The organism is Micromonospora sp. A200 (assembly GCF_029893845.1).
Lineage (GTDB): Bacteria > Actinomycetota > Actinomycetes > Mycobacteriales > Micromonosporaceae > Micromonospora > Micromonospora purpureochromogenes.
Genome location: NZ_JARXXY010000014.1, coordinates 1 through 111,992, shown reverse-complemented (window position 1 = coordinate 111,992; position 111,992 = coordinate 1). Strand labels below are relative to the sequence as shown.

107 protein-coding genes and 7 pseudogenes (1 of these 114 running past the window's edge) are annotated in these 111,992 nt (G+C 71.7%); 41 read left to right on the top strand and 73 right to left on the bottom strand.

The features are described from left to right. A protein-coding gene (locus M2302_RS15775) for an EamA family transporter (RefSeq protein ID WP_280838656.1) crosses the window boundary here: on the top strand, window positions 1-550 show its 3' portion. The gene continues 431 nt to the left of window position 1, outside the view; 550 of the gene's 981 nt are visible here — the last part of the coding sequence; the start codon falls outside the window, past its left edge; the stop codon is at window positions 548-550. Here the strand turns inward: M2302_RS15775 and M2302_RS15770 are convergent. Both M2302_RS15770 and M2302_RS15765 read right to left on the bottom strand, forming a co-directional pair. After that, complete coding sequence (locus tag M2302_RS15770; RefSeq protein WP_280838655.1) at window positions 513-1,439, bottom strand: diacylglycerol kinase family protein; 927 nt, start codon at window positions 1,437-1,439, stop codon at window positions 513-515. The two genes, M2302_RS15775 and M2302_RS15770, sit on opposite strands and share 38 nt — an antisense overlap. A gap of 59 nt (window positions 1,440-1,498) precedes the next feature. After that, window positions 1,499-2,542, bottom strand: a complete 1,044-nt coding sequence (locus M2302_RS15765) for a zinc-dependent alcohol dehydrogenase family protein (protein ID WP_280838654.1) — start codon at window positions 2,540-2,542, stop codon at window positions 1,499-1,501. A gap of 267 nt (window positions 2,543-2,809) precedes the next feature. Here M2302_RS15765 and M2302_RS15760 point away from each other — a divergent pair, with 267 nt between their 5' ends. The 3 genes from M2302_RS15760 to M2302_RS15750 all read left to right on the top strand — a co-directional run bounded on the left by M2302_RS15760 (window position 2,810) and on the right by M2302_RS15750 (window position 6,954). Further along, the gene (locus M2302_RS15760) at window positions 2,810-3,595 is read left to right on the top strand and encodes an RNA ligase family protein (RefSeq protein ID WP_280838653.1); all 786 of its coding nucleotides are present in this window, start codon (window positions 2,810-2,812) and stop codon (window positions 3,593-3,595) included. Window positions 3,596-3,846: 251 nt separating this feature from the next. Continuing rightward, a complete protein-coding gene (locus tag M2302_RS15755; protein ID WP_280838652.1) occupies window positions 3,847-5,199 on the top strand; it encodes a glycosyl hydrolase family 18 protein in 1,353 nt (450 codons plus the stop codon). A 300-nt stretch (window positions 5,200-5,499) separates the two neighbouring features. Further along, window positions 5,500-6,954, top strand: a complete 1,455-nt coding sequence (locus tag M2302_RS15750; protein ID WP_280838651.1) for a cellulase family glycosylhydrolase — start codon at window positions 5,500-5,502, stop codon at window positions 6,952-6,954. Between the two features lie 115 nt (window positions 6,955-7,069). Here M2302_RS15750 and M2302_RS15745 read toward each other — a convergent pair. Next, window positions 7,070-8,727, bottom strand: a pseudogene (locus M2302_RS15745) (FAD-binding dehydrogenase). Between the two features lie 100 nt (window positions 8,728-8,827). On the opposite strand from M2302_RS15745, the gene M2302_RS15740 reads away from it, so the two are divergent. Both M2302_RS15740 and M2302_RS15735 read left to right on the top strand, forming a co-directional pair. Further along, window positions 8,828-10,030, top strand: coding sequence for a helix-turn-helix domain-containing protein (locus M2302_RS15740; RefSeq protein WP_280838650.1), 1,203 nt, complete (start codon window positions 8,828-8,830; stop codon window positions 10,028-10,030). Between the two features lie 53 nt (window positions 10,031-10,083). Continuing rightward, the gene (locus tag M2302_RS15735; protein WP_280838649.1) at window positions 10,084-11,715 is read left to right on the top strand and encodes a copper resistance protein CopC; all 1,632 of its coding nucleotides are present in this window, start codon (window positions 10,084-10,086) and stop codon (window positions 11,713-11,715) included. Between the two features lie 225 nt (window positions 11,716-11,940). On the opposite strand, the gene M2302_RS15730 is transcribed toward M2302_RS15735, so the two are convergent. The 4 genes from M2302_RS15730 to M2302_RS15715 are packed head-to-tail and all read right to left on the bottom strand — an operon-like array spanning window position 11,941 to window position 16,737. Continuing rightward, window positions 11,941-13,575, bottom strand: coding sequence for a glycoside hydrolase family 43 protein (locus M2302_RS15730; RefSeq protein WP_280838648.1), 1,635 nt, complete (start codon window positions 13,573-13,575; stop codon window positions 11,941-11,943). 26 nt (window positions 13,576-13,601) lie between these two features. Continuing rightward, window positions 13,602-14,531 (bottom strand): carbohydrate ABC transporter permease, encoded by a 930-nt coding sequence (locus M2302_RS15725; RefSeq protein ID WP_280838647.1) that lies wholly within the window; start codon window positions 14,529-14,531, stop codon window positions 13,602-13,604. Continuing rightward, window positions 14,528-15,451 (bottom strand): sugar ABC transporter permease, encoded by a 924-nt coding sequence (locus M2302_RS15720; RefSeq protein ID WP_280838646.1) that lies wholly within the window; start codon window positions 15,449-15,451, stop codon window positions 14,528-14,530. The genes M2302_RS15725 and M2302_RS15720 overlap by 4 nt, the downstream gene beginning before the upstream one ends. Further along, window positions 15,448-16,737, bottom strand: coding sequence for an extracellular solute-binding protein (locus M2302_RS15715; RefSeq protein WP_280838645.1), 1,290 nt, complete (start codon window positions 16,735-16,737; stop codon window positions 15,448-15,450). The genes M2302_RS15720 and M2302_RS15715 overlap by 4 nt, the downstream gene beginning before the upstream one ends. Window positions 16,738-16,967: 230 nt before the next feature. Between M2302_RS15715 and M2302_RS15710 the strand changes: the two genes are divergently transcribed. The 5 genes from M2302_RS15710 to M2302_RS15690 all read left to right on the top strand — a co-directional run bounded on the left by M2302_RS15710 (window position 16,968) and on the right by M2302_RS15690 (window position 21,069). Next, window positions 16,968-17,981, top strand: coding sequence for a LacI family DNA-binding transcriptional regulator (locus M2302_RS15710; RefSeq protein WP_280838644.1), 1,014 nt, complete (start codon window positions 16,968-16,970; stop codon window positions 17,979-17,981). 144 nt (window positions 17,982-18,125) lie between these two features. Then, complete coding sequence (locus M2302_RS15705) at window positions 18,126-18,860, top strand: hypothetical protein (RefSeq protein WP_280838643.1); 735 nt, start codon at window positions 18,126-18,128, stop codon at window positions 18,858-18,860. Beyond that, a complete protein-coding gene (locus M2302_RS15700; RefSeq protein ID WP_348529421.1) occupies window positions 18,857-19,498 on the top strand; it encodes a DUF6529 family protein in 642 nt (213 codons plus the stop codon). The genes M2302_RS15705 and M2302_RS15700 overlap by 4 nt, the downstream gene beginning before the upstream one ends. Before the next feature lie 22 nt (window positions 19,499-19,520). Beyond that, window positions 19,521-19,961, top strand: coding sequence for a Rieske (2Fe-2S) protein (locus tag M2302_RS15695; RefSeq protein ID WP_280838642.1), 441 nt, complete (start codon window positions 19,521-19,523; stop codon window positions 19,959-19,961). 370 nt (window positions 19,962-20,331) lie between these two features. Next, window positions 20,332-21,069, top strand: coding sequence for a GAF and ANTAR domain-containing protein (locus M2302_RS15690; protein ID WP_280838641.1), 738 nt, complete (start codon window positions 20,332-20,334; stop codon window positions 21,067-21,069). Window positions 21,070-21,077: 8 nt separating this feature from the next. On the opposite strand, the gene M2302_RS15685 is transcribed toward M2302_RS15690, so the two are convergent. After that, complete coding sequence (locus tag M2302_RS15685; protein ID WP_280838640.1) at window positions 21,078-21,788, bottom strand: GAF and ANTAR domain-containing protein; 711 nt, start codon at window positions 21,786-21,788, stop codon at window positions 21,078-21,080. A gap of 333 nt (window positions 21,789-22,121) precedes the next feature. On the opposite strand from M2302_RS15685, the gene M2302_RS15680 reads away from it, so the two are divergent. The 3 genes from M2302_RS15680 to M2302_RS15670 all read left to right on the top strand — a co-directional run bounded on the left by M2302_RS15680 (window position 22,122) and on the right by M2302_RS15670 (window position 24,934). Beyond that, complete coding sequence (locus M2302_RS15680) at window positions 22,122-22,649, top strand: STAS domain-containing protein (protein ID WP_280838639.1); 528 nt, start codon at window positions 22,122-22,124, stop codon at window positions 22,647-22,649. A 135-nt stretch (window positions 22,650-22,784) separates the two neighbouring features. Further along, window positions 22,785-23,978, top strand: coding sequence for a hypothetical protein (locus tag M2302_RS15675; protein ID WP_280838638.1), 1,194 nt, complete (start codon window positions 22,785-22,787; stop codon window positions 23,976-23,978). Between the two features lie 275 nt (window positions 23,979-24,253). Beyond that, complete coding sequence (locus M2302_RS15670; RefSeq protein ID WP_280838637.1) at window positions 24,254-24,934, top strand: hypothetical protein; 681 nt, start codon at window positions 24,254-24,256, stop codon at window positions 24,932-24,934. Between the two features lie 174 nt (window positions 24,935-25,108). Here the strand turns inward: M2302_RS15670 and M2302_RS15665 are convergent, their stop codons facing one another. The 9 genes from M2302_RS15665 to M2302_RS15625 form a co-directional block, all read right to left on the bottom strand. Beyond that, on the bottom strand, window positions 25,109-26,755 hold the full coding sequence (locus M2302_RS15665) for an ROK family protein (protein ID WP_280838636.1): 1,647 nt from the start codon (window positions 26,753-26,755) through the stop codon (window positions 25,109-25,111). 135 nt (window positions 26,756-26,890) lie between these two features. After that, window positions 26,891-27,517, bottom strand: coding sequence for a TetR/AcrR family transcriptional regulator (locus tag M2302_RS15660; protein ID WP_280838635.1), 627 nt, complete (start codon window positions 27,515-27,517; stop codon window positions 26,891-26,893). A 229-nt stretch (window positions 27,518-27,746) separates the two neighbouring features. Further along, window positions 27,747-29,018 (bottom strand): ABC transporter substrate-binding protein, encoded by a 1,272-nt coding sequence (locus M2302_RS15655; protein ID WP_280838634.1) that lies wholly within the window; start codon window positions 29,016-29,018, stop codon window positions 27,747-27,749. A 53-nt stretch (window positions 29,019-29,071) separates the two neighbouring features. After that, entirely contained in the window at window positions 29,072-30,211 is a 1,140-nt protein-coding gene (locus M2302_RS15650; protein ID WP_280838633.1) for a branched-chain amino acid ABC transporter permease, read from the bottom strand. Further along, window positions 30,208-31,086 carry a branched-chain amino acid ABC transporter permease gene (locus tag M2302_RS15645; RefSeq protein WP_210776938.1) on the bottom strand — a complete coding sequence of 293 codons (879 nt, stop codon included), beginning with the start codon at window positions 31,084-31,086 and terminating at the stop codon, window positions 30,208-30,210. The genes M2302_RS15650 and M2302_RS15645 overlap by 4 nt, the downstream gene beginning before the upstream one ends. Window positions 31,087-31,114: 28 nt before the next feature. Continuing rightward, window positions 31,115-31,831 carry an ABC transporter ATP-binding protein gene (locus M2302_RS15640; RefSeq protein WP_280838632.1) on the bottom strand — a complete coding sequence of 239 codons (717 nt, stop codon included), beginning with the start codon at window positions 31,829-31,831 and terminating at the stop codon, window positions 31,115-31,117. After that, complete coding sequence (locus M2302_RS15635) at window positions 31,828-32,673, bottom strand: ABC transporter ATP-binding protein (protein ID WP_280838631.1); 846 nt, start codon at window positions 32,671-32,673, stop codon at window positions 31,828-31,830. Before M2302_RS15635 ends, M2302_RS15640 begins: the two co-directional genes overlap by 4 nt. Before the next feature lie 196 nt (window positions 32,674-32,869). Then, window positions 32,870-34,423, bottom strand: coding sequence for a long-chain fatty acid--CoA ligase (locus M2302_RS15630; RefSeq protein ID WP_280838630.1), 1,554 nt, complete (start codon window positions 34,421-34,423; stop codon window positions 32,870-32,872). A 77-nt stretch (window positions 34,424-34,500) separates the two neighbouring features. Continuing rightward, the gene (locus tag M2302_RS15625; protein WP_247658272.1) at window positions 34,501-35,253 is read right to left on the bottom strand and encodes a glucose 1-dehydrogenase; all 753 of its coding nucleotides are present in this window, start codon (window positions 35,251-35,253) and stop codon (window positions 34,501-34,503) included. A 120-nt stretch (window positions 35,254-35,373) separates the two neighbouring features. On the opposite strand from M2302_RS15625, the gene M2302_RS15620 reads away from it, so the two are divergent. Together M2302_RS15620 and M2302_RS15615 are read left to right on the top strand one after the other, a co-directional pair. Beyond that, window positions 35,374-36,588: an acyl-CoA dehydrogenase family protein gene (locus tag M2302_RS15620; protein WP_280838629.1), complete on the top strand. Its 1,215-nt coding sequence runs from the start codon at window positions 35,374-35,376 to the stop codon at window positions 36,586-36,588. Continuing rightward, the gene (locus tag M2302_RS15615) at window positions 36,585-37,232 is read left to right on the top strand and encodes a TetR/AcrR family transcriptional regulator (RefSeq protein ID WP_280838628.1); all 648 of its coding nucleotides are present in this window, start codon (window positions 36,585-36,587) and stop codon (window positions 37,230-37,232) included. Before M2302_RS15620 ends, M2302_RS15615 begins: the two co-directional genes overlap by 4 nt. Before the next feature lie 12 nt (window positions 37,233-37,244). Here the strand turns inward: M2302_RS15615 and ygiD are convergent, their stop codons facing one another. From ygiD to M2302_RS15595, 4 genes are all read right to left on the bottom strand, one after another. Then, window positions 37,245-38,114, bottom strand: coding sequence for a 4,5-DOPA dioxygenase extradiol (gene ygiD / locus M2302_RS15610; RefSeq protein ID WP_280838627.1), 870 nt, complete (start codon window positions 38,112-38,114; stop codon window positions 37,245-37,247). A gap of 77 nt (window positions 38,115-38,191) precedes the next feature. Next, window positions 38,192-38,731, bottom strand: coding sequence for an RNA 2'-phosphotransferase (locus M2302_RS15605; RefSeq protein ID WP_280838626.1), 540 nt, complete (start codon window positions 38,729-38,731; stop codon window positions 38,192-38,194). Window positions 38,732-38,821: 90 nt separating this feature from the next. Beyond that, window positions 38,822-39,040, bottom strand: coding sequence for a hypothetical protein (locus tag M2302_RS15600; RefSeq protein WP_280838625.1), 219 nt, complete (start codon window positions 39,038-39,040; stop codon window positions 38,822-38,824). After that, window positions 39,031-39,453, bottom strand: coding sequence for a maleylpyruvate isomerase family mycothiol-dependent enzyme (locus tag M2302_RS15595; RefSeq protein ID WP_280838624.1), 423 nt, complete (start codon window positions 39,451-39,453; stop codon window positions 39,031-39,033). The genes M2302_RS15600 and M2302_RS15595 overlap by 10 nt, the downstream gene beginning before the upstream one ends. Before the next feature lie 104 nt (window positions 39,454-39,557). Here M2302_RS15595 and M2302_RS15590 point away from each other — a divergent pair, with 104 nt between their 5' ends. After that, window positions 39,558-40,547, top strand: coding sequence for a sigma-70 family RNA polymerase sigma factor (locus tag M2302_RS15590; RefSeq protein WP_280838623.1), 990 nt, complete (start codon window positions 39,558-39,560; stop codon window positions 40,545-40,547). A gap of 179 nt (window positions 40,548-40,726) precedes the next feature. On the opposite strand, the gene M2302_RS15585 is transcribed toward M2302_RS15590, so the two are convergent. The 3 genes from M2302_RS15585 to M2302_RS15575 form a co-directional block, all read right to left on the bottom strand. Then, entirely contained in the window at window positions 40,727-40,882 is a 156-nt protein-coding gene (locus M2302_RS15585; RefSeq protein WP_280838622.1) for a hypothetical protein, read from the bottom strand. Window positions 40,883-41,152: 270 nt separating this feature from the next. Then, on the bottom strand, window positions 41,153-43,117 hold the full coding sequence (locus M2302_RS15580) for a CBM35 domain-containing protein (RefSeq protein WP_280838621.1): 1,965 nt from the start codon (window positions 43,115-43,117) through the stop codon (window positions 41,153-41,155). 82 nt (window positions 43,118-43,199) lie between these two features. Then, window positions 43,200-44,366, bottom strand: a complete 1,167-nt coding sequence (locus tag M2302_RS15575; RefSeq protein ID WP_280838620.1) for an ROK family transcriptional regulator — start codon at window positions 44,364-44,366, stop codon at window positions 43,200-43,202. A gap of 204 nt (window positions 44,367-44,570) precedes the next feature. On the opposite strand from M2302_RS15575, the gene M2302_RS15570 reads away from it, so the two are divergent. Further along, window positions 44,571-45,530, top strand: a complete 960-nt coding sequence (locus tag M2302_RS15570) for an acetylxylan esterase (protein WP_280838619.1) — start codon at window positions 44,571-44,573, stop codon at window positions 45,528-45,530. 25 nt (window positions 45,531-45,555) lie between these two features. Here M2302_RS15570 and M2302_RS15565 read toward each other — a convergent pair whose 3' ends face one another. Genes M2302_RS15565 through M2302_RS15540 form a run of 6 tightly spaced genes read right to left on the bottom strand, consistent with a single transcriptional unit; the run spans window position 45,556 to window position 50,421 of the window. Then, entirely contained in the window at window positions 45,556-46,314 is a 759-nt protein-coding gene (locus M2302_RS15565; protein WP_280838618.1) for an SDR family oxidoreductase, read from the bottom strand. A gap of 13 nt (window positions 46,315-46,327) precedes the next feature. Further along, window positions 46,328-46,474: a hypothetical protein gene (locus M2302_RS15560; protein ID WP_280838617.1), complete on the bottom strand. Its 147-nt coding sequence runs from the start codon at window positions 46,472-46,474 to the stop codon at window positions 46,328-46,330. Next, a complete protein-coding gene (locus tag M2302_RS15555) occupies window positions 46,465-47,769 on the bottom strand; it encodes an enolase C-terminal domain-like protein (protein WP_280838616.1) in 1,305 nt (434 codons plus the stop codon). The genes M2302_RS15560 and M2302_RS15555 overlap by 10 nt, the downstream gene beginning before the upstream one ends. Beyond that, window positions 47,769-48,608 carry a fumarylacetoacetate hydrolase family protein gene (locus M2302_RS15550; protein WP_280838615.1) on the bottom strand — a complete coding sequence of 280 codons (840 nt, stop codon included), beginning with the start codon at window positions 48,606-48,608 and terminating at the stop codon, window positions 47,769-47,771. Before M2302_RS15550 ends, M2302_RS15555 begins: the two co-directional genes overlap by 1 nt. After that, window positions 48,605-49,447 carry an amidohydrolase family protein gene (locus M2302_RS15545; RefSeq protein WP_280838614.1) on the bottom strand — a complete coding sequence of 281 codons (843 nt, stop codon included), beginning with the start codon at window positions 49,445-49,447 and terminating at the stop codon, window positions 48,605-48,607. The genes M2302_RS15550 and M2302_RS15545 overlap by 4 nt, the downstream gene beginning before the upstream one ends. Further along, window positions 49,444-50,421 carry an aldo/keto reductase gene (locus tag M2302_RS15540; RefSeq protein WP_280838613.1) on the bottom strand — a complete coding sequence of 326 codons (978 nt, stop codon included), beginning with the start codon at window positions 50,419-50,421 and terminating at the stop codon, window positions 49,444-49,446. Before M2302_RS15540 ends, M2302_RS15545 begins: the two co-directional genes overlap by 4 nt. A gap of 97 nt (window positions 50,422-50,518) precedes the next feature. Between M2302_RS15540 and M2302_RS15535 the strand changes: the two genes are divergently transcribed. Genes M2302_RS15535 through M2302_RS15520 form a run of 4 tightly spaced genes read left to right on the top strand, consistent with a single transcriptional unit; the run spans window position 50,519 to window position 54,039 of the window. Continuing rightward, window positions 50,519-51,229 (top strand): GntR family transcriptional regulator, encoded by a 711-nt coding sequence (locus tag M2302_RS15535; RefSeq protein WP_280838612.1) that lies wholly within the window; start codon window positions 50,519-50,521, stop codon window positions 51,227-51,229. A 28-nt stretch (window positions 51,230-51,257) separates the two neighbouring features. Then, window positions 51,258-51,968, top strand: coding sequence for a (Fe-S)-binding protein (locus M2302_RS15530; RefSeq protein WP_280838611.1), 711 nt, complete (start codon window positions 51,258-51,260; stop codon window positions 51,966-51,968). Then, window positions 51,965-53,422 (top strand): LutB/LldF family L-lactate oxidation iron-sulfur protein, encoded by a 1,458-nt coding sequence (locus tag M2302_RS15525; RefSeq protein WP_280838610.1) that lies wholly within the window; start codon window positions 51,965-51,967, stop codon window positions 53,420-53,422. Before M2302_RS15530 ends, M2302_RS15525 begins: the two co-directional genes overlap by 4 nt. Beyond that, window positions 53,419-54,039 (top strand): LUD domain-containing protein, encoded by a 621-nt coding sequence (locus M2302_RS15520; RefSeq protein ID WP_280838609.1) that lies wholly within the window; start codon window positions 53,419-53,421, stop codon window positions 54,037-54,039. Before M2302_RS15525 ends, M2302_RS15520 begins: the two co-directional genes overlap by 4 nt. Window positions 54,040-54,084: 45 nt before the next feature. Here M2302_RS15520 and M2302_RS15515 read toward each other — a convergent pair whose 3' ends face one another. From M2302_RS15515 to M2302_RS15495, 5 genes are all read right to left on the bottom strand, one after another. Continuing rightward, window positions 54,085-55,257: an ROK family transcriptional regulator gene (locus M2302_RS15515; RefSeq protein WP_280838608.1), complete on the bottom strand. Its 1,173-nt coding sequence runs from the start codon at window positions 55,255-55,257 to the stop codon at window positions 54,085-54,087. A 117-nt stretch (window positions 55,258-55,374) separates the two neighbouring features. Beyond that, a complete protein-coding gene (locus M2302_RS15510) occupies window positions 55,375-56,715 on the bottom strand; it encodes a sugar ABC transporter substrate-binding protein (RefSeq protein WP_280838607.1) in 1,341 nt (446 codons plus the stop codon). 94 nt (window positions 56,716-56,809) lie between these two features. Continuing rightward, entirely contained in the window at window positions 56,810-59,227 is a 2,418-nt protein-coding gene (locus M2302_RS15505) for a glycoside hydrolase N-terminal domain-containing protein (protein WP_280838606.1), read from the bottom strand. Then, window positions 59,224-60,123 (bottom strand): carbohydrate ABC transporter permease, encoded by a 900-nt coding sequence (locus M2302_RS15500; protein ID WP_280838605.1) that lies wholly within the window; start codon window positions 60,121-60,123, stop codon window positions 59,224-59,226. Before M2302_RS15500 ends, M2302_RS15505 begins: the two co-directional genes overlap by 4 nt. Continuing rightward, window positions 60,120-60,962: a sugar ABC transporter permease gene (locus tag M2302_RS15495; RefSeq protein WP_280838604.1), complete on the bottom strand. Its 843-nt coding sequence runs from the start codon at window positions 60,960-60,962 to the stop codon at window positions 60,120-60,122. Before M2302_RS15495 ends, M2302_RS15500 begins: the two co-directional genes overlap by 4 nt. A gap of 278 nt (window positions 60,963-61,240) precedes the next feature. Between M2302_RS15495 and M2302_RS15490 the strand changes: the two genes are divergently transcribed. From M2302_RS15490 to M2302_RS15480, 3 genes are all read left to right on the top strand, one after another. Further along, entirely contained in the window at window positions 61,241-63,445 is a 2,205-nt protein-coding gene (locus tag M2302_RS15490) for an alpha-galactosidase (protein WP_280838603.1), read from the top strand. Continuing rightward, window positions 63,442-64,101, top strand: coding sequence for an SGNH/GDSL hydrolase family protein (locus M2302_RS15485; RefSeq protein ID WP_280838602.1), 660 nt, complete (start codon window positions 63,442-63,444; stop codon window positions 64,099-64,101). The genes M2302_RS15490 and M2302_RS15485 overlap by 4 nt, the downstream gene beginning before the upstream one ends. Before the next feature lie 140 nt (window positions 64,102-64,241). Next, complete coding sequence (locus M2302_RS15480; protein WP_280838601.1) at window positions 64,242-64,535, top strand: DUF1330 domain-containing protein; 294 nt, start codon at window positions 64,242-64,244, stop codon at window positions 64,533-64,535. 37 nt (window positions 64,536-64,572) lie between these two features. Here M2302_RS15480 and M2302_RS15475 read toward each other — a convergent pair whose 3' ends face one another. From M2302_RS15475 to M2302_RS15465, 3 genes are all read right to left on the bottom strand, one after another. After that, window positions 64,573-64,941 (bottom strand): nuclear transport factor 2 family protein, encoded by a 369-nt coding sequence (locus M2302_RS15475; RefSeq protein ID WP_280838600.1) that lies wholly within the window; start codon window positions 64,939-64,941, stop codon window positions 64,573-64,575. A 401-nt stretch (window positions 64,942-65,342) separates the two neighbouring features. After that, complete coding sequence (locus tag M2302_RS15470) at window positions 65,343-66,218, bottom strand: bile acid:sodium symporter family protein (protein ID WP_280838599.1); 876 nt, start codon at window positions 66,216-66,218, stop codon at window positions 65,343-65,345. A gap of 332 nt (window positions 66,219-66,550) precedes the next feature. Then, window positions 66,551-66,799 (bottom strand): hypothetical protein, encoded by a 249-nt coding sequence (locus M2302_RS15465; RefSeq protein ID WP_280838598.1) that lies wholly within the window; start codon window positions 66,797-66,799, stop codon window positions 66,551-66,553. A 1,225-nt stretch (window positions 66,800-68,024) separates the two neighbouring features. On the opposite strand from M2302_RS15465, the pseudogene M2302_RS15455 reads away from it, so the two are divergent. Beyond that, a pseudogene (locus tag M2302_RS15455) lies at window positions 68,025-68,672 on the top strand (nucleotidyl transferase AbiEii/AbiGii toxin family protein). 108 nt (window positions 68,673-68,780) lie between these two features. Here the strand turns inward: M2302_RS15455 and M2302_RS15450 are convergent. The 10 genes from M2302_RS15450 to M2302_RS15405 form a co-directional block, all read right to left on the bottom strand. Then, window positions 68,781-69,584, bottom strand: coding sequence for a sugar phosphate isomerase/epimerase family protein (locus M2302_RS15450; RefSeq protein ID WP_280838595.1), 804 nt, complete (start codon window positions 69,582-69,584; stop codon window positions 68,781-68,783). Then, window positions 69,581-70,732, bottom strand: a complete 1,152-nt coding sequence (locus M2302_RS15445) for a dihydrodipicolinate synthase family protein (protein ID WP_280838594.1) — start codon at window positions 70,730-70,732, stop codon at window positions 69,581-69,583. Before M2302_RS15445 ends, M2302_RS15450 begins: the two co-directional genes overlap by 4 nt. Beyond that, a complete protein-coding gene (locus M2302_RS15440) occupies window positions 70,729-71,883 on the bottom strand; it encodes a Gfo/Idh/MocA family oxidoreductase (RefSeq protein WP_280838593.1) in 1,155 nt (384 codons plus the stop codon). Before M2302_RS15440 ends, M2302_RS15445 begins: the two co-directional genes overlap by 4 nt. Before the next feature lie 128 nt (window positions 71,884-72,011). After that, window positions 72,012-74,102 (bottom strand): PQQ-dependent sugar dehydrogenase, encoded by a 2,091-nt coding sequence (locus tag M2302_RS15435; protein WP_280838592.1) that lies wholly within the window; start codon window positions 74,100-74,102, stop codon window positions 72,012-72,014. A gap of 38 nt (window positions 74,103-74,140) precedes the next feature. After that, the gene (locus M2302_RS15430; protein WP_280838591.1) at window positions 74,141-75,097 is read right to left on the bottom strand and encodes a LamG-like jellyroll fold domain-containing protein; all 957 of its coding nucleotides are present in this window, start codon (window positions 75,095-75,097) and stop codon (window positions 74,141-74,143) included. Between the two features lie 105 nt (window positions 75,098-75,202). After that, window positions 75,203-75,952: an ABC transporter ATP-binding protein gene (locus M2302_RS15425; protein ID WP_280838590.1), complete on the bottom strand. Its 750-nt coding sequence runs from the start codon at window positions 75,950-75,952 to the stop codon at window positions 75,203-75,205. After that, the gene (locus M2302_RS15420; protein WP_280838589.1) at window positions 75,942-76,682 is read right to left on the bottom strand and encodes an ABC transporter ATP-binding protein; all 741 of its coding nucleotides are present in this window, start codon (window positions 76,680-76,682) and stop codon (window positions 75,942-75,944) included. The genes M2302_RS15425 and M2302_RS15420 overlap by 11 nt, the downstream gene beginning before the upstream one ends. A 76-nt stretch (window positions 76,683-76,758) precedes the next feature. Continuing rightward, complete coding sequence (locus tag M2302_RS15415) at window positions 76,759-77,958, bottom strand: branched-chain amino acid ABC transporter permease (RefSeq protein WP_280838588.1); 1,200 nt, start codon at window positions 77,956-77,958, stop codon at window positions 76,759-76,761. Next, the gene (locus M2302_RS15410) at window positions 77,942-78,829 is read right to left on the bottom strand and encodes a branched-chain amino acid ABC transporter permease (protein WP_280838587.1); all 888 of its coding nucleotides are present in this window, start codon (window positions 78,827-78,829) and stop codon (window positions 77,942-77,944) included. Before M2302_RS15410 ends, M2302_RS15415 begins: the two co-directional genes overlap by 17 nt. A 6-nt stretch (window positions 78,830-78,835) precedes the next feature. After that, window positions 78,836-79,942 carry an amino acid ABC transporter substrate-binding protein gene (locus M2302_RS15405; RefSeq protein WP_280838586.1) on the bottom strand — a complete coding sequence of 369 codons (1,107 nt, stop codon included), beginning with the start codon at window positions 79,940-79,942 and terminating at the stop codon, window positions 78,836-78,838. A 236-nt stretch (window positions 79,943-80,178) separates the two neighbouring features. On the opposite strand from M2302_RS15405, the gene M2302_RS15400 reads away from it, so the two are divergent. Both M2302_RS15400 and M2302_RS15395 read left to right on the top strand, forming a co-directional pair. Continuing rightward, window positions 80,179-81,213, top strand: a complete 1,035-nt coding sequence (locus tag M2302_RS15400) for a LacI family DNA-binding transcriptional regulator (protein ID WP_280838585.1) — start codon at window positions 80,179-80,181, stop codon at window positions 81,211-81,213. Beyond that, the gene (locus M2302_RS15395; protein ID WP_280838584.1) at window positions 81,214-81,417 is read left to right on the top strand and encodes a TetR/AcrR family transcriptional regulator; all 204 of its coding nucleotides are present in this window, start codon (window positions 81,214-81,216) and stop codon (window positions 81,415-81,417) included. Between the two features lie 376 nt (window positions 81,418-81,793). Here the strand turns inward: M2302_RS15395 and M2302_RS15390 are convergent, their stop codons facing one another. From M2302_RS15390 to M2302_RS15345, 10 genes are all read right to left on the bottom strand, one after another. Beyond that, window positions 81,794-82,639, bottom strand: coding sequence for an NAD(P)-dependent oxidoreductase (locus tag M2302_RS15390; RefSeq protein WP_280838583.1), 846 nt, complete (start codon window positions 82,637-82,639; stop codon window positions 81,794-81,796). A 30-nt stretch (window positions 82,640-82,669) separates the two neighbouring features. Next, window positions 82,670-83,368 (bottom strand): SDR family NAD(P)-dependent oxidoreductase, encoded by a 699-nt coding sequence (locus M2302_RS15385; protein WP_280838582.1) that lies wholly within the window; start codon window positions 83,366-83,368, stop codon window positions 82,670-82,672. A 158-nt stretch (window positions 83,369-83,526) separates the two neighbouring features. Continuing rightward, complete coding sequence (ptsP, locus tag M2302_RS15380) at window positions 83,527-85,194, bottom strand: phosphoenolpyruvate--protein phosphotransferase (RefSeq protein WP_280838581.1); 1,668 nt, start codon at window positions 85,192-85,194, stop codon at window positions 83,527-83,529. Further along, window positions 85,187-85,468: an HPr family phosphocarrier protein gene (locus tag M2302_RS15375; protein ID WP_280838580.1), complete on the bottom strand. Its 282-nt coding sequence runs from the start codon at window positions 85,466-85,468 to the stop codon at window positions 85,187-85,189. Before M2302_RS15375 ends, ptsP begins: the two co-directional genes overlap by 8 nt. A gap of 42 nt (window positions 85,469-85,510) precedes the next feature. Continuing rightward, window positions 85,511-86,551 carry a zinc-dependent dehydrogenase gene (locus M2302_RS15370; RefSeq protein ID WP_280838579.1) on the bottom strand — a complete coding sequence of 347 codons (1,041 nt, stop codon included), beginning with the start codon at window positions 86,549-86,551 and terminating at the stop codon, window positions 85,511-85,513. Continuing rightward, window positions 86,551-87,018 carry a PTS sugar transporter subunit IIA gene (locus M2302_RS15365; RefSeq protein WP_210778998.1) on the bottom strand — a complete coding sequence of 156 codons (468 nt, stop codon included), beginning with the start codon at window positions 87,016-87,018 and terminating at the stop codon, window positions 86,551-86,553. Before M2302_RS15365 ends, M2302_RS15370 begins: the two co-directional genes overlap by 1 nt. Further along, window positions 87,011-87,319: a PTS lactose transporter subunit IIB gene (locus M2302_RS15360; protein ID WP_109943748.1), complete on the bottom strand. Its 309-nt coding sequence runs from the start codon at window positions 87,317-87,319 to the stop codon at window positions 87,011-87,013. Before M2302_RS15360 ends, M2302_RS15365 begins: the two co-directional genes overlap by 8 nt. A 5-nt stretch (window positions 87,320-87,324) precedes the next feature. Further along, on the bottom strand, window positions 87,325-88,500 hold the full coding sequence (locus tag M2302_RS15355; protein ID WP_280838578.1) for a PTS mannitol transporter subunit IICB: 1,176 nt from the start codon (window positions 88,498-88,500) through the stop codon (window positions 87,325-87,327). Window positions 88,501-88,564: 64 nt separating this feature from the next. Next, window positions 88,565-89,509 (bottom strand): 1-phosphofructokinase family hexose kinase, encoded by a 945-nt coding sequence (locus M2302_RS15350; protein WP_280838577.1) that lies wholly within the window; start codon window positions 89,507-89,509, stop codon window positions 88,565-88,567. Then, window positions 89,506-90,267 (bottom strand): DeoR/GlpR family DNA-binding transcription regulator, encoded by a 762-nt coding sequence (locus tag M2302_RS15345; RefSeq protein WP_280838576.1) that lies wholly within the window; start codon window positions 90,265-90,267, stop codon window positions 89,506-89,508. Before M2302_RS15345 ends, M2302_RS15350 begins: the two co-directional genes overlap by 4 nt. A gap of 156 nt (window positions 90,268-90,423) precedes the next feature. Here M2302_RS15345 and M2302_RS15340 point away from each other — a divergent pair, with 156 nt between their 5' ends. The 5 genes and pseudogenes from M2302_RS15340 to M2302_RS15320 all read left to right on the top strand — a co-directional run bounded on the left by M2302_RS15340 (window position 90,424) and on the right by M2302_RS15320 (window position 94,418). Then, a complete protein-coding gene (locus M2302_RS15340) occupies window positions 90,424-90,678 on the top strand; it encodes a hypothetical protein (RefSeq protein WP_280838575.1) in 255 nt (84 codons plus the stop codon). A 339-nt stretch (window positions 90,679-91,017) separates the two neighbouring features. Continuing rightward, window positions 91,018-91,611, top strand: a complete 594-nt coding sequence (locus M2302_RS15335) for a flavoprotein (RefSeq protein WP_280838574.1) — start codon at window positions 91,018-91,020, stop codon at window positions 91,609-91,611. Between the two features lie 377 nt (window positions 91,612-91,988). Beyond that, window positions 91,989-93,485 carry a PQQ-binding-like beta-propeller repeat protein gene (locus M2302_RS15330; protein ID WP_348529420.1) on the top strand — a complete coding sequence of 499 codons (1,497 nt, stop codon included), beginning with the start codon at window positions 91,989-91,991 and terminating at the stop codon, window positions 93,483-93,485. Window positions 93,486-93,587: 102 nt separating this feature from the next. Further along, window positions 93,588-93,889 (top strand): annotated as a pseudogene (locus M2302_RS15325) (transposase family protein); the annotation flags it as partial. A gap of 160 nt (window positions 93,890-94,049) precedes the next feature. Next, entirely contained in the window at window positions 94,050-94,418 is a 369-nt protein-coding gene (locus M2302_RS15320) for an IS110 family transposase (protein WP_280838573.1), read from the top strand. Window positions 94,419-94,874: 456 nt separating this feature from the next. On the opposite strand, the gene M2302_RS15315 is transcribed toward M2302_RS15320, so the two are convergent. Next, window positions 94,875-95,666 carry a class I SAM-dependent methyltransferase gene (locus M2302_RS15315; protein WP_280838572.1) on the bottom strand — a complete coding sequence of 264 codons (792 nt, stop codon included), beginning with the start codon at window positions 95,664-95,666 and terminating at the stop codon, window positions 94,875-94,877. 47 nt (window positions 95,667-95,713) lie between these two features. On the opposite strand from M2302_RS15315, the gene M2302_RS15310 reads away from it, so the two are divergent. Next, on the top strand, window positions 95,714-96,280 hold the full coding sequence (locus tag M2302_RS15310) for a helix-turn-helix transcriptional regulator (protein WP_280838571.1): 567 nt from the start codon (window positions 95,714-95,716) through the stop codon (window positions 96,278-96,280). 48 nt (window positions 96,281-96,328) lie between these two features. Next, window positions 96,329-96,439, top strand: a complete 111-nt coding sequence (locus tag M2302_RS15305) for a TRIC cation channel family protein (protein ID WP_280838570.1) — start codon at window positions 96,329-96,331, stop codon at window positions 96,437-96,439. Window positions 96,440-96,535: 96 nt separating this feature from the next. Here M2302_RS15305 and M2302_RS15300 read toward each other — a convergent pair. Further along, window positions 96,536-97,143 (bottom strand): annotated as a pseudogene (locus M2302_RS15300) (IS30 family transposase). A 280-nt stretch (window positions 97,144-97,423) separates the two neighbouring features. Beyond that, on the bottom strand, window positions 97,424-97,819 hold the full coding sequence (locus tag M2302_RS15295; protein ID WP_280838569.1) for a hypothetical protein: 396 nt from the start codon (window positions 97,817-97,819) through the stop codon (window positions 97,424-97,426). Between the two features lie 282 nt (window positions 97,820-98,101). On the opposite strand from M2302_RS15295, the gene M2302_RS15290 reads away from it, so the two are divergent. Both M2302_RS15290 and M2302_RS15285 read left to right on the top strand, forming a co-directional pair. Next, window positions 98,102-98,479, top strand: coding sequence for a hypothetical protein (locus M2302_RS15290; RefSeq protein WP_280838568.1), 378 nt, complete (start codon window positions 98,102-98,104; stop codon window positions 98,477-98,479). Between the two features lie 184 nt (window positions 98,480-98,663). After that, on the top strand, window positions 98,664-98,975 hold the full coding sequence (locus M2302_RS15285) for a hypothetical protein (RefSeq protein ID WP_280838567.1): 312 nt from the start codon (window positions 98,664-98,666) through the stop codon (window positions 98,973-98,975). A 718-nt stretch (window positions 98,976-99,693) separates the two neighbouring features. Here the strand turns inward: M2302_RS15285 and M2302_RS15280 are convergent. Continuing rightward, window positions 99,694-99,918, bottom strand: a complete 225-nt coding sequence (locus M2302_RS15280; RefSeq protein WP_280838566.1) for a hypothetical protein — start codon at window positions 99,916-99,918, stop codon at window positions 99,694-99,696. Window positions 99,919-100,682: 764 nt separating this feature from the next. Between M2302_RS15280 and M2302_RS15275 the strand changes: the two genes are divergently transcribed. Further along, a complete protein-coding gene (locus M2302_RS15275) occupies window positions 100,683-100,997 on the top strand; it encodes a hypothetical protein (protein WP_280838565.1) in 315 nt (104 codons plus the stop codon). Window positions 100,998-101,199: 202 nt separating this feature from the next. Here the strand turns inward: M2302_RS15275 and M2302_RS15270 are convergent, their stop codons facing one another. Next, window positions 101,200-101,592, bottom strand: coding sequence for a hypothetical protein (locus M2302_RS15270; RefSeq protein ID WP_280838564.1), 393 nt, complete (start codon window positions 101,590-101,592; stop codon window positions 101,200-101,202). A 274-nt stretch (window positions 101,593-101,866) separates the two neighbouring features. Here M2302_RS15270 and M2302_RS15265 point away from each other — a divergent pair. Next, window positions 101,867-102,481, top strand: a pseudogene (locus M2302_RS15265) (IS701 family transposase); the annotation flags it as partial. Window positions 102,482-102,505: 24 nt separating this feature from the next. On the opposite strand, the pseudogene M2302_RS15260 reads toward M2302_RS15265, so the two are convergent. The 6 genes and pseudogenes from M2302_RS15260 to M2302_RS15235 form a co-directional block, all read right to left on the bottom strand. Beyond that, window positions 102,506-102,838: pseudogene (locus tag M2302_RS15260) on the bottom strand (methyltransferase); the annotation flags it as partial. Window positions 102,839-102,912: 74 nt separating this feature from the next. Next, entirely contained in the window at window positions 102,913-103,116 is a 204-nt protein-coding gene (locus tag M2302_RS15255) for a cold-shock protein (protein ID WP_210778296.1), read from the bottom strand. A gap of 195 nt (window positions 103,117-103,311) precedes the next feature. Then, complete coding sequence (locus tag M2302_RS15250; protein WP_280838563.1) at window positions 103,312-104,739, bottom strand: DEAD/DEAH box helicase; 1,428 nt, start codon at window positions 104,737-104,739, stop codon at window positions 103,312-103,314. Between the two features lie 1,336 nt (window positions 104,740-106,075). Then, window positions 106,076-106,378: a DUF4193 domain-containing protein gene (locus M2302_RS15245; protein ID WP_348529423.1), complete on the bottom strand. Its 303-nt coding sequence runs from the start codon at window positions 106,376-106,378 to the stop codon at window positions 106,076-106,078. 169 nt (window positions 106,379-106,547) lie between these two features. After that, entirely contained in the window at window positions 106,548-106,814 is a 267-nt protein-coding gene (locus M2302_RS15240; RefSeq protein ID WP_280838561.1) for a hypothetical protein, read from the bottom strand. After that, a pseudogene (locus tag M2302_RS15235) lies at window positions 106,811-107,512 on the bottom strand (IS5 family transposase); the annotation flags it as partial. The pseudogene M2302_RS15235 and the gene M2302_RS15240, both read right to left, overlap by 4 nt. A 132-nt stretch (window positions 107,513-107,644) precedes the next feature. Between M2302_RS15235 and M2302_RS15230 the strand changes: the two are divergent. Then, entirely contained in the window at window positions 107,645-107,812 is a 168-nt protein-coding gene (locus M2302_RS15230) for a hypothetical protein (protein WP_280838560.1), read from the top strand. A 36-nt stretch (window positions 107,813-107,848) separates the two neighbouring features. Here M2302_RS15230 and M2302_RS15225 read toward each other — a convergent pair whose 3' ends face one another. From M2302_RS15225 to M2302_RS15210, 4 genes are all read right to left on the bottom strand, one after another. Next, window positions 107,849-108,001 carry a hypothetical protein gene (locus M2302_RS15225; RefSeq protein WP_280838559.1) on the bottom strand — a complete coding sequence of 51 codons (153 nt, stop codon included), beginning with the start codon at window positions 107,999-108,001 and terminating at the stop codon, window positions 107,849-107,851. Window positions 108,002-108,066: 65 nt separating this feature from the next. Continuing rightward, entirely contained in the window at window positions 108,067-108,534 is a 468-nt protein-coding gene (locus M2302_RS15220; RefSeq protein WP_280838558.1) for a hypothetical protein, read from the bottom strand. Window positions 108,535-108,678: 144 nt separating this feature from the next. After that, complete coding sequence (locus tag M2302_RS15215; protein ID WP_280838557.1) at window positions 108,679-109,518, bottom strand: phospholipase D-like domain-containing protein; 840 nt, start codon at window positions 109,516-109,518, stop codon at window positions 108,679-108,681. A gap of 118 nt (window positions 109,519-109,636) precedes the next feature. Then, a complete protein-coding gene (locus tag M2302_RS15210; RefSeq protein ID WP_280838556.1) occupies window positions 109,637-110,344 on the bottom strand; it encodes an IS630 family transposase in 708 nt (235 codons plus the stop codon). A 526-nt stretch (window positions 110,345-110,870) separates the two neighbouring features. Here M2302_RS15210 and M2302_RS15205 point away from each other — a divergent pair. Further along, window positions 110,871-111,908 (top strand): IS110 family transposase, encoded by a 1,038-nt coding sequence (locus M2302_RS15205; protein ID WP_280838555.1) that lies wholly within the window; start codon window positions 110,871-110,873, stop codon window positions 111,906-111,908. Window positions 111,909-111,992: the final 84 nt, after the last annotated feature.

The following is a 111,992-nucleotide window of genomic DNA, read 5'->3' as shown; positions in this document are numbered from 1 at the left end:
GCTGCTCGGCCAGGGCGGGTTCGACCGGCTGAACCCGGTCGGCGCCGGCCTGGCGCTGGGCGCGGGGTCGCTCTGGGCGGCGTACATCGTCTGCTCGGCCCGGGTCGGCGGCCGGTTCCCCCGGGCCGACGGGCTGGCCCTGGCCATGACGGTCGCGGCCCTGCTCACCCTGCCGTTCGGGCTGGCCGACGCCGGGACGCGGCTGTGGCACCCGGACGTGCTGGCGCTCGGCGCCGGGCTGGCGCTGCTCGCCTCGGTACTGCCCTACACCCTCGAACTGCTGGCACTGCGCCGGCTGGCCACCTCGACCTTCGCGGTGCTGATGAGCCTCGGCCCGGCGCTCGCCGCGCTCGCCGGCTGGCTGGTCCTCGGGCAGGACCTGCACCTGACGGAGGTGCTCGCCATCGCCCTGGTGGTCGCGGCCAGCATCGGCGCGGTCCGCGCCGGCACGCCCCGCGACGACCCCGGCGGCGGGCCGACGGCGCCGCTCGCCGAGGGACCGGACGGACAGCTCAGCGCAGCAGCCGCACCGCCCCCGGCACGGCGGTGATCCGCACCGGCAGGTCGAGGGAGCGTTCCCCGTCGGCGTACGTGGTGATGCCCTCGGCGGCCAGCTCCACCGTGCGGGCCCGGTAGCTGCGCACCAGCGGGTGCGTCACATGGGTGCCCTGGTAGATGCGCGGCTTGACCCGCATCAGGGTGCGCCGGTCGAACCGCCCGCCGACCACCACGTCCAGCAGCCCGTCGGTGGGATCGGCGTCCGGGCAGATCCGCATCCCGCCGCCGTAGCTGGCGCCGTTGCCGACCGCCACCAGCACCGCGTCCAGCTCGTGCACCTCGCCGTCCAGGCGCAGCGTGTAGCGGCGCGGGCGCAGCCGGGCCAGCTCGATCAGGATCGCCAGGTCGTAGCGGCGGGGGCCGCGCGGCCAGCGCATCCGGTTGGCCCGCTCGTTGACGATCGCGTCGAAGCCCGCCGCGAGCACCGCCCCGTACCAGCGGTCGCCGCCGTCCGCCCCGGTCATCCGGGCCAGGTCGACCGGCCGGGTACGCCCCTCGCGCAGCGCGGCGGCGATCACCTCGACGGCGCCCAGCGGGTCGGCCGGGAAGCCGCTGTCGGCCGCGAAGTCGTTGCCGGTGCCGGCCGGGACCGGGCCGAACGGCACCGTCGTACCGGCGACCGCCTGCAACGCCCGGTGGACCGTGCCGTCGCCACCGACAGCGATCAGCGCGCCCGCGCCGTCGGCGACCGCGGCGTGGCACGCCGCCTCCGCCTCGGCCGGGGTACCCGCCGTCAGCAGTTCGACCGGGCGGCCGGTGGCGGCCAGCCGCTCCAGCAGTGCGGGCAGCAGGCCGCGGTGCCGGCCGCGGCCGGCGGTGGGGTTGGCGAGCACGGCCACGGGGCCGGTCGGAAAGTGATCGTCTGCGGTCACGGCGAGCACCGTACGGTACGGCGGACGCCGCCCACCAGGGGCGGCGTCGTCACCGGAGGTAGTGGCGGTCAGAAGGTGATGCGGACCTTCAGCGCGGTGCGCTCGTCCATCGCCCGGTAGCCGTCGGGCACCCCGTCGAGGGTGACGGTCCGGTCGAAGACCGGCGACGGGTCGATGGTGCCGTCGAGCACGTCGGCGAGCAGCTCCGGGAGGTAGGCGCGGGCCGGGGCGACCCCACCGCCGAGGGCGACGTTGCGGCCGAACATCTGGCGGATGTCCACGCCGGCGCTGCCCCCGTGCGGCACCCCGACGTAGCCCACGGCGCCACCGTCGCGGGCGATCGAGATCGCCGTACGCATGGACTCCTCGGTGCCGACGGCCTCCAGCACGGCGTGCGCGCCCTGCCCCTTGGTCAGCTCCCGGACGGCGGCGACCGCCGCGTCGCCGCGCTCGGCGACCACGTCGGTGGCGCCGAACGCCCGGGCGATGTCGGTGCGGGCGGTGTGCCGGCCCAGCGCGATGATCTGCTCGGCACCGAGCCGCCGGGCGGCCAGCACCCCACAGAGCCCCACCGCGCCGTCGCCGACGACCGCGACGGTGACGCCGGGACGGACCCGGGCGGCGAGCGCCGCGTGGTGACCGGTGGACATCACGTCCGACAGCGCCAGCAGCGCGGTGAGCAGCCGCTCGTCGCCGGCGGCCTCGGCGGGGAGCCGCACCAGCGTGCCGTCGGCGTACGGGACGCGGACGGCCTCGCCCTGCCCGCCGTCGGAGCCGGGCTCGCCCCAGAACCCGCCGTGCGGGCAGGAGGTGGGCAGGCCCTCGCGGCAGAAGTCGCAGACCCCGTCGGACCAGACGAACGGGGCCACCACCAGGTCACCCACGCGCACCGAGGTCACCTCGGCGCCGGCGGCCTCCACCACGCCCAGGAACTCGTGGCCGATGCGCTGCCCCGGCTGGCGGCTGGCCACCCCCCGGTACGCCCACAGGTCGCTGCCGCAGATGCAGGCGGTGACCACCCGGACGACCGCGTCGGTCCGGTGGCGCACGGCGGCGTCGGGGACCTCCTCGACGCGGATGTCGTTCGGGCCGTGGATCACGGTGGCGCGCATGTGACCGTCCTTGGGGGGATCGACAGTGATTGGCGGCACCGCCGCCGCCGGAGCGGACGGGCGACGGGCCCGGACGACCGTACCGGCACCGGGAGCGCGCCCCACGCGGTGCCGTGCCGGGGTGGCCGGCCTCACCCCGCACCCCCCGCGGCGCCGGCGCGGTCGGAAGGCGCTTTGGCGGGCGGAAAAGGGTGGGCGCCGGCGGAACCGGTCCCGATACGCTGCGGCCGCCGCCGGGCGTCGGCGGCGCCACGGGGAGGAACGCCAGTGCCGAGTTTCGACATCCGCACCGCCGACCTGCGTGCGGTCAACTCGATGACCAAGTACCCGTCGATCCCGACATACCACGCGCTCGACCCGCGGGACGGGGGCCTGCGCGAGGAGGTCGTGGAGTTCACCGGGCCGGTGACCCTGACCGAGAAGGTGGACGGCACGAACAGCCGGATCATCCTCACCCCGAACGGGCGGTACCTGATCGGCAGCCGCGAGGAACTGCTGCACGCCCGCGGCGACCTGATCGCCAACCCGGCGCTGGGCATCGTCGACGCGCTGCGCGGGCTGGCCGAGCAGCTGTGCGCGGACGCCCCCGCCGACCGGTTCACCGTCTACTACCTGGAGGTGTACGGCGGCAAGGTGACCGGCGCGTCGAAGCACTACACCGACAGCCGGCGGGTCGGGCACCGGCTCTTCGACATCGCCGAGTTCGACGGGTACGCCGACCTGCTGGCCCGGTCGCCGGAGCAGCTCGCCGCCTGGCGCGACGGCGGCGGCCAGCGCTGGCTCGACGAGCGGGAACTGCTCGCGCGGGCCGAGGCGTACGGGCTGGCGACGGTTCCCCGACTGGCCACCGTGGACGCCGCCGAGCTGCCCCGCGACCTGGACAAGACCTACGCGTTCCTGACCGACCAGCTGCCGCACACGCTGGTGGCGCTCGACGGCGTACCCGGCCGGTCGGAGGGTCTGGTGCTGCGCGACGCCCACCGGTCGGTGATCGCCAAGGCCCGCTTCCAGGACTACGAGCGGTCCCGCCGCCGCCGCTCCGGCGGCCGCTGACCCCGCCCCCGGCGCCGGCCCGCTCCCCCGGGCCACTGCCGGCCACCCGGCCCGCCGAGCGTGCTCGCCCGCCTCGGTGATCAAGAAGTTTGCGTCAGGTCCGGGGCTGATTCCGACGCAAACTTCTTGATCACCGGCGGGGACGGCGGTTGTGCCGGGGGGCAGCCCCGTCTGACCGGCCGGCGCATCGAGGCATTTACATTTAACAAAGTTAACTGATAGCCTCCGGCGCATCGATGAGGAGGTATGTCATGCGACTCCGACCCGCACTCACCGCCCTGGCCACCGGACTGGCGCTGGCCACGGCCGCCGCCGCCCTGCCGACCACGCAGGGGCTCGCCGCGGCCATCACCGACGTCGCGGCTGTCGCCTGCACCGCGCCCGCCTGGGCCGAGGGCACCACCTACCCGGCCGGCAGCCAGGTCAGCTACGCGGGCCGGCGCTACGAGGCCCTGGTGACCCACACGCCACCGCCGGGCGCCGGCTGGAACCCGGCCGCCACGCCGGCGCTGTGGCGGGACCTCGGGGCCTGTGACGGCGGCGGCACCCCCACACCGACGCCGACGCCCACCCGCACCTCGTCGCCCACACCGACACCGACACCGACGCCGACCGCGACGCCGACCGCCACCCCGCCGCCCGGCACGCCGACCTGCGCGGTCAAGCCCCGGCCGGCGGGCAAGGTGCTGCAGGGCTACTGGGAGAACTGGGACGGCGCCGCCAACGGCGTCCACCCGCCGCTGGGCTGGATCCCGATCACCGACCCGCGGATCATCGGACACGGCTACAACGTGGTCAACGCCGCCTTCCCGGTGATCCGCGCCGACGGCACGGTGCTCTGGGAGGACGGCATGGACACCACCGTCAAGGTGCCCACCCCCGCCGAGATGTGCCAGGCGAAGGCGGCCGGCCTGACCATCCTGCTGTCGATCGGCGGCGCCACCGCCGGCATCGACCTCAGCTCGGCGGCGGTCGCCGACCGGTTCGTCGCCACGGTGGTGCCGATCCTGAAGAAGTACAACTTCGACGGCATCGACATCGACATCGAGACCGGGCTGACCGGCAGCGGCGACATCAACCGGCTCTCCCCCTCCCAGGCGAACCTGATCCGGATCATCGACGGGGTGCTGGCCCAGATGCCGGCCGGCTTCGGCCTCACCATGGCACCGGAGACCGCGTACGTCACCGGCGGCAGCGTCACCTACGGCTCCATCTGGGGCGCGTACCTGCCGATCATCAAGCGGTACGCCGACAACGGCCGGCTCTGGTGGCTGAACATGCAGTACTACAACGGCAGCATGTACGGCTGCTCCGGCGACTCCTACCCGGCGGGCACCGTGCAGGGCTTCACCGCGCAGACCGACTGCCTCCACACCGGACTGGTCGTCCAGGGCACCACCATCCGCGTCCCGTACGACAAGCAGGTCCCCGGCCTGCCGGCGCAGCCCGGTGCCGGCGGCGGGCACCTGCCGCCGGCGTCGGTGGCGCAGGCGTGGAACACCTACCGCGGCGGCCTGAAGGGGCTGATGACCTGGTCGCTGAACTGGGACGGCGCGAAGGGCTGGACCTTCGGCGACAACGTCCGCTCCCTGCAGGGCCGCTGAGATCGGCTCCCCCGGCCCCGCTCCCCGCTCACCGGGGCGCGGGGCCGGCCCGCGCCCGCACCCGGCGTTCGGGCAGCCGGACCGGCGCGGGACACTTCGACGCATCGACATGTTGCGGGGATGTTGCGGACGCCTCTAGGCTGCCATGGGAGCGCTCCCGAGCCTCGTCCGGGCATCGCGGCGACACCGGGCACCGCCTGCGACCGGTGGGTGATGTGTGGGCACCACATCCATCCGGTCCACGGCCCGCCCGGGCACCACCACCTCGCACCCGACCCCCGCACAGATTGAGACGGTCCCATGCAGAAGATCCCCCGCCCGACGCGGCACCTGCTCGCCGCCGGTGCCGCGGCCGCCCTGACCATCGGCGCGTCGGCGTTCCTGCCGGTCGCCAACGCGATGGCGGCACCCGGCTGCGCCGTCACCTGGACCACCAGCTCCTGGACCGGCGGGTTCACCGCCAACATCACGATCAAGAACCTCGGGGACGCGGTCAACGGCTGGACCCTCGGCTTCAGCTTCCCGGACGCCGGGCAGCGGGTGGGGCAGGGCTGGTCGGCGACGTACCAGCAGAGCGGCCCGTCCGTCACCGCGCAGAGCCTGAGCTGGAACGGCTCCCTGGCCAGCGGCGCGTCCACCACCATCGGCTTCAACGGCAGCTGGGCCGGCAGCAACCCGGCGCCCACGTCGTTCACCCTCAACGGCACGGTCTGCACCGGCGCGACGACCCCCACCACCCCGCCGCCGCCGACCACACCGCCCCCGACCACGCCGCCGCCCACCACGCCGCCGCCGACGACGCCGCCGCCCGCGGGCCAGACGCCGGTGGCGATCAACGGCCAGCTCCGGGTCTGCGGGGTGAACCTGTGCAACCAGTACGGCCGGCCGATCCAGCTACGCGGCATGAGCACCCACGGCCTGCAGTGGTTCGCCCGGTGCTACAACGACGCGTCCCTCGACGCGCTCGCCACCGACTGGCGCGCCGACCTGCTGCGGATCTCGATGTACGTGCAGGAGGGCGGCTACGAGACCAACCCCAGCGGCTTCACCGACCGGGTCAACACGCTGGTCGACGAGGCCGGTGAGCGGGGCCTGTACGCGCTGATCGACTTCCACACGCTGACCCCCGGCGACCCGATGTACAACCTGGACCGGGCCAAGACCTTCTTCGCCGCCGTCTCGGCCCGCAACGCCAACCGCACCAACGTCGTCTACGAGATCGCCAACGAGCCCAACGGGGTCAGCTGGCAGACCATCAAGAACTACGCCGAACAGGTCATCCCGGTGATCCGGGCCAACGACCCGGACGCGATTGTCGTCGTCGGCACCCGGGCCTGGTCCTCGCTGGGCGTGTCGGAGGGCGGCAACTCCACCGAGGTGATCAACAACCCGGTGAACGCCAGCAACGTCATGTACGCGTTCCACTTCTACGCCGCGTCACACAAGGACAACTACCGGGCCGAGGTCGAGCGGGCCGCCGCCCGGCTGCCGCTGTTCGTCACCGAGTTCGGCACGGTCACCTACACCGGCGGCGGGGCCGTCGACGCGGGCAGCAGCACCGCCTGGCTGGACCTGCTGGACCGGTTGAAGATCGGCTACGCCAACTGGACGTACTCGGACGCCGACGAGGGCAGTGCCGCCTTCAAGCCCGGCACCTGCTACGGCGGCACGTACGCCGGCACCGGCGTGCTCACCGAGTCCGGCGTCTTCCTGCGCAACCGGATCCGTACCCCGGACAACTTCCCCACCAGCTGACCGAGCGACACCGTCCGGCGCCCGTCCCGGTCGGGGCGGGCGCCGCCCGTTCCCGCCCGGCGGCGGGCCGGCCGGCCGGTCGCGGGGGCGGGCCGCCCCGCGACCGGCGTGGCCCTCAGGCGACGGCCGCCGCGGCGGCCCGCCCGGCCGTGCGCCCGGAGAAGAGGCAGCCACCGAGGAAGGTGCCCTCCAGGGCGTTGTAGCCGTGCATGCCGCCGCCACCGAACCCGGCGACCTCGCCGGCGGCGTACACCCCGCCGAGCGGCTCGCCGTCGGGGCGCAGCACCCGGCCGGAGAGGTCGGTGTGCAACCCGCCGAGGGTCTTGCGGGTCAGCACGTGCAGCTGGACGGCGATCAGCGGGCCCGCTGCCGGGTCGAGCAGGCGGTGCGGCGTGGCGACCCGGATCAGCCGGTCGCCCCGGTACCGGCGGGCGCCCCGGACGGCGTGCAGCTGGGCGTCCTTGCCGAACGGGTGCGCGATGTCGCGGTCGCGCGCCTCGACCAGCCGGCGCAGCGGCGTGACGTCCAGCTGCGGGCCGCCGGTCTCGGCCGCCAACGCGTTCATCCCGTCGACCAGCTCCTCCAGGGTGTCGGCGACCACGAAGTCCGCGCCGTGGCGCTTGAACGCCTCGACCGGGCCGGGTGCGCCGGGACGGACCCGTTGCAGGACCTGCCGGACGCTGCGGTTGGTCAGGTCCGGGTTCTGCTCGGAGCCCGACAGCGCGAACTCCTTCTCGATGATCTTCTGGGTGAGCAGGAACCAGCTGTAGTCGTGGCGCGTGGCGCGCAGGTGCCGCAGGGTGGCGAGGGTGTCGAAGCCGGGGAACAGCGGCGCGGGCAGGCGCCGGCCGGTCGCGTCGAGCCACAGCGACGACGGGCCGGGCAGGATCCGGATGCCGTGGTCCGGCCAGACCGGGTCCCAGTTGCGCAGGCCCTCGGTGTAGTGCCACATCCGGTCCGGGTTGATCACCTGCCCGCCGGCGGCCTCGGTGATCGCGAGCATCCGGCCGTCGACGTGGGCGGGCACCCCGGCGACCATCCGGGTCGGCGGCGTGCCGAGCCGCGCCGGCCAGGCCCGCCGGACGAGGTCGTGGTTGCCGCCGATGCCGCCCGAGGTGATGATCACGGCCTGCGCGCCGTACGCGAAGTCGCCGACGGCCACCCGGGAGGTGCTGCGGCCGCGCGGGGCGTCGTCGGGTTCGAGGACCGTCCCGCGTACCCCGGTGACCACGCCGCCGGCGGTGACCAGTTCGTCGACCCGGTGCCGGAACAGCATCCGCACCCGGCCTTCGTCGACGGCCTTCTGTACCCGTCGGGCGAACGGCTCGACCAGCCCTGGGCCGGTGCCCCAGGTGACGTGGAACCGGGGTACGGAGTTGCCGTGGCCGTCGGCCGCTCCCCCGCCCCGCTCGGCCCAGCTGGCCACCGGGAAGAGCCGGTGGCCCATCTCCCGCAGCCAGGCCCGCTTCTCCCCGGCCGCGAAGTGCACGTACGCCTCGGCCCAGCGGCGCGGCCAGTGGTCCTCGGGCCGGTCGAAGGCCGCGCTGCCCGTCCAGTCCTGCCAGGCCAGCTCGACCGAGTCGCGGATGCCCATCCGCCGCTGCTCCGGCGAGTCCACTAGGAAGAGCCGCCGAACGACCAGAACGCCTGCCCGCCGAGGTTCTGCGCGGGCTCCTGGTCGAGCAGCAGCACCCGCCGACCCGCGTCGGCGGCCTCGGCGGCGGCGACCAGGCCGGTCAGCCCGGCGCCGATCACGATGACATCCGTATCCATGCCACCGACGTTACGTACGGGGTTGCCAAGATGGTGGCGGTCCACGCGCAAGATCCAGGGTAGGTTTTGTAACCCGGATGACAAAGTGAGGGGCGGAAGCGTGTCCGACGCGCTCATCGACATCGAGCCGGGGCTCGCCGCCCTCCCGCCGACGGTCGGCGAGCACCTCCGCGGGCTGCGGGCACCGATGCACGGGCGGATCCTCGCGACCGTGCGCGCCGCCATGCGGGCGCAGGGCCGGTCGCTGACCGGCGGGCAGGGGCAGGGACTCACCCTCGGCGTCGAGACCGCCGTCGACGCGTTCGTCGAGGCGGTCGCCGATCCGGGCCGCGACCTCGACGCCACCCGGGCGGTGTTCCATGCCCTCGGCCGCACCGAGTACCGGGAGGGCCACCGGGTGGACGCGCTGCGCACCGTCCTCACCCTCGGCGCCCGGGACATCTGGGCCTTCCTCGTGGAGAACGCCGGCTCGGCCGGCCCGGCACCGGGCGACCTGTACGTCATCGCCGGTGCGCTCTTCGGCTTCGCCGACGCCCTCGCCGGCGCGGCGGCGGAGGGGTTCCTCGACGAGCAGCGCGACGCCGCGCAGGACTGGGCGACCACCCGACGCCGGCTGATCACCCTGCTGGTGCAGCCCGAGGCCCCGACCGAGAGCGCGCTGCACGCGGCGGCCGACGCGGCCCGCTGGCCGCTGCCCCGCAGCGTCGCCGTGGTCAGCGTCGACGGCACCGACGCCGAGCACCTGGCGCGGTCCATCGGCGGGGGCGCGATCGCCACCGTCATCGACGACGCGGTACGGCTCGTCCTGCCCGACCCGGGCACGCCCGGACGGCTGGCCCGCGCCCGGCAGGCGCTGGCCGGCCGGCGGGCGGCGCTCGGGCCGACCGTCGAGCTGGGCCGGGCCCGGCTGTCGTACCGGCTCTCCCGACGCGCGCTGGCGCTGCAACACGACGGCGTGCTCGCGCCCGGGCCGCTCGGCTGCGACGAGCACCTGCTGACCCTGCTGATGGCGTGGGAGCCGGGCCTCGCCGACCGGCTGGCCGCCGTCGGGCTGGCCGCGCTGGACGGCGTCCGGCCCGCCGCCCGGCAGGCGCTGGCCGAGACGCTGCACAGCTGGCTGCGCCGGCAGGGGCAGGTGGTCGCCGTGGCCGAGGAGCTGCACACCCACCCGCAGACCGTGCGGTACCGGATGCGCCGGCTGCGTGAGCTGTTCGGCCCGGCGCTGGACGATCCCGACGCCCGGCTCGCCCTGCAACTCGCCCTGCGCCATCGGCTGAGCCGGCCGGCCGGTGGCCACGGGTGATCCGGGACCCAGCCGCGTTGAACCGTACGGCGGTCCGATCCGAACCACTGGTCGTGCGTACCCGAACCGCCGCGCTGCTGGGGCTGCTGCTCGCCCTGCTGTCTGTCCCGCTGGCGCCGCCCGTTCCCGCCGCCGCCCACGCCGTGCTGGTCGCCACCAGCCCGGTACGCGACGCGGTGATCGGTTCCCCGCCGCGGGAGGTGGTGGTGACCTTCAGCGAGCCGGTGTCCCCCGTCGCGGGGCGGGTGCAGGTCCTCGGCCCGGACGGGCGGAAGGTCCACACGGGTGAGCCGGTGGTGCGCGGCGGCACCCTGCGCATCCCGGTCCGGGTGCCCGACCGGCCGCTCGGCACCTACCTGGTCAGCTACCGGGTGATCTCGGCCGACAGCCATCCGGTGGCCGGCAGCTTCACCTACTCCGCCGGCGCCCCGTCGGCGACTCCCCCGCCGCCCGACGGTCGGACCCGGACCAGCGGGGCGCTGGCGCCGGCCGCCCGGTACGTCGGCTACCTGGGGCTGGTGCTGGCCGTCGGTCCGGTGCTGCTGGCCGTCGGGATGTGGCCGCGCCGGCGCTCCCGCCGCCCGGCCCTGGTGGCCGCCTGCGCCGGGCTCGGCCTGGTCGTGGTGGGCACCGCCGGGCAGTGGGTGGCGCAGGCCGCGGACATGGTGGGAGCGCCGGTCGGTGAGCTGTCCCCGGCCGACCTGCGGGCGGTGGGCGCCAGCGACGTCGGCCCGGTGCTGGGCGCCCGGCTGGCCCTGGTCGGCGTGGCCGCGGCGCTGCTGCCCGCCGTCGTGGCCGGCCGGTCGGGTCGGGGGCGGCGGGCCGCGCTGGCGGTGGTCGGCGTCGCCGCGCTGACCACCTGGCCGTTGGCCGGGCACCCGGTGGCCGCGCCGCTGCCGCCGGTCAGTGTCGCCGTCGGCGTGGTGCACCTGGCCGCGATGGCGGTCTGGGCGGGCGGGCTGCTCGCCCTGGTGGCGTTCCTGCTGCCCGGCCTGCACGAGCGGGTGCGCGCTCGCGTCCTGCCCGCCTGGTCCCGGCTGGCCACCCTCGCGGTGTGCTGGCTGGTCGCCAGCGGCGTCGCCCAGGCCGCGGTCGAACTCGGCCGGCCCGTCGCGCTGCTCGACACGACGTACGGGCGGCTGCTGTGCGGCAAGGCCGCCCTGCTCGCCGTGGTGCTGGCGGTCGCCGCCGGGCAGCGACGCCTGGTGCGCCGCGGGCTGGCGGCGGGCCGGCCGGGCCGGGTCAGCCGGGCGGCGGGGGTGGAGCTGGTCGCCACCGCGCTGGTGCTGGCCCTCAGCGCCGTGCTGGTGCAGACGCCGCCGGGCCGCACGGCCGGTACCGAGGCCGCCCGGGCCAGCCGGGAGGGGGTCGCCCAGACGCTGACCAGCGGCCTGTACACCTTGCAGTTCGACGTCTACCCGGTGCGGGTCGGGACGCCGAACTCGCTGCACGCCTACGTCTACACCCCGCAGGGCCAGGCGCTGCCGGTCGTCGAGTGGACGGTCAGTCTGGCGCTGCCGGCGGCCGGCGTGGAGCCGGTCCGGGTGCCGGTCGACACGCCGGAACCGCACCACGCCAGCGCGGAGGTCACCTTCCCGGTCCGGGGTGAGTGGACGCTGCGGTTCACCGCCCGGACCAGCGACGTCGACCAGGCCACCGTCACCGCCACCGTGCCGGTCGGCTGAGGCACCGATCCGGCGAGCCCGCCGCCGGGTCCGCGGGCGAGCCCGCCGCCGGCCAGGCCGGCAGAGCCTCCCGGGTACGCCGGCTGCGCCCTGGGGCATGCCGGCTGGGCCGCCGGGACACCCGGCGCGGGTGCTCGGCGTCGCCGGACAAGGCCCCGCCCCGGTCGGCGCGCCGGCCCGCACCCGGCGCGCCGACCGGGTGTCCCGGTGGCGGGCGTCCGCCGGTCAGTCGACGGCCGCGCCGGTGTGCCAGGTCGCCGAGTCGAAGTCGGCGTACCCGCCGTCGGCGCCGATGTCCTGCACCCAGAGGCCGGCGAACGCCCCGGTGAAGCCCCAGCCCGTCGGCTCGCCGTCCACCGCGCGGGCGGCGTGCTCGTCGGAGAGGATGGTGGCGTCGAGCACGGGTGACAGGGGCCGCCACCCGTCGCCGAGGTCGTAGGAGAACCGCAGGGCCGGCCCGTCGAAGACCACCCGCAGCCCGATCCGCGCGCGCCGCCCCAGCCGCACGGTCGCCTCCGGGTACGCCGTGCGCCGACCGGAGTCGCAGCTGAGCACCCCCAGCAGCGGCTCCCCCGCGTCGTCCAGGCTCACGTAGGCGTAGTGCCAGTTGCGGCTGTTGTAGTAGCCGGTGATCCCGGCCAGCTGGCGGAAGGTCTCCGGCCGGAACTCCAGCACGGTGGACAGCGCGCAGCGCGGGTCGGTGACCCGGCGGGCGACCAGGCTGGGCCGGTGCCGCCCGACCGGTGACTGGCCGCCGACGATCCGCAGGTGGGAGGGGCGGGCGGCGAGGTCGACCCAGTCCGGGGTGGCCGGGCGGCGCAGGGTGGACCAGGCCGGCCCGAGGGTGGGGGCGTCGAAGTGGTCGGTCGCCGGCTCCGCCGGCCACGGCGCGGGCGGCAGGTCGGGGGCGGCCACCACGTCGGCCGGTACGCCCCCGCGTACCCGGGGCCACCCGTCGGCGGTCCACTCGACCGGTTGCAGGGCGGTCTCCCGGCCCAGCACGCAGTTGCCCAGCGGGGTGTAGGGGCGGCCGGTCAGGTGGGCCAGGTACCACCGACCGTCGCCGGTCTCCACCAGACTGCCGTGGCCGGCCTTCTGCAACCGCAGCTCCGGCCGGCCGTACGAGCTGATCAGCGGGCCCGCCGGGTCCGGCCGGTACGGGCCGAACAGCGACCGGGAACGGGCCACCGTCGCCTGGTGCTCCCAGCTGGTGCCGCCCTCGGCGGTGAGCAGGTAGTACCAGCCGTCGCGGCGGTAGAGGTGCGGCCCCTCGGTGACCCCGGCGGTGGTGCCCTCGAAGATCAGCCGGGGCGGGCCGACGAGCCGCCCGGCCACCGGGTCGTACCGCTGGATCTCGATGCCGCCGAACGAGTCGCGCCCGGGGCGCCAGTCCGCACGCATGGCCAGCAGCCAGGTGCGGCCGTCGTCGTCGTGGAAGAGCGACGGGTCGAAGCCGTGCGCGTGCACGGGTACCGGGTCCGACCAGGGCCCGGTGACCTCGGGCGCGGTGACCATGTAGTTCTGCGGGTCCCAGTAGCCGCCGGCGAAGCTGGCCACGTCGGTGTAGACGAGGTGGAACCGCCCGTGCGCGTACGACAGGCAGGGCGCCCAGACGCCGCAAGAGTCGCCGACGCCGGTGAGGTCGAGCAGGCGGCGCTCGGTGAGGATGCCGCCGAGCGGTCGCCAGTGGACCAGGTCCCGGGAGTGGTGCAGCCGCACCCCCGGGTACCACTCGAACGTCGAGGTGGCCAGGTAGTAGTCCTCCCCCACCCGCAGGATCGACGGGTCGGGGTGGAAGCCCGGCAGCACCGGGTTGTGGATCACACGGGTGGTGGTGGGCGTGGTTACCCCGCTGGTCATGGGGAGGTCTCCTCGTGGGGGGCGGGTCACTTGCCGAAGCCGGCGGTGAGGCCGCCGAGCAGGTGACGCCGGCCGAACAGGTAGAGGGTGAGCACCGGCAGGGCGGAGAACACCACCAGCGCCATCAGGCCGGGCACGTCGGTGCCGAACTGGTTCTGAAAGTTCCACAGCCCGAGCGGCAGCACCCGCTGCTCGGGGCTCTGGGTGAGCACGAGGGGGAAGAGGAAGCCGTTCCAGGCGCCCAGCCCGCTGAAGATGCCGATGCTGACCAGCCCGGGCCGGGCCAGCGGCACGACGAGCCGGGTGAAGGTGCGCGCCGGGCCCGCCCCGTCGACCGTCATCGCCTCGTACAGCTCGTCGGGGATGTCGCGCAGCGTGCTGGTGAGCACGACGACCGACATGGGCAGGGAGAACGCCACGGTGGGCAGGATGATCGCCAGCAGCGAGTCGTAGAGCTGGAGCCGGGTGATGATCAGGTAGATCGGGACGACCACGGCCTGGGCGGGGATGGCCAGGCCGAGCAGGAAGAGCGAGAACCCGACCCGCACGGCCCGACTCGTGCCGCGCACGATCGCGTACGCCGCGGGCAGCGCGAGCGCGAGCACCAGCACGATCGTCGCGGCGGTCACCACCGCGCTGTTGAGCAGCAGCCGGGCGAAGCCCTGCCCCAGCACCCGGTTGTAGTTGTCGAGGGTCAGCGTCCCGGGCAGGGCCAGCGCGCCGTCGTTGAGGTAGCCGTCGGGGGTGCGCAGGCTGGTGACCAGGATGTAGTAGAGCGGCAGCACCACCACGAGCAGCCAGAGTGTCGCCCCGACCCCGGCCGGCAGGTTCACCGGCCCGCGGGCCCGCGCCCGGCGCGCGGGGGGCGGCACGTCGGCGCGTACCCCCGTGGTGGCCGGCGCGGGCGTGCCGCGCGTCGGCGGCGGCGCCGGCCGCACGGACTGCGGGTGTCTCACAGGCCCTCCCGGTCGCTGGCCATCCGGTGGTAGCCGGTGGCGCGGACGATCAGCACCGACAGCACGGTGCCGACGGCCACCAGCAGCACCGACAGCGTGCTGGCGTAGCCCATATCGAAGCCGACGAAGCCCTTGATGTACATGTGCAGCGGCAGCACCCGGGTCTCGGTGCCCGGCCCGCCACCGGTGAGCAGCAGGATCGTCTCGAAGTAGGTGAGCGACCCGACGATCATCAGCACCGAGGAGGCGACGATCGTGTGGCGCAGCAGCGGCAGGGTGATCGACCGGAACTGGCGTACCCGGTCGGCGCCGTCGATGGCCGCGGCCTCGTAGAGGCTCGCGGGGATCTGCCGGACGGCGGCCTGGTAGATCAGCGTGTGGAACGGGACGAACTGCCAGGCGATGACGAGGGCGACCACGTACAGCGCGCGGTCCGGGTCGCCGATCAGGTTGCCGTCGGACGCGCCCAGCCAGGGCCCCAGCGTCGCCGCGGCGCCGAAGTTGGGGTCCAGCAGGGACAGCCAAGCCAGCGCGATCGCGGCGGTGGAGAGCAGCAGGGGCAGGAAGAAGGCCGCCGAGAGGATCGCCCGGTTGCGCCGCGGCGCCGCGGCCCAGACGCCCAGCAGCAGCGCCAGCGGGGTCTGCACCACCCAGCACAGCGCCGTCAGCAGCAGCGTGGTCCAGACGCCGTGGGTCAGGTCGGCGTCGTCGCGCAGCGCCCGCCAGTTGTCCAGGCCGGTCCACACCGGATCGCCGAGCCCGTTCCAGCGGGTCAGGCTGAGGTAGGCCACGACGAGGATCGGTGCCAGCCCGAAGGCGGTGAAGAACAGCCCGGCGGGGACCGCCCAGAGCGCCCCCGGCCGGCCGTGCCGGCGCCGGTCCGCCGGGGCCCGGCCGAGGACCGGCACGGCCGCGGTCACCGCGCCTTGCCCATCGCGGCGACGAACTCACCGGGGGTGAGCTGGGAGAGGAAGAGCTTCTGCAGGTTGGTCAGCAGCTCGCTGCCGACCGAGGGCGGCAGCGCCTGGTCCCAGGACTGGGTGAACGACGACGCGCCGGACACCAGCTGGTAGGTGAAGGTGGTGAACTCGGCGCCCGGGGTGCCGGCCAGCTTGCTCTCCACGCCCTTGACCGCCGGCACCTGCCCGGCGGCGATCAGCCCCTGGACGTACGACTCGGAGGTCAGGGTCCGCTTCAGGAAGTCGACCGCCGTGTCGGGGTGCTTGGAGCTGGCCGACACCGAGTAGTAGTTGCTCGGGTTGCCGACGACAGCCGTCGGGTCGCCGGCGCCGTCGGCGACCGTCGGGAAGGGCAGCCAGCCCAGCTTGCCGTCCTTGACGAAGGCCGGGTTGTTGGTCAGCTGGGTGGAGTACTCCCAGCTGCCCATGAGGAACATGGCCGCCTTGCCGGTGGCGAAGAGCTTGGAGGCGCCGGAGTTGTCGTAGTTGATCGAGGCGAAGTTCGCGCCGAACGCGCCCCGCTTCGCCAGCTCCTGGCACATCGTGGCGGCCCGCACCACCGCCGGGTCCGACCAGGCGCCGGCCCCGCCGGCGGCGATCGCGGCGAACTTGTCGGGCCCGCCCACCCGGTCCAGCAGGTACTCCAGGTACATCAGTTCGGTCCAGCCCTGCGAGCCGGGCAGCGCGATCGGGGTGACCCCCTTGGCCTTCAGCGCGTCGACCACCGCGAGCAGCTGCTCGTACGTCTTCGGCGGATGGAGCCCGGCGGCGGCGAAGACGCCCTTGTGGTAGTAGAGGATCACCGGCTGGATCCCGTTCATCGGCAGGGCGTACTGCCGGCCGTCGACCTGCCCCACCGACAGCACGCTCGGCAGGAACGCGGCGGACAGGTCGGCCGTCCGGTCGGTCAGGTCGACCACCTGGCCGGCCTTGACGAACTGGGCGAGGTTGCCGCCGCCCCAGTTGAAGAAGACGTCCGGCGCCTGCGGCGACCCCATCGCCACCTGGAGCTTCTGCTTGTAGGCGTCGTTGACGTACGTGGTGAACTGGATCTTGTTCTCGGCGCCGGAGTTGTAGGCGTCGATGGCGGGCTTGAGGACCTTCTGGTATTCGGCGTCCTGCAGAGCCCAGAGCTGAAGCTGCTCACTCCCGCCCGGTCCGGAGTTGCCGCATGCGGCGAGCGAGCCCAGCACGCCGGTGCTGAGCAGGGCTGCGGCCGTACCACCCAGGAAATCGCGCCGACGCATGGCCGATCACCGTCCTCTCCACGACCCGGCCGCGCCGACCGGATGCCTCGATAAGTTTCGGGAAAGTTTCGATTTCGAGGCAGACTAGGCAGCGTCGCGAGATCGGATCAAGGGGTCGCTGTCGATGGAACGGCGGCGGAATCTAACGGATCGGACACGCCGGTGCGCAGTTTTCGAAACTTTCGGGATACGATCGAGGGCAGGGCACATCGATCGCCGAGGAGAGTGGCATGCCGGAGACGCGGGCGACCCTGTCGGAGATCGCGGCCGCCGCCGGCGTGTCCGTGCCCACCGTGTCGAAGGTGCTCAACGGCCGGCCGGACGTCGCGCCCACCACCCGACAGAAGGTGCAGGACCTGCTCGACCGGCGCGGTTACACGGCCCGGCGGGCCACCTCCTCCGGCGGCGCCGGCCTCATCGACCTGGTCTTCCGCGACCTCGGCAGCCCCTGGGCGATGCAGATCCTCGACGGCGTCGAGGAGCTGGCCTACCGGGCCGGCATGGGCGTCGTGGTCTCCGCCGTGCACGGCCGGCACCGCACCCGCCCCGACCGGCGCTGGATCGAGCAGCTCTCCGCCCGCCGCTGCGACGGGGTGCTGCTGGTGCTCTCCGACCTCTCCCCCAGCCAGCAGAGCCAACTCGACGAGCTGGGCATCCCGGTGGTCATCATCGACCCGGCCGGGCAGCCCGGCGCGGGCATCCCGTCCGTCGGCGCGACGAACTGGGCCGGTGGCGTCGCCGCCACCGAGCACCTGCTCGCCCTCGGCCACGACCGGATCGCCGTGATCGGCGGCCAGCCCACCGTGCCGTGCAGCCGGGCCCGCGTCGACGGCTACCGGGCCGCGATGAACGCGGCGGGCCGCAAGATCCCCGCCGGGTACGTCCGGCACGGCGACTTCAACGCGCCGTCCGGATACCGGGAGATGAACGCCCTGCTCGACCTCTCCCGCCCGCCCACCGCCGTCTTCGCCTGCGCCGACCAGATGGCCCTCGGCGCCTACGAGGCGCTCTACGAGCGCGGCGCGCGGGTCCCCGACGACGTGAGCATCGTCGGCTTCGACGACCTGGACGCCGCCCGCTGGTCGGCCCCGCCGCTGACCACCGTCCGCCAGCCGCTGACCGAGATGGCCGGGATGGCGACCCGGATGCTGCTCGCGCTGGTCGCCGGCGAGGAGCTGGACAGCCACCGCATCGAGCTGGCCACCCCGCTGATCGTCCGGCAGAGCACCCGCCGGCCGGCCTGAGCGGAGCCCCACCCTCCCGGGTCCGCGGGCCCGGCGCCGCCGCGGCTGCTCCCGGCCGTGACCGCGAAATTGTCGGGACCGATCGGCGCGCGAATTGAACGACCGGCGCTCCGGCACCGTACGACCGGGTGAAGGGAGCTGCTCATGAAGCGCATCACCCCGTTGCTGACCCTGCTGACCGGGGCCGGGACGGCCGCCGTGCTGTTCGCGATGAGCGCCCAGGCGGCGCCGCGTACGGTCCAGCCGACGGCCGCCGTCACCCCGTCGGCCAGCGCCACGGCGCCACCCGACGCGCCCTCGACACCACCGGCCGACCCGACCGGGCAACCGCCCGCGCAGCCGTCCGAGCAGCGCGGCCGCCCCGGCGCTCCCACCACCGCCCCGGCCGCCCCGACCGCGCCGGTCACCGGGAACTGGACCGGCCGGCTCGACAGCGGCGCCACCATCGCCGTCACCGCCACCAAGGGCACGGCCGTGGCCTACGTCTGCGACGGCCGCCGGCTGGAGATCTGGCTGCGGGGCACCGCCGCGGACGGCCGGCTGAAGCTGACCGGCAAGAAGGGCGCCACGCTGACCGCCACGATCGGCGACGGCGACGTCACCGGCGAACTGGTCGTCGGCGACAAGCGGTGGAGGTTCACCGCCAAGGCCGCCGCCACGCCCGCACCCGTGCTCTACCGGGCCACCGCGCAGACGCGCCGGGCCGGCGTCGACGGCGGCTGGATCATGCTGCCGGACGGCTCCCAGATCGGCGTGCTCACCCGCGACGGCTCCCCGGCGCCGGCCCCGCCGCTCGACCCGGCGTTCGGCACGACGATCGTCGACGGCCGCACCGTCGCCGCCGAGCCGGTGGCCGCCGACCCGGGTACGGCGGAGTGAGGCTCGGTCCCCGGCACGGCGTCGACGCGGACTCCGCCGACACCACCATGCCGGTCGTGCACGTACGGTTCGACCCGGCTCCCGCGCCGGACCCACCCGCCACGCTCGGCGCGCCCCGGGCGTCGCTGCTCGTTCCGTTGCTGGTCGGCGCGGCCGTCGCGGTGGCCACGGGCGTCTACGGTCGGCTCCACACCCCGACCGGCATCGCCGTCAACCTGGCCGGCTTCTCCGGTCCGCAGGCGGTGAAGGTGTGGCTGGGCAGCGGCGCGGCGTTCTTCGCCGTCCTCCAGTTGCTCTCCGCGCTGGCCATGTGGGGCCGGCTGGGCGGCTTCTCCCCGTCCTGGGCCGGCACCGCGCACCGCTGGTCGGGCCGGATCGCGTTCCTGCTGACCGTGCCGGTGGCGGTGCACTGCCTCTACGCGCTCGGCTTCGCCGACCACGACCCGCGCACCCTGCTGCACTCGCTGCTCGGCTGCCTGTTCTTCGGCGCCTTCACCACCAAGATGCTCGCCCTGCCCCGGCCGGGCCTGGCCGGCTGGGTGCTGCCGGTGATCGGCGGGGTGGTCTTCACCGTCCTGATGGGCATCTGGCTAACCTCGTCGCTGTGGTACTTCACCACGGTCGGCGTCGGCACCTGAGGTACGAGAGGAAGGCGAGGACATGGTCGACGACCGCGATCCCGGCTGCCCGTCCCGGCGGACGATGCTGGCCGGTGCCGGCGCGGCGGGCCTCACCGCCCTGCTGACCGGCTGCCAGACGTACGGCGAGGCCGCAGCCCCGGCCCCCGAGGCGACCGGCGCGGCGGGCGGAGCGGCGAAGCCGCTGGCCACGGTGGCGGACATCCCCGTCGGCGGCGGGAGGATCTTCGCCGCCCAAGGGGTGGTGGTCACCCAGCCCACCGAGGGCACCATCAAGGCGTTCTCGGCGAAGTGCACCCACCAGGGCTGCACCGTCACCGCCGTCCGCGACCGCACCATCGTCTGCGGGTGCCACAACAGCATCTTCGACATCGCCGACGGCTCGGTGCGCGGCGGACCAGCCGGTCAGCCGCTGCCGGAGGCGGCCGTCTCGGTCGAGGGGAACAGCATCCGGCTGGCCTGACCGGGGCCGCGCGCTCGGGCGCCGGGGGTGACCGCCCGCGGCCGGTGCTCGGTCACCACCGCGGGGCCGAGCGGGATCAGGTCGTCCCGCCGCCCGCGCGGTAGCGCCCGGCGGGCCCGTCCGGGCGGCCGGCCCGGCGGGCGACGCACGGACGGTCCGGGGGTCGCCGCGACCGTAGGGGACGGTAGAGTGGACCACCGCAGCCGACGCCCCGCCAGGCGTCGCGAGCGAGCGTCAAGCAGCGGCGCTGGTCCCCGGTCCGCCCCCGCGGAGCCGCACTCTGCGGCCGACGGGAGTGGGCCGTTCCCCGTCATGCGCTGCCCCGGCTCCGCCGGAACGATTGCGCCGGTTCGCAAGGACGTCAGACGCCATGCCGCAGTTCCCCCTCGACCTGACCGAGGCCTTCATCCAGCTGGGCACGATCCGCTACGACGAGACGGGCCTGGACGCCGTCCTGACCCGGATCGCCCAGGTCGCCCGGGACGGCATCCCGGGGGCCGCCGAGGTGTCGGTGACGCTGGTGCACGGCACCGAGGCCACCACCGCCGCCTACACCGGCGACCTGGCGCTGCGCCTCGACGAGTGGCAGTACGAGCAGGGTCGGGGCCCGTGCCTGGACGCGGCGACGACCGGCACGGTGATGATCGTGGCGGACATGGCGACGGAGGGCCGGTGGCCGGAGTGGGCGCGGCGGGCGCGCGAGGCCGGCGCCGGCAGCTCGATGTCGATCGGCCTGCCCATCCAGGAGGCGGTGGTCGGGGCGTTGAACGTCTACGGCACCCGGCCAGGCGCGTTCGACGAGGTGGCGGAGGCCGCGCAGACCTTCGCCGACCACGCCGCCGTCGCCCTGGCCAACGCCCACCTCTACGACAGCACCGCGAACCTCGCCCAGCAGATGCAGTCGGCGATGCACAGCCGGGCGGTCATCGAGCAGGCGAAGGGGATCATCATGGGGCAGCGGCGGTGCTCGGCGGACGAGGCGTTCGCGATCCTGGCGAAGGTGTCGCAGAACTCCAACCGCAAGGTGCGGGACGTGGCCGAGGCGCTGGTGCGTCAGGTCACCGCGGGTGGCGCGGCGCCCCGGCAGTCGACCCGCCCGGAGGGCTGAGTCACCGCTCAGCCGGTCGTCCGCTCGGCCCGCGCCACGAGCGCGGCGGCGACGTCGCGTACCTTGCGGTTGGTGTCCTGGGACAGCTTGGCCAGGATCGCGAACGCCTCGTCGGCCGAGCACCGCCGTTCGCCCATGATGATGCCCTTGGCCTGCTCGATGACCGCCCGGCTCTCCATCGCCGCGCGCATCTGCTCGGCCAGCGTCGCGGCGTTCTCGTACAGGTGGGCGTTGGCCACGGCCACGGCGGCGTACGCGGCGAAGGTCTTCGCCAACTCCTGCGCGTCCGGGTCGAAGGCGCGCGTCGCCAGCCCGTAGACGTTGAGGGTGCCCACCACCGCCTCCTGGATGGGCAGCCCGATCGAGAGCGAGCTGCCGACACCGGCGTCCCGGGCCCGGCCGGCCCAGTCCGGCCACCGGTCCTCGTCGGCGGTGTCCGGCACGGAGATCGCGTCGCCGCTGACCGAGGCGTCCAGGCACGGGCCCCGGCCCTGCTCGTACTGGAACTCGTCGAGTTCGAGGGCGAGTTCGCCCGTGGTGGCCACACTCTGCGCGGTGGCGTCCCGCAACAGCGTCACGGAGACCTCGGCGGCGCCGGGGATGCTGCGCCGGGCCAGCCCGGCGACGGAGCGCAGCACCTCGTCGACGCCGGCCTCGTCGAGCCGGATCCGACCGAGCTCGGCCAGGGCGTCCTGCGGGGACAGCGGAGTCTGTGCCATGGAACGGGCCCTTCACGACGGGGCGTACCCCACGGGTGCGGCGGGCATGCGCCGAGTCGGTCTTCGGTCGGACGTCCCCGGACCGCGCGCGGCGGCCGTGTGCCCGGGGCCGCGGTGGCGGCCTCGCACCGGGGCGGCGTGGCACCTCGCACCCTACCCGTCGCGCCGACGTCCCGTCGCCCGAGTCGGCGGAGGCACCGGAAGGTGGTCGCCCGGCATGACGTGTGCAAATCGGCCGGTAGGGGTAGCGTCGGAGCCGGGTCGAGACACGCGCCCAGGACCGGCACCGCACCGCGGTGCCGTGAAGTCCGATCAATCCCGCAAGGGGGCGCGATGTCCACGAAACTGCCGCACGACCGAAGCCGGGGCGCGGACGGCGACGTCCCCGCTCCGGGGGCCCCGGTGATGTCACTCGACTGGGAGCACGAGGGACCGCTGACGGTGGTGTCGGTCCACGGTGAGGTGGACATGAGCAACGCGCACCTGCTCGTCGACCTCGTGGCGGAGCTCGCCCGCCGCCCCGCTCCCCGGGTCGTCCTGGACCTCTCCGGGGTCCGCTTCGTCGACCTGCACGCCGTACGCGCCCTCATCGAGGCGGACCGCCTGCTGCGCGAGGCGGCCGGCGGCCTGGCGCTGCGACGACCGCCCCGCTGCGTCTCCCGCCTGCTGCACCTCACCGCGACGGTGCACCTGTTCGCGGTGGACGAGGGTCCGGTCCCCGGCGACGCGCCCTGGGCCCGGTCGGCCGCCACCGGCGACCGCGTGCCGCCGAGGCGAGCCACCGGCGCCCTGTCGACGCCCCACCTCCGGATGGACACCGGTCGGCCGCCCCTGCCCAGCGGCCGGGAGGTGTCGGCCTGAGTAGCGGCACCAGAATCCTGCCCGCCGCGCCGGCGCTCTCTGTCACCGCACCGGCGCCTTCGGTAGAGTCCCCGGTGCCGGCCCTCGGGGGCGGCTGAGGTCGGGGGTGCGGCGATGGGCGTGCGGAGCGGGCGGATGGGGCCTCTCGCGCTGCGCCTCGGGCTCGTGCTCGGCGCCGCCGCCTGCGCCTGGATCGGCTACGAGGTGGGCGACGACCGGTCCGCGCGCGCCGCCGACGCGCCACCCGTCGTCACGGTGGATACGGTCGTCGGAGGCGTGACCGACCTGCTCCAGACCACCATCTCCCCGGTGGCGATCCCGCCCTCGGTCGCGGCCGACACCCCGGATCCCCCGCGCCCGCCCGGGTCCGTCGACGATGGCGGCGACACGGGCGGCACGACGCCGTCCCGGGCCGGGTCGTCCCCGGCCACCGACACCCGCCAGGCGAAGCCGCCACCGAAACGGCGGACAGCCCCGCCGGCTGACCCACCGACCCGATCCGTCCCGTCGCGCCCTGGGACGCCGGAGACCGTGGCCGCGCGCCCGAGCCGGCCGCCGCGGGACCGGGTGGCGACACCCCCGGCCACCGCCGTCGACAAGGTGACCACCCCCGTCGTGGGCGCTCTGCCCGCCGTACTCGACCCGGTCACCGGCCCCGTCCTCGGCGCCCTGCCCCCCGTGCTCGAGCCGGTCACCAACCCGGTCCTCGGCGCCCTGCCCCCGGTGGTCGACCCGGTGCCCGGTCCCATCGTCGGCGCCCTGGCCCCCGTGGTCGACCCGCTGCTGCGCAGCCTCCACCCGGTCCTCAGGCCGCTGGAGCCGGTGCTTCAGTCGCTGGAGCCCGTGCTCCAACCGCTGGAGCCGGTGCTGCGGCCGCTGGAGCCGGTGCTGGGGGCGCTGCGCCCGGGCGAGGTCGCCCCGCCGGCCGAGCGGGGGGCGGGCGGCACGGCCGAGCAGGCGCCCGGAGTGACCGGCCCGGCCGGGCGACCACCCGCCAGGACCGCCCCGCCGGCACCATCCGCCGCGATGCCGCCCACCGGCCAACCCCGGACCGGGGCGGCCCTGGCCGACCCGGCACAGACGAGGGCGGCCGCGTGGTCGCCGGCGGGAGCCGGCGCCGATCCGGTCCGACCCGACGTCATCCCGCACCGCGGCGCGCCCGCCACCGACACCGGCGGCGTGCTGTCCGGCGGCGGTGTCCACCAGCCCGCCGGCGACGCCTCGACCGTCGCCTGGACCTCGCCCGCCACCGGGCTGCGGCTCTGCCGGCCGGACGCTCCCGCTCCGCTGCCGTCCCGTTGTCCCCGGCCGGGGAGCAGACCCGCCTGACGGCGTCCGCCGACGCGACGTGGGGGTCCACCTCGTCGTGGCGGCGCCGCCGTCGCGTCGGATCGGGTCCGACCGCGACGGCCGCCGCCACCGGAGTTCCCGCCGTCGCCGCCGGCCGCGCATCCCTGTCTCCCACCGCTCCGGCGTCCGCCGGACTGACGGCCCTGCGTGGGCCCCGCGTCGGGCGACCATACCGGCGCCCGGTGTCACCGGGCCACCGGCCGGTCGACCACGCCTGCCGTACCCCGATCATGATCTTGGTCAGGAGTCACACCATGAGCTACCCCATGCCCGTCGCCCGCGCCCGCTGGTGCGACGTCGGCCGAATCGTCGACCTTGTCACCGCGAGCCTCGCCCCCACCGTGGTCGGTGCCTGGCTGGTCCCCGACGAGCAGCGCAGGCCGCTCGTGCTGGCCGAGGTGGCCCGGATCTGGACCGAACACGCGCTGCTGGTCGGCGACGTGTTCCTGCTGCACGCCGGCACCGCCGCCACCGTCTGGTTCCACCGCTACGGCCCCATCCCGTCGCCCGCGCGCTACGAGGAACGGCTCGCAATGGCCTGCGGCGCGGACCACGAACGGTTCCTCCTTCTCGAACAGGCCCTGGCCGCGCACCGCCCCACCGAGGCGCACCAGCACCTGGCGATCCTGGCGGTGCCGTCCGGCCCGGACCGTGCCGCGCGGGCCGACGCCGTGCTCGCCGGCAGTCAGCGGTGGATGGACACGCTCGGCCTGCCGACGTACGCGGAGACCTTCAGCGACGGCCACCGCGCCCTGCACGGTCGGCACGGGTACCTGGAACGCGACAGCTTCCCCCTGCTGAACGGGATGCTGGTGCACCCGATGTGGCGTCCGGCGCCGCGGCCGGAGCGACGGGGGGCCAACGTCGCCCACTGGCCGACCGGGCGACCACCCCGAACCGAGCAGAACCGGGCGCGGGAGTGGGTCCCGAGGTGACCGGGTGCGCCACCGCACCGCCCCGGGCGCGTCGATGGACCGGGGCGGCCCTCGGGCCGCCCCGGTTCCCCGTCGTCACTCGGCGGATCCTCCACTATGGTCTACGACGATCTGTTCCGCGACGGTCCGGTCGCCACCGAGGTCGGCCCCGCCTTCCAGCCGGCCCGGTGACGGTCAGCCGCGTACGCCGCCCGAGGCCAGCAGCCGGGCGATCGGCAGGGTCGCCGCACCCAACGCCACCGCGTCCACCCCCAGCCGGCCGAGCTGGATCGACGCCTGCTCGTACGGCTGGCGCAGCGCCTGCCGGCCGGCGGCCGCCCGGATGGCCGGGAGCAGGTCGCCGAGGGCCATGGCGGCCCAGCCACCGAGCACCACCCGCTCCGGGTTGAACAGGTTGATCAGGTTGGCCACCCCGGCGCCCAGGTAGCCGGCGGTCTCGTCGAGCACCCGTCGGGCGGTGGCCGAGGCGGCCGCCGCGTCGACCAGCGCGGCGAGCTGGGACTCCTCGTCGTCGCCGGGCACCGGCCGGCCCCGGAGGGCCTCCCGGTAGCGGTCGATGATGGCCTCCGCCCCGACGTACGCCTCCAGGCAGCCCCGGGCGCCGCAGCGGCAGGCGCGGCCGCCGTACATCAGGGTGGTGTGCCCCCACTCGCCGGCGCTGCTGGACGCCCCCCGGTAGGTGATCCCGTTGGTCACCACGGCCGCGCCGACGCCGGAGCCGACGAGCGCGAACACGGCGTGTCGGGTGCCCCGGCCGGCGCCGAACCACATCTCCGCCTGGCCGAGGGTCTTGGCCCCGTTGTCGAGGTGCAGCGGCAGGTCGGTGCCGTCGGCGATCAGTCGTTGCAGCGGGACCCGGTCCCACCCGAGCGCCTGGGCGTGCACGACCGCCTGGGCGCCCTGCTCGACCACTCCGGAGACGCCGATGCCGACGCCGAGCACGTCGGCCGCCGCGACCCCTGCCCGGGTGGTCACCGCCTCGATGCCGGCCAGCACGTGACCGGCCACCGCGGCCGGCTCGGTGCGGGCCGGGTCCAGTGGGTACTCGCTGCTGGCCAGCAGCGTCATCGCCAGGTCGAAGAGCTCGACGCGGACCCGGGTCTCCCCCACGTCGACGCCGATCACGGCGGCGAATCCCGGCGCGACCCGGAGCATCATGCTCGGCCGCCCCCCGTCCGAGGAGGCGGCGCCCGCCTCGACGACCAGCCCCTCGTCGATCAGGTCACCGACGACGTTGCTCACCGCGGGCTGGCTCAGCCCGCTGCTGCGCACCAGGTCCTGCCGGGTCAGCGGGCCGTCGAGGAACACCTTCGTCAGCAGGGTGGACCGGTTGCGCAGCCGGAGCCCCCGGTTCGTCGCTCGCACCAGCTCCACTCCCCACCTCGCATCCTCCTCGGCCGCCCGTTCGTCCTCGGCGGACGGTTCATCGGCTGCGATCACCACGACAAGGTCCGGATCGGCCAGCGGGAGGTGACCGGACACCCCACCGGCCCAGGACGTGACCGCCTCCACGACACCGTCGACCAGCCCCACCCGGTGCAGTTGCGCCGCGCCACGCTCGGCCCGGTCGGAGAGAAAGTAGATCGACAGCGAATCCGCAGCCCACCGCGGCGCCGAATCGTACGCCTCGCCCGAGGTCAATCGTCGCGGCAACCCGGTCCCGTCGACGGCGGCGACCCAGAGGTCGCTGACCGGGTGAACACCAGCCCGCCCGACCGGGGCGACCACGAAGGCGACCCATCTGCCGCCCGGCGACAGCGCCAACGCCTGCGGAACCCGACCGTCAACCACCAACTTGGCGGAGAGCTGCGCACGGGCCATCGAGGCACAGTAGCGACCAACCACCACGGCGGCCAACCGCTGCCGCAACGCCTCCATCGCACGGCTGCGGCGCCCGCCGGGGACTATCCCGATCTCGACAGACAACCCAGGAGGAGACGACCTCGCCGCGGCGGGTCAGCGCAGCCCGGCGGCGATGGCGTCGACGAGCAGCGCGCCCACGATCCGCGTCAGGGTGGCCCGCGCCGCCTCGACGTCCAAGCCCATCGCGTCGCGCATCATCGACCAGGCCGACCAGGTGCTCGCCACGGTCAGCGCGTCGAGCAGTTGCTCGCGTCCCGGCCCGGCGTGCGCCAGCTCCGGGCCGAAGACCGTCTCGATCTCGCCGCGTACCCGGTCGATGTTGCCCTCGCGGTTGCGGCGCAGCTGCGGCGAGAACGGCTCGCGCAGCGCGGAGGCGCGGGCCGAGGGCGCCAGCACCTCCAGCATCCGGGCGCGCTGGGCGCTGAACTCCCCGATCCGCCGGGTGAGCGGCAGCTCCGGCGAGATCGGCCGGACCATCGACTCCTGCCGCTCGCTCACCCGCCGGCCGGTCGCGGCGAACAGGGTCTCCATGTCCTTGAAGTTGGTCCACAAGGTACGCAGCGACACTCCCGCGCGTTCGGCGATGCGCTCCCCGGTGGGCCGGAGGTCCCCCTCGTCGATCAGGGCGAGGTGCGCGTCGACGATGGCGGTGCGGGTACGCTCGGCGCGCGCCGACCGCCCGTCCACCCGTGCCGGCCCGTCGGCGTCCACGTCGATCATGTGATGGTCCCCCGTCCGGTGTGGTGCCCGAGAAAACTGCACCGGCAGTGTATCGACATCGCCAAACGGGGTCGGACGACGTCCCCTCCGCCGGTCCCTTGCCATATCGGGGGCGACAATGCGCACCCTGCGTGCGGCCTGTTGGACGCCAGGAAGCACCGAACAGGACCGGGCCGCCACCGTCGGGGTGGCGGCCCGGTTCGGGGCACCGCGCTGCGGCGGTCGCGGATCAGCTCGTCGGGATCGCCTCCGCCGGCGGCGCGGCCGGCGCACTGGTCAGCTCGGTGACGGCGCCGTCACCGTCGTCGGTGGTGTAGGTCGGGCCGAAGTACGCCTGGACGCCCTTCTGCACCTTGTTCATCCGGACGCCGCTGTAACCCGCGTGGACGTCCTTGCTGTAGCGGAACGGGGTGAGGCCCGGCCCGGTGAAGCCGCCCTTCTGCACGGCCTCGACCAGCTTCTCGCGGGTCAGGTCCTTGCCGGCGGCGAGCAGCGCCTGCACGAAGGTGTACGCCATCGAGTAGCCGTAGACGGCGTTGCCGTCGATCGGGTTGGCGGCGTTGTACTGCTGGTGGATCTTGGTGTACGCCTGGATCCACGGGTCGCTCGGGTCGTTCGCCATCGGCAGGTAGTTGTCGGCGATCATCCCCTCGAGGATCACCTTCTTGTCGCCGAGCTGGCCGGAGAGCGTGGTGTAGTCGGCGCCGACGTTGGACACCACCCACTGCGCCCGGAACCCCTGCCCGGCGGCCTGGCCCATGGCCAGCGCGGTGAAGCCCGGGATGCTCGCCGAGATCACCACCTGGCAGCCGGCCGCCTTCAGCGCGCCGATCGCCGGGCCGACCTGCGGGTTGGTGGGGGTGTAGGTCTGCTTGGCGACCACCGGCCCGAGGATCTTCTCCACCCCGGCGAGGGAGTCGCGGCCGAAGTCGTCGTTCTGCCCGAAATGGCACACCTTCTGGCCGGAGAACTGCTGCTTGACGAAGGTGGCGAGGATCTTGCCCTCGACGGTGTAGTCGGGCTGCCAGCCGAAGGTGGTCGGGTACTTCTCGGGCTGGTTCCAGTTGCGGCTGCCGGAGGAGACGAAGAGGTCGGGCACCTTCTGCGTCTTGACGAACTCCAGCACGTTGGTGTGGGTGGGGGTGCCGAGGCCGCCGAGGAGCGCGAAGACCTTGTCGTCGAGGACGAGCTTGCGGACGACGTTGTCGGTGTTCGCCGGGTTGTAGCCGTCGTCCATCACCTTGTAGACGATCTTCCGGCCGTTGACGCCGCCCTTGCTGTTGACGTGCTCGAAGTACGCCTTGGTGGCGGCGGAGATCTTCGAGTAGCCGGCCGCGGCGGGGCCGGTGAGTGGCTGGTGGGTGCCGATCACGACCTCGGTGTCGGTGACGCCCGGGACGTTCTCGGCCGCCTGCTGCTCGTCGTTGGCGCAGGCCGACGCGCTGACCAACAGCGCGAGGCCGGCAGTGGCCGCGAGTACGCGGCGTGTGGTGGGATGCATTGGTTCTCCATTCCGGTGCGGGTGCGAATCGGGGTGGGGTGGAACCGGGAGAGTCAGGGGTGCGGGGTCCGGCGGCCCGGCCGGAGGCGTGCGGTGAGCGTGCGGGCGGCGCCCTGGAGGCCGCCCGGGGCCGCGAGCATGACGACGATGAGGATCAGACCGAACACGGCGAGGGCCAGGTTGCCCTCCAGCCGCTGGGCGAGGCCCGCGGGCAGGGTGAAGGTGTCGGTGACGAGGCTCGGCAGGTCCTGCAGGGCCACCAGCAGGACGGCTCCCCAGACCGCCCCGGCGAGGCTGCCCAGCCCACCGATCACGATGGCCATCAGCAGGAACAGCGACAGGTCGAGGGCGAACTTGCCGGGGGCCACGGTGGCGGTCAGCACCGCGTACACGCCCCCGCCCAGGCCGGCGCAGGCGGCGCTCACCACGAAGGCGAGCACCTGGTTGCGGGCGACGTGGATGCCGGCGAGCCGGGCGGCCACCTCGTCGTCGCGGACGGCGCGCAGGGACCGGCCGAACCGGCTGCGCACCAGGTTCGCCATGAGCAGCATGGTCAGCAGCGCGGCGAGCAGCGCGACCCAGGCCAGCCACCGTTCCGGCTGGAAGTACGCCCCGAGGAACGCCGGCGGCGTCTCCGCCGGGAAGCGCAGCCCCTGCTCGCCGTTGAAGACGCCGGTGAAGATCGTGGCGATCGCCGGGACCAGGGTGGCGACGGTCAGGGTCACGCCGGCCAGGTACGGCCCGCGCAGCCGGGCGGCAGCCAGCCCGATGACCAGCCCGGCCGCCGCGGTCACCGCGACGGCGGCCAGCAGGGACAGCGGCAGGATCCACCGGCCCTGCACCGCGCGCGCCTCGAAGGCCCGCTGGACCAGCGCGACGGTGTACGCGCCGGTCGCCATCAGCGCCCCGTGCCCGAGCGAGAGCTGGCCGTTGAGCCCGACCAGGACGGTGTAGCCGGCGGTGACGCAGAGGAACGCGCAGACCCGGGCGACCTGGAGGTTCTGGTACGGCGGCAACTGGTTGGTCAGCAGCACGACGAGCGTGCCGGCGAGCACGATCGGAACCAGGTGGCGCAGCAGCGTCGAGCCGCCCGCCGTGGCGGCGTCCGGCGGGCCGGGCAGCAGCCGGCGCAGCGGTGAGGGCCGGCCGGGTGGCGGTTCGGCCGTGGACACGTCGGGCTGGGTGGTGGTCACACGTGCCTCGCTCTCGCGCTGGAGAAGAGCCCGCCGGGGCGGACCAGCAGGACCGCCAGCAGCAGGACGAGGACGGCCAGCGGCGTGGTGTCCGGGCCGAGGTAGCCGGTGACGTAGGACAGGATCACGCCGACCAGCAGGCCGCCGACCACCGCCCCGGCCGGGCTGTCCAGGCCGCCGACGACGGCGGCGGTGAACGCGACGACGAAGACCAGGTCCATCGCGTGCGGATGCAGCCCCAGCCCGGTGGGGATGACCAGCATGCCGGCGAGGGCGCCGACCGCGGCGGCCAGCGCCCAGCCGACCGTGAGCATCCGGTTGACGTTCACCCCGAGCAGCCGGGACACCTCGGGAGCGAAGGCGGAGGCCCGCATCCGCAGGCCGATCGGCGTACGGGTGAACAGCAGCGCGAGCAGCACCACGACCACCAGGACCGCGCCGAGGACCCACAGGTCGTACGGGGACAGTGCGGCGATCCCGCCGATCGACAGGGCGTCGGTGTCGAACGGCGCGGCCGCCGGCCGGTACTCGTTGCCGAAGACCATGCCGAGCACCGCCTGGATCAGCAGCACCAGGCCGAGGGCGACGATGACGTCGTTGAGGGGGTTGGCGTGGCCGACGAACCGCATCAGCACCCGTTCGACGAGCGCGCCCAGGGCGAGGCCGGCGAGGACGGCCGCGCCCAGGCCCAGCCAGTACGAACCGGTGGCGGAGGCGACCGCGTAGCCGACGTAGGCCGTCGCCACGGCCATCGCGCCCTGCGCGAAGTTGACCAGACGGGCGGCCCGCCAGATGAGCACCAGGGCGAGGGCGAACGCCGCGTAGACGGCGCCGGTGGACAGTCCGTCGAAGGTGAGGAACAAGAACCGGTCCAAGAACGGATCCTTCCTACGGGTGGGGTGGTCAGAACCCGAGGTACGCGTGGCGCAGCGTCTCGTCGTCGCGAAGCTGCGCCGCTGGGGTGGCCATGACGACGCGGCCCAGGGACATGACCACGCCCTGGTCGGCGACGGAGAGGGCACTGCGCACGTTCTGCTCAACGAGCAGGACGGTCAACCCGGTGTCGTCGCAGAGCCGGCGCAGCAGCGCCATGATCTGCGCGGTGACCCGGGGTGCGAGGCCGAGCGACGGCTCGTCGAGCAGCAGCAGCCGGGGCCGGGCGATCAGCGCCCGACCGAGGGCGAGCATCTGCCGCTCCCCGCCGGAGAGCTGGTGCCCGGCGTGCCGTCGCCGCCGGGCCAGCGGCTCGAACAGCTCGTACACCTCGTCCTGGGCTCGCCGGGCGTCGGCGCGGTCGCGGCGCCACAGCCCGCCGAGGCGCAGGTTCTCCTCGACGGTCAGCTCGGCGACGATGCCGCGGCCCTCCGGCACGTGCGCCAGGCCGCGGTGCACCAGCGCCTCGACGCGGACGCCGCGCAGGTCCGCGCCGTCGAACCGGACCTGGCCGGCGGTGGGGCGCAGCAGGCCGGACAGGGTACGCAGCAGGGTGGTCTTGCCGGCCCCGTTGGCGCCCAGGACGGCGGCGATGGTCCCGGTCGGCACCTCGAAGGTGACCTCGCGCAGCACCGGCACCGGACCGTAGCCGGAGCTGAGCCCGTCGACCGCCAGGATGGCGCTCACGGCGCGACCACCGAACCGGCGCCGGTGCCGGTGGCGCCGGCCGGGACGTCGGCGCCGAGGTACGCCTCGGTCACCAGCGGGTCGTCGCGGACCTGCTCCGGGGTGCCGGCGGCGATGACCTTGCCGAAGTCCAGCACCACGATCTCGTGGCAGACGGACATGACCAGGTCCATGTGGTGCTCGACGAGCATGATCGAGCAGGCGGCGTCGGCCCGGCCGGGCAGCCCGGTGATCAGCTCGGCCAGCTCGCCGATGTCCTCGGCGCCGAGCCCGCCGGCCGGCTCGTCGAGCAGCAGCAGGCGGGGTCGGGCGATCAGGGCGCGGGCGAGGGCGACCCGCTTGCGCACCGCGTACGGCAGGGTGCCGGGCGCGGCGGCGGCGTGCCGCGCGACGCCCAGCTCGGAGAGCAGGTCGAGGGCCTGTTCGCGCAGCCGCCGTTCGTCGCGGTCGCTGCGGGGCAGGCCGAACAGGGCGGTGGTGAAGCCGGCCCGGGCGGCGTGGCTGGCGCCGGCCATCACGTTCTCGACGACGGTGAGGCCGGGGAAGAGACCGACACCCTGCAACGTGCGGGCGATGCCGAGGCGGGTGAGCCGGTGCGGACGCGGCCGGAACGGCCGGCCGTCGAGGCTGAGCGAGCCGCTGGTCGGCGGGACGAAGCCGCAGACCACATTGAACAGGGTGGTCTTCCCGGCGCCGTTCGGGCCGATGACGCCGACGATCCGGCCGGGCGGCACCCGCAGGGAGACGCCGTCCAGCGCGACCAGTCCGCCGAACCGGACGCCGACGTCGCGCAGCACCAGGTCGATGCCGGCGGCGGGAGTGTCGGTGGGTGGTGGGCTCATCTTCACCTCTTACGGGACGCGGCGACGGGGGAAAACGCGGTGCGACTCGGGCGAAGCATCAGGGGGTGGTTATTACATCGGGAGTGTACTTTTCGAGCGGAGACCGTCAATGACTCGTTACGACGCTGTGATGTGGACGGGTCGTACCAGGACAATGGCGGTCGACCCGGGTCGTCGCCGACCCGGGTGGCGGCAGCTATTGCACTTGCTGTGCAGGGGTTTCCAGCAGGTCCTTTTTCAGTTCGCGCTTGAGCAGCTTGCCGGTCGGGCCCTTCGGCAGTTCGGCCACGATGCGGACCTGCCGCGGGTACTTGTACGCGGCGAGCCGCTCCCGGCAGTACGCCACCAGGTCGTCGGGCGTCACCTCGGCGTCCGGCGTGACGCTGAGCACCGCCACGACCTCCTCGCCCAGCTTGGCGTCGGGGCGGCCGAGCACCGCGGCCTCGACGACCGCCGGGTGGGCGTACAGGACCTCCTCGACCTCCCGGGGATAGACGTTGTAGCCACCCCGGATGATCATGTCCTTCTTGCGGTCGACGATGAACAGGTAGCCGTCGGCGTCGGCGTACGCCAGGTCTCCGGTGTGGAACCAGCCGCCACGGAACGCCTCGGCGGTCGCCTCGGGGTTCTTGTAGTAGCCCTTCATCACGTTGTGGCCGCGGACCACGATCTCGCCGACGTGCTCGGGCCCGGGCGGCAGCGGCCGGTCCGCGTCGTCGACGATGCGCGTCTCCACGCCCCAGATCGGCTTGCCGATGGAGAGCACCTTGCGCTGCTCGGCGCTGATGTTGAACGTCGTCGTGCTGGCCGTCTCCGACAGCCCGTACCCCTCCAGGATCACCACGCCTGGGAACCGCTCCTCGAAGGACCGGATCACCTCGCCGGGGATCGCCGCCCCACCGGAGACGCCGACCCGCAGCGAGGAGAGGTCCCGACCGGTGAGGTCGGCCTGCAACAGGGCGAAGTACATGGTGGGTACGCCGGAGAAGACCGTGCACCGGTGCCGCTCGATGGCGTCGACCACCGGCCCGACCTCGAAGCGCGGCACGAGCACGATGGTGCCGCCGTAGCGCACGGCCACGTTGAGCACGCTGGAGAGGCCGAAGACGTGAAAGAGCGGCAGGACGGCCAGGCCGATGTCGTCGTCGCGGAAGCCGAACAGGTCGCCGCCGACGGTGCAGTTCATGTAGAGCTGGAAGTGGGTCAGCTCGGCGCCCTTGGGCCGACCGGTGGTGCCGCTGGTGTAGAGCAGCACGGCCGTGTCGTCGGCGTCCGTCGGGACGATCTCGCCGGTGTCCTCGGCCGCGTACAGCTCGTCGAAGTGCCGGGTGCCGTCGGGCCGCCGGTCGCTGCCCGGCAGGTTGACCACGTACGTCGTCACGCCCTCGACCTCGGCGGCCCCCTTGGCCGCCTCCTGCGCGAACAGCTCGAAGGTGATGAAGACCTTGGTGTCGGAGTCCGCCAGGTGGTACGCGACCTCACCGGCGCGCAGCAGCGGGTTGAGCGGCACCATGACCAGGCCCGCCTTGAGCACGGCGAAGTAGGCGAAGAGGAACTGCGGCACGTTCGGCAGCTGCACCGCCACCTTGTCGCCCCGGCGCAGGCCCAGCCCGAGCAGGGCGGCGGCGACCCGCCCAGAGATCTCGTCCACCTGTCGGTAGCTGAAGGTCAGGTGGTCGAGGTGGCAGAGCGGCTTGTCGGGATGCGCCCGGCGGGGCTCCCGGAGGATGGTCGCGAGGTTGAAGCTCATCGGTGCTCCTCCTGTACGGCGAGTCGCTGGGACATCGAGCAAGGTGACAGCCGGTCTACGCCCTCCACCCTCGGGCGTCAAGGCATGACGAGGCCGCCGTCGACCGGCACGGTCACTCCGGTCACGTATGACGAGGCGTCGCTGGCCAGCCAGATCAGCGTGGCGGCGAGCTCCTCGTGCTCGCCGAGCCGCCCGGCCGGGGCGAGCGCCTTGACCATCTCGAAGGTGCCCGGCTCGAGCTGGTCGCTCATCTCGGAGGCGAAGAAGCCGGGGGCGATGCAGTTGACCCGGATGCCCTTGCGGCCGGTCCACTGTGCCGCCAGGTCGCGGGTCAGGCCGATGACACCGGCCTTGCTGGCGGCGTACGCGGCCTGCGGGATGCCGCCCGGGCGCAGGCCGATGACGCTGGAGATGTTGACGATGGCGCCGCCGCCGGTCGCCGCCCGGGCGAACGCCTGTGCCATCCAGTAGCTGCCCATCAGGTTGACGTCGACGACCGAGCGGAACTGCTCCGGGGTCTCCCGGGAGGCGGGCACGGCGGTGCCGACCCCGGCGTTGTTGACCAGCACGTCCACCCGACCGAACTGCTCGATGGCGGTGGCGACCAGCGCCTGGCAGTCCTCGGGCCGGCTGACGTCGGTGGCGCGGGCCGCGTACCGCCGGCCGGCCGCCTCGACCAGCTTGCCCGTCTCGGGCAGGCGCTCGGCGCGGCGGGCGCCGAGCACGACGTCGGCACCGGCCTCGGCGAGCGCGCGGGCGAACGACACCCCCAGGCCGGAGGAGGCGCCGGTGACGACGGCGACCTTCCCGTCGAGGCGGAACCGGTCCATCACGCTCACCTGGGGCTCCTCACGGTCACGGTGCTCTGGACGCCATACCGACCAGCCGGTATGTTCGGCGTCCGGCGACGGTAGCGAGCCGCCGACACAGCCGTCAATGGGGAGCCAGCCATGGATTTCGAACCGAGCGCACGGTCCGCCGAGTACCTCAAGCGGCTCCAGGAGTTCATGGACGACCACGTCTACCCCGCCGAACCGGTCTACGCGGCCCAGCGCGCCGAACTCACCGAGGCCGGCCGTCGTCACCACCTGCCCGCGGTCGTGGAGGAACTCAAGGCCGAGGCGCGCCGCCGGGGGCTGTGGAACCTGTTCCTGCCCGACGTCTCCGGGCTGACCAACCTGGAGTACGCCCCCCTCGCGGAGCTGACCGGCCGCTCCATCGAGCTCGCCCCGGAGGCCGTCAACTGCGCCGCCCCGGACACCGGCAACATGGAGATCCTGCACATGTTCGGCACGGACGAGCAGAAGGAGCGCTGGCTGCGCCCGCTGCTCGACGGTGAGATCCGGTCGGCCTTCGCGATGACCGAACCGGACGTGGCCTCCAGCGACGCCACCAACGTCCGTACCCGCATCGAGCGCGACGGCGACTCGTACGTCATCAACGGCCGCAAGTGGTGGACCACCGGCATCGCCGACCCGCGCTGCGCCGTCATGATCCTGATGGGCAAGACCGACCCGTCGGCCGACACCCACCGGCAGCAGTCGATGATCCTGGTCCCGGTGGACACCCCCGGCGTCGAGGTGGTGCGCTCGCTGCCCGTCTTCGGCTACCACGACCAGCACGGCCACGGCGAGGTCGTCTTCACCGACGTCCGGGTGCCGGCGTCGCACCTGCTCGGCGAGGAGGGCGGCGGCTTCGCCCTCGCCCAGGCCCGGCTCGGCCCCGGCCGCATCCACCACTGCATGCGCGCCATCGGCCTGGCCGAGCGGGCGCTGAGCCTGATGGTGCGCCGCGCCACCACCCGCGTGGCCTTCGGCCAGGAACTGGCCCGCCAGGGCGTGGTGCAGCAGCAGATCGCCGAGTCGCGGATGGCGATCGAGCAGGCGCGGCTGCTCACCCTCAAGGCGGCCTGGATGATCGACCGGTACGGCGCCAAGGCCGCCCGCACCGAGATCGCCGCGATCAAGGTGATCGCGCCCCGGGTCGCGCTGGAGGTGCTCGACCGGGCCATCCAGGTGCACGGCGGGGCCGGCGTCTCCGACGACTTCCCGCTCGCGTCGATGTACGCGGGCACCCGTACCCTGCGCATCGCCGACGGCCCCGACGAGGTGCACGTGCGCGACGTGGCTCGCCGGGAGATCCGCCGCCAGCTGGAGTCGCGGTGACCGTGGCGACCGAGGCCGCCGTCGCTCCCGAGCGGCGGCGGGCGCCCCGCGGGTCGGCCCGGCAGAGCATCATCGCGGCCGCCACCGAGCTGTTCGCCCGGCGCGGCTACGAGGCGACGAGCGTCCAGGAGATCGTGGCGGCGGCGGAGGTGACCAAGGGGGCGCTGTATCACTGGTTCGGGTCGAAGTCCGAGCTGCTGACCAGCATCTACCGGGAACTGCTCGCGGAGCAGACCCGGCGGCTGGCCGAGATCGCGGCGGGCGACGGGCCGGTCGGGGAGCGGCTGCGCGCCGCGGCCCTCGACGTGGTCGAACACACCGCCGAACACCTGGCCGAGCTGACCGTCTGGGCCCGCTCGGCGCACCTGCTCGACGACGAGCACGCCGAGGCCACCCGCCGGGAGCGCCGGCGCTACCACGACCTGTTCCGCGACCTCGTGCACGAGGCCCAGCTGGCCGGTGTGGTCCGCCCCGACGTCTCCGCCACCGTGGTCACCCACACGTTCCTCAGCGCCCTGGGCAACTTCCACACCTGGTTCCACCCGGACGGGCCGCTGACCTTCACCGAGGTCGGCCACCAGCTCGTCGCGCTGTTCGTCGACGGCGTGCGCGCCCCGGCCGAGTCCGCGCCGGCGCGGGGCTGACGCCGGCCGGGGTCAGATGTTCGCCGAGTCGGCCGGCACGTCGGCCGGCAGCGACGGCGCGCCGGCCGGCTGGTCGCCACCCGGGCAGGCCAACCCCAGCGTGTACGCGGTCATCGACAGCGATCCGTACGCGTACCCGTTCACCAGCACCTCGGGCCGGGTCCTGGTCGCACCGGCGATACCGGCGAGGTAGAGCAGCGGGATGAAGTGGTCCGGCGTCGGCACCGCCGACCCGAAGTCGCGGTGGGCGTCCAGCCGGGCCGCCTCGGAGGGCTCGTCCCGCATCACCTCGCGGGCCGCGTCGTCGAAGCGCCGCGCCCAGTCGAAGCCCTGGTCGACCAGCTGCGGATCCACCCCGCCCAGGTTGTGCACCACGTTGCCGCTGGCCACGATGAGCACCCCGCGCTCGCGCAGCGGCGCGAGCTGGGCGCCCAGCCCCAGGTGGTAGTCCAGCCCCTTGAAGGCGTTGATGCTCAGCTGCACCACCGGAATGTCCGCCGCCGGGAAGGCGTGGGTCAGCACCGACCAGGTGCCATGGTCGAGGCCCCACGAGTCCACGTCGGCGCCCACCCAGGTGGGATGCACCAGGTCGCTCACCTCCTCGGCCAGCTCGGGCAGGCCCGGGGCCGGGTACTCGACGTCGAACAGCTGCGGGGGAAAGCCGTAGAAGTCGTGGATCGTGCGTGGCCGGGGCATCGCGGTGACGGCGGTCGCGCCGATGTACCAGTGCGCCGAGATCACCAGGATCGCCCGGGGGCGCGGCACCGCCCGCCCGAACGCCCGCCACGCCGAGGTGTACCGGTTGACCGCCAGGGCGTTCATCGGGTTGCCGTGGCCGAAGAAGGCGGCGGGCATCGTGCCGGGGCTGGTCTGACCGCTCATGCCGCTCCCTCCGGGTCGTGGTCCGAGGGTAATCCGGCGCGGTCGGCGTCGCGGCCGATCGGGCGCGGAACGCGCCGTCAGGCGACGAGGTAGGCCGGCGGCACCGCGTCGGTCAGCCATACCCCGTTCGCGCTGCGGTAGAAGACGTGCCCGTCGCGGGCCATCGCCGCCGCGTCGACGGTGAGCACCACCACCGCCCCGCTGCGGCGGGCGCCGACCCGCCGGGCCGTCGCCACGTCCGGCGAGAGGTGTACGTGGTGCCGCCCGCCCCGGTGCAGGCCGGTGGCCCGGATCGAGTCGAGCGCGGCCGCGCCGGTGCCGTGGTAGAGGTGCTCCGGCGGCGCGGTGGGCGCCAGCTGGAGGTCGACCGGGATGGAGTGCCCCTGGCTGGCCCGGATCCGTTCCACCCCGTCGGCGCCCCGCTCGACGGCGAAGCGCTGCTTGTCGTTACCGGCCACGACGGCGTCGAGGTGGGCGCGGTCGATCCGCAGGGCGGCGAGCAGGCCGTCCACGCTGACCCAGCCGGCCCGGTCCGGCGCCAGGCCGAACTTCCCGGGCTGGTGGCGCAGTGCCAGTGACATCCGCTTGCTCAGCCGCACCAGCGCCCGATCGTCCATCGCACCATTGTCGACCATGGTCGGACGCGGTGGCGACGGGATACCGCCTCGCCCCGGACGTGCCCGGGCCCGGGGCGAGGCGCGCGCCCGCTACGGGTCCCGCCGGCTGAACCGGGTCGCCGCCGGGCCGTCGAGCCGGCCGGACGGGAGCCGGCGCCCGCAGACCACCAGCAGCAGATCCTGGGCGAGACCACGCACCGGCGTGCCCTCGCCGTGGCACCAGTCGAGGTCGGTCGCCCGGAGCTGGACGCCGCTCAGGTCGGTGCCGAAGAACGCCACGTTGCGCGGCGACATCCCGGTCAGCACCATGGCGACCCGCTCCGGTGGGACGCGGCGGTCCAGCCCGAGGCCGACGTGATGTCCAGGCCGTGGATGACGTCGTGGGAGAGCGCCCCGCACACGCCCCCGCCCGGCGGCGTCCAGCGGTGCTCGACGTTGTCCCGCAGCGCCGCGAGCAACTGCACGGGCGACAACGCGGCGGCGTCGCGACGGGCGGTCCGGTCGGCCATCCGGTTGACGTTCCCGCGCGCCCTGGCCAACTCCATCAGGGCCCGCCCGACCGAGGTCCGGAACGGCATCGTGGTGTGCGCGACGACCTCCCGCACCCGCCACCCGTCGCACAGTGTCGGCGCGTCCCACCGATCGGCGGGCAGCGCCGCCAGCAGGTCGACCAGTTCCGCCCGTTCCGCCACCACCGCGGCGCGGACATCGTCGTCGGTCATCCGGATTCCTCCCGTCCAGTGCGGGGCACCCTTCGCCGGGGCCCTCGCAGCTGATACGGGCCGGACCCGCGAAACTCATCGGTCGGTGGGCGTATGGTCGCCGGGTGCGGGAGAGAGCGGTCGCCGAGGACGTCCCGGTCGAGCTGCTGCGCACCGAACTGACCGGCTTCTGCTACCGGATGCTCGGCTCAGGGTTCGAGGCCGAGGACGCCGTGCAGGAGACGTTGACCCGCATCTGGCGGGCGTCCGACCGCTATGACCCGGCCCGCGGGTCGCTGCGGACCTGGGCCTACCGGATCGCGACGAACGTCTGCCTGGACATGCTGCGCGGCACGCAACGCCGGGCCCGGGCGATGGACCTCGGCCCCGCCGCCGAGACCGGCGCGGCGCTCGGGGCGCCGGCGCCGGAGCACGTGTGGGTCCAGCCGGTCCCGGACGACCGGGTGCTGCCCGGGTACGGCGACCCGGCGGAGCAGGCGCTGCGGCGGGAGAGCATCCGGCTGGCGTTCGTGGCCGCCCTGCAACACCTGCCGCCCCGACAGCGGGCCGTGCTGATCCTGCGCGACGTGCTCTGCTGGCGGGCCGACGAGGTCGCGCACCTGTTGGAGGCCAGCGTCGCGTCGGTGAACAGCGCGCTCCAGCGGGCCCGGTCCACCCTGCGCACGGTCGCCCCCGACCCCGGGGAGCCGGTCCGGCCCGCCGACGCGGCCCAGCGCGAGCTACTGACCCGGTACTGCACCGCGTTCGAACGCCACGACGTGCCGGCCCTGGTGGCTCTGCTGCACGCCGACGCCACCATGTCGATGCCGCCGTTGCGCTGGTGGCTGCGCGGCCGGGACCGGATCGCGCAGGGACTGTCCGATCCGGCGGCCTCGTGCGCGGGCTCGCGGCTGGTGCCCACCGCGGCGAACGGCGCACCGGCGTACTGGCAGACCCGGCCGGGGCCCGACGGCGTCCACCGGCCCTTCGGGCTGGTCATCCTGGACCTGGCCGGCGACCGGGTGCGGGGCATCACCACCTACCTCGACGCGGACCGGCTGCTGCCGCTGTTCGGCCCGCCGGCCCGCTCGACCGGTCCGGCGCCGGCAGCCTGACGCCCCCGGACCTGGCCGGGAACTCGCGGGGTCACGCGGAGCGGACGGACGGTGCGAGTCGGGTACCGACCGCTCAACTGGCATATCCGATGAGATACCGCCACGCCTGGTCGCGCGTGCTCACCGACGGCACCCCCGACCCGACGTGGCTCATCACCTCCGCCGGCGGTCGCGCCTTGTCATGCGGCCGACTTCGCCTCGTCGGGTAGTTCGACGCTCTGCTGCCCGACCGCTGCGGCGGCCCGGCGGACCGCGAGCGTCTCCCGGATCCGCCGCCGGGCCGATCGACATTGTTGCTCGTCGCGGTAGCTGCGACGAACTGGCCCAAAAATCATGTCCGACTCCTGAACGACACGGGGCGCGGTGCATCTGGATGTGCGGAACGGTGCGGAAGCCATGGGTCCGGCGGTACGGAGATCCGCTCGCAGGACTGCCGGAGCCAAACCCACATCGACCCCTGGTTTTACTTGCTTGACGAAGCAAAATTAGTCGTCGGTTGCCTGATCGAGCAAGCATTCTCCGTATGGCCACGGTCACAGAGCGTGGCGCCCGGACGGCGTGGGGGCCGGGCGGCAGTGCCACTCCGGCCCCACGACGAGCCGTGCCTACCGTACGGTCAGCGGCACCTCGATCTTGTCGATGTCCGGTGAGTAGACCGGCGTCGTGCTGTCGATCTCGATCGTGTTGGCACCGGCACGCAACTGCATCGCTACGGTCAGGGTGGCCGGGATGTCCCAACCACCGCTGGGCGGGAAGGCCAGGGTGACGGCATTCTGGCCGTTGGCCGAGACGGTCGCCGAGCGCGGGTCGTTCGTGGTGTAGCGGATGTTCACCTGGTAGGTGCCCGTCTTCGGCACGGTGACGCCGTTGATGCGCAGGGCGCCGCCGTTGTAGAGGTTGCCAACCTTCGCGCCGCCGGAGCAGTTGGCACAGCCGCCGACCGAGGCGCCCCGCACGACGGTGTTCGTGCTGGCCTCCGCCTCGTAGCTGGCCACCTTGGGGGCAACACCCGTCGGGGTGACCTTGAACAGCCGGGAACCGTGCGACGGTAGGGTCGCCGAGATGGCGCCGTTGTGCACGCCCAGCTCTTCGCTCCGCCACACGTCACGGACGGTGGCGGTGCCACCGAAGCCGAAGCTGCTCCAGTTGGCGGTGACCTGGGCCGGGAGGCTGCCCATGTTGAACAGCGCGACGGTGTACGAGTTGTCGGCGTTCTTCATTCCCCAGACCTGCGTGGGGCCGGTCGGGGTAACCGGCCGGGCCGGGATGCCCTGCTGGTCGATCGCGATCACCTCGCGGTTGGTGAGCAGGGAGAGGCCGTACGCGTCGAGCTTGGTGAGGTCGTCACCGATGTAGAGCGGGGCCGCCGAGATCGCCCACAGCGTCATGTAGCTCTGCCGCTCGTCCTCGGTGATGCCGTCCATCTCGCCGTTGCCGACATTGAGAGAGTCGAGGTTGTTCCAGCCGCCGGGGCCGGCCCAGGGCGTCCAGCCGGGTACGTTGTCCCACCGGACCTTCACGGAGTTGTTCCAGGTCACCAGGGTGTCGCAGTAGCACTCCACGTCGGTGTCGATCCGCCAGCCGTTGGAGTACCGCTTCCAGTCGGCGGCGTGGTTGCGGTCGAGCGACCAGGACAGGAGAAACTCGATCGGGCGTCCGGTCCTGGCGATGGCCGCGTGCCAGGCGGCGACGTCCGCGACGTTGTTGTAGTTGTCGCCGCTGCGGAACGAGCCTGGCCCGACGCCGTCGAACTTGAGGAAGTCATAGCCCCAGTCGGCGATCAGCTGTGCCTGCGAGTCGACATACTTCTGCGCGCAGGGCTTCGAGAAATCGATCTTGTACGCCCCGTCCCAGCCGTTCGTCGTACGCAGGTCCGGGTAGACGATGTCGGCGGTGGTGCAGCCGGGAGCGTTCCAGATCGGTACCGTGCCGCCGCCGTACAGGGGCTTGTTCAGCCCGACGGTGAGGTAGATGCCGGCCTTGAGTCCCTTGGCGTGGATGGCGTCGGCGACGTACTTCATGCCGTGCGGGAACCGTTCGGGCGAGGCGATCTCGCGTCCGTACCCGTCGGAGTTGATCTCCCATTGGTAGTTGGTGGACCAGCCGGCGTCGATGTTGACGTACTCGTAGCCGTAGGGCTTGAGCTTCGTGGCGAGCACGTCGGCCTGCTGGAGGACGTTGGCCTCGTTCAGCCAGCTCGCGGGGCCGTTCGGGTTGACCCCCGGGTATTTGGTGGCCTGCAGGCTCCAACTGCTCCACCCCAGATAGGGACGGGCCGCGACGCCCTGCGCCGCAGCCTCGGCGGCCGCCTTCTGCGCGGCCGCCCGGTCGGCGGGCGACGGGTCCTTCGTGGTGGCGCCGGCCCCCGCGCTGTTCGGCGCTGGGCTCGGCTTCGGACCGGGTGCGGCAGCCCGCGTCTTCGCGCCGGGTGCGGCAGCCTGCGCCGGGATCGCGCCCGCGCCGATGGCCACCGCGAGGGTGGCGGCGAGGGCCACGCCGGTGCGGACCCGGCTCTCGCGCCGGGTGGGCGGTTCGACTCGCTGCGCGGTGGTGCGTAACGGTGACTTCACAGTCACACCTCCTGGTTTTGGGGGGCCGAGGGTGGTGCCTGTTGCGATATGGCCGGCCGGGGGCCGGATTGACGCCGATGGTTCAGGGAACGACGAGCGACTGGATGCTCACGGCAGCCGCTCCGCGCGCCCACTCCTCGAAGGGCAGCGGGCGGATGGAGAGCGGGCACTGGGCGGCGGCACCGAACGCCTGGCGCTCGAAGCCGGTGCGGATGTGCGCCTCGAACAGGTCGTAGGCGGCCAGCCCCTCGCCGGACACGACGATCCGGGCGGGGCCGACCAGGTTCGCCACGGCCGCGATGCCGGAGCCGATCGCGTTGCCGGCACGGGCGAAGACGGCAGCGACCCGCTCGTCACCGGCGCGGGCCAGGGCCACCGCGGCGTCAATGGTGAGTTCGGGCCGACCGGTGCGTTCCCGGGCCTGCCGGACGATGGCCTGGGTGCCGGCGATGGCCTCCACGCAGCCGCGACCACCGCAGTGGCAACTGGGGCCGTTGGCGTCGACGGCGAGGTGACCGATCTCGCCGGCGACGCCGTGCGAGCCGGAGACCAGCCGGCCGTGGACGACCAGGCCGCAGCCAATGCCGGTGCCCACGGTGACGAGGGCGAAGGACTCGGCGCCCACCCCCTCGCCGAACCAGTGCTCAGCGGCGGTGAGCGCCTTCACGTCGTTCTCCACCGTGACGGCGAGCCCGGTGATCCGGGCCGCGCGTTGGCCGAGCGGGACGTTGCGCCACCGCAGGAACGGCGAGTACCGGACCAGCCCGGTGGTGCGATCCACGTCGCCGGAGATGGCGAGCCCCAGCCGGCGGGTGCGGACCCGGTAGTCGCCGGGACCGTCGAGCAGCCCGTCGACGAGCTGGCCGAGGTCGGTGAGGACGGCCTCGACGTCGGGGGCGGTCAGCGGCCGGCGGGCCGTGGCCCGTACCGCCGCACGGAGGTCGCAGACGACGCCGATGAGTTCATCGGCGGTGATCTTCACCCCGACGAAGAACTCGCGGTCCGCGCGTACGGCCAGTGGACTGGCCGGGCGTCCGGCGCCCGGACCGGTGCGTTCGGTCGCGGCCAGCTCATGCAGGTAACCCGTGTCGATGAGCGGGCGCGCGGCCTTGGTGACGGCGGCGGAGGACAGCCCGAGCCGGCGCGCGAGACTGACCCGGCTCAAGGGACCTTCGGTCAGTACGGCGGTGAACACCGCCGTTGCCGCCGGGGCGACGGCGAGCGAGGCCAAGCCGGTCTCGGGAAACATAGCCGAAACCTAGGTTCATTAATTAACTTCGTCAAGTATTGATTCCGGTTCAGCACCAGTCCTACGCTCAGCCAGCCCGGCACGCGCGCTCACCGGGGACGACACCGTGCGGCACGTCCATTCCGGAGCCGCGCCGGGCTGACCAGGGCGGTGCAGGTTGCCGAGCGGACGTACCGGCAGCGAGCAGCAAGGAAGGCAATCCCCGTGGCCCTGTTCGATCTGCCCCTCGCCGAGCTGCGCGCCTACCGCCCGCAACGCGCCGAGCCGGACGACTTCGCGGCGTTCTGGCACGCCACGCTCTCCGCTGCGGCCGAGCACGACCTGGCGACGGAGTTCACCCCGTACGACGCCCTGCTACCCCGGGTGCACGTCCACGACGTACGGTTCAGCGGCTCCGGCGGGCAGCGGGTGGCCGGCTGGTTCCTCACCCCGGTGGACTCGGCCGGGCCACTGCCGTGCGTCGTGCAGTTCATCGGCTACGGCGGCGGCCGGGGCCGGCCCCACGAGTGGCTGCTGTGGCCGTCGGCCGGGTACGCGGTGTTCGTCATGGACTCCCGCGGCCAGGGCGACGGCGACACCGTGGATCTGCCGGGCAGCGACTCGCCGCAGCACGGCGGCGTGCTGACCCGCGGCGTGCTGGACCCCGAGCAGTACTACTACCGCCGGTTGTTCACCGACGCGGTGCGGGCGGTGGACGCGGCGGCCAGCCATCCGGAGGTGGACGACAGCCGGATCGTCGTCGCCGGTGCCAGCCAGGGCGGCGGGATCGCGCAGGCGGTGGCCGGCCTGCACTCCCAGGTACGAGGCGCGCTCATCGACCTGCCGTTCCTGACCCACGTCCGGCGGGCCACCGAGATCACCGACACGCACCCGTACCAGGAGCTGGCCGACTTCTGCGCGACGAACCGCGACCGGATCGAGCAGGTCTTCCATACGTTGAGCTACTTCGACGGGGTGCACTTCGCGGCGCGGGCCACCGCACCGGCGCTCTACTCGGTCGCGCTGATGGACGACGTATGCCCACCGTCCACGGTGTTCGCCGCGTACAACCACTACGCCGGCCCGAAGGAGCTGCAGATCTGGCCGTACAACGGGCACGAGGGCGGGGCGACGTTCCAGCCACCGATCCAACTGCGCTGGCTGCGCGACCTGTTGGCGGCCTGAGCGCTCGATCGCCGGCGCCGGCCGCTCAGCTGCGCCGTGCCGGGAGCCGCAGACCGGCCATGCCGCCGTCGACGGCGAGCGAAGTCCCGGTGACAGCTCCCGCGGCGGGTGAGGCGAGGTACACCACTGCCGCGGCGACCTCCGCGGCGCTGACCAGGCGGCCGGTCGGCTGACGCGCGGCGAGCAGCCGCCGCTCCGCGGCCGGGTCGTCGGCGCCGGCGAGCAGCCGGGTCACCCAGGGGGTGTCCACCGTGCCGGGCGCCACGCAGTTCACCCGTACGCCGTCGCCGATCAGATCCGCGGCCATGGCCAGGGTGAGGGCGTGCACGGCGCCCTTGGACGCGGAGTACAGAGCCCGGCGGGGTAGGCCGGCGGTCGCAGCGATGGAGGACACGTTGACGATGGCCGCCGCCGGTGACCGGCGAAGGTGGGGCAGCGCGACCGCGCTGGTGCGGGCCACACCGGCGACGTTCACGTCCAGCACGCGGGCCCACTGGGCGTCGTCGTTGTCCTCGACGGCGCCGACCGCCGAGATGCCGGCGTTGTTGACGAGGATGTCCAGCCGGCCGAAGGCGTCCACGGCGGCGGCGATGCCGGCCGCCAGGGAGGCGCGGTCCGCTACGTCGGCCCGCACGGCGCGGACCGCCGGTCCGGACGGCGCACCTGACGGGTCCAGGTCCAGCACGACCACCCGGGCCCTCGCGGCGAGCAGCGCATCGGTGCAGGCGCGGCCGATCCCCGAACCACCCCCGGTCACCACGGCGACCAGTCCGTCACATGTCATGAACGTCTCCTTCTCATCCCAGCAGTCGTCGGAGCCGCTGCACCGCCGCGGTGAAGCGGTCACGGTCCAGCCGGTCGAGGTAGTGGTCCGGCAGGGTGTCCGCGCCGGGCGGCCGGACCGCCGGCCGGCCAGTGGCGAGGTCGAGGTGGATCAGGCCCACGCGGGTCCGTCCGGGTAGGCGTACCGGGCGAGGCTGTCGGCGTGCATCTCGGCGGAGAAGCCGGGTGCGGTCGGCGCGTGGTAGTGGCCGGCGCGCACCACCACCGGGGTGCGGAAGTGCTCGTGCAGGTGACCGACGTGCTCGATGACCCGGTCGTCGGTGCTGCCGGAGACGGCCACGAAGTCGAACATCGAGAGGTGCTGCACCAGTTCACACAGGCCGACTCCCCCGGCGTGCGGGCAGACCGGTACGCCGTACTTCGCGGCCAGCAGCAGGATCGCCACGTTCTCGTTCACCCCGCCCACCCGGGCGGCGTCGATCTGCACCACGTCCACCGCCCTGGCCTGGAGCAGTTGCTTGAACACCACCCGGTTCTGCACGTGCTCGCCGGTGGCCACCCGGATGGCCCCGCCCGACGGCGCGGCGGTGGCGAGCGCGGCCCGGATCGCGGCGTGCCCGAGCACGTCGTCGGGGCTCGTGGGCTCCTCGATCCACCAGGGGTCGTAGGGCGCCAGGTCGCGCATCCACGCGATCGCGTCGGGCACGTCCCATCGCTGGTTGGCGTCCACGGCGATGCGGATGTCCGGCCCGACCGCCGCGCGGGCCGCCCGGAGCCGTCGGACGTCGTCGGCCCGGTCGGCGCCCACCTTGAGCTTGATCTGGGTGAACCCGTCGGCGACGGCCTGCTTGGCCAGCCGTACCACCTTGTCGTCGTCGTAGCCGAGCCAGCCCGGCGAGGTGGTGTACGCGGGGTAGCCGCGCTCGGTCAGGATCGCCGCGCGGCCGGCTCGGCCCGGTTCGGCGGCGCGCAGCATCCGCAGGGCCTCCGCCGGGGTCAGGGCGTCGGTGAGGTACCGCCAGTCGACCAGGTCGACGATCTGCTCGGGGCTGAGCTCGGCCAGGTACCGCCAGACGGGCTTGCCGGCCCGTTTGGCGACCAGGTCCCAGATGGCGTTGATGACCGCGCCGGCGGCGAGGTGCACCACTCCCTTCTCGGGGCCCAGCCAGCGCAGCTGCGAGTCGTGGGTGAGGGATCGGGCGAACGCGCCCAGGTCGACGGTGTCCGGGTCCAGGCCCACCACGAACGGGACGAGGGCGTCGATCGCCGCCCGGCAGATGTCGTTGCCGCGGCCGATGGTGAAGGTGAAGCCGTGGCCGTCCGGACCGTCGTCGGTGCGCAGCACCAGGTACGCCGCCGAGTAGTCGGGGTCGGGGTTCATCGCGTCGGATCCGTCGAGCTCCCGCGAGGTGGGGAACCGGACGTCGTACGTGTCGACGCGGGTGATCCGGGCCATCAGGCGCTCCTCATCGTGCTGCGCTGCCGGCCCAGACCGTCGATCTCGACCTCCATGACGTCCCCGGGCGACAGGTACGGGAACCGGCCGGACAGCGCCACCCCCTGCGGCGTTCCGGTGTTGATCACGTCCCCCGGGTCGAGCACGGTGTACTGGGACAGGTGCCAGATCAGGTACGCGACGTCGAAGATCATATCTTTGGTGGTGGAGTCCTGGCGGGGCTCGCCGTTGACCCAGGAGCGCAGGCGCAACGCCTGCGGGTCGGACACCTCGTCGGTGGTGACCAGCCAGGGTCCGAGCGGCTGGAAGGTCTCGCACGACTTGCCCTTGGACCACTGCCCGCCGGAGACGGTGAGCTGGAAGTCGCGTTCGGAGACGTCGTTGGAGAGCACGTACCCGGCGACGTGGGCCAGCGCCTCGTCGGGCGAGGACAGATAGCGGGCCTGACGGCCGATCACCACGGCCAGTTCGACCTCCCAGTCGGTCTTCGTCGACCCGCGTGGAATCAGCACGTCGTCGTACGGGCCGACCACCGTGTTGGGGGCCTTGTAGAACACGATCGGCAGCTCGGGCGGCACCGAGCCGGACTCCGCGGCGTGGGCGGCGTAGTTCTGTCCGACGCAGAGGATCGCGCCGGGGCGGGCGATCGGGGGGCCGATCCGCTGGCCGGTGACGTCGATCTCCGGAAGGTCGGTGGCCTCGCGGGCCCGCCGCAGTCCGTCGCCGGCGAGAAAGGTCGCGTCGATGTCGGCCGTCAGCAGCGACAGGTCGAGGTAGTGACCGTCGTCGTACCGTACGGGCCGTTCCCGACCCACCGGCCCGACGCGCATGAGTCTCACGAACCAACCTCCAGTGCGTAGGTACGAATCGCGGTGCCGGCCCTGACCGCCGACCGCTCGTGCGGCGACAGCTCCGCCAGGCAGGCGTCGAGCGCCGCCAGGGCACCCGCGTACGTGGTGACCAGCTCGCACACCGGCCAGTCGGAGCCGAGCATCAGCCGCTCGGGGCCGAAGAGCTCCAGCGCGGTGTCGACGTAGGGCCGGATGGCGTCCGGGCCGGACCCGGGCCCGGTCTCGGTGAGCAGGCCGGACAGCTTGGCGGCGACGTTGTGGCAGGCGGCCAGCGGGGCGATGGCCGCCCGCCAGCGGGCGTGGGCGCCCGCGGCGATCGGTGGCTTGCCGAGGTGGTCCAGGACGAAGGTGGTGCCCGGGGTGGCCCTGGCCGCCTCGGCGCAGGCGGGCAGTTGTCCGGTGTGGACGATGAGGTCGACGGTCAGTCCGGCGGCGCCGACGGCGGCGAGGGCGGCCCGGACGTCGGGGCGGGCCAGATGGTCCGGGTCGGTGACCGCCTGCACCTGGTCGCGGACGCCGACCAGCTTGGCACCGCCCGGCAGGGCGCGGTAGCCGGTCAGGGTGGCGGTGAGGTCGGGGTCGGTCAGGGACGCCCAGCCGACGACGCCGGCGATCCGCGGCGTGCCGGCGGCGAGGGCCAGGAACTCGGCGGTCTCGGCGCTGTCGCAGCGGCCCGCCTCGACCAGGACGGTCGCCGTCACGCCCGCCTCGTCTAGGCCGGGCACGAGGTCGTCGAGGGTGTAGTCGCGGCGCAGCGGCTCCAGCCCGGGCGCCGCGAGCCAGGGGTAGTCGGCGGTCCACACGTGGTGGTGGGCATCGACGATCACGGCGTCGGCACCTCCTCTGCCAGCAGTCCCTCGGCCTTCAGGTCGGCCCACAGCGCACCCGGGACGTCCCACTGGAACATCGCGACGTTGTCGGCGATCTGCCCCGGGTCGCGGGCGCCGATCACGACGCTGGCGACGGCCGGGTGTCCGAGCGGGAACTGGATGGCCGCGGCCCGCAGCGGCACCCCGTGCCGGTCGCACACCGCGCGGATGGCGGCGGCCCGGTCCAGGACGGTGCGGTCGGCCGGGGCGTAGTCGTAGTGAGCGCCCGGGCGCGGGTCGGCCAGGAGACCGGAGTTGTAGACGCCCGCGGCGAGGACGGCGACGCCCCGCCGCGCGCACAGCGGCAGCAGCTCCGCCAGGCCGGACTGGTCGAGAAGCGTGTACCGACCGGCGAGCATGACGCAGTCGAAGTCGCCGTCCCGGACCAGCGTGGCGAGGCCAGGAGCCTGATTCATGCCGGCGCTGACCGCACCGATCTCGCCGGCGGCGCGCAGCTCGGCGAGGGCCGGGTAGGCGCCGGTCATCGCCTCGGCGAGGTGGTCGTCCGGGTCGTGGAGGTGCGCGATGTCGATCCGGTCGAGTCCCAGCCGTTCCAGGCTCCCGGCGTGGGAGCGGCGGACCCCGGCGGCGGAGAAGTCGAAGACCGGGGCGAGGTCGCTCGACTCCGCCCAGAACTCCTGCCGGTCGCGGCCGTCGGGCACGAGCAGGCGACCGACCTTGGTGGAGAGGGTGAACTGGTCGCGCGGTCGGCCGGCGAGCACCGCCCCGGCCCGGCGCTCCGACAGCCCGCACCCGTACAGCGGGGCGGTGTCGAAGTAGCGCAGTCCGAGGTTCCAGGCCGCCTCCACGGTGGCCCGGGCGACCTCGTCGCCGACGGCGGTGAACAGCCCACCGATCGGCGCCAGTCCGAGCCCCAACCGGGTCACCGTCAGGCCGGTACGCCCCAGGGGCACCTTCTCGGTGGCCTTCACGCGCCGACCTCCCGCGATGCTATTTCCTATAGGATATTGCTCGGATAGAGTGTCTACTCTGTCCGAACCGAGCCAGTCAAGGGGGCACGAGGAAGCGATGACGCACCAGACCGCAGGCCGCATCCGCCCCGCCCGGCGGCTCACCCTCTCCGAGGACGTCTACGAGGCCGTCAAGGGGCTGATCATGGACCACACGCTGCCTCCGGGCGAGCGGGTGACCATCGACGTGCTCGCCCGGCAGCTCGACGTCTCCCCCACCCCCGTCCGGGAGGCCCTGGCCCGCCTCGAGTCCGACGGGCTGGTCCGCAAGCGGCCGCTGTCCGGATACACCACGACCCCGCTGTTGAGCAGGGCCGAGTTCGACGATCTGTTCGACATGCGCATCCTGCTCGAGGGCGCGGCGGCCGGCCGCGCGGCGGTACACGCGGCCGCCGCGGACCGCCGGCGGATCGGCACGGAGGCCGGGGCGACGGTCGGCGTGGAGGCGGGCGAGGACTACCGCCGCCACGCCGCCTTCACCGCCCTCGACGCACGGTTCCACGACCTCGTCGCGGAGGCTGCCGGCAGTCCCCTGCTGCGCGACGCGATCACCCGCCTGCACGCGCATCTGCACCTGCACCGCCTCTACTTCCCCGCCGCGACCGCGTCGGAGACCGCCGCCGAGCACCAGCGCATCGCCGCCGCCATCGCCGCTGGCGATCCCGAGGGCGCCACCGAGGCCATGCGGGCCCACCTGACCTCGGCCCGCGAGCGCCACCTGCCCGCGTTCCACCGGCTGCCGGCGTCGGGCGCGGGCAGCGCGCCCTGACCACCCCCCGAACATCCGAGGACCCGCCGTGCGCATCGCCCTCTTCATCACCTGCGTCAACGACCTCGCCTATCCGCAGACCGGCATCGCGGTCACCCGCATCCTGCGGCGGCTCGGTCACACCGTCGAGTTCCCCGTCACGCAGACCTGCTGCGGTCAGCTGCACGCCAACACCGGGTACCGCGACGAGGCGGTGCCGATGGTCCGCGGCTTCGCCGACACCTTCGACGGCTACGACGCCGTCGTCGCGCCGTCCGCCTCGTGCACCGCCATGATCCGCGAGCAGTACCCGCGCCTGCACCCGGCCGCGGCCTCCGTCGCCGGCCGCACCTACGAACTGTCCGAGCTGCTGGTGGACGTCCTCGGCGTCACCGACGTCGGCGCCGCGTTCGCACAGCCGGTCACCTACCATCCGACCTGCCACGGCCTGCGGATGCTGCGGCTGGGCGACAAGCCGCTCACCCTGTTGCGCCACGTCCGGCAGATCCGTCTCGTCGAGCTCGACGACGCCACCGAATGCTGCGGCTTCGGCGGCACCTTCGCGCTGAAGAACGCCGCGGTGTCCACCGCGATGCTGGCCGACAAGTGCGCCCGCGTACGCGAGACGGGCGCGGCGGTGCTCGCGGCGGCGGACAACTCGTGCCTGGCCCACATTGGCGGCGGCCTGGACCGCGCCCGCTCCGGCGTCCGGGCGATGCACTACGCCGAGATCCTCGCGATGACGGGGGACGACGCGTGAGCCACCACGCCTCCACCGCCGGAGTTCCGGCCACCGGCGGTGGCCGCATCCGCACCCCGCTGCCGTTCCCGACAGCCGCCCGAAGCGCGGTCGCCGACGACCAGCTGCGCGCCAACCTGCACCGGGCCACCCGCACGATCCGCGGCAAACGGGCCCGCGTCGTCGACGAGGTCCCGGACTGGGCGGCGTTGCGCGACGCCGGGGCGGCGATCAAGGCGGATGTCCAGCGGCGGCTGCCCGAGCTGCTGGAACGGTTCGAGGCGGCGGCCACGGCCGCCGGCGCCCGGGTGCACTGGGCCCGGGACGCGGCCGAGGCGTGCCGGATCGTGGTCGAGTTGACCCGCGCGGCCGGCGCCGACGAGGTGGTGAAGGTCAAGTCCATGGCCACCCAGGAGATCGAGCTCAACGAGGCCCTGGCGGCGGCTGGCATCGCCGCCCACGAGACCGACCTCGCCGAGCTGATCGTGCAGCTCGGCGACGACACCCCCTCGCACATCCTGGTGCCCGCGATCCACTACAACCGGGCGCAGATCCGGGACATCTTCCGCCGCCGGATGGCCGGCGCCCCTGCCGACCTCGGCGCGGAGCCGCGGGAGCTGGCCGAAGCGGCCCGCCAGCACCTGCGGCGCCGGTTCCTGGAGGCGAAGGTCGCGGTGTCCGGGGCGAACTTCGCGGTCGCCGACACGGGCACGCTGGTGGTGGTGGAGTCCGAAGGCAACGGGCGGATGTGCCTCACCCTGCCGCAGACCCTGATCAGCGTCGTCGGGGTGGAGAAGCTGGTGCCGAGCTTCGCCGACCTGGAGGTCTTCCTGCAACTGCTTCCGCGCTCCTCGACCGGGGAGCGGATGAACCCCTACACGTCGATGTGGACTGGGGTCACGCCGGGCGACGGCCCGCAGGAGGTGCACGTGGTGCTCGTCGACAACGGACGTTCGGCGGTGCTGGCGGATCCGGTCGGCCGGTCGGCGCTGTCCTGCATCCGCTGCTCCGCCTGCCTCAACGTCTGCCCGGTCTACGAGCGGGCCGGTGGGCACGCGTACGGGTCGGTGTATCCGGGGCCGATCGGGGCGATCCTCTCGCCGCAGTTGACCGGGGTCGCCGACAATGCCTCGCTGCCGTACGCGTCCACGCTCTGCGGCGCCTGCGCCGACGTCTGCCCAGTCAAGATCGACATACCGGAGATCCTCGTCCACCTGCGCCAACAGGCACCGCACCCGGCGGCGGAACGGACGGCCATGCGTACCCTGTCGTGGATCATGCGCAGCCCACGACGGTGGGCCCTCGCGTTGCGGGTCGCCCGCCGCGCCGCCGGCCCCCTGGGCAGCTGGCGGCAGCGGCGAGCCGGGGCCCGCACCCTGCGCAGGCTGCCGTGGCCGGCGTCGGCCTGGACCCGGTCGCGCGACGCACCGCTGCCCGCGCCGCAGACCTTCCGGGAATGGTGGGAGAAACAGTGAACGCCCGAGACGAGATCCTCGCCCGCCTGCGGGCGGCGCTGGTCGACGCGCCGGCGCCGGTCGACGTGCCGCGCCACTATCGCCGCGTCGCCGAGTCCGTCGATCTGATCGAGCTGTTCGTCGACCGGCTGGTGGACTATCGCGCGGTGGTCCACCGCGGTCTCGATGCCCTTCCGCGTCTGCTGGCCGGCGTCGACCGGCTCGCGGTGCCCGACGACATCCCCCGGCACTGGCTGACCGGCTTCGCCGGGCAGGTCCGCCGGGACACACCCCCGCTGTCGCCGGCCGAGCTCGACGGCATGGAGGCCGTGCTGACCGGCTGCGCGGCGGCGGTGGCCGACACCGGCACCATCGTGCTGGACGCCGGTTCCACCCAGGGGCGCCGGATGCTGACGCTCGTCCCCGACCGGCACATCTGTGTGGTCCGAACCGGCCAGATCGTGGGCCTGGTGCCCGAGGCCGTCGCCCGGCTCGACCCACGCGCACCGCAGACCTGGATCTCCGGCCCGTCGGCGACCAGCGACATCGAGCTGAACCGGGTGGAGGGGGTGCACGGGCCCCGCCGGCTGGATGTCGTCCTGGTCCCCGACGACGCCGCCACCGCAACCGGCCGCTGACGACGGCGGCGGCGCCGGACCGACCGATCGGGACCCGGCCGCGCTTCAGATCCGGTTCTCCACCAGTCGACGGACAGCCGAGGCTGCGGCGCCGCGTGCCCAGTCCTCGAAGGTGTGCGGGCGCGTGACGATCCGGCAGCGGCCCGCCGCGCCGAAGGCGTGCTCGGCGAAGGCGGCACGCAGGTGCGCCTCGAAGAGGTCGAAGTCGCTCACCGCCTCGCCACCGATGATGACGAGTTCGGGCCCGGCGAGGTTGACCAGTGTCGCGATCGCGGTGCCGATCACGGTCGCGGCCTGCTCGAACGTCCGCACGGCGACGGGGTCCCCGCGGTGCGCCAGGTCGAGGACCTCGTCGATCGACAGTTCCCTGCCGTGTCCGCGCGAGACCTCGGCGACGATGGCGGGGGTGCCGGCGACAGCCTCGACGCAGCCGCGGCGGCCGCAGGGGCAGATCCGGTCAGGTGAGGTCAGCGGGAGGTGTCCGATCTCGCCCGCGACGCCGTAGGCGCCTTCGACGACCTCGCCGTTGACGTGCAGTCCGCTGCCGATGCCGCGGCCGATCGTGACGATCGCGAACGAGGCGGTGCCGACGCCCACGCCGAACCAGTGCTCGCCGATCGTGAGGGCCCGGACGTCGTTCTCGACCAGGACGTCGCGGTCGAGGCGGCCGGTGAGGATCTTCGCGAGGGGCACATCGGTCCAGCCCATGATCGCGGACTCGCGGACGACGCCGCTGTGCGCGTCGACGTCGCCGGAGACGGTGACCGCGACGGCGCAGATGCGTTCGGCCCGCCCGCCGAGTGTGTCCACGAGTGTGGTCGTGGTCGCCTCGATGGCGTCGGCGACGACGTCGAGCTTGGTGGAGTGCAGCGGGCGCCGGTCGCTGGCGAGGATGCTCGTCGTCAGATCGGTCGCGACGCCGACGATCTCGTCGGCGTTGACCTTGATGCCGATGAAGACCAGCGCGTCGGCAACGACCATGAGGGGGTTCGCCGGCCGCCCCGGCTGCCCGTCGCGCTGCGACTCGAGCTGGTTGGAGACGAGCCCGGCCCCGATGAGCGGTGCGACCGCCTTCGTGACCGCCGCCTGCGAGAGTCCGGCGAGCCGGGCGATGTCGATGCGGCTGATCGGGCCCCGCGTGAGGATGCTCCTGAAGACCTCGGCCGCCGCCGCCGACGCCCCTCGGAGCAGCGAGACCGCGGCGTCTGCGTCGTTCATTCCGGGATTCCTCTTGGTTGGACGCCGGTCAGGGCGTGGTAGCGCGTCGTCCGGGCACCATCGTAGTCAGCGAGCGGGGCGGAGCCGGCATGCGCCGACTCCGCCCCGGCATCGGTGTCACTCGGCGAGGATCTTCTCCGTCTTCGTGGCCATCTCCGGGAACACATCCTTGTCACGTTCGCCGCTGAAGTACGCCTCGAACATCGGCTGGATCGTGTCGGAGAGCTCCTGGCCGTTGGCCGTCGGCGGCGCCGGGTACAGCTCGCCGTTGTTCAGTGCGGCGACGAAGCCCGACAGGTCGAGCCCCTGCGCCTTCTGGGCGTCGACCGCGACCTGGAGCGACTTGGCGATCGACGGCAGGAACGTCGCGTCCGCGCCGGCGGCCGACTGGCAGGCCTCCGAGCCCATGTACGTGACCCACTTCCAGGTCGCGTCGAGGTTCTTCGTGCCGGCGTAGATGTTGTTGGCGTTCGAGTTGCTGATCATCGAGCGGCCCTTGGGGCCCTTGACCGTCGGTGCGATGCCCACCTTGGCGCCCGGGATCTTCGTGATCGAGGTGGCGTCCCACGTGCCGCCCTGCACCATCGCGACCGACCCCGAGCCGATCTGCTGGCTGCCCGCGACCGTCAGCTGCCCGAACTTGGGCATCAGGCCGCGCTCGCCGAGACCGCGCACGTACTCCAGGGTCTTGACGAAGTCGGGGTTGTCGTACGGGAACCGGGTCGGCCAGGCCGGCTTGTCACCGAGCCGCCAGCCGAGGGTCGACACGAACGGGTTCCACGAGGTCTGCCCGTTGAAGTCAGCGGCGGCGAGGCTGCCGATGCCGTAGGTGGCCACCTTGGTCTTGTCGAATCCGGGCTGGTCGCCGCGGACGCCGTTCTTATCGACGGTGAGGCGCCCGACGACGTCGTCGAAGGTGCCGCCGTCGTCGGGGTTCCACGTCATGCCCGTGATGTCGGCGTCGGTGAGGCCCGCCGCGGCGACCTTGTCCTTGTTGAAGTAGATCGCGGCGGCCGCCCAGTCCAGCGGGATGCCGTACTGCTTGCCGTCGGTGTACTTCCACGAGTCGACGCCGATGTCGAAGACCGACAGGTCGTACCCGGTCTTCTTGATCTGGTCGTCGAGGGCCAGGATCTGCTTCTGCCCGGCGTAGGCGCCGAGCAGGGGGACGCTGTTCTGGAACGCGTCGGGCGCCGCGCCCGAGACGAAGCCGGCGGTGAGCTTCGTGAAGTAGTCCTCCACGCCGTACTGGGAGATCTTGACGGTGATGCCGGGGTTGGCCTGCTGGAAGCCGGGCAGGCACTTCTGGTACGAGGCGGCCTGCCGCTCGTCCCAGGTCCACCAGTTGACCGTGCCGCCGCTGCTGCTGCTGCCGGAGTCTTCGCCGGTCGAGCAGGCGGTGAGTGTGACGGTCATGGCGACGAGCGCCAGCACCGCCGCGATCCGCTTCGGTTTCACGAGTTCCTCACTATGGGTGGCGGGGCGCCGTCACTGACGCCCAGTTGGGTGGGTGTGGGTGTGGTGGGTCTGCGGCGCCGGCCTGGATGCGGTGTCAGGTCGGCGCGGGATGGTCGGCGGGCCGTAGCGAGACCTCGCCGTGTGCCGGGACGTCGAGTTCGAGCAGCCGGTCGCCGTGCTCGACGACGACCCGGTGAGGGGCGCCGCGAACGTCGCGGATCACGGCGCTGGCGACGGCGCCGTCGGCCCAGGCGAGGTCGACCTCGAGCCCGCCGCGGGCCCGCAACCCGGCTACCCGGCCGCTCGGCCACTGCGCGGGCAGTGCGGGCAGCAGCCGGACGCGGCCGTGGTGGCTCTGCACGAGCAGCTCGGCGATCGCCGCCGTGAACCCGTAGTTGCCGTCGATCTGGAAGGGCGGGTGCGTGCTGAACAGGTTCGGCAGGAGCCCGCCCCACTCGGATCCGTCGACGGGGGCGAGCCGGCGGTGGTCGCGGTCGAACGCGGTGCTGGCCTCGAGCAGTAGCGCTCGGGCTTCGGCGGCGTCGCCGAGCCGGGCTCGGAGCGCGATCTTCCACGCCCACGACCAGCCCATCGCCCCGGGTCCGCGGGCGTCGAGGAAGCGGCGCGCCGCCTCGGCGAGGTCAGGCGTGCGGACGGGGTCGATGAGGTCGAGCGGGTAGAGCGCGACTAGCGGAGACAGGTGCCGGTGGTGCGGGTCCGCGTCCGCGACATCGGTCGACCATTCGCACAGCCGGCCGTCGGGGCCGACCCTGAGCTCCGGAAGACGTTCGAGGGCGGCGGTGAGGTCGCGGTCGAGCGGGTCGTCGAGGCCGAGTACGGCAATCGCCGAGCGGGCCCGCTCGAACAGGGCTCGGATGAGGGCGATGTCCGTCGTCGTCGAGACGCTGAGCGCTTCGGGCCGTCCATCGGAGCCGACGAACAGGTTCTCGGGCGAGGTCGAGGGGATGGTGCGCAGCCGGCCGCTCGCGGGGTCGTCGACGAGCCAGTCGAGGCAGAACAGCGCTGCCCCGCGCATGAGCGGCCACACGGTGTGCTCCAGCAGCTCGCGGTCGCCGGCGAACTCGTAGCGGTCCCAGAGGTTGTGGGTGAGCCAGACGCCGCCCATCATCCAGCTCGCCCAGCTCGGGGCGCCGTGACCCAGGCCGACCGGCAGGCTCCAGCCCCAGAGGTCGCTGTTGTGGTGGGCGACCCAGCCACGGGCACCGTAGAGGCGGGCCGCGACGTCGGAGCCGGTGCTGGCGATTCGTCGTACGAGTGCGGTCAGCGGCTCGGTCGAATCGTCGAGTCCCACGATCGGTGCGGCCCAGTAGTTCATCTGGGTGTTGATGTTGATCGTGTAGTTGGACGACCACGGCGGTCTGAGCTCGTCGTTCCAGATCCCCTGCAGGTTCGCGGCCGGGCTGCCCGAGCGCGACGACGCGGCGAGCAGGTAGCGGCCGTACTCGGCGAGCACGGTCGCCCGGAGGCCTTCGTCGTCGCCGTGCAGGATGTCGCGCTCGACGTCCCAGGTGCCGGCGCGCCGACCGCCGATCGCGAAGCGCGCCCCCGAGGCATGCTCCCGCACGTCGGCGAGATGCTCGGCGAACCGCTCGTGCGCCGTCTGCCGCAGGGCGGCCGTGACGTTCGAGCGGGCGCGCTCCCGGATCTCCTCGGGGGAGGAGATCCGCCAGCCGGCGCCGTCAGGGTCAGCCCACCACAGTCCGGCCCTGCTTGACGTCGACAGTGCGATCAGCAGCCGGCTCGCCCCGCGGATCCGCAGGGTGTCGCCGGCGGAACCCACGGTTCCGTCGCTTCGCAGCGCGACCGCCGCGGCCGCGAAGTGGTCGAAGCCGTCGGCTTCCGAGGACAGGTAGCGATGAGCCGGCTCCACCGCGGGTTCGTGCAGGGGCGCACCGTCGATCGGCGCGACCACGTCGAGGGTGATGCCGGTCGCGGCGGTGTCGCGGCCCGCCTCGCGCAGGCGCGTCGACAGGCGGAGGTCGACGTCGAGCACCGGCCGGTCGGCGAGGTACTCGACGAAGAGGCAGCCGGCGGGCGCGGAGGCGAAAGTGCGGCGGGTGACGGCGGCGCCGTCGACCACGAGCGCTTCGGTCACGTACGCGTCGTCGAGGTCGAGGACGCGGGCGGGCCGGCCTTCCGCCACGGCCGCGCCGCGCGTCTCGAGTTCCAGGTCGACGAAGGGCAGGAACTCCTGGGAGTACGGGCCCTCGACACTCATCAGGAGCGCTTCGGCGCGGCGGAGGTCCCCGGCGTCGATCGCCGACCGAATCTCGGCGAGACGTTCGGGTCCGGCCCCGCGCGCGACGAGGTCGGCGAGCGCGTCGGCCGGCCCGTCGGGGTGACCCGACCAGATGGTCGCATCGTTGACCTGGATGCGGGTTCGGGCGCCGCCGAAGACCATCGCGCCGAGGCGGCCGTTGCCCAGCGGCGTGGCCTCGACCCAGTCGCGTGCGGGTTGCCGCCAGGCGACGCGGAGGGTCCCGGCCGTCACTTGATCCCCGAGAAGCCGATGGAGTTGACGATGCGCCTGCCGAAGACCATGAACAGCCCGAGCATCGGCAGGGCCGCGACGAGCGTCGCCGCCATCAGTCCCGCCCAGTCGGGCTGGGCCTGCGGCGACGACTGCTTGAACACGGCCAGCGCGAGGGTGAGCGGTTGCACGGACTCGTCACTCGTCACGAGCAGCGGCCAGAAGTAGTCGTTCCACATCCCGATGAACCCGAGGATCGACAGCGTGATCATGGGCCCGCTCGTCATCGGGAGGGTGATGCCGAAGAGGATCCTGACCCGGCCGGCGCCGTCCAGCAGGGCCGCCTCCTCGGTCTCCGTCGGCAGGCCGAGCATGAACTGCCGGAGGAAGAAGATGTTGAAGGCCGAGAAGAGCGCCCCGGGCAGGATCATCCCGGCGAAGCTGTTGAGCAGGCCGAGCTCCTTCACGAGCACGAAGTTCGGCAGCAGGGTGAGGATGCCGGGAACCATGAGCGCGGTGAGGAAGAGGCTGAACATGACGTCGCGGCCCTGCCATTGCAGGCGCGCGAAGGCGTACGCGGCGATCGTGGAGAAGAACACGATGAGCGCCGTTGAGACCGTGGCGTAGATGAGGGAGTTGACGAGGAAGTGGCCGATCTCGACCGATGCGCCCGAGCCGCCCTCGGCAATGGACTCCTCGGTCGTCGCGAGCCCGAGCACCCGCTTGAAGGGTCCGAAGGTGAAGCCGACGGGCAGGATCGAGGCCGGGTTGGCCATCAGCGCGTAGTTGTCGGAGAGCGCGGTGCGCAGGATCCAGTAGAACGGGAAGATCGTCACGAAGAGGATGCCGATGAGGTACGCCCAGGCGAGGGCGCGACCGGTGGTGAAGCGGCGTCGACGGGTGGCCGAGGTGCTCATGCGCTGGTGTCCGATTCGCTCGCGCGCAGCAGGCGCATCTGCAGGAAGGTGATGACGATGAGGATCGCGAAGAGGGCGAACGACATCGCGGAGGCGTAGCCGAAGTCGAACTGGCCGAACGCCTTGCTGTAGATGTACATCTGCAGGACGTTCGAGGCGTTGGCCGGGCCGCCCTTCGTCGTGACCTGGACGATGTCGAAGACCTGGAACGCACCGATGACGTTGAGCACGAGCACGAGGGCGAGGATCGGGCGCAGCAGGGGGAGCGTGAGTCGGCGGAACATCTGCAGCTCGCTCGCCCCGTCGATGCGTCCGGCCTCGTAGACCGTGGCCGGAATGGTCTGCAGGCCGGCGAAGATGATGATCGAGGTGTAGCCCATCTGCTTCCACACGTTGATGAGCGCGATCGACGGGATCGCCCAGCCGCGGGAGGTCAGGAACTGTACGCCGTCGCCGCCGAGCGCCTCGAGGAGGATGTTGACGATCCCGAGCTGGGTGTCGAGCAGCCACGACCACACGGTCGCGGCGACGACCGCGGAGATGAGGAAGGGCAGGATGATGAGGCCGCGGACGACGGTCGATGACGTGAGGCGGTGCAGCACCGCCGCGGTGACGACCGACACGGCCATGCTGAGGGTCACCGAGAGCAGGACGAAGTAGACGGTCACGCCGAGCGAGGACCAGAAGACCTCGTCGTCCGCGAGCTTGACGTAGTTGTCCAGGCCGACCCAGGTGGGCGGGGTGAGGACCTGGAAGTCGGTGAAGCTCAGGTAGAAGCCGCGGAGCGTCGGGTAGACCGCGAAGACGGCGAATCCGATGAACGAGGGCGCGATGAGCACCCACGCGAGCCGTGCGTCGCCCCGGTGGGCCGGGGAGTTCGCGTTGATCGGGCGGCGGAGCGCCCTACGGCGCCGCGCCGCCTGTTGCGGTGGCCGCGTGTCGCGAGCCGTTGATTCCAAGAGCGCCATTGGTCTTCCTGCTCCCGCATGTTCGACCTGTCGTGCCGACTCGGCGGCGAGGTGCCCGATCTCGTCCTGCGCTTGCCGCGCCAGACTAAACATGATTAATTTACGGCGTCAAGTAACTCTCTTGTAACCGTCCACGGAGGCCGTGACCCATGCTTTCCGGCGCCGAAGCCGTACTCGCCCTCCGTGCCGGAGGCACCGCCCTCATCGTCGAGGTGCGTCATCCCACCCCCCGAGTCCTGCACTGGGGGGCGGATCTCGGAGACCCGACGGAGGTCCACGGGGACGATCTTCGGCTCACGGCGGAACCCGCGATCCTCAACAACTCTCCCGACGAACCCCGGGTCCTGTCCGTGTGGCCGAGCGAGTACGACGGCTGGTCGGGCACGACCGCGCAGTCGGGGAACGCGGCGGGGTACGCGACGACCCCGCGGCCCCTGCTCGAATCGCATCGCATCGATGTCCCCGACGACGAGGTCGGCGGCAGGATCGAGTTCGGATTCGTCGACCGGGTGACCGCCATCCGGTCCTCGCTCGTCTACGAACTGGACCGCTTCGGCGTGCTCGCCGTGCGGATGAGCATCGAACGCGACGCCGCTCTCCACCCGTCGACCGGCGGCGCCCCGTACACGCTCGACGGCCTCCTCGCCCTCATGCCCGTGCCCGAACGGGCCACCGAGCTGCTCGACTTCACCGGAAAGTGGTGCCGTGAGCGCGCCCCGCAGCGCACGCCGTTCGGGTTCGGTACGCACGCCCGCGCCACCCGTCGCGGCAAGCCCGGACACGACTCGCCCTATCTCCTCGTCGCCGGCACGCCGTCGTTCGGTTTCGGCCACGGCGAGGTCTGGGCGATGCACCTGGCGTGGAGCGGCGAGCAGCGCTACCTCGCCGAACGCCTCCCCGAGGGAGCCGGTGCCTTCTCCGCCGTCATCGGCGCGGGTGAGTCCCTGCGCTCGGGTGAGGTCCTGCTCGCCGACGGCGACCGCTACGAGGCGCCGACGGTGCTGTTCATCTGGTCCGATGCCGGCACCGACGGCCTCGCGGATCGCCTGCACCGCCGACTGCGCAGCCGGCCGAACCACCCCTCGACGCCCCGGCCGCTGGTGCTGAATACCTGGGAGGCCGTCTACTTCGACCACGATCTCGACCGGCTCACCCAGCTCGTGAAGCGAGCCGCCGAGGTGGGCGTCGAGCGGATCGTGCTCGACGACGGCTGGTTCCACCGCCGCCGCCAGGCCGACGCCGGCCTCGGCGACTGGTTCGTCGACCGCGACGTGTGGCCGGACGGCCTCGGCCCGTTCGTCGAGGTCGTGCGTTCCCACGGCATGCAGTTCGGGCTCTGGTTCGAGCCCGAGATGGTCAACCTGGACTCGGAGCTCGCCGAATTGCATCCGGACTGGATACTCGGGCCGAGCGCCGGTCTCGGGCCGAGCTCCAGGCAGCAGTACGTGCTCGACATCGCCCGCCCCGAGGCGTACGGATACCTTCTCACCCGCATCGACGCTCTCGTCCGTGAGCACTCGATCGACTACCTCAAGTGGGACCACAACCGCGACCTGATCGAGGCGGTCAGCCGCGAGGCGAGCGGCGACCGGCCCGGCGTCCGCCGGCAGACGCTCGCGCTCTACCGGCTCCTCGACGAACTGCGCGAACGGCATCCGGGCCTGGAGATCGAGACGTGTTCCGGCGGCGGCGGGCGGGTCGATCTCGGCATCCTCGACCGCACCGACCGGGTGTGGGCCTCGGACTGCAACGACCCGGTGGAACGCGTGCAGATCGAGCGGTGGACGCGGGCACTCGTGCCGCCGGAACTGATCGGCTCGCACCTCGGATCGGCCCGGGCCCACACCACCTCCCGCACGACCGACCTGTCGTTCCGGCTCGTCGCGTCGCTCACGGCGCACCCGGGTATCGAGCAGGACCTCACCGCCGCCAGCGACAGCGAACTCGCGACGATCGCCGCGTGGTCGCGGCTGTACCGGGAGATCCGGCCGCTCCTGCACACGGGACGGGTGGTCAACGCCGACCTCGCTGACGACGCGACCGCGCTCTACGGCACCGTCGCCCGCGACGGCTCGAGGGCCGTGTTCACCTGGGTGCGGTTCCAGAGCTCCGCGGCCGGTCAATCCGGCCGGGTCCGCTTCCCCGGACTCGACCGCACCGCCCGCTACCGGGTCGCCATCCGGGAGGAACTCGGCGCGGCGAGCCGGCACCAGGGGCGAGACCCCGAGTGGGTGGCCCGCGCCGCCGAACACCCGATCGAACTCTCCGGCGCCGTGCTCGCGGGCGCCGGCGTTCCCATGCCGACGCTCAACCCGCAGCAGGCGATGCTCATCGACATCGAAAGGGTCCCATGAACAAGCCGACCATCCTCTTCGCCGGCGACAGCGTCACCGACTGCGGGCGGCGTGAAGACCCGGCCGGGCTCGGCGACGGATACGTGCGCCGGATCGCCGAGACGCTGGGCAGCGAGGCGCACTGGGTCAACCGCGGCATCAGCGGCGATCGGAGCCGCGATCTCCGCGAAAGGTGGGACCGAGATGTGCTGGCGGCGCGGCCGACGCTCGTGAGCATTCTCGTCGGCGTCAACGACACCTGGCGACGCTACGACAGCGACGACCCCACCCCGGCGGCGGACTTCGAGACGAACTGTCGCGCGCTGCTCGAGCCACTCGCGGCCGACCAGGTCGGACTCGTGCTCATCGAGCCGTTCCTGCTCCCGGTTCGGGCGGAGCAGATCGCCTGGCGCGACGACCTCGAACCGAAGATCGCGATCGTCCGGAGCCTCGCGCGGGAGTACGACGCCGCGCTCGTGCCGGCGGACACGGCCCTCAACGCCCTCGGCGACGCAGCCGGCCTCGCGCCCGACGGCGTACACCCGAGTCATCGCGGTCACCAGGTGCTTGCGTCGCTGTGGCTGGAACACGTGACTTCCCAGTTGACGGCGGTGCTCCGGCGTCGGGGTGACGCGCCGCCTCGCCCCATGCCCGAAGCACCGGTGCCCGCGACATGATCGGCCGGGCGAATCGCAGTCCCCATAACCGAACCTACGGTTCGGTTACCTGCAACCGGGAAGGCAGCAGATCCGACCTGGTGTTACATGCCAAGTAAGGCCGTTCTACTTGCCCCGTACTCGAGCAGGAGACAGAAAAGATGGCGAAGGCATACTGGATCAACACCTTCCGGTCGATCAAAGACGAGAAGAAGCTAGCCGCCTACGTTGAGCTGGCCGGGCCGGCGATGCGCGCCGCGGGTGGCAGGTTCCTGGCGCGCGGACTTCCGGCTCGAGCGTTCGAGTCCGGAATCATGGAGCGCACCACGCTGATCGAGTTCGACAGTGTCGACGCCGCCGTCGCGGCCTACAACAGCCCCGCCTACCAGCAGGCGCTCCGGGTGCTCGACGACGGAGCCGAACGCGACCTGCGCATCATCGAGGCGCTTTCCTGAACGCACGCCGCCGGCGTTGAAGCCCCGCCTCCGGTTTTCACAGTTGTGGGCCGATCCTGCACACGTGGTATTGACGGATCTGCCAGGAACCCGCGCTGAGCTGGAGGGCCAGGGACAGGTACACCGGGGCTTCCCAGCCGGTGGGATCGCGGAAAACGACGTGGGCGAAACCACCAGCCGCCCCCTGGCCGATCGAGTAGGTGTGCAACACGGTCACGTCCGCGCTGCGATCGTCGGGTACGGCGCCGTAGTAGGCACGTACCATCTGCCGGCCGACGAGCACCTCGGGGCCGAAGCCGAGGAAGAGGGCATCCGGGTGGAACAGGTCGGCCATGGCCTCGACATCATGGTCGTCAAATGCTGCCTTCCACCGGCCGAGCACCTCGTCCATCGGATTGCTGGTCATGGGGCTCCTCGTTCTGGCATGACCTCGGCCGAGGGTGGTCCGGGCCTTCATCCGTCAATCGTGCCCGTTCGGCTCGCCGCTACTGAATGCTTTGAACATCTCGGACATCGCGGGGGATGGGCCGCTTCGCCGTTCGTGAATCGGGTCGCCGTGATCACCGGTGCGCCCCGAGGCATCGGGGCCAACCTCGTAATCGGGTACCGCAGGCTGGGGTACGTGTCACCGGGGCGACACGAACCATTGCGCCACCGCCGATGACGATCGGCCAGACCTTGAAGCTCACACAACTCTAGCTGTTTGGTGACCTCTTCGGGCTCGCCGAAGAGGTCACCACGAGCGGACACCGGTCAGTCAGTGCCTCAGGTTGTGGCGGACCCGCCTCAGGTTGTGGCGGACCCGCCTCAGGTGGTGGCGGACCGGGTGCCGACGCGGGTCACGAGGTAGCCGAAGGCCGCCGCGGTGAAGAACATGACGATGCCGTAGACGGCCCCCGGGATCGCCATCTGGGTGCTGTTGAGCAGTGCCGGGTTGAGCGCGATCGTGATGGCCAGCGTGCTGTTGTGGATGCCGATCTCGAACCCGGCCGCCGTCGCGGCGCTCCGATCGACCCCGGCCAACCGAGGCAATCCGTATCCGATCGCGAGGCTCAGCAGGTTGAACGCGAGCACGGCCAGGCCGACCGAGACGAAATAGTCGGCAATGTTCTCGCGTTCGCCAAGCACGGCACCGGCGATCACCGCGACGAGCACGACGATGGACAAGGTCCGTACCGGGCGGTTCAGGCGTTCGGCGACGCGGGGCACCCGGGCCCGGATCAGCATGCCGATCGCGACCGGGATGAGCACGATGGCGAACACCTGCAGCACCTTGTCGAACTGTAGGCCGACGCTCCTCCCGTCGGCCAGGAAGTGCCCCGCCGACAGGTTGACCACGATCGGCAGGGAGAACAGGGCGAGCACTGAGTTGATGGCGGTCAGGGTGATGTTCAGGGCCACGTGCCCGCCGAACAGGTGGCTGTAGAGGTTGGCCGTCGTGCCGCCGGGGGAAGCGGCCAGCAGCATCATCCCGACGGCCAGTTCCGGCGGTAGGTCGAAGGCGAGAACTAGGCCGAAGCAGAGCGCCGGCAGCACCAGCACCTGGCACACCAGCGCGATGACGGCGGCCTTCGGGTGTTGAGCTACCCGGCGAAAGTCCTCGATGGTCAGTCCGAGACCCAGGCCGAGCATGATGATGCCGAGGGCGATGGGCAGTCCGATCAGGGTCAAGGCTGAGTCCATGACATGACATCGTTACCACCCGGTAACGCCCTCACAATCCCCCATGTGGCTGGGTACGGCCGCCAGCGGCCGAAGACGCCGAGCTCGAATAGGGCGTAGCCGTACCGGGTCAACGCCCGCTGAGTGCAGTAGATCCGTACGCACCGGGCGGCGCCGGTGACCGCGACGTCGACACCGCGGGAGCGTGACGGTCACGCCCGGACGAGCGTGCCAAGTCAGCTCTTGACCGCAGAAGGTGATCGGCTTAGCTTCATCAATCAGAAAAGTCTCTTTACTGATTTCCCTCCATCCCTCGATGGGAGTGCCGATGCGACCATTCCGTCACCGCCGCCTCACCGCAGAGTGACGAGCCGGCGCGCCCGCAACACCCGGGGTAGGTGCCGGATCAAGGCCGCGAGGACAGCTCGGTCCGCCCAGTCCAGTCGTGGCCTCGGATGCTGCCGTCGCAGGACCGCGTTCTCGTGGCGCAGGACAAGGATCTCCACCTCCTTGGCCGATGGTGTCCGGGTGAACAGGATCAGCCAACCGGCGACCCGGCAGAACACGAGATACAGCGGACGAAATCCTACGATCACGATCATCGCCCACGATGCAAGGCATCGCGTTCACCCAGTTCAGCGACCTTGACCCAGTTTGGTACCCCACAGGCCGTGAAGCTGCCGGCTTGTTTATCTACGGGTACGGGACCGCCGCAATGGTGTGGCATTCCGCTCCGTGGACGAGATCGGAAGGCCGGGAGCTACAGCCCAGCGGCGTCGAGTGTCTTGAGAAACGTCGGTCGGCGTTTGTGCTCGATGCGCAGTTCCGCCAGGTACCGCGGGAACGCTGCGGGTTCTCCGGTCGCCTGGTACACCGCCCCCAGCGCCGGTAGTAGGGCGACGGCCCGCCGGTAGCGCCGCTTGTCGGCCGAGTTGAGGATCGCCTGCTCGACGTAGGTCCCGGTACGGCTGGATCACCTCCGCCGGATGCGTCACGGCCCGTCGCTCGAGCAGAGTCTGCCACTGCGCCCCACCGATCGACCGCCGATGGTGCAGGGCTTCGTGCCAGGCCTCGTCGTCACGGCCCACCGCCAACAGCACATCGACCAGCTCCGAGGCGCACGCCGGCTGCTGGGCGACCCGCTCGCGCAGCACCCCCACGGCCCACCCCTTTGGATCGTTCCCACCGACCACCGCCACTGTGTCGACCAGCGATCGGTACGCCATGGCGGTGGGATGCCGGGCGAACTCCTCCCGCCGGACCCGCACGGCACCCTGCGTGTCACCGGCGGCGACGAGCATGTCGACCAGGACGTCACGGAGCCGGTCCATGTACGGCGAGCCCTCGTTGGCGGCCACGCCCCGCCGGGCCCAGTCGACCGCATCGTCCCGGCGCCCAGCGGCACGTAGCGCCTCGGCGATCCGTTGGTACTGCACGGCACTGGCCAGGTGCTCGGCCAGCACGGTGACATACCGGTCGACGTCGCCCGACACCTCGGCGAGCTGCTCGCGCAGTCACGCACCGCGAACGCACCGGTCCACGACTGCCGGTCGGCGGTGAGTGCCCGCTCGGCGACCAGTCGCTCCACCTCCGCACTACCCCGCTCCCCGAGCGCGGGAGCGAACTCACTCAGCAGGACACGGGGCCAGCCGGGACCGTCGCACTCCAACTTCAGGCTGATTCGGTCGCGGACCTGTGCCGGTGGTTGCACGGCCCGACTGTGCGCCGCTTGTAGCCAAGCTTGTGGCTCCCGGCCCGGCTGCGGGCGTTGTGGCAGGCACGCTTTCCCGAGCTGACCACGCCGCCCCAGGCGCTGGCCGGGTAGGAGTGGATCAAGTTCACCTCCGCCTGGCGGAGATCGGACTGCGGGTCGCTGCCCGCTACGGGTTCGCGTTGGCCGGCGGCTACGCCGTTCAGGCCCACGGCATCCTGGACCGGCCGAGCGAGGACATCGACCTGTTCACGGCGTGGGAGCGACGTGGCGAGTTCGCCGCAGCAGTGGACGCCGTCGTCTACGGCTACCGCGACGGCGGGTAATCCGTCGAGGTGACGCAGCGGTTCGACACCTTCGCCCGGCTCGCGGTCACCGATCCCGCTCAACCTGAGCATCCGTACAAGGTCGAGCTGGCGGCCAGCTGGCGCGCGTTGCCGCCGGTGATGATGGACGTCGGGCCGGTGCTGCACGCCGACGACGTCGTCGCGGGCAAGATGTCCGCCCTGTACACGCGAGCCGAGCCTCGGGACTTCCTGGACATCGACGCGGCCCTCATTACCGGTCGCTACACCCGGACGTGCGAGCTGGCCGAACAGTCCGACGCGGGGTTCGACCGGCGCGTCCTGGCGGACCTGTTCGGAATGTTGGAGCGCTACCCGGACCGGCGTTTCGCCGCCTACAACGCCGACCCCGCCCACATCTGCGAGATGCACAAACGCTTCGCGCAGTGGCGCGAAGAACTCACCGCCAACCTGCCCTAGCGTTGTTTGAAAGGTGCGACGCGCATGCCCTGGTGGCGGTACCGCCACCGCAGCCCTGTATCAATGGATGCGTGACGGCCGGGGCGGCGCCGCGCCGATCGGTGGCGCTCAGGCCACGTGGGCGAGGTAGCCGGCGACCGCCTCGTCCAGCACCTCGCGGCCCGGACGCGACCACACCTCCTCGGCGAAAACCTCCACCTCGATCGGGCCGGCGTACCCGGCGGCGTCCACGGCCTCCCGGAAGCGGCGCAGCTCGACGCAGCCGGTGCCGGGCAACCCCCGGCCGAGCAACACCCCGGCCGGCAGCGGCGTCACCCAGTCGGCCACCTGGAAGCAGGCGATCCGGTTCTCCCGCCCGGCCCGAGCGATCTGCGCCCACACCTGGTCGTCCCACCAGAGGTGGTAGGTGTCGACGACGACGCCGACCGCCTCCGGCGGGTACGGGTCGGCCAGGTCGAGGGCCTGGCCGAGGCTCGCGACCACGCACCGGTCGGAGCAGAACATCGGATGCAGCGGCTCGACGGCGAGTCGTACGCCCGCGGCGAGGGCGTGCGGCACGAGCGCCCCGAGCGCCTCGCCGACGTGCGCCCGGGCGACGTCGAGGTCCCGGCTGTCGGCCGGCAGCCCCCCGGAGACCAGCACCAGCACCGGCGCGCCGACCGCCGCCGCCTCGTCGATCGCCCGCCGGTTCTCGTCGAACCACCCGGGGGCGTCGAAGAACCCGCCCCGGCACAGCGAGGTGACGGTGAGGCCGGCGTCGCGCACGCGCGCCGCGGCCTGCTCGATGCCGTACGCGGCCAGGTCCTCGCGCCACAGCCCCACCCCGGAGACCCCGGCGTCAACGCAGCCCGCGACGAGTTCCGGCAGCGGCCACCGCTTCGTGGTGGCCGAGTTCAGCGCGAACCGCTTCACTGCGTCACCCCCACGGTGGTCATGAACGACCGCGCCCGGTGCGCGGCCAGCTCGGCGTCGGGCAGCAGCCCGGCCGCGTCGGCGAGCCGGATCAGCCGGGCCAGGTGCACCGGCGACCGTCCGGACTGGAGGCCGCCGACCATGGTGAAGTGGTCCTGGTGGCCGGCGAGCCAGGCCAGGAACACGATGCCGGTCTTGTAGTAGAACGTCGGTGCGCCGAACAGGTGCCGGGCCAGCGGCAGCGTGGGCGCGAGGATCTCCTCGTACGTCGCCAGGTCGCCGGCGTCGAGCGCGCGCAGCGCCGCCGCGGCCGGCGGCGCGATGGCGGCCAGCACGCCGAGCAGCGCGTCGGAGTGGCCCTCGCCGTCGCCGCGGATCAGGGCCGGGTAGTTGAAGTCGTCGCCGGTGTAGAGCCGCACCCCGGGCGGCAGCCGCCGGCGCAGCGCGACCTCGAAGTCCTCGTCGAGCAGCGACAGCTTGATGCCGTCGACCTTGCCGGTGTGCGCGCCGATCAGCGCGGCCACCGTGTCGGCGGCCCGCGCGGGATCGGGGTCGCCCCAGTAGCCGGCGAGGGCCGGGTCGAACGCAGGGCCCAACCAGTGCAGCACGACCGGGCCGCCCGCCTCGTCGAGCAGCCGGCCGTAGACGTCGAGGTACTCCTCGGCCGAGCGGGCCGCCGCGGCCAGGTGCCGGCTGCACATGAGCACCGGCCGGGCCCCGGCGTCCTGCGCGTCGGCGAGCTGTTCGGCGTACGCCTTGCGGATCTCGTCGAGGGTGGCCGGACCCGCCGGCAGCTGGTCGGTGGCGACGCCCGCGCAGATCGCGCCGCCCTCGGCCCGAGCCGCACGCGCCGAACGTCGCACCAGCTCGCGCGCGGTCGGGTAATCCAGACCCATGCCCCGCTGGGCGGTGTCCATGGCCTCGGCCACACCGAACCCGTACGACCAGAGGTGCCGGCGGAACGCGAGCGTCGCATCCCAGTCCACGGCGGCGGGCGCACCCGGCACGTTCTCCGCCCCCGGGTCGGCGACGACGTGCGCGGCGGCGTACGCGATCCGGCTGGTGAAGCGGGCGCCGGGCGCGGCGTGCTCGCGCCCGGCGCCGGAGAGGGCGAGGGGCCCGTCGGGCAGGGTGACGGTGGTGCTCACGAGGACAGCTCCGCCACCTCGAGGCGCCGGCCCTCGCGCGCCGACCGCAGGCCCAGCTCGGCCAGCTGCACGCCGCGCGCGCCGGACCACAGGTCCCAGGTGTACGGGGCGTCCTCGGCGACGTGCCGCAGGAACATCTCCCACTGCGCCTTGAACCCGTTGTCGTACACCTCGTTGTCCGGCACCTCCTGCCACTGGGCCCGGAAGTCGTCGCTGGACGGCAGGTCGGGGTTCCAGACCGGCTTCGGGGTCGTGGCCCGGTGCTGTACGCGGCAGCCGCGCAGCCCGGCGACCGCGCTGCCCTCGGTGCCGTCGACCTGGAACTCGACCAGCTCGTCCCGGTTGACCCGGACGGCCCAGGACGAGTTGATCTGCGCCACGATGCCGCCGTCGAGTTCGAAGATGCCGTACGCGGCGTCGTCGGCGGTTGCCTCGTAGGGCTGGCCGTCCTCGTCCCAGCGTCGCGGGATGTGGGTCGTGACGTGCGCGGTGACCGCCCGCACCGGGGCGAAGATCTGCTCCAGCACGTAGTGCCAGTGCGGGAACATGTCGACCACGATGCCGCCGCCGTCGGCGGCCCGGTAGTTCCAGCTCGGGCGCTGGGCCTCCTGCCAGTCTCCCTCGAAGACCCAGTAGCCGAACTCGCCGCGCACGGACAGGATGCGGCCGAAGAACCCGCCCCGCACCAGCCGGTCGAGCTTGCGCAGGCCGGGCAGGAAGAGCTTGTCCTGCACGACGCCGTGCCGCACGCCAGCCGCGTCGGCGGCCCGGGCCAGATCGACCGCGCCGGAGAGGGTGGTGGCGATCGGCTTCTCGGTGTAGATGTGCTTGCCCGCCTCGATGGCCAGGCCGATCGCCTTCTCCCGCTCGCTGGTGACCTGGGCGTCGAAGTAGATCGAGACGTCCGGGCGGGCCAGCGCGGCGGTGAGGTCGGTGGTCCAGTCGGTCAGCCCGTGCCGGGCCGCGACGTCGCGCAGCTTGGCCTCGTTGCGCCCCACCAGGACGAGCTCCGGCCAGAGCCAGCCGCCGCCGCCCAACGGTACGCCGCCCTGCGCACGGATCGCCAGCAGGGACCGGACCAGGTGCTGCCGGTAGCCCATCCGCCCGGTCACGCCGTTCATGACGATCCCGATCGGGACACGTGCCGTCATCGTCTCACCCTCCAGGTAGGCGCTTCCTCCGGCACCCGACTCCTCCGGGTGCCGCAAACCTCGTCCCGGTCTCCCCGGGGACCGCCGGCGGGGACGGCGACGTTGCCGCCGCCCCCGCCGGGTTGGACTCAGGCCGGCGCGCCGGTCACCGTCAGGTGACGCAGCCGGCCGACGTTGTCGAACGAGCCGAACCCGACCCGCCCGGAGCCGAACGTGGTGTCCTTCGCGGTCATCAGCGGGTCCTTGCGGCCGTCGACGTACACCGCGATCTCCCCGGTGGCCGGCAGGTGCACGACCCGCACCTTGTGCCAGTCGGCGTCGGTGACCGCCGGGTTGGCGCCGCGGGACCGCCCGTTCCACTGGTAGTCGATGCGCTGCCGGTCGGCGTTGTTGACCTTGAAGATGCCGTTGTGCGGCAGGATCGTGTTGTCGGTGGAGACGTGGGCGTAGTAGAACTCCGTGTCCGAGCGCCAGCCGAACACGATGATCACGTCCCGGTTGCTGACCTCCACCGGCGTGTCCAACCGCACGTCCGCCTCGATCTCCGCCGAGGACCACTCCGGCCCGTCGGTCACGACCGCGTACTCGAACGGACGGCGCGGACCCGGCCGGCTGACGCCCGCCTCGGCGAGGATCACCTCGTCCTTGTCGAACTGCCACTTCGACGGGGTCACCGGCGCCCAGCTGTCCGGGCCCGAGGGCTTGTGGAGCCTGGTCTTGCCGACGTCGCCGCTGGCGAACTCCTGGGTGTCGGTGACCTTCCAGATCTTCCCGTTGGCCTTGGCGAGGATGTAGAGCTCCCCCGCGGCGTCGGTGCCGAAGCGCAGGTCGACCCGCTCCGGGTTGCCCGGCGCGCCCGGGCCGGAGAGGTCCTGCATCCGCACCGGGCTGCCGGCCGCGTTGAACAGGGCCAGCCGGTGGATCGGCGCCAGGCCGGCACCCCGGCGCATCTCGTGCGCCTCGGTGTAGAGGACCTGACCGTCGACGAGGTCACCGAAGACGTACTTGCCCTTCAGCGCGGGCAGCTCGTTGCCGCGGTAGACGAACCCGCCGGCCACCGCGACACCCACGTCCGAGGTGCAGTTCCACCCCGGTGCCGGGTTGTGGTCGTACGCGGCCACCGGGTACGTGTAGCCGTACTGCGCGTCGTCGGCGGGCAGCGGGTAGAGCTTGTTGCAGGGGTTCGTGGCCGTCTTGTCGAACCGGAACGCCCCTTCCCGCTCGCTCCAACCGAAGTTGTCGCCGGCGCGCACCTCGTAGATCGCCTCAATGGCGTGCTCGCCGATGTGGCCGAGGAACATCCGGCCGGTGGCCGGGTCCCAGCTGAACCGGTGCGGGTCGCGGAAGCCCACCGCGTAGATCTCGCCGAGCGCGCCGGCCTGGCCGACGAACGGGTTGTCGGCCGGGATGCCGTACTTCCCGTTGGCGGAGTTGGTGCCGTGCGGGTCGATCCGCAGCAGCTTGCCGTGCGGCATGGCCAGGTTCTGCGGGTCGGTGTTGCGGACGCCGAGACCGCCGTCGCCGACGGCGAGGTAGAGCAGCCCGTAGTCGCTCTGGCCGGGCTTCGCCGTGGGGTTGAAGTTGATCTCCTGAATGCCGTGGACCTGGCCGCCGAAGCCGATCCGCAGCACCTCGCGCCGGCTGCCGGCGAACGTGTCGGCGGCCGGGTCGGTGGCCGTCCACTCGGTGATGACACCGTGGAAGAGGACGTTCGTCTGGGCGTAGTCCGGCACCTTGGTCGTTAGCGAGGCCTGTTCCGTGTGGATGGTGTAGAACCGGCCGTTGGTGCCAAACTCCGGGTGGAACGCCACGTAGCCGAAGCCCTGCCCGAGCCCGCGGCCGGAGAAGAACTGTGGCGCGAAGGTCGCGGCCACGTCGAGGTAGACGTGCGGCACGCCATCCTTGACGAGGTACAAGTTGCCGTTGAGGTCGGGTACGGCGCGGCGGCCGGAGCCGTCGGGCAACTCCATGATGGTGTTGATCCGGGCGGTTCGCATGAGCCGCTGGTCGACCGGGGCCGGGTTGGGGAACGACTGGGGGAAGCTGGCGTACTCGGAGAGGACCAGCCCGAGCCGGGACTGGGTGGGCATCTCGCGGACCGGGTCTAAGACCGGGTCGGCGGCCCGCGCGGGGCCGGACACCAGGGTGGACAGGACGAGGGTGGCGACCGTGAGTCCGGCCGTCAGCGCGGATCTGCGGATGTTGCCGATACTGCGCACGCGGGTCTCCTTCTCGGTGGGGACGGTGCCGAGGGTGGTCAGCGAGCCATGTAGCGGTATTGCTTCTCGACGTCGGTCGCCGAGGCGACGCTGTCGAGGAACATCAGGGCGTCCATGCGGCAGTCGCACGGGTTCCGCTCCAGCGTGTCCTGCGGGAAGCTCCCGCCGATCTTGATGCCCCGGGGGTCGGAGGCGGTGGTCACGTGCGGGCCGGGCCCCGACACGAGCCACGGGTCGTCGGTACGGGTGTAGAAGCCGTCCACCGGCTGGCCGTTGCGGTAGAGGGCCATGGCGCCGGTGGTGAAGTCGAAGGTGGCGGCGAGGTGCACCCACTCCCCCTTCGGCAGCAGGGTGCGCCAGTCCTCGCTCGCGGCGAAGGTCTGCGAATTGCCGCCGTCGAGGCGCCGGCCGAGCGCGACCAGGCGCAGTTCCCCGTTGACGTCGATCAGTTCGAGCAGCGCTCGGACGCCGTGGCCGTCGGAGTCGCCGGTCAGCACGCCGGCCAGCCCGATCGCGTTGAACCGGTCAGCCGGGTTGCCGGTGGTGGAGTTCAGCGCCGGGCCGTCCATCTCCCGCTTGAACCAGCCCATCACCGTGGTGCCCTCGACCCCGCTGAACGCGCGCAGGGTACGTACGCCGCTCGCCGACCAGATGCCGGCCTTCCAGTCGTCGTTGCCGGCCGCGGCCGGGTTGACCTGCCGGGTCTGCAACGCGTTGCCGCTGCCCGGGTAGGCGTGCTCGGCCACCCGCATGTCGGGGCCGCCGTTGACGAGCTCGATCTCGGTGCCGGAGCGGCCCTGGTCGCGCTCGAGCGCGGCGTCGCCCTCCACAGGGTGGTCGAAGTCGTAGAAGGCGACCAGGTTCGATCGCAGGTGCGGGTGGACGTCGCGCTGGTGGTTCCGGTCCGCCTGCGCCGGGGGTGCCCCGGCGCCCGCCAGCACACCGGCCGCCAGCAGGGCGGCGGTGGCGACGACGGCCCGTCTGGCTGTGGTCATCGCGTACACCTCATTTCGCGTTGCGAGTGGGGGACGCAACCGCTTTCGGAAGCGCTTACGTGCGTGCATTCGAACTGCCTGGTTGTGCCGCTGTACTTGAGGGTGTTACCGCTTGGGCGAGACCGGTGGCTCGGCGGGCCGGCCGCCGAGGTAGAGCTCGCCGAGTTGGGGGTCGGCCAGCAGCTGTGCCGCCGGCCCGGAGATGTGCACGCGCCCGAGGTCGAGCACGCAGCCGAGGTCTGCCGTCTCGAGCGCCCGCCGGGCGTTCTGCTCCACCAGCAGCACCGCCGTGCCGGCGTCGCGCATCCGCACGACCTGTTCGAAGACCGTGGTGGTGGCCTTCGGGTCCAGGCCCATGGACGGTTCGTCGAGGAGCACGACCTTGGGGTTGACCATGAGCGACCGGGCGAACTCCACCTGCTTCTGCTGGCCGCCGGAGAGCAGCCCGGCCAGGGAGTTCCAGCGCTGCGCGACGACCGGGAAGACCTCCTTGACGAAGGCCGTCCGTTCGGCGATGAGCGCCTTGTCTTTCAGGGTGTAACCGCCCAGAAGCACGTTCTCGGCCACCGTCATCTCGCGGAAGACGCTGTGCCCCTGCAGGACGTGCGCGACCCCCGAGGCGAGCATCCGCTGCGGGCCTTGACCGGTCACGTCCACGCCCCCGACGAGGATCCGCCCGGAACGCGGCTTGAGCAGCCCGCTGGCGACCTTGAGGACGGTCGACTTGCCGGCGCCGTTGGGCCCGACGAGGCAGACGATCTGGCCGGCCGGCACCGAGACGGTCAGGCCGCGCAGCACCGGCGCCGCGCGCCCGTAGCCGGCCTGGATGTCGACGAGTTCGATTTCAGACGCCAAGGTAGGCCCCCAGCACGCGTTCGTCGGAGCGGATGAGCGACGGCGGGCCTTCGGCGATCGGGCGGCCGCGGTCGAACACCACGATGTGGTCACTGACACTCATCACCAGGTCCATGTTGTGCTCGACGATCACGAAGGTCCTTCCCTCGGCGTTGAGCTCGCGGACCAGGGAGCCGATCCGGTCCAGCAGCGCCGGGTTGACGCCGCCGGCCGGCTCGTCGAGCAGTACGGTCTCCGGGTCGCTCATCAGCACGCCGGCGAGTTCCAGCAGCTTCTGCTGGCCCCACGACATGTTGCGGGCCTCCACGTCGGCCAGGTGCTCGATGCCGAGGCGGGTGAGCCAGCCCCGGGCCCGGTCGACCTCCGCCCGGACGCGAGCGCCGCGCAGCTGGCCGGTCAGGCCGGCCGGGCGGACCGCGGCGAGCACGTTGTCCAGCGCCGACATCCGGGGGAACACCCGGCACAGCTGGAAGGTACGCCCCACGCCGGCGCGGACGATGGCGTGCGGCGCCTTACGGGTGATGTCCCGCCCCCGGTAGGTCGTCTGCCCGCTGTCCGGACGGATCATCCCGGTGACGCAGTTGAAGAACGTCGTCTTGCCCGACCCGTTGGGCCCGATCAGCGCGTTGACCTGGCCGTGCCGGAACTCGACGGTGGCACCGTCGAGCGCCACCACACCGCCGAACGCCTTGGTCAGGCCCGCGGTGGCCAGGCTGCGTACCTCGCTCATGCCGTCACCTCCCTGCGGTCGGCGACGGCATGAGGCTCCACCGCACTGTGCCTGATGATTCGCTCGCAGCGCTCGCTCATGCCCGCTCCTTGGTGGGCTCCGGGCGACCCCCCGTGGTGGCCGCCGCCGCGTCGACCGGCTCTCGCGCTCCCGCCTGCGTACCGGCACCCGCCGCCCGCTGGTCGCGGAGCTGCGCGGCCGTGACCTCGCGGATGGAGCTCTGCGCCGGCCGGAGCATCCGGTTGAGCAGCCCGCCGATCGCCGGCAGGACGCCGTCGGGCATGAAGATCACGACCAGGGCGAGCAGCAGGCCGGTCGCGACCAGGTGCAGTGGCGTGTTGCCGAACTCCACCTTGAAGTACTCCAGCGCGGTCCCGACCACGAGTGCGCCGACCAGCGGGCCGAACAGGTGCCGGACGCCGCCGAGCAGCGCCATCAGCACCATGTAGGAGCCGGTGAGGATGGAGAACTGGAAGACCGGGTCGAGGTCGCCGAACCAGAGCGCGTAGAGCCCACCGGCCAGGGCGGTGAACCCCGCCGAGACCACGAAGACCACGAGCTTGTACGCGAACGTCGGCGTGCCCAGCGCCTCCGCCTTGTCCTCGTCCTCCCGGATCGCCTTGAGCCCGAGGCCGAACCGCGAGCGGTCGATGAGCCACCAGGCCAACAGCGCGAGTCCGAGCAGACCGGCGAAGAGGAAGTAGAAGACCCGGTGGTGCTCCGGGCGCAGCAGCCCGGGGAACGGCCGTGGCACGACCAGCCCGCGCGACCCACCGGTGACCGAAGCCCAGCTCTGGAAGACCAGCAGCAGGATCAGCACCAGCGCGATCGACACGATCACGAACGAGGCGCCACGCACCCGCAGCGCCGCGAAGCCGATCGGTACGGCCAGCGCGGCCACCAGCAGTGCCGCGACCATCAGGGCCACGAAGCTCGGCAGCCCGGCCTTCGTGACCAGCAGGGCGGTGCAATAGCCGCCCAGCCCGGCCAGCGCCCCGTGACCGAGGGAGATGTAGCCGGTGAACCCGCCGACGAAGTTCCACGACGTGGAGAGCACCGCGTAGTTGAGCACCACGATGCCCGCCGACAGGATGTACGGGTTGGGCGCCAGGGACGGGAAGGACAGCACCGCGGCGGCGAGCACGAGGACCGCGACCGCCTGGACGATCCGGCCGACGGGCCGGCGCGCCGCCGCCGTCGCTGTTGCCGCTGTTCTCGCCGCCGACGCCGGGGTCGCCGTCGCCGGCGCCGTGGTCGGCTCAGAAGCGCTGGGCAAGGCGACCTCCGAAGAATCCTTGTGGCCGGAACGCCAGGGTCGCGAACAGGGCGAGGTAGAAGATCGTCTGCGCCCAGGTCGTACCCAGCGGAATCTGCAGCAGGCTCTGCATCAGGCCGAGCACCATGGCGGCCATGGCGGCCCCGGGTACGCTGCCGAGCCCGCCCACCACGATGATGGCCATCAGCGGGCCGATCCAGTGCCAGTGCAGCGAGGGGTAGATGGTGGTGTCGAGGGCCAGGGCGGTGCCGCCCACCGCGGCGGTGGCGAGGCCGATCCCGAAGCCGTACCCGGCGACCCGCTCGGTCTCGATGCCGATGAGCCGGGCGGCGTCGCGGTGCTGGATGGTCGCCCGCAGCGCCCAGCCGAACGTCGTCTTCTTCATCAGCAGGTAGAGGGTGAGCAGGGCGACGGCGGCGAGGCCGAACGCGATCAACTTGACGACCGCGATGCGGGCCCCGAAGAGCCCGAAACTCGCCGCGCCGTAGCCGAGCTGGATGCGCCGCTGGGTGCCGCTGAACACGTACCCGAGCAGCCCCTCGATGAGAACCGCGATCGCGAACGTCAACAGCACCGACATCATGGTCAGGGTGACCGGGCGCAGCCGGGCCAGGAGCACCCGTTGCAACGCCACCCCGAAGCCGAAGAAGAGCGGCACGGTGACGATCATCGACAGCAGCGGGTCGACGCCCAGCCGGGAGTGGGACCACCAGGCCAGGTAGGCGGCGAGGATGAGGAACGCCGAGTGGGCGATCATCACGACCCGCATGATTCCGAAGTAGAGGGTCAGGCCCGCCGCCAGGAGGGCGTAGAGCCCTCCCAGCAGCAGACCCAGGATGATGCTCTGGAAGAGCAGGGCACCGGACGGCATCGCTGACTACCAGGCCGGCTTCGGGTAGACGAACTCGGTCTCCTTGGCGTCGGCCGGCAGCACGATCTGGATCTGGCCGCCCACCCACTGCTGGATCATGTGGGCGCCCTTGGGCTTGCCCGTCTCGTCCCAGGAGAGCGGGCCGACCACCGTTTCCACGGTGTTCTTGCGTACCCAGTCGACCAGCCTCTTTTGGCAGTCCCCCTGCTCGGCGCAGCCGACCGCGGTGACCGCAGCCGCGACGACCTGGCCGGTCGTGTACGCGTTGGCCTCGTCCTCCTCCGGCGGCGAGCCGACCTGCGCCGTGTACTTCTCGACGAACTCCTTGTTGCTCGGGTACGGCGCCTTCTGGGTGTAGCCGGTCGGGGAGAGGATCCCCTCGGTCTTGTTGCCGATGGCCTTCGCGAACTCGGGGTTCGTCGGCGCCGTGGAGAATGCGGCGAGCTTCGGCTGGTACTTGAGCTGCTGGAGGGCGACGATCAGGTTGACGCCGTCCTGGTACTGCGAGCCGCCCACCAGGACGTCGGCCTTCGACGCCGCGATCTTCGCCGCGATGCTGCCGAAGTCGGTGGTGTTCGGCGGATAGACCTCGTTGACGACCGTGCGGATACCGGCCGCCTCGAGCTTCTCCTTCAGCCCGTACGCCGTGCCCTGCGCGAACGGGTCGTCCATGGCGGCGTACGCCGCGGTCTTGGGCCGCTGGTCCGCGGGCAACGCGAGGATGTACTCGGCCAGGTGGTTGTAGTGGTCGTTGGCCACCGCCGGAGCGGCGTAGAACAGGTTCTTGAAGCCCTGCTCGAAGACCTGCTTCGCCGCGCCCGCGGGCTCGACGAAGAGCATGCCGTACTCCTCGGCCACGCGGCCCGCGGGCACGACGAGGCGGGTCGAGAACGGACCCACCACCAAGTCGACCTGATCCTTGCCGATGAGCTGCTCGTAGTCGGCGACCACGCGGTCCGCGTTGGACTGGTCGTCGAGAATCTTCAGCTCGACCTTGCGGCCCAGCAGGCCGCCCTTGTCGTTGGTGATCTTGGCCCAGGCCTCGTAACCGCGCTGGACACCCTTGCCCGGCTCGGAGAAGTCTCCGGTCAGCGGGAGGGAGATCCCGATCACAATCGGTTCATCGGGGGCGGCCGATCCGCCGCCGCCGTCGCCACTGCAGGCCCCCAGCGCAAGCGTCATCGTCGCGCCGAGGGCTGTCATCCACTGCATTCGCCTGAAACGGGTTGTCATCCCGTGACGCTCCTTTGCCGGGACGGAAGCGCTTACGAAAGCGCTTTCGTAGACTAGGTTGTGTTACGCGTCACTGGCAACAGTCAGATGACATGGATGTTTCTGGGGAGTTGCCGATGCCCAAGCCTGGCCCGAGACTGCGCCTCGTCGACGTGGCCGAGCGCGCCGGGGTCTCGCTGGCGACCGCGTCCCGCGCCCTCTCCGGCCGGGACGGCGTCAGCGAAGAGGTAGCCAGCCGCGTCCGGCAGGTCTCGCGGGAGCTCGGGTACGTCGCCAACCCGTACGCCCGCACCCTGGCCGGCGGCGCCAGCTCCACTGTGGGGTTGGTGGTCCACCAGGTCGACGACCCGTACTTCTCGGAGATCGCCGGTGGGGTCATCCAGGTCGCCGCCGAGGAGGGGCTGCTGGTGCAGATCTGCCACTCCGGCCGCGACCCCGAAGCCGAGCTGCGGCAGCTGCGCCACCTCATCGCGCAGCGGGTGGGGATCATCCTGATCGCCGGGTCCGGCTACGACGACCCCCGGGTGGAGGCCGAGGCGCGGGCCGAGCTGTCGGAGTTCCAGAGCCTCGGCGGCCGGGTCGCCGTCATCGGCCGGCACGCGCTCGGCGTCGACGCCGTGCGGCCCGACAACGAGGCCGGCGGCCGGGCGCTCGCCGAGCACCTGCTGGAGCTCGGGCACCGGCGCATCGCGGTCGCCGCCGGCACGGCGGGACTCACCACGGTCGCCGACCGGCTCGCCGGGGTCTCGTCCGCCCTGCGACAGCGCGGGCTCTCTCTCGACAGCCTCCCCGTCGTCCACTCCGATTTCACCCGGGACGGCGGTCGGGTGGCCGCTGAGCAGATCCTGCGCGACCACCCGGAGACGACCGCGATCATCGCGCTCAACGACGCGATGGCGATCGGGGTGCTGTCGACGCTCCGCGCGCACCGCGTCCCCGTGCCCGAGCGGATGTCGGTCGTCGGCTTCGACGACATCTCCGTCGCCGCCGACCTCGCACCCAGCCTCACCACCGTCCGGCTGCCGATGACCGACATGGGGCGGATGGCGCTCACCCTCGCGCTCAAGCCCCCCTCGACCCGCCCCCGGCGCCGGTCGACCGGGCACGCCCTGGTGGTACGCGACTCGACCGGCCCCGTACCGCCGCGCTGAGTGTCGAGACCGGCCGGTGCCGACACCGGGCGTTACGTCCGCAAGGGCTACGCCGCCGCCGGCATTGCCGACCTCGCCGGCGAGCTGGGCATCGGGCACGGCACCGTATACCGGTACTTCGGGAACAAGCGCGACGTCGCGGCCGCAGTGCTGGACCGGGCGCTCGAGCGGATCGCCACCGTGGTCACAGCGGGCAGCCGATGAGAGAGCGACCCGCCGGTCACCTCGACCAACCCTGGCCGGACCAAGGTCGTCGCACCAGTAGATAGGAAGCCGAATAGCGTGTGCGACTACTCGCTGATCAGATTCGCGAGACCGCGGGCCGCGACCTTCCGCACCCCCTCGTCAGGGTCGGGAAGCAGCATCCGCAATGTTGATTCGGCTGCCGGCCGCCCAGTCGGCCGAGGTGCCAGCCGACCATCATCCGCACGTCTGGGACCGGATCTGCGGCGAGCGGCAACAGTACGGCGACGGCGCCAGGTCGTGCGCGAAAGGCGACCTTGCCGGCCGCCTTCGAGCGGACCACCAGGGACGACGCGGCGCCGTACCCGACGGTGCCGCGCCACCGTCCCCGCGCGGACTACGCCGTCCCGGCCGCGCGGCCGGCGACGATGTCTACCGCCTCGACCAGGCTCTCCGCGCCGGCCAGGCCCCGGTCGCGAAGCTCGTCGGGGTCGATCCCCCGTGCCCGCACCGCGTCGGCGAAGTGCGCGATGTCCTTGCGCATCAGGCCCTGTAGGTGTCCGGCGATGTCCGGGGTGATCTCGGTGGCCAGCGCGCTCAGCATGAAGCTGGCGCCGCTGCTCACCGAGATTGCCCGGACCAGCGCCTTGATGTCCAGCTTCAGGGCGCTGGCGATGCGTAACATGTCGGCCGCGTTCTTCAGGTTGCTCATGGTCATCGCGTTGTTCAGCAGCTTCGTCAGCTGCCCGGTGCCTACCGGCCCGAGGTGCACGACCGTGCGGGAGAACGTCTCGAAAACCGGCCGGCACCGCTGGAACGCCTCGGGGTCGCCGCCGACGAACGTGGTCAGCGTCCGCGCCCGAGCGCCGGGCCCGCCGCCGCTGACCGGGGCGTCCAGGTAGGCCACCCCGTGCGCGGCGAACCGCTCGCCGAGTGCGACGTTGGCGCCCGGGTCGCCGGTGCCGTGGTTGACCACCACGCTGCCCGGCCGCAACCCGTCCAGCAGCCGCCGGTGTTCGAGCAGATCGGCGATGTTGGCGTCGTCGCGCAAGCAGAGCAGCAGCACGTCCACGGCTACGGCCGGTTCGGCCACGCTGTCGTGCCGGGTGTACGTGGTTCCGGTCAGCGACTCCAGCGACGCCGGCCGGCGTGCCCACACGTGCAGGTCGTAGCCGCCGTCGGCGATGGCGCGCGCCATCGGGGTGCCCTGGTCGCTCAGGCCGACGAATCCCGCTGCGGTCATTGTCGTCTCCGTTCGTGCGGGGTGTCCGGTTCAGCCGATCAGCTTCAGCGACTCGTCCCAGAGCCGCTCGGCGTTGCCCGGGTCCAGGGCGTACGCGGCCACGCCCCGGAAGTCTGCGGTCCGCGCGGTGACCACGGGCGCCTCGGCGCAGTCGTCGAAGTACCGGCCGCCGACGCCGTCCAGCAGCGGCGACGCCGCCAGCAGCACCGACGTCGCGGCCCCCTGCTGCGGGGTCTTGCGCCGCTCCGGCGGCGTCTTCAGCCCGCCGGTGTGCTTTTGCAGCCCGGTCGCGATCGCGCCCGGGTTCAGCGCGTTCGCCCGGATGCCCTCCCCCGACCAGCGCCGGTCCGCCTCCACGGCCAGCAGGACATCCGCGGTCTTCGACTGGGCGTACGGGGTCAGCGGGTCGTAGGGCCGGAAGGCGTAGTGCAGGTCGTCGAAGACCACCGGCGAGAACAGGTGCCCGGTGGAGGCCACCGAGACCACCCGGGCGCCGCGCGCGGCGGCCAGGGCCTCGTGCAGTCCGACGGTAAGCGCGAAGTGCCCGAGGTAGTTGGTGGCGAACTGCAACTCCCAACCTTGCCGGGTGCGCTCCAACTCGGGCAGCGCCATGATCCCGGCGTTGTTGACCAGGATGTGCAGCGGCTGGTCCCAGCGGGCCACGAAACGGCGTACCGAATTGGCTCGACAGCCCCACATCGACATCCGGGCCGGCCGGGTGATCGTCACGCACGCAGTTGCGCAGCTCTCCCTGGCGTCCAGGTCGTGCTCGCGCTTCGATGTGGGGGCGGGGGTGCGCGGTCGGGCGTTGCACGTTGCCGGTCAAGACAGCCGTCGGAGATCGTGTCACACGGGAGATCTCCGACGGCTTCCGGCGGGTTGCCGCATCAGTCCGGCACCGGCCTGGCCTCGCTCCGGACGGTGACCCGTGCCTGCTCGGCATCCTCGGCGGCCAGTGCGAGCTTGGCCAGTCGGGCGCAGTCGGCAAGGGTGTGCGCGGCCAGCGCCGCCCGCACGGGCGCCAGGGCCCGCGGTGACGTCGACAGGCTGGTCACGCCGAGGCCGGCGAGCACCACCGCGAGCAGCGGATCGGCGGCAGCCTCCCCGCAGACGCCGACCGGCTTCCCGGCTGCGCCCCCGGCGGTCGCGCAGGCGGCGATCAGCTGCAGCAGCGCCGGCTGCCACGGATCGAGCAGCTCAGCCAGGTCGCCGCACTGCCGGTCGGCGGCGAAGACGTACTGGCTCAGGTCATTGGTGCCGATGCTGAGGAAGTCGACCTGGTCGAGCAGTTGCGGGGCGCGCAGCGCCGCCGCCGGCACCTCCACCATGACGCCGACGTTGCTGAGGCCGGCGGCGCGCGCGATCATGGCGAACTCGCGGGCCTCGGCGGCGGTGGCCACCATCGGCGCCATCACCCGGACGTCGGCGCCGGTCCGCTGGGCGGCCAGGTCGATCGCTTCGAGCTGGACCCGGAGCACCTCGGGTCGGCGTCGGGCGACCCGCAGACCGCGGACGCCGAGGGCCGGGTTGGGCTCGCCGGCCTGGTCGAGGAAGGGCAGCGGCTTGTCGGCGCCGGCGTCCAGCGTCCGGATCACCACCGGGCGGCCCGCCATCGCCGCGAAGACCTCGGCGTACGCCCGAACCTGCTCGTCCAGGCCGGGCAGCGTGCTGCGGTCGAGGAAGAGCAGCTCGGTACGGAAAAGCCCGACGCCCTCGGCCCCGGCGGCCTCGTCGCCGCGCAACTGGGCCGCCGAGCCGATGTTCACCAGCAGCTTCACCGCGCGCCCGTCGGCGGTGCGGCCGGGTCCCCGGCTCGGGGTGGCTCGATCGCGCCGGGCGGCCGCCGCGGCGCGAGTGGCCGCCACGAGCGACTCATCGACATCGGTGAGCACCTCGCCGGAACCGCCGTCCACCCGGACCACCGTTCCATCGGGCACGCTCAGCGCGCCGGCGCAGGAGACCACCGCGGGCAGGCCGAGTGACCGGGCCAGGATGGCGGTGTGGCTGGTCGGGCCGCCCGCCTCGGTGACCAGTGCGAGCACCTGCTCCGGGTCGAGGTCCGCTGTGTCGGCCGGTGCGAGATCGCGCGCGGCCAGCACGTACGGGTGACCCGGGGCCGGGACGCCGGGCATCGGCCGCCCGAGGCTCGCGGCGACCGCGCGGTCCCGGACGTCGTCCAGGTCGGTGACCCGCTCGGCGAGGTAGCCGCCGGCCGCCTGGAACGCCCGGCGGTGTTCGGCGAAGGCGTCGGTGATCGCGTGCGCGGCGTCCCGACCGTCCCGGATCACGTCGGCGATCGTCTCGCGCAGGACCGGGTCTTCGGCCATCATCGCCTGGGCCCGGAGGATCTCGGCCGCCTCCGGCCGCCGCGCGGCATCGGCGCGGCGGCGCAGCTCGGCGGCGACCGCGGCGAGGGCCGAGTCGGCCCGCGCCAGCTCCGCCTCGACGTCGGCGACGGCGGTCGGCTCCGGCAGCCGGGGCGCCGGGGCCACCCGCAGCAGCGGACCGGCGGTCACGCCGGGGCTGACCCCGATGCCGGTCAGCCGCTCAGGCATCGACCGGCTCCTCGTCGAGGTTGCGGCGCAGCAGGTCGGCGAGCGCGTCCAGAGCGGCCTCCGCCCCGTCGCCCTCGGCGGCGAGGATCAGCTCGGTGCCGTGGGTGGCACCGAGTGACAGCACCGAGAGCATGCTGCGGGCGGGAACCGGCCGGCCGCCCGGCAGCCGGACGCTGACCGCGACGGGCTGGGCGGCGGCGGCCGCGACGAAGAGGGCGGCGGGGCGGGCGTGCAGCCCGCTGGTCGACCCGACGGGGACGGTACGTTCGGGCATGACGACTCCTAGGGGCGATGGATCCGGGTGGATCCGAGCCGGTCAGGGCTCGATGGTGACTTTGATGCCGGCGCCGCGGGAGACGATGTCGAATGCCTCGAGGGCGTTCTCCAGCGGCAGCCGGTCCGTGATCAGATCCGCGACCGGCACCGCACCGCTGGCGATCAGCTGCAGCGCCGCCTTGTTGTGCGCCGGGCTGGACCCGTTGGCGCCGACGATGGTCAGCTCGCGGTAGTGCACCAGGTTGGCGTCGAGGGCGATGACCGGCTTGTCCTTGGGCAGGCCGCCGAAGAAGCTGATCCGGCCCTGGCGGCCGACCATCTGCAGTGCCTGCTCCTGCGCCGCGCCGGAGGCCGCCGCGGTGATGACGACATCGGCTCCGGCGCCGTCGGTCAGCTTGAGGACCGCGTCGACCGGGTCGGTCTCCGCGGCGCAGATCGTGGCGTCGGGCGCGACGAGCGCCGCCGCCATGTCCAGCCGGTCCCGGTTGAGGTCGACCAGGGTGACCCGGGCGGCACCGCGGGCCCGGGCGAGCCGTACGTGCAGGCAGCCGATCGGGCCGGAGCCGATGATGACGACGTCGTCGCCCTCGCCGACCCGGGCGAGTTCCTGGCCGTTGAGGACGCAGGCCAGCGGCTCGGTCACCGACGCCTCGGCGAAGCTGACTCCGTCCGGGATCCGGTTCAGGCCGTCGACGGCGAGCACCTTGGCCGGGACGACCATGTACTGGGCGAAGCCGCCGTCGTAGTGGTAGCCGATCGACTCCTGGTTGGGGCAGACGGTTATCCGGCCGCGGCGGCACTGGTCGCAGCGCCCGCACGGGATCGCGGCGATGACCTGGACTCGGTCACCGGGTTGCCAGCCGGTCACGTCGGCGCCGACCTCGGTGACCTCGCCCGCGATTTCGTGGCCCATCACCCGGGGCGGGTCGATGTGGTGGTGGCCGAATCGCCAGATCTTCACGTCCGTGCCGCAGGTGGAGCAGTTGCGTACCCGGATCTTGACCTCGCCCGGTCCCTGGGTCGGTTCGGGTGCGTCCTCGATCCGCACGTCACCCGGAGCGTGGAAGCGAACAACCTTCATCAGTCTGTCTCCTCGTCGACCGGCGTGAGCAGCCGGAGAATCTCGTCGGCCTCGGTGGCCTCGCGCAACGCCCGGGCCCGCTCCGGATCCAGCAGGACCTCGGCCAGCTGGGCCAGGATCGCGACGTGACCGTCGCCGCGGGCGGCGATCGCCACGCAGAGCACGGCCTGCTCGCCGCCCCAGTCCACGCCGGCGGGGAAGCGGAGCACCGCGAGCGCGTCACGGTGTACGGCGTCCTTGCCGGCGAGCGTGCCGTGCGGGATCGCCACCCCCTCCCCCATGTACGTCGAGACCGACCGCTCCCGCGCCAGCATCGCCTCGACGTAGGACGGGTCGACGGCCCCGATCTCGACCAGCACCGCACCGCTGCGCTGGATCGCGTCCTCCCGGTTGGCGGCGGTCTCGTCGAGCCGGATCGCCCGGTGGTCGAGCAGCGCGGCAAGGTCCCCGCTTGCCACCTCAGCCATCGACCGCGCCGCCGTTCTTGACCGCGGCGACCACCTTCGCCACCGCCGGATCGCCGATGAACACCTGGAAGGGCACGATGACCTTCTCGGGCGCGTTCGCCCGGGCACGTGCGGCCAGCCCGGTGTGCACGACGACCAGATCGGCGTCGGCGGGGATGTGATCGACCTGGGTGTGCTCCACGGCCACCGAGTGCTTGCTGAGCTGTTTGCGCAGCTGGCTGGCGAGCATCACGCTGCTGCCCATCCCGGCGTCGCAGGCCACCACGATCTTGTGGATGTCGCTTCCCTGAATTGTGCTCATCTGGTTCACGCCTCCGAAACTGCGGTGGAGTTTGCGGTTGCGGCCGCCCCGGCGGTCTGGCGCGGCGCCTCGCCGCCCGGCGGGACCGTGGCCTCGGCGTCCCCGGTGCCCGGCTGTTCCGCCTGGGCGTCGCCGTTGAGTCGACCGAAGCCGAGCAACGCCGCCGCCACGAAGAAGGTGACCGCCGCCGCGATCAGGATGCCGAGGACGACTCCGAACCAGCCGCCACGAGGCGTGACGGCGGCGTAGGCGAAGACGCTTCCCGGTGACGGGGTGGCGACCAGGCCGGCATCGGTGATCATGAAGGTGGTGACTCCAGCGGCGCCACCGGCGATCATCGCGAGGATGAGCCGCGGCTTCATCAGCACGTACGGGAAGTAGATCTCGTGGATGCCGCCGAGGAAGTGGATGATGATCGCGGCCGGGACGCTGGGGCGCAGCGCGCGGGGCCCGAAGAACAGGAAGGCCAGGAGCAGCCCCAGGCCCGGGCCGGGGTTGGACTCGATCATGAAGAGGATGGACTTGCCCGTCTCGGTCGCCTGCGCGACACCCAGCGGGCCGAGAACGCCATGGTTGATGGCGTTGTTGAGGAAGAGCACCTTCGCCGGCTCGACCAGGACCGAGGCGACCGGCAGCAGGTTGTGCCCGACGAGCCAGTCGACACCGTGACCGGCGAGGGTGGTGATGGAGCGGACGACCGGGCCGATCACCCAGACCCCGACCAGCGCCATGCCACCGCCGATGATTCCGGCCGAGAAGTTGTTGACCAGCATCTCGAAGCCGGCCTTGATGCGGTGCTCGAAGGCGTTGTCGAAGAGCTTGACCAGGTACGCGGCGAGCGGGCCGGCCATCATGGCGCCGAGGAACATCGGCACCTCGCTGCCGACCACGATGCCCATCGTGGCGACGGCACCGACGACGGCGCCGCGCTGGCCGTGCACCAGCCGGCCACCGGTGTAGCCGATCAGCACCGGAAGCAGGACGGTGATCATCGGGCCGACGAGCTGGGCGAGGTGGGCGTTGGGTATCCAGCCGGTGGGGATGAAGAGCGCGGTGATCAGACCCCAGGCGATGAACGCGCCGATGTTGGGCATGACCATGCCGGCGAGGTAGCCGCCGACCCGCTGAATCCCGGCCTTGATGCCGGTACCTGTGACGGCGGGGGTGTAATCCGTGGCCATGGGAGGCCTCCTGTTCGACTGCCGGCTGATGTGCCGGTGGTGGGGGGGTTGGGGGTTGGGTCAGTCAGTCCCGGGTGAGCAGCTGCCGGACCAGGTCCGGCCGGTGGTGGATGTGGACGTGGTCGCGGCACAGGTCGCCGGGTCCGGGCATCCGGCTGCCCGGCAGGCTGACCGCCGCCGCGGCCCACGCGAGGCCCTCGGCGAGCGCCGCTGCCCCGGCGGTACCGCCGGCCAGGAAGCCGGCGAGCAGGGCATCCCCGGCCCCGACGTTGCTGCGGGGCTCGGCGACGGGTGAGATTCCGGTGATGACGCCGTCCTCGTCGACCAGCACGGCGCCCTCCGGGCCGAGGCTGGCCAGCACCGCCTGGGCACCCAGGGCGCGCAGCTGCTGGGCGGCGGCGACGACGTCTTCGGTCGAGTTGACGGCCCGCCCGGTGGCCTGGGCGAGTTCCTCCCGGTTGGGCTTGATCAGCGACGCCCCCGCTGCCGCGGCGGCGACCAGCGCCGGGCCGCTGGTGTCGACTGCGAGCCGGACGCCTGCTTCGATCAGTCGGGAGCAGAGCTCGCTGAACTCCTCGACCGGCAGGGACGGCGGGATGCTCCCGCAGACCACCGCCCAGTCGGCCGAGCCGGCGGCGGAGAGCACCACCTCGACGACCGCCTTCAGCTCGGCGCCGGAGAGCGCTGGGCCGGGCTCGTTGATCTTCGTGATCGTGCCGTCCGGCTCGGCCAGCGTGATGTTGGACCTGGTCCGGCCAGCAATCGGTACGGCGATCATGGGTACGCCCTCCGCCGCCAGCAGCCGCACCAGCTGCTCCCCCTCGGGGCCGCCGCACGGGATGACCGCCCGCGACGGCACGCCGTTGGCGAGCAGGGCCCGGGAGACGTTGACTCCCTTGCCGCCCGGGTCGAAGTGTGCGGGTGCGGCGCGCAGCACCTCGCCCCGCACCAGGGACTCGATGGCGACGGCCCGGTCCAGGCTCGGGTTGAGGGTGACGGTGAGGATCATGCCCGGATCACCTCCGGACCGGCGTGCTGCAGCCCGCCTGCGGCGGCGGCGCTCAGCCCGGTGTCGGTGATGATGAGGTCGACGTCCGCGAGTTGGCCGAAGCGCGCGAGGTAGTCGTCGCCGAACTTGGTGTGGTCGGCGAGCAGAACCGTACGCCGGGCCGAGGCGATCATCGCCCGCTTAACGGCGGCCTCGGCCGGATCCGGCGTGGTGAGCCCGCGCTCGACCGAGCAGCCGTTGGTCGCCATGAAGGCCACGTCGACGTAGATCTGGGAGAGCGCCTGCATGGCCCAGTCGTCGACCGTCGCCATGGTTCGGCTCCGGACCCGGCCGCCGAGCATGATCACGTTGAGGTTCGGTCGGGCGGCCAGCAGGGTGGCCAGTGGCGGGGCGTTGACGATCACGGTCAGCTCGCGCTCCGTGTTCAGCACCTGGGCCAGCCGCCCGGTGGTCGAGCCGGCGTCGATGATGATCGCCCCGTCCTCCGGGACCTCGGCGAGCGCGGCCTTGGCGATGCGCTCCTTCTCGGCGGTCAGCACCGCGTCCCGGGCGGCGAGCGCGGGCTCGAAACCGAGGCGTTCGACCGGGATCGCGCCGCCGTGTACGCGGCGCAGCACCCCCGCACGCTCCAACGCGGTCAGGTCCCGCCGGATGGTCTCGCTGGTCACCGCCAGTTCCTCGGCCAGCACCATGACGTCGACCCGGCCCTGGGCCCGGGCTCTGCGGAGGATCTCCTGCTGCCGTTCCTCGGCGTACATCGCTTGGTTTCACCGCCGTTTCGATGTGACTTCCTCTGTGTTTACGCCCGATCGTGTTGGATAGTCAAGAGGTCTCACCCGCCAACTCCGCAAGTTTGACCGAAGCGGTACCTGAGATTGAGGAACAGATCGATATACCTCGGCACATACCAGTTGATGGGGTGGGCCGCCCGCTGGCCGCAGCGGCTGTTTGCCGTGGAAGGCGCCGCCGGTCTTGGCCGCGGCATCGCCCAACTGCTCGCCGTTGGCGGCGAAGACGTCGTCGACGTGCCGGCCACGCTCGCCGCTCGCGCCCGGCTGCTGGACATCGGCGGTGCCCGCAAGAGCGATCCCGCCGACGCCGCCAGCGTCGCGCACGCCGCCATGCGCCACAAGCGGTTGCGCGCGGTGGTCGCTGGCCGAACGCCGTGACGACCTGGCCGGTGAAAGCATTCGCGTCCTCAACCGCCTGCACGTCCTGCTCCGCGACCTGATTCCCGGCGGCGCGCCGCCGAATCCTCCACTTAAGGACGCCCCGGCCGACCGCTCGGTCAGCTCCTCGGATGGAGCGGCGCCAGATCCATCCAGCCGGTTCACTGGATAGCGGCTCGCGTTCGCGGCCGGCTCGATACTCTCGGCTCCGGGATCCACACGGACATCCGGAGCCACTCGATCGGCGAGATCGCCGGTGACGCAGGCGATCGACATCCCGGCGCGCAGCCGGCTCTCGCCACGACTGGCGCACGGGACATCTCAGCCGACAGGAGCGCCATGCCCGGGAAGTTGCGATCGCCTGTCCTGCACCTCATCGTTTGCCACGCCGAGCCCGCCGTCGAGCTCGGACCGTTCATCACGGCCTGCCAGGAGTTGAGGTGGGAGGTCCACCTCATCGCCACCCCGGACGCGGTCGACTCGATCGACCGGGACGGGCTCGCCGACCTCACCCACCATCCGGTACGCGAGGACGACCAGCCGGAGACGCTCCATCCCCTGCCGCCGGCCGACGCCTTCGCCGTCGTGCCCGCCAGCTTCGACCTGGTGAACAAGTGGGCGTACGGCCTCAACGACAACCTGGGCCTGCGGCTGCTCAACGAGGCGATCGCCGTCGGCCTGCCGGTCGTCGCCGTGCCGGCCCCGGATCCGGCGCTCGCCCGGCACCCCGCATTCCTGGAGAGCCTGGAGCGGCTGCGGCACTGGGGCGTGACGGTGACCCGGCCCGCCGAGCCCTCCGAGGTCGCCGACGCGGTTCCGTGGCAAGCCGCCGTGCAAGTGATCTCCGCCTGGACGCGGTTCGCCCGGATCCCCGGGCAGCCCACCGGAGAGCGACAGCGCAGCGCCGACGACTTGGCGCGGCAGTCCGGCTAGCGCCTCATCATGCAGCCATGAACGGGTAGTCCGCCTGCCCTCGTCCCACGAGGGCTGGGGCCTGCCCCGGCAGCTCATACGTGGTCTGCTATCGCCCGGTCGGATGCGTTGCTCGGCTTTTCGCCGCCTTCTCGCCGCCTTGCTCGGCCCGCAGTTGGGTCATCGCGCGAGCGGAGACGCGCTCGCCTGGTCCCGGGCTCTGAACGCTTAACCGATGTCATGCGGGTGTCCGTAGCGATGTACTGGACTAGTCGCCAGGTCCTGAGGCTGAGACTCGGGTCCTTGACTGAGTCGAGTTCCGATAGCGGCCACGGTGATCGTCACCGGGAGGTTGGACACGGGGTCACCACTGACCTGGGCTGCTGGTAGGAGGGGTGATGGCCCATCCGGATAGGCAGGAGCAACGGTCGCCCGAGCGGTCCGCGGAACACTGGTGGCCGGTCGGGAGCATCCTTTTGGCATGCGTCGGAGGCTGCCTGGCCGGGCCCGGATCGCGTTTTGGGGCTCTGCTTGGTTTTGACTGGCTCGAGGCTGTGGGACAGGGGTGGTTCGAGGGCCAGATGCCCTGGGTGGCCTTCGGGCCGCTGGTCTTCACGCTGTTCGTTGGGCTTCTAACCCTGAGGCGGCGGGGTAGGAAACCGCGTCGGCGCGGGTCAGTACTTGGCCTACTCGTGCTTGGGGCGGTGTTGACCAGCGGAACCGGATGCTCGGCCACCTCCGATTATCGATCCGGTCACGGCCCGGCGACGGTGACGGCCTTTGATGTAGTGACCGGCAGGCCGGTGTGGACCGCCGAGCTGGAGGCCGCGAACGGGGCGAGCACACCCACTTTCGGAGCCGATCGGGTTCTCGTCCAGACCGGTCGGTCGTATAAGTCTCCGGCGGGGAGGTTGGTGGCTCTTGACCCCCGCAGCGGCCGGCAATTGTGGTACGTGGCGACCGAGGGTGGGATCTGCGGCGGCGCGGACGCCATGGGCGACCCACCGATGATCGCTGACGGAGTGGCCGTCGTGCCAGCCCCAGATGGCTACATCCAAGCGATAGACGCACGCGACGGCAGCGAGCGGTGGCGTACACGGGTGGCTGGGGCGCCGGCCGCCATCGCCGACGGCGTGGTGCTCGTCGGGACGCAAACCGCCTATACCGGCCTGGATCTGGCGAGCGGCGCGCAGCGGTGGACCCAGTCAATCCCAGAGGCGGCCTGGGGTGATTGGCGGCCGGGCGGGCGGGCGTTCGTCCTCGGCGCGGGATCAACGTTTGTTGTCGAGCTGGCGACCGCCGGAAGCTTCAGCGTCGCGGCGCTGGATGCCGGCAGTGGGCGGGAGCTGTGGCGAGATGCGGTCGGAACGGTGGATTCGACCGCGCGGCGCTATGTCACCGACAGTGTGGACACACTCGCCGCGCTGCAGGGCGGACCAATGGACAGCCCACATGGCCAGACAACACGTCTGGTCGGGCGGGACCTCCGTAGCGGAAAGCCGCTGTGGACGACAAAAGATCTACCGCCAAACCAAGACGGTCTGCCGCAGACCGGGATCGCCGCAGACGGCGGCCAAGTGTTCTATGCGTCAGCCACTGGCCGCCTCGTGGCCCTCGACGCACGCTCCGGTGCCGAACGTTGGACGGCGTCGTACGGCACTGGAAAGGACCTCTTCGTGCCCCGCCTGATGGTCGGCGAGGATGCCGTGGTGGTACGGCGGGGCACCCAGCTGTCGGTGTTTGAGGCGGCGACTGGCGCTCAGCGCTGGAGCACCCGGCTGGACTCCAGCGCCGACCCCGAAACCACAGCCGCCACCGGAAAAGGGCTTGTGTTGGTGCCGCGGTCCAGCCAGCCCTGTATGCCCCCGGTCAGCGGCGGGATGGGTCCGGCCTGAACGGCCTGCCGCGAAATCGCGTGGATCGCCTCATCTTCTCGCTCAAGTCGGCATCGGCTACCTCGCGAGCCGATGGCGGTCGGTGGCGCCAGTCGTCACCTGCTCGCCTACGCGATCCTCGACGGCACCCTGATCCCGATCGACCGGATCGCCGACCAGAAGACCTACTACTACGGCAAACATAAACGGCACGGCATGAACGTGCAGGTCATCGCGGACCCGGCCGGCCGACTGGTGTGGGCGTCGCCAGCCCTGCCCGGCTCCCCCATGACCTGACCGCAGCCCGCACCCACGACATCATCGACACCTTGGCCAGGTCAAAGGTGATGACGTTCGCCGACAAGGCGTACCAAGGTGCACGTGGCAGCGTCCGGACCCCGTTCAAACGGCACCACTCCCGACCGAAGCGATCGGCTGCTACGCCACATCAGCCACTACCAGCGGAGACTCCGACTCCGCGAAGCGACTGGAGCCGCTCGGCCACACGCTGATGGCGCGCCAGCGGCCCGGCGGGCTGCATCCCGACCCGGACAGAAACTCGCCGCGCATCCGGGATACCGTGCCGTGCAGGCCATCGACGGCGTCGGCCCGGTGTTGGCGGCGATCTTCGTTGCCGAGATCGGTGATGTCAGCCGTTTCCACCGCCCGCAGCAGCTGTGCTCCTGGGCCGGGCTGACCCCACGCCACCGGGAATCCGACACCACCGTGCGCCGGGGCCAGATCACCAAACAAGGCAGTCCGCTGCTGCGCTGGGCTGCGATCGAGGCGGTGCAACGGCTCAGCCGCGGCCCGGTCGGCGCGACCCGGATCCGAGTCGGCGCCCGCCGGGGATCGAACATTGGCAAGGTCGCCGCCGGCCGAAAACTTCTCACGCTGGTGTTCTACGGGCTGCGCGACGGGCATATCCGCGCCCTGAGCACCCGACCGGCGTGAGCCTGATCCGGACACAGCCAGGACCCGAGGTCGCTGGGGGTCTGACCCTCCCGAACACGGGACGCGGTCGAGCGTTACTTGATTGACCCGGCCCTGGCTGTGGCCGCACCACTCCATGCCGCGCACAGCGGCGAAGGGATGACCGGCAACCGGATCACAACCGGCATGCCCCGTCCATTCAGGACCTTGGAGAACACGGCCCGCACAACCCCATAGCCTGCTCCCGGCGCCGCCATCGTGCGATCGCCTCGGGATCGGCGTCAGGGCCACGCCCGCTACGCGGGTCGACCTAAAGGTCGAGCCTGGACCCCGACCCCTCACCGACGTCTGCCCGCACCGATCCGGAAATCAGCCATAAACCGGTCACAACCGGTCCAGCGTCCGCGCTTGACACGGCCCCGCCTCTTCAGGGATGACCCCCAGGCAACGATCAGGCCGACCCCGTAGGCGGCCTAGCTAGCTGCGGCGACGGGCCAGCCAGACCGTACGCTCCGTGCGCACCGTGAAGTCGGTGCGGTGCGGAAGGTCGGCGGCCAGCTGCTCCAGGGCGGCCAGGTCCTCGGCCGGGAGGCGGTCCTCCAGGCCGTGGCGGATGCGGCCCAGCGAGATCTCCGCGTAGCGGCCGGTCGCGGCGGGCAGCGGCGGCCGCAGGACGAGGTCGAAGTGGCGCTCCGCCTCGACGGTGTAGCCCGCGCCGGCCAGCCGCTCGCCCCACGCCTCGCCCATGTGCAGGCCGTGTTCGAGGCGCTTCGCGTCGAGCAGGGCCTGGCACCGCTCCTCCAGCGCGGCGCCGGCCGGGTCGTTCAGGAAGCGCGGGAACGAGTCGAGTTCGACCACGGCGAACAGGCCGCCGGGGCGGGTCAGCTCGTGCGCCCGGGCCAGCGCCGTGTCCGGGTCACTGATGTGGTGCAGGGACGCGGATGCCCAGATCAGGTCGGCCGGCTCGAGCTGCGGCCAGGGCTGGTCCAGATCCGCGCGTACGGTCCGGATCCGGTCCCCCAGGCCCTCCTCGTCCGCCTTGTGCCGCAGGTGAGCGAGCATCTCCTCGTCGACGTCGACGGCGGTGACCCGGGCGGCGGGCAGGTGGCGGGCCAGCGATCGGCTGCCGACGCCTGTGCCCGCGCCGAGGTCGACGATGTGCGGCCGGTCCGGCAGCCGTGCGCCGACCCAGCCGATCAGTTCGGCGTAATACTCGTGCAGGACGGCGGCGTCGAGTTCGAGCATCTCGCCCAGGTGCGTGTGTGCCATGCGCCGACCGTACGCCGGTCATGCGCCGACGGCATAAGGTCTTGCGTATGAAGCAAGACGGAGATCTGGACGCCCTCGTCCGGCAGCGCATCCGCGGATTGCGGACGGCCCGCGGGTGGTCGCTGGACGAGCTGGCGGCGCGCAGCTATCTGAGCCCGTCCACGCTAAGCCGAATCGAGACCGGCCACCGGCGCATCGCGCTCGACCAGCTCACCCCGATCGCCCGGGCGCTGGGCATCACGCTCGACCAGCTGGTCGAGGCGGGCGGGGACGACGACGTGGTGATCCGGCCACACCACGAGCCGGAGCGGGGCATCACCACGTGGCTGCTGTCCCAGGGCGACGCCGCGCCCCGGATGACGGTCGCCAAGCTGCGGATCACCCGGCCGATCCCGGCGGATCTGCGGGTGCACCCGGGGCGCGACTGGTTCACCGTGCTCTCCGGGACCGTGGTGTTGCAACTCGGCGAGCGGACCATCCGGGTCGAGGCGGGCGAGGCCGCCGAGTTCTCCACGATGGTGCCGCACGCGTTCGGCGCGGACCGCGGACCGGCCGAGGTGCTGTGCATCCTCGACCACGACGGCGAGCGCACCCACCTCGGCCCGGAGCGCTGACCCGGAGCAGGCGAAACCTGGCTCGGCGCCGGTCGCGACACTGGTGGCATGTCAAGTCTTACCGTGGTGGGTGTCCTTGAACTGGTCGGCTTGTTCGTGTTCGCGATGTCCGGTGCCTTGACCGCCATTCAAAAGGGTTCGATGCCGTCGGAATTCTGATCTTGGCGGAAGTCACCGCGTTGGGTGGCGGCGTCCTTCGCGACGTCATCATCGGCGACAGGCGGATTCGAGCGGTCGTCGCAACGGTGACGATCATTAGAGTGCCAGAGCCGTCTGAAAGATGTCGGCCGGGGTTCGCCAGCCGAGGATCTTGCGGGGCCGGTTGTTGAGGCGTTGCTCGACGGCGCGGAGATCGGCAGCCGTGTGCTGGGATAGGTCAGTGCGTTTGGGAAAGTACTGACGCAGCAGGCCGTTGGTGTTCTCGTTTGTGCCGCGCTGCCACGGCCGGCCGGGATGGGCGAAGAACACCCCGTCCTTGAGCAGCGGTGCGATCTGCTGGTGATATGCCATCTCCGCGCCTTGGTGCCAGGGTAAGCCTGCCGCAACCAGGCGGCGATCTGCTGCCGACTCCAATCCTCCTCGAGCTTGGCCTGAACCACGGCGCGCAGACCGGCGTCAGCAAGTAGCCGCCCCTGCCGCGGACGGCGGGCTCGCTGCCGCGCCCGCGCGTGCGCCAGGTCGCCGTCGTAGACGCCGTTGTCGTGGGGTCGGACGTTGCGCCGTAGCTCACGGCTGACTGTCGATGGCGCCCTGCCTAACTGCTCAGCGATCGCCCGGATCGTCAACCCCTGCCTGCGAAGGGTGGCGATTCGTTGCCGCTCCAACAGTGAGAGGTACCGGCCCGATCGAACGTCCTCCGCCAACCGGGCCCGGGGGCACCCCGCCGTTCTCCGCGCGCCATCGATAGCCGGTCTTGCGGCCAATCCCGACGATGCGGCAAGCCTCGAACGTCCCCACACCCGACTGCAGCAGCCGCCAGTACTCCGTCTCCAGCTCGAGCCGGCGCTTACGTCCTCGTCGTCCCATCAACACGCCTCACATGATCAGGTGTGTTGCGACAAGTACTGGAACCCGCCCGCCGTCGGGGGGCCAGTCTTCACGCGTCGCCGACACCTCAGAGATCAGCCGGGCGACCGACCCCACCTACTTCGCTGCCCGAGGCAGGTACCACATTCCGGCGTGGTGGGGGTCGCGAAGCCAGCGCACGCGAGATGCCTCATCGGGTCGAGGCGTCCAATCGCGGTACGGCAAGAAGGCCAGCCGCCAGGCGATCACGGCGAAGATGTAGACGCCAGGGCCAATCAACCACAACAGCGCATCCCGCCGGCGGTAGGACGCACGGGGCGCGAGCCAGGCCGTCACCGCTACCGGAACTGCTATCCAGCCGAAGTCGGCCAAGGGACCGCTTCCCATCTTGGCCTCGATCAGCTCGCGGATGATGAAGGACGGCACCGTTACCCCGAGCACAAGCAGCGCCGCGATCAGCGTGCGCGGCATGCGTCCGATTGGCGGGCGCGAGCTGGGTGGATCATCGGCCATGACCCGGAGGATACGAGCCAGCAGCAATCGCGGATGTTGGGGATGGGGGTCGTGACCTTGCAGGGGCGGTGTTGAGCCGGGCCATCCACGGGCCAGTAGCCGCGAGGCGAAGCGGTCATGAGCGGGCACGAGGGGCACCTAGCTCTGCGCCGGCCGCAGGCATTTCGGGCATCACGACCGATTGAGCGCGCTCTTCCAAACTGACGGTGCGGCCGGCCCGGAGGAAGCCTGACATCAACGTCTGTTCTAGCGTGTGTCTTGGCTGAGGGAGTGGGTGTTTGGGTGCTGCACGCGGGCCGGACCACGCTGGAGGGCCCAGTAGATGAGCAGATGCTGTCCGCCGTCCGGAGGGCGATCTCCGCGAGCCATGGCGAGATTTGGCTAGAGCACCATCAGGGCCGCATCCTCGGCATCGTCATCGGTGGCAAGCGTGCGATGGTGCTGCGGCTGGCGGAGTCCGGAGACGCCGGCTTCCACGCCATCGACCCGGAGGCATCGCCGGAACGGTCCGGAGAGTACGTCTTGGCCAACGGCCAGGTGGATCGGTACGCCGACCGTGACACCGTCGAGGTCTGCCACGTCGTGCCGATCGTGACCCACTTCCTCGCCAGCCTGGATAGGTGGTCGGGGGTGACGTGGCAGGACGACAACGCGATCTAGACGCGCTGTACAGCGATCCGTACAGCCAAGCCAACCGACGAACGGCGGGAAAGGCCAGCATCAACCGACAAGCCGTGCAGGTCAGCGATCCTGACCGGCGCCCGCCGACAGGGCGCTTGATCTTTGCAAGGCAAGGGTCGCCCGGCGCTTCCGTCCAACCGGTGGGGCCTGGAAAGCTGCCACCGTGGAAAACAACGCGGACAGAATGCACAGCCTCCTCCTACAGGTCAGCGATGTGCTGCGGACCGACGAGCCCGAGTGGAGCAGGAGTGCGGCCAGGTTCGTTCAGCGGCTGGAGGAAGCAGGCACAGATCGTGATCTACGACAGGGAGTGATCCGGGACATCCTCGGCCTGTACCGCCAAGGGATGGGCGGCTTCCAGGACATTGTCCTGCAGCGAGACGGTGCAGTCTTGCCTGAGCAGCGGCAACTCGACCGCCTGCGTTCCATGCTCTTCGAGGAGTCGAAACGGCAGTTGGCCGGTGAGCCTCTGTAGCTTGCGGGCCAAGTCGGGCAGCCCCTGCCTCACGTGTGCCCGGCAGTCCGCATCCAGTCCGCAAGAGGGCGACGAACGGCGGGGAGCGGTGTGAGATGTCGGAAGCCCTTTCCGCTGCTAGACCTCGGTACGTGCAGGTGATCGGGGGTGGGCAACTTGATCTCATAATCCGTCGGTCGCCCTGCCCGTTGCGTGCCCGTTGGCACGGATGCCGAGGGTCAACGGCGGTCAGCTCCTGGACGTGGCGGCCGGCATGGCGACGCAGGTCAAGCCAGGTCAGCACCCCGCACGTTCCGGCCGTGTCCACACTTCTAAACCGCGCCAGCCCTACAAGGAGTCGCTCCAGTCGGGGCCGGATGGGCAGTGCGCGCACTGATCTGCCCGGCACGCATCGATGTCGCCATGCCCCCACTCGGTACCGGGGCAACCGGCGCTGCTGCAGTGCGTTGCGTCGTCCTCGTGAAGAATCACCGTGCCGTTGCAGCGGCGAGGGATCGGGGTTCCATCGGCAGATCGCCCCACCAGCCACCTCCGCGAGTTGCCCGGCCTACTCCTATAGATCGGAAGGACAGCGCCCCTCCGCCAAGATCCTCCAGTCCTCATCCAGTCCTCAAGACGCCGAACCGCCACCACCGCCAGTGAGAGATGTCGGAAGGTAGATCCGCAGCTCAACCAACACTTGGCCAGGTAGGCGAGATGGGCAACTTGATCTCGTAATTCACAGGTCAAGGGACCGGAGCAGCCGCACCGCTTCGCATGTCGCGCGATGCTGCAAGGCAAGATCTTTGCGTAGGTTCTGCTCGTCGTACTCCTGGTCGCACATCAGGGTGATGACCGGCACCCATTCGCCGCCATCGCCAGTGCTGTAGGGCGCCCACGACGAGCCAACTTCCACGGGTCGGTGCACGGCCTCGTTCCGGCGCTTGATCGCGTCGTAGAGCAAGTCCAGGCCGGCGGACCAATGCGAGCGCCTCTGCTCATCGAGCCTCTGTCGTAATTGGAAAGGAGGAGCTGCCCGGCTGGACGGGCGACGCTCTGCCCAGGATCAAGACGAAGAGGATCATCCCGAGAACGGCCTCCTCGCCGAATTTCAGGGGGCCGACGCGAAGCCACCCCATGATCAAAAACTAGGGTGCCGACGCGACCCCAACGGGGGTGGAGTTTCGAAAGGGCCTACCCCTCTCCGTAGAGCCCGTGGTAATCCCGGTGATCCCGGTGACCACCGGCACCCGACCACCCGGGCCACCGGGCCGACCGGACCACCACCACCGGCACCAGGACCACAGACACCAGGTCGCCCGGCACCCCCACTCCTGAGGGCAGGGTGGTGGCACAGCACCAGTGCACCCACCACCTACACCACGTCGACCAGCACCATCACGATGTCGATGTCGATCAAGTCGGAAGTGATCGAGTCGATGATGAGAAGTTGATCGATGAGAACAACTCATCGATCACTCGCGCTCGCGTGAGCACGCGAGCACGGAGGGGAGGGGGGAGGCGCGGACTCTGCTGTCCGGCCGGGGAATCTCCCCCCGGCCGGGTTACCCCCCCCCAGCGCCCCAACGAGCCGCCGCGGGTCCGACGAGCCGCCGGACGCACGCTGCGATAGCGTCCCGCCATGGCTGAAACTCCGGCGTGGGTGCCTCTCGTTGGTTACGCCCTGGTGGAGCCTTGGAAGAATCCCGGAGCAAAGGTGGTGGACTCGTGACCCCTCACGAACTAGACCCTGATCCTGTTCGGACGATTTTGTTGGAAATATCCGAGCTGGCGCTTGCGGCCCCTAGCGGGGGGCCGGTTTGCGAAGGGATGCGGCGGTTCGCGAGCGCCCTCGACGACGCCCATGGGGACAAGTCGGCACGTGAGGCCGTGCTGAACAACATCCTGAAGATGTACCGGGGAGGTATGGGTAGCTTCCAGGATTACGTCGTGCAGGATGCCAAGGGTGTCCTACCCGAACACGATGCGTTCGACCGCCTACGGTCCCGGCTCTATGACGTGGTCAAGGCCGAACTGAGCTAGTCGAACGGGCAAGACGTGTGTGGCGGTGACGTTCCCTCGCTACATACGGCGTGGCGCTGTGGGGGGGCGCTCGCATACCGCAGTTCATCTGGAGACTGGCAGATCCGCCTGAGAGCAAAGACGACGAGTAGCCCTTGGGGACGAAGGCCGAAATCTCGACGAGAGCCTCCGGGGTCCCCCGCAGGAGAAACCCCAGCCCCGCTCAGCGGCCCGCTGAGCGGCGCCGGGGCCGGGCAGCAGGCCAGGGGCGTAGGCGCGCTCGGGATTGCGCGGGTACCGCCTGCGCCGCAGATTGAGAGTTCGAGGCGATCTGCGATTGGTAGCTGGCGACCTTCTCCAGCGCCTCCCGCGCTTTCCGCAGCTCGTCCGCGATTCGCTTTGGCACCGGCGCGGCTGCGTCCGCCTGGCGCAGTTCGTTGAGGTCGATCACGTAGATCAGCTCCTCGACTGGCCCGAAGGGGCCGTCCGTCGTGATCGTTGCGGTGTAGCGGCGGGGCGTCTCCGGTTCTTGGAAGATCCGGAAGCCGATGTCGAAGAACCACTGGATCTTGCGGCGGGGCGGCAGCGCCGAGATTGGACGGTGGAGTACCTCCACCGTTTCGGCGAAGTCAGGCTTGCCACGGAAGTCAGCGGCGGGTCGAACGTGACGCGGACGTTTCGGGCGACCGTTGCGCCGAGGTTCTGCACCACGAGCATGATCTTTTGCGGGTCGAGCTCGTCTGGGCGGAGATCGGCGAACACGTATGGCTGCGATTGGTCCTTCCGTACCCGCTCGGCTAGTACTGCAACGGCAGTAAGCAAACCGGGTTCGGCTCGCGTTCGTTGGTCTGCCTGTGACAGATGTTGATGTTGACCGGTGGCACGGGGAGTTGGCCCGGTTGCACGCGCGGATCGGGCCTCGATTTCGCCGGTCGGAGCCGCGGCGGCGGGTGCGTCAGTACCTGTGCGGGCTGGTCTCGGGCCTGGGCCGCAAGAACGGCTGGACCCTGGCTGAGCAGGCCGGGGATGTGTCGCCGGACGGGATGCAGCGGCTGTTGCGGTGGGCGGACTGGGACGTCGAGGCGGTCCGTGACGATGTGCGGGACTACGTGGTCGAGCACCTCGGCGATCCGGCGGGTGTGCTGATCGTCGACGACACCGGGTTTCTGAAGAAGGGCACGCGGTCGGCCGGGGTGCAACGCCAGTACTCCGGCACCGCAGGACGGACCGAGAACTGCCAGGTCGGGGTGTTCGTGGCCTACCGCTCGGCGGAGGGCCGCGCGTTGATCGACCGGCAGCTCTACCTCCCGGCGTCGTGGACCGATGACCGGGACCGGTGTCGGGCGGCCGGGATCCCGGACGAGGTCGAGTTCGCCACCAAGGTGCAGATGGCCCGCCAGATGCTGGCTCGTGCCCTGGACGCCGAAGTGCCGGTGGGGTGGGTGACGATGGACGAGGCCTACGGGCAGTCGAAGTCGCTGCGGCTGTGGTGGGAACACCGGGATCGGCATTGCGTTGGGCACCGCGGCGATAGCGACCAGTCGGGAGCCGGTTGCGACGTCGAGGACATGGCGACCGGCGACGGTGTCCGGGTGATCGAGGATGTAACGCGTGTGACTCTGCCCGCCGGTCCAAGCCGACACCCAGAACGGCGGCGGGAGGACGTGCCCCGCCTCGGCTTTGAGCCGGGCCCAGAGGACGATCGCGTCCTCGGCTATGACCAGTCGCACCTCTGGCACCAGGGCCCCAGCCGGAGCCGGTCGATGCTGGCGGTCCCGGCCGCGCCACTCGGGGGCTGACAGCGCGTGCAGCACCAGCGGTTCGAGGCCGGGCAGGACCGCGGTGTCGGAACGGATCGGCATTCGTCGGTCCGTGGTCTCAGCCACCGCCGGGGCGACGGGCGAGGCCTCGTCGCCACGGCTTGGCGGAGTCAACGTCAGACCAGACGGATGTTGGCGGCCTGAAGGCCCTTCTGGCCCTGCTCGACGTCGAACTCGACCCGCTGGTTCTCGTCCAGACTGCGGAACCCGTTCGATGAGATGGCGGAGAAGTGGGCGAAGACGTCAGGGCCGCCACCATCCTGCGCGATGAAGCCGAAGCCCTTGTCCGCGTTGAACCACTTGACTGTGCCGAATGCCATGTCTTCTCCTCTGAGTAGCTGATGGAGCCATGTACGGGCCCTCGGTTGTCGCCGCTGCTGGTCCGGAAGAACCGGCAGAACAAAGAGCGCCTGGCGGGTTAGGTACCCACCAGGCGCTGGCAAAGTATGCGACAAACCGAAGGCTGCAACCCGGTGAGGCTAGCACGGCGCGCCGCCCGGGCGGTGTCTTCGCTGTCAGCGCTGACCGCGCCGGCTACCAACCCGTGTGCCGGAAGAGAACGCCGCGACGCCCCGCGGCGCGGACGTGGTTTCCGCGGCACTCGCCCGACGACTTTCCGAGCCTGTCCCGCGCGCTGCGCTGGCGGTCGATCCGCCCGTCGCCATGCGCGGATCCGGGCGCCGCGTGGCGCTGTGGCCTCGTCGGTGATGCGGCGCCGTCGTCGCTGCGGGAGGCGTCACGAAGTGGCGCTCGCCCGGGGCGAGTTCGGTGAGCAGCGAGTCACCGGGCCCAAGCCGGGTAATCGTCGGGTTGATGCCGGCCTGGCGGGTGAGGTCGCGCACGTCGGTGACCTGGTCGTCGGTCATCAGGGTGACGACGGTGCCGCTCGCTCCGGCACGCGCGGTCCGCCCCGAGCGGTGCAGGTATGCCTTGTGCTCGGCCGGCGGGTCGGCGTGGATCACGAGAGCCACATCGTCGACGTGGATACCGCGCGCCGCGATGTCGGTCGCGACAAGTGTGCGGGCGTCGCCGGCGGAGAACGCCGCCAGATTGCGGGTTCGGGCGTTTTGCGCCAGGTTGCCGTGCAGCTCGACGGCGGGCACGCCCGAGGCGACCAGTTGACTGGTCAGCTTCTTGGCGCCCCGCTTGGTGCGGGTGAATACGAGCGTGCGCCCCGGGGCGGCCGTCAGGTCGATCAGGACGGGGAGCCGATCATCGTGACGCACGCGGAGCACGTGGTGGGTCATCGCGGCGACCGGGGACATCGCCGAGTCGACGCTGTGGGTGATTGGGTTGGAGAGGTACCGCCGCACGAGGACGTCGACGCCCGCGTCGAGCGTCGCCGAGAACAGCAGCCGCTGGGAGCGGGGCGGTGTCTTGTCGAGGAGTCGCCGTACGACCGGCAGGAAGCCCAGGTCGGCCATGTGGTCCGCCTCGTCGAGCACCGTGACCTCGACGGCGTCGAGGATCGCGTGGCCGGTCGAAACGTGGTCGGCGAGCCGGCCGGGACAGGCGATGAGGATATCGACCCCGGCACGCAGTGCACCGACCTGTGGCCGCGCGCTCACCCCACCGAAGATCGTCAGGGTCCGCAGCGACAGCGCGGTGGCCAGCGGTGCGATCGTCGCTTCGATCTGGGTCGCCAACTCGCGAGTGGGCGCCAGGATGAGCGACCGCGGGCGGCCGGGCAGCCGCGGAGACGTGGCGGCCGAGAGCCGGGCGAGGACCGGGAGAGCGAAGGCGTATGTCTTGCCCGATCCCGTCCTGCCACGACCCAGCACGTCGCGGCCGGCGAGTGAATCCGGGAGCGTCGCGGCCTGGATCGGGAATGGCGTGCTGATGCCCGCCTGCTCGAGCGCGGCGACCAGGCGGCCGGGCACGCCGAGGTCGGCGAAGGAGGTGGGTGTGACAAGGGGTGTCTTGCTGGGGCGGCGTGCCGCCATGGGAGTCTCCGAACGTGGAAGGGGTCGCCCTGCACGGCGCTGACCGATTGGTCGCGGCGCGTGGTGGTCGACATCAGATGCAGGCCGTGGTCGGAACCGGCGGACTGGTTGATCAATCTACCCGCGCCCCGGCCCAGGCCGTACACGATGGCTTTTTTGGGTTAGGGTTCGACGGGCCGAGCGAAATCCAACGCCCCCGGCGAGCGGCCGGATCCGCCCCGCTCATTTTCCGCACCCGGCTTGTATCTTGCGAGCGGGTGGGTTGCGCGTTGGCGCGCAAACTTGGAGCAGTTCTTGACTGATGTAACCGCGCATGACTCGAATTTGTTCCGTGAAGCACCGGGAGCAGATGCGCCTTTCGACCACACACCTGGCGTTGACGTAAGTTCGGCTGAGATGACCCGCCTGCGCACCCCGTTCCGTGTCGAGGGTGACGCCGACCCGGAAGCCGACGATCGCGCCCATCGCCCGCTCGTTAGGCATCACGACGCCACGGAGCCCAGTCGGTAAGGGCTACCACGCGCGTCGGTTCGACGCGTCGCAGGTACCGACGTCCTGTGCAGGTGGATCAGCACGTCTCCACGACTGGACCAGCGGATGGGGCGGTGGCGGTGGACCGCCGCTCGGCCTTGCCCACATACATTGTCGCGTCGGCCATCCCGATCAACATGTCCCCGTCGAGGGTGCTGCCGCGACCCGCGACCGCCGCACCCATCGTGCCCCCGGTCGGGGTGGTCGCCCAGTGCAACTGCGCACGGTGTAGGCGCCGCCCGTCTCGGCGTCGGCGATGAGAGTCGAACAGCTCATGACATGACCTGCTTGGGGTCTGACTGGATGGCTGGGAGGTACGCCCGCCGAGGCGGTCGAATGTGGTCGCCGTCGGCGCGCGGTTGAATCGCTTCGATCGGTCCGTGGATGCGCTCGCCGGTCATCCGCTCAGAACAGGCATACGTGGCGTCGCGAAGGCGGTGCTCCGCGGATGCGTCCTGCGCCAGCCCGGTCAGGTCTCCCATCTCTCGTCCACAATTCGTGGGTTTCCCGATCACACCGACCGTCTTCCCAAGATCATTATGGTTCGTCTTTCCGCACACTGCTATACGGTCAGCAGGTGAGAATCGAGCGTCACTGGTGGAACGGGGACCGAAGTCCGCGGGGGCGTCGCGACGTCTACATCCGCACCGACGGCCAGCGATGGGAGGTAGAGGCGCCGACCGGCGGCATCGCAGGTCGATCGAAGCTACACCCCTGTCCGAGTCGGGCGTCTGCGGAGATCCTCGCCGGCGCATGGCTGGGTGGTCGTCCCGAGTGACGGGAAATGGTGCCCTGACAGTGGACGTCAGGAGCACTCCTGGCATACGTCCCGGCCGTCGGGCTGCGCGGCGCGCTGACCGCGGTGGTGCACCAGGAAGCAGCGCGCGCATCGAAACTCGTCCGGCTGCATCGGCACGACCGCCACGGTCAGTTCCTCGCCGGACAGGTCCGCACCGGGCAACTCGAAGTTCTCGGCAGCCTCGGCCTCGTCGAGGTCGACTCTTGCTGACTGCGACGCCGCGCCGCGCGCCTTGAGTTCCTCGAGGCTGTCGTCTTCAACCTCAACGGCGGGTCGGCGCGGCGCGTCGTAATCGATGGGCTTGCTCATCGTGATGGCCTCTCCGGCTTTGTTCATGGGTGTCACGACGGTAGACCGCGGCTCATGTCGTGGCGCTCGAGCGAGCGGTGGAAGGGTAGCGCTCGCCCTTGGATGCGAGGGGCGCCATAGGCAGTGATCGCCATCGCGGCGGAGAATTGTGGTGGGTGTTGGGGATTGGTCATCGGGCCGCGGCGCGGTCACTGGCCAGTCCCGCGGTTGAAGTTGGATCGGCGTTGGTGTTTGCCGCATGCGCCGAGGACACGATCGGGTGGTGGTGTTCGGCCAGGCCGGTGGCGAGCAGGTTGACCAGGAAAGCGGGCAGCCGGATGCGGCGCACGGAGTCGCTGGTCTTGGGCGGGCCGAGGAACAACTTGCCGTCGACCTCGTGCAGCGCTCCCACTGGCGCTGTTGCATTAAGAGGTCGCGCGGATTGGTGGATGATCATGGCCGTTTGTTCGGGCGGTTGTCCCAGCGGTGGTGGTCCAGGCTTTCCGGATGAGGCTACGCAGGGTGATGATGGTGTCGGCGAGGTCGAAGAACGCGTTGATGACGCGCTTGACGCGTTCGTAGCAGCGTTGCAGCCGGTTGAACGCGTTGTGCCAGGCGTTGGTGTATTCCACATGCCATCTCTGGCTGGCTTGGATCGGTGCTTTGTCGCCCTTGTGAGCGATCTCGGCGTGCAGGCCGCGTTCGGCAAGTAGGTCCCGGGTCTTGCCGGAGTCGTAGCCGGCGTCCAAATGCACGGTGATGGCGTCCGGTAGCGGCCCGAGATCGTTGAGCCGGTCCCAGGGTCGGTGCCAGCAGCGGTGAGTCGTGGCGGTTGGCTCCGGCCAGCACGCGACCCAGTGGGATGCCGTAACCCTCGACCAGCACGGACCGTTTCATGCCCTGCTTGCGTCGGTCAACGGGTGACGGTCCGGCGCACTGGCCACCGCCAGGGGCCTTCGTGATGCACCCGTCCACGGAGACGTCGGCCAGTAGCAGACCCACGATCCGGTCGTAGGCATCCAGTGCGACCTGTTTCAGCTGGGTGAACACCCCGGCTTTGATCCACTCGTCACGGCGGTCCCGGATCGTGGTCGCTGAACAGGTCGTATCGGCGATGGCCTGGTAGGAACAGCCGAACCGGAGAACCTGCAGCAACACGCCTAACGTCGCTGGCGACGGTCAACGCGGACGCCGTCAGGTAGCTGAAGTCGGGAGACCCAGGGCAAGGGCAACGGCATTCCCCCAACGAGGCGATCCTCGACGCGATGCGGCTCGCCGCCCGAAGGCATGATCACCGACCCGGTCTACGAGGGGAAGTCCATGGCCGGCCTGATCGACGTGGTGACCCGCGGCGAGATCCCCGGCGACGCGAGGGTGTTCTACGCCCGTCTCGGCGGCCAGCCGGCGCTCAACGGCTACGGCCTACTCTCTCCTGAGACTGCCCTCAGTCGGTGAGGCCACGCCGGGTGACCACGCTGGCCGGTACGGGGGTCAGTGCCGGGAGGCGAAGACGACGATGGCCAGCACCCAACCAACGAACAACCCGTAGATGCCGCCGCCGGCGGCCCAGTCGATCGCACCACGGAGGCTGGCATCAGCCTGGATGAACGCGGCCAGCAGGCCGGCGAACGCCGCAGCGAACACATAGGCGCCCCAGCTCGAGAAGAACAGCCTCGCGCTGCGGGATGGCGACGAACTTGATGCAAGGCTCAGCAGTCGTCCTGCTTCCACTTGCCGTCTTCCCGCACCCACGGCTCCTTGTTCTGGTTCAGGGCAGGCACGTCATAGGTGTAGGTCACTCGGGCCATCTCACCTGAGATCTGCGCCTCGAAGGTCTTGATTGGCATCGCCTTGCCGTACATCTGCTTGGCGGCCGTCAGCATGCCGGTGAACTCGCTGAGGCTCACGCGTTCCTTGCATCTGGCCGAGAACAGTTCGTAGCCGACCGTAGGCTTCGCGTCGAGGAAGGCGTCCGAGTACGCCACTACCGCCTGGCGAAGCTCCGCCTCCTCGCTGGCGGCCTGAGCGGTCGGGCTGGCCGCCGCATCCGACGCCGTGCTGACGGCAGGAGCTGGCGATGTCGAGGACGGAGCGGCTTCCGGCTTGTCGGCGTTGCTGCTACAAGCAGTGAGGGAGAGCAGGCAAAGGGGCATTACGATCATGGCTTTGCGGATCATGGCGCGCACAGTACTGCCGCGATAGCCCTCGATACTCGACGGGATCAGGACGGGCAGCTCGGCTAACAGCCCTGCAGGCGGTCGGCGCGCGCCACCCCCTCCTGCGTGGGCCTGAGGGCGGACGGCACAACGGCCGTAACGCCCTCAATGCCGTGCAGATCGTGCCGCCCGCTGTCCCCACAGCGTTCGGATAGCCTCCGCCGCAGGCGAACGCGCCGGGAACGGCTTGTCCCAGTCGATCTCCCCGCCAACCTGATCGACCGCATCCAGCAGCTGCTCGTAGGTTCGCGGTTCGAGGCCGTCCTCGGCGCCCTGCGGCCAGACCAGCAAGGCGGTTGGGCCAGTCTCGTCCAGGACGACACGAGCCACGATTGCTGGCGGGCTGGCGGGCGAGTTCCTGCGCGGTTGTTGACGGAGAGGGCCGGCCTGAACCAGTACAACCTCGTCTCCCGGTCGCACCGCGCGCTCGTCTCCGGGATTCATGACCCATGAGTCGACTACCCCGCGCCCGTAGCGCTGTTCGAGGTTCTCGCGGGCGGCGGCGGCCTTCGGTGGGATCAGGGCCGCGTCGGTAATGCCGATCCCGACCCACAAGCGGCGAGGCTGCGGCGCGGTCCGGCGTTGGGCCGGTACATGGGCCGGGGGACGGTAGAGCTCGCGAGCCCGTTTCAGCCACGTCTGATCGATTGGGTCACTTTCGGCCCACCAGACATCCAACTGCTCGGCCACCTGTGTACACAGCCCTTCATCGTCGGTGAGGACTGCGGCTTCCCTTAGCAAGTCACGGGAGCGGGCGGAGGCGTTGGCTGAGCCGATGACGACGTACGTCTCGCCGCCCTCGAGGTGGATCATCTTCGCGTGCAGGTTCGGTAACGTACGGACGTCGACACCGGCTTTGTGCCATCGGCTGATCGTGGTCGGGTCAACCTGTCCGGCTTGCAAGGCGGCGTCGGACCCGTCAACGACGATCATGTCGTCGCCCACCAGGTCGAGAAGCTCTGCGGCAGCTGGTCCGATGTAGGAGATCGCGGCCCGCTTGCGGACATCCGCGTGCAGATAGTCCTCGAGTCCGTGCCAGGTTCCGTCCGCAACTAGTGCCTCGTCATGCAGCCTTGATCGGGTAATCCGGGTGCCGGATCTTGGAGTTGATCGCAAATCCGGATTTTGGTCGGGCTCGCTGGTTGCGCCAGCGGATGTAGTCGCCGATTGCGGCGTCCTGCTCGGCGTGGCTGCGGTGGTCGGTGCCGTTGAGGGCGAAGTACCGCACTGCGGCGAACTCGGCCTCGATCCAGTTCAGCCAGGACGCGTAGGTCGGCAGGAACACCAGGTCGACGCGGTTTGCGGCGCACCAGGCGCGGACCTCGGGGTGCTTGTGCGGGGAGAAGTTGTCCAGAATCAGGTAGAGATGCTGGTCGGGCCAGCGGCGGCGCAGGGTCTTCAGGAAGCTGAGGAACTCCCGCCAGCGTTTGCGGTCGCGGATGCGGTAGTGCAGCTTCCCGCTGGCCAGGTCGAGGGCGGCGATCATGTGCCGCACCCCTTGGTCACGGGTGTAGGTGGCACGCAGCCGCACCGGCTGACCCTTCGGGCGCCAGGCCCGGCCGGGGCGGGGTTGCAGGTTCAACGGCCCGAACTCGTCCACGCAGATCACCCGGCCGTCGGCCGGCGGGTGGTCGTAGAGGTCCAGGATCCGGCGCATCTTGGCGGTGAAGTCGGGGTCGTTGCTGGCCTTCCACGTCTTGCTGGCCTGCCAGGACACACCGCGTTCGTGCAGGATCCGCCGGACCGTCTTGCCCGCCGTGTTGCAACCCACCTTGCCGACAGGGTGAAGCAGCCGGTTGAGGCGGTGGTCGTGGACATTAGCGGCCACATCCCCCTGACCGACTTGCGACGAGGCTGGACCTTGTCGGGCTTCGACGATCCGATGATGCCGATCGAGATCGATGATTGGGATGGAGTCGAGAGGCTGCATCGAAGGCAGCGGTTGGCTCTGCTTGCGCGACCCGAGGGAACCGGTCCATCGCTCCACAGCGCCGGCGGGGATCGATCTTTATCCTGGCCATTGGCGGTGCTGAACCTGGCATGCGAGCAGCCGATCCGTGCAATCACGGCGTACCGCATGATCCCGGGCGGCGAGATGCTCTATACACGGACTGCCCACGACCGCGCCAGCCATTGCTTCATTCCGTCTGAAGTTGCCCGCTGGGACCCTCGCCCCGACCGAATTTCGCATCGTGAACCGTCGCCGCTTGATGGCATGAAGGAGCGGGGCCTCGCTCCTCGTGGGTCCCGGGCGGGATGCTCGGGGTGCTCACGTCTCACGACGAAGGAGGCCGCTCATGCAGGCAGAGTACGACGGCCGGCAGATCGTGGGTATCGATCTGCACCGGCGCCGTTCGGTGATCGTGCGGATGACCGAGACGGGCGAGAAACTCGACACGGTGCGGATCGACAACGACCCGGTCGCGCTCGGGCTGGAGATCGCCAAAGCCGGCCCCGACCCGGAGGTGGTCCTGGAAGCCACCTACGGCTGGTACTGGGCGGTGGACGTGCTGACCGCAGCCGGTGCCCGGGTGCATTTGGCGCATCCGTTGGGGGTAAAGGGGTTCGCCTACCGGCGGGTGAAGAACGACGCCCGCGACGCCGCCGACCTGGCGGATCTGCTGCGGATGGGCAGGCTGCCGGAGGCGTATGTGGCCCCGCCGGCAGTGCGGCAGCTGCGGGAGCTGGTGCGATATCGGGCCAAGCTGGTCGCCTGGCGCAGCGGCCTGAAGGCATCCGTGCACGCGGTGCTGGCCAAGCAGGGCGTGCACATCCCCGTCTCGGATCTGTTCGGTGTCGGTGGGCGGGAACTGCTCGCCCGGGCACCGCTGGACGGCGCCTACCGCGGGCGGGTGTCCTCGCTGTGCCGGCTGATCGAGGCGGTCGACTTCGAGATCGACGCGGTCGCCGGGCCGATCCGGGCCAGACTCTCCGGGCACGCCGGCTACAGGGCGATCCAGGCCATCCCCGGTGTCGGCCCGGTGCTGGGGGCGGTGTTCGTCGCCGAGATCGGCGAGGTCGACCGGTTCCCCGGCCCGGCGCAGCTGACCTCCTGGGCCGGGCTGACCCCACGGCACCGCGAGTCCGACCTTGTCGTGCACCGGGGACGGATCACCAAACAAGGCTCCACGCTGGTGCGGTGGGCCGCGGTCGAGGCCGCCCACAGTGTCCCGCACCGCGCCGGCTGGCTGGTCTCCCGACGGGCGGCCATCGCCGAGCGCCGTGGACGCAACATCGCCACCGTCGCGGTGGCCCGCAAGCTGCTCACCCTCGTCTACTACGGCCTGCGCGACGGGCACATCCGCGCCCTCGCACCGGCCACCACGGCGGCGTGAGCAGGTTCGGACGTGACCGGACGCGAGGTCGTTCTGTGTCTGACCCCCGTCGACCGACGGCGAGGCCGCCCGCTTGATTGACCC

Excerpts from the sequence above, each read along its gene's own strand:
- M2302_RS15675 (WP_280838638.1), top strand. The coding sequence starts at position 22,785 with ATGGGGCCTCTCGCGCTGCGCCTCGGGCTCGTGCTCGGCGCCGCCGCC.
- M2302_RS15730 (WP_280838648.1), bottom strand. The coding sequence starts at position 13,575 with ATGACCAGCGGGGTAACCACGCCCACCACCACCCGTGTGATCCACAAC.
- M2302_RS15710 (WP_280838644.1), top strand. The coding sequence starts at position 16,968 with ATGCCGGAGACGCGGGCGACCCTGTCGGAGATCGCGGCCGCCGCCGGC.
- M2302_RS15485 (WP_280838602.1), top strand. The coding sequence starts at position 63,442 with ATGAACAAGCCGACCATCCTCTTCGCCGGCGACAGCGTCACCGACTGC.
- M2302_RS15695 (WP_280838642.1), top strand. The coding sequence starts at position 19,521 with ATGGTCGACGACCGCGATCCCGGCTGCCCGTCCCGGCGGACGATGCTG.
- M2302_RS15605 (WP_280838626.1), bottom strand. The coding sequence starts at position 38,731 with ATGGACGATCGGGCGCTGGTGCGGCTGAGCAAGCGGATGTCACTGGCA.
- M2302_RS15410 (WP_280838587.1), bottom strand. The coding sequence starts at position 78,829 with ATGCCGTCCGGTGCCCTGCTCTTCCAGAGCATCATCCTGGGTCTGCTG.
- M2302_RS15625 (WP_247658272.1), bottom strand. The coding sequence starts at position 35,253 with ATGGACCGGTTCCGCCTCGACGGGAAGGTCGCCGTCGTCACCGGCGCC.
- M2302_RS15670 (WP_280838637.1), top strand. The coding sequence starts at position 24,254 with ATGAGCTACCCCATGCCCGTCGCCCGCGCCCGCTGGTGCGACGTCGGC.
- M2302_RS15715 (WP_280838645.1), bottom strand. The coding sequence starts at position 16,737 with ATGCGTCGGCGCGATTTCCTGGGTGGTACGGCCGCAGCCCTGCTCAGC.
- M2302_RS15360 (WP_109943748.1), bottom strand. The coding sequence starts at position 87,319 with ATGAGCACAATTCAGGGAAGCGACATCCACAAGATCGTGGTGGCCTGC.
- M2302_RS15205 (WP_280838555.1), top strand. The coding sequence starts at position 110,871 with ATGCAGGCAGAGTACGACGGCCGGCAGATCGTGGGTATCGATCTGCAC.
- ygiD (WP_280838627.1), bottom strand. The coding sequence starts at position 38,114 with ATGAGCGGTCAGACCAGCCCCGGCACGATGCCCGCCGCCTTCTTCGGC.
- M2302_RS15375 (WP_280838580.1), bottom strand. The coding sequence starts at position 85,468 with ATGCCCGAACGTACCGTCCCCGTCGGGTCGACCAGCGGGCTGCACGCC.
- M2302_RS15655 (WP_280838634.1), bottom strand. The coding sequence starts at position 29,018 with ATGCATCCCACCACACGCCGCGTACTCGCGGCCACTGCCGGCCTCGCG.
- M2302_RS15390 (WP_280838583.1), bottom strand. The coding sequence starts at position 82,639 with ATGACCGCAGCGGGATTCGTCGGCCTGAGCGACCAGGGCACCCCGATG.
- M2302_RS15595 (WP_280838624.1), bottom strand. The coding sequence starts at position 39,453 with ATGACCGACGACGATGTCCGCGCCGCGGTGGTGGCGGAACGGGCGGAA.
- M2302_RS15750 (WP_280838651.1), top strand. The coding sequence starts at position 5,500 with ATGCAGAAGATCCCCCGCCCGACGCGGCACCTGCTCGCCGCCGGTGCC.
- M2302_RS15330 (WP_348529420.1), top strand. The coding sequence starts at position 91,989 with ATGGCCCATCCGGATAGGCAGGAGCAACGGTCGCCCGAGCGGTCCGCG.
- M2302_RS15765 (WP_280838654.1), bottom strand. The coding sequence starts at position 2,542 with ATGCGCGCCACCGTGATCCACGGCCCGAACGACATCCGCGTCGAGGAG.
- M2302_RS15430 (WP_280838591.1), bottom strand. The coding sequence starts at position 75,097 with ATGACCACAGCCAGACGGGCCGTCGTCGCCACCGCCGCCCTGCTGGCG.
- M2302_RS15465 (WP_280838598.1), bottom strand. The coding sequence starts at position 66,799 with ATGATCGTGATCGTAGGATTTCGTCCGCTGTATCTCGTGTTCTGCCGG.
- M2302_RS15555 (WP_280838616.1), bottom strand. The coding sequence starts at position 47,769 with ATGGCCCGGATCACCCGCGTCGACACGTACGACGTCCGGTTCCCCACC.
- M2302_RS15535 (WP_280838612.1), top strand. The coding sequence starts at position 50,519 with ATGACGCACCAGACCGCAGGCCGCATCCGCCCCGCCCGGCGGCTCACC.
- M2302_RS15400 (WP_280838585.1), top strand. The coding sequence starts at position 80,179 with ATGCCCAAGCCTGGCCCGAGACTGCGCCTCGTCGACGTGGCCGAGCGC.
- M2302_RS15705 (WP_280838643.1), top strand. The coding sequence starts at position 18,126 with ATGAAGCGCATCACCCCGTTGCTGACCCTGCTGACCGGGGCCGGGACG.
- M2302_RS15600 (WP_280838625.1), bottom strand. The coding sequence starts at position 39,040 with ATGGTGCTGACCGGGATGTCGCCGCGCAACGTGGCGTTCTTCGGCACC.
- M2302_RS15665 (WP_280838636.1), bottom strand. The coding sequence starts at position 26,755 with ATGGCCCGTGCGCAGCTCTCCGCCAAGTTGGTGGTTGACGGTCGGGTT.
- M2302_RS15440 (WP_280838593.1), bottom strand. The coding sequence starts at position 71,883 with ATGACGGCACGTGTCCCGATCGGGATCGTCATGAACGGCGTGACCGGG.
- M2302_RS15250 (WP_280838563.1), bottom strand. The coding sequence starts at position 104,739 with ATGGCGGCACGCCGCCCCAGCAAGACACCCCTTGTCACACCCACCTCC.
- M2302_RS15690 (WP_280838641.1), top strand. The coding sequence starts at position 20,332 with ATGCCGCAGTTCCCCCTCGACCTGACCGAGGCCTTCATCCAGCTGGGC.
- M2302_RS15755 (WP_280838652.1), top strand. The coding sequence starts at position 3,847 with ATGCGACTCCGACCCGCACTCACCGCCCTGGCCACCGGACTGGCGCTG.
- M2302_RS15240 (WP_280838561.1), bottom strand. The coding sequence starts at position 106,814 with ATGATCATCCACCAATCCGCGCGACCTCTTAATGCAACAGCGCCAGTG.
- M2302_RS15255 (WP_210778296.1), bottom strand. The coding sequence starts at position 103,116 with ATGGCATTCGGCACAGTCAAGTGGTTCAACGCGGACAAGGGCTTCGGC.
- M2302_RS15305 (WP_280838570.1), top strand. The coding sequence starts at position 96,329 with ATGTCAAGTCTTACCGTGGTGGGTGTCCTTGAACTGGTCGGCTTGTTC.
- M2302_RS15500 (WP_280838605.1), bottom strand. The coding sequence starts at position 60,123 with ATGAGCACCTCGGCCACCCGTCGACGCCGCTTCACCACCGGTCGCGCC.
- M2302_RS15365 (WP_210778998.1), bottom strand. The coding sequence starts at position 87,018 with ATGGCTGAGGTGGCAAGCGGGGACCTTGCCGCGCTGCTCGACCACCGG.
- M2302_RS15680 (WP_280838639.1), top strand. The coding sequence starts at position 22,122 with ATGTCCACGAAACTGCCGCACGACCGAAGCCGGGGCGCGGACGGCGAC.
- M2302_RS15475 (WP_280838600.1), bottom strand. The coding sequence starts at position 64,941 with ATGACCAGCAATCCGATGGACGAGGTGCTCGGCCGGTGGAAGGCAGCA.
- M2302_RS15310 (WP_280838571.1), top strand. The coding sequence starts at position 95,714 with ATGAAGCAAGACGGAGATCTGGACGCCCTCGTCCGGCAGCGCATCCGC.
- M2302_RS15685 (WP_280838640.1), bottom strand. The coding sequence starts at position 21,788 with ATGGCACAGACTCCGCTGTCCCCGCAGGACGCCCTGGCCGAGCTCGGT.
- M2302_RS15340 (WP_280838575.1), top strand. The coding sequence starts at position 90,424 with ATGGGGTGGGCCGCCCGCTGGCCGCAGCGGCTGTTTGCCGTGGAAGGC.
- M2302_RS15220 (WP_280838558.1), bottom strand. The coding sequence starts at position 108,534 with ATGATCCGCAAAGCCATGATCGTAATGCCCCTTTGCCTGCTCTCCCTC.
- M2302_RS15345 (WP_280838576.1), bottom strand. The coding sequence starts at position 90,267 with ATGTACGCCGAGGAACGGCAGCAGGAGATCCTCCGCAGAGCCCGGGCC.
- M2302_RS15470 (WP_280838599.1), bottom strand. The coding sequence starts at position 66,218 with ATGGACTCAGCCTTGACCCTGATCGGACTGCCCATCGCCCTCGGCATC.
- M2302_RS15490 (WP_280838603.1), top strand. The coding sequence starts at position 61,241 with ATGCTTTCCGGCGCCGAAGCCGTACTCGCCCTCCGTGCCGGAGGCACC.
- M2302_RS15230 (WP_280838560.1), top strand. The coding sequence starts at position 107,645 with ATGATCACCGACCCGGTCTACGAGGGGAAGTCCATGGCCGGCCTGATC.
- M2302_RS15515 (WP_280838608.1), bottom strand. The coding sequence starts at position 55,257 with ATGAACGACGCAGACGCCGCGGTCTCGCTGCTCCGAGGGGCGTCGGCG.
- M2302_RS15630 (WP_280838630.1), bottom strand. The coding sequence starts at position 34,423 with ATGAGCTTCAACCTCGCGACCATCCTCCGGGAGCCCCGCCGGGCGCAT.
- M2302_RS15575 (WP_280838620.1), bottom strand. The coding sequence starts at position 44,366 with ATGTTTCCCGAGACCGGCTTGGCCTCGCTCGCCGTCGCCCCGGCGGCA.
- M2302_RS15335 (WP_280838574.1), top strand. The coding sequence starts at position 91,018 with ATGCCCGGGAAGTTGCGATCGCCTGTCCTGCACCTCATCGTTTGCCAC.
- M2302_RS15635 (WP_280838631.1), bottom strand. The coding sequence starts at position 32,673 with ATGAGCCCACCACCCACCGACACTCCCGCCGCCGGCATCGACCTGGTG.
- ptsP (WP_280838581.1), bottom strand. The coding sequence starts at position 85,194 with ATGCCTGAGCGGCTGACCGGCATCGGGGTCAGCCCCGGCGTGACCGCC.
- M2302_RS15370 (WP_280838579.1), bottom strand. The coding sequence starts at position 86,551 with ATGAAGGTTGTTCGCTTCCACGCTCCGGGTGACGTGCGGATCGAGGAC.
- M2302_RS15315 (WP_280838572.1), bottom strand. The coding sequence starts at position 95,666 with ATGGCACACACGCACCTGGGCGAGATGCTCGAACTCGACGCCGCCGTC.
- M2302_RS15660 (WP_280838635.1), bottom strand. The coding sequence starts at position 27,517 with ATGATCGACGTGGACGCCGACGGGCCGGCACGGGTGGACGGGCGGTCG.
- M2302_RS15585 (WP_280838622.1), bottom strand. The coding sequence starts at position 40,882 with ATGATTTTTGGGCCAGTTCGTCGCAGCTACCGCGACGAGCAACAATGT.
- M2302_RS15295 (WP_280838569.1), bottom strand. The coding sequence starts at position 97,819 with ATGGCCGATGATCCACCCAGCTCGCGCCCGCCAATCGGACGCATGCCG.
- M2302_RS15420 (WP_280838589.1), bottom strand. The coding sequence starts at position 76,682 with ATGAGCGAGGTACGCAGCCTGGCCACCGCGGGCCTGACCAAGGCGTTC.
- M2302_RS15245 (WP_348529423.1), bottom strand. The coding sequence starts at position 106,378 with ATGAGCAAGCCCATCGATTACGACGCGCCGCGCCGACCCGCCGTTGAG.
- M2302_RS15355 (WP_280838578.1), bottom strand. The coding sequence starts at position 88,500 with ATGGCCACGGATTACACCCCCGCCGTCACAGGTACCGGCATCAAGGCC.
- M2302_RS15480 (WP_280838601.1), top strand. The coding sequence starts at position 64,242 with ATGGCGAAGGCATACTGGATCAACACCTTCCGGTCGATCAAAGACGAG.
- M2302_RS15620 (WP_280838629.1), top strand. The coding sequence starts at position 35,374 with ATGGATTTCGAACCGAGCGCACGGTCCGCCGAGTACCTCAAGCGGCTC.
- M2302_RS15350 (WP_280838577.1), bottom strand. The coding sequence starts at position 89,509 with ATGATCCTCACCGTCACCCTCAACCCGAGCCTGGACCGGGCCGTCGCC.
- M2302_RS15565 (WP_280838618.1), bottom strand. The coding sequence starts at position 46,314 with ATGACATGTGACGGACTGGTCGCCGTGGTGACCGGGGGTGGTTCGGGG.